100 protein-coding genes (2 of these 100 only partly in view) are annotated in these 113307 nt (G+C 72.1%); 59 read left to right on the top strand and 41 right to left on the bottom strand.

Annotated features, from left to right (window positions below; all coding sequences use genetic code 11):
• A protein-coding gene (locus AB0H71_RS09360) for a glycogen debranching protein (RefSeq protein WP_357017113.1) crosses the window boundary here: on the top strand, window positions 1–184 show its 3' portion. 1154 nt of this gene lie to the left of the window's left edge; the window shows 184 of its 1338 coding nt (coding positions 1155–1338); its start codon lies off the left edge, out of view; its stop codon occupies window positions 182–184.
• Between the two features lie 34 nt (window positions 185–218).
• Here AB0H71_RS09360 and AB0H71_RS09355 read toward each other — a convergent pair whose 3' ends face one another.
• From AB0H71_RS09355 to AB0H71_RS09345, 3 genes are all read right to left on the bottom strand, one after another.
• Window positions 219–2282 carry a PhoX family phosphatase gene (locus AB0H71_RS09355; RefSeq protein ID WP_357017110.1) on the bottom strand — a complete coding sequence of 688 codons (2064 nt, stop codon included), beginning with the start codon at window positions 2280–2282 and terminating at the stop codon, window positions 219–221.
• Window positions 2283–2479: 197 nt separating this feature from the next.
• Window positions 2480–3289 carry a hypothetical protein gene (locus AB0H71_RS09350; protein ID WP_357017107.1) on the bottom strand — a complete coding sequence of 270 codons (810 nt, stop codon included), beginning with the start codon at window positions 3287–3289 and terminating at the stop codon, window positions 2480–2482.
• Between the two features lie 30 nt (window positions 3290–3319).
• On the bottom strand, window positions 3320–3820 hold the full coding sequence (locus AB0H71_RS09345; protein ID WP_357017104.1) for a lipoprotein LpqH: 501 nt from the start codon (window positions 3818–3820) through the stop codon (window positions 3320–3322).
• 123 nt (window positions 3821–3943) lie between these two features.
• Here AB0H71_RS09345 and AB0H71_RS09340 point away from each other — a divergent pair, with 123 nt between their 5' ends.
• Genes AB0H71_RS09340 through AB0H71_RS09325 form a run of 4 tightly spaced genes read left to right on the top strand, consistent with a single transcriptional unit; the run spans window position 3944 to window position 9078 of the window.
• Window positions 3944–5299: a hypothetical protein gene (locus AB0H71_RS09340; RefSeq protein WP_357017101.1), complete on the top strand. Its 1356-nt coding sequence runs from the start codon at window positions 3944–3946 to the stop codon at window positions 5297–5299.
• The gene (locus AB0H71_RS09335) at window positions 5299–6258 is read left to right on the top strand and encodes a hypothetical protein (RefSeq protein ID WP_357017098.1); all 960 of its coding nucleotides are present in this window, start codon (window positions 5299–5301) and stop codon (window positions 6256–6258) included. The genes AB0H71_RS09340 and AB0H71_RS09335 overlap by 1 nt, the downstream gene beginning before the upstream one ends.
• Window positions 6242–7843 (top strand): hypothetical protein, encoded by a 1602-nt coding sequence (locus AB0H71_RS09330; RefSeq protein WP_357017095.1) that lies wholly within the window; start codon window positions 6242–6244, stop codon window positions 7841–7843. Before AB0H71_RS09335 ends, AB0H71_RS09330 begins: the two co-directional genes overlap by 17 nt.
• Window positions 7840–9078, top strand: coding sequence for a CHAT domain-containing protein (locus AB0H71_RS09325; protein WP_357017093.1), 1239 nt, complete (start codon window positions 7840–7842; stop codon window positions 9076–9078). Before AB0H71_RS09330 ends, AB0H71_RS09325 begins: the two co-directional genes overlap by 4 nt.
• On the opposite strand, the gene AB0H71_RS09320 is transcribed toward AB0H71_RS09325, so the two are convergent.
• The 3 genes from AB0H71_RS09320 to AB0H71_RS09310 all read right to left on the bottom strand — a co-directional run bounded on the left by AB0H71_RS09320 (window position 9066) and on the right by AB0H71_RS09310 (window position 12459).
• Window positions 9066–9791, bottom strand: coding sequence for an amino acid ABC transporter ATP-binding protein (locus AB0H71_RS09320; RefSeq protein ID WP_357017090.1), 726 nt, complete (start codon window positions 9789–9791; stop codon window positions 9066–9068). The two genes, AB0H71_RS09325 and AB0H71_RS09320, sit on opposite strands and share 13 nt — an antisense overlap.
• Before the next feature lie 2 nt (window positions 9792–9793).
• Window positions 9794–11587, bottom strand: a complete 1794-nt coding sequence (locus tag AB0H71_RS09315; RefSeq protein WP_357017087.1) for an ABC transporter substrate-binding protein/permease — start codon at window positions 11585–11587, stop codon at window positions 9794–9796.
• A gap of 77 nt (window positions 11588–11664) precedes the next feature.
• Window positions 11665–12459 (bottom strand): LLM class F420-dependent oxidoreductase, encoded by a 795-nt coding sequence (locus AB0H71_RS09310; RefSeq protein ID WP_357017084.1) that lies wholly within the window; start codon window positions 12457–12459, stop codon window positions 11665–11667.
• Between the two features lie 131 nt (window positions 12460–12590).
• On the opposite strand from AB0H71_RS09310, the gene AB0H71_RS09305 reads away from it, so the two are divergent.
• The gene (locus tag AB0H71_RS09305; RefSeq protein WP_357017081.1) at window positions 12591–12992 is read left to right on the top strand and encodes a hypothetical protein; all 402 of its coding nucleotides are present in this window, start codon (window positions 12591–12593) and stop codon (window positions 12990–12992) included.
• Window positions 12993–13130: 138 nt separating this feature from the next.
• Window positions 13131–14213 carry a sn-glycerol-3-phosphate ABC transporter ATP-binding protein UgpC gene (ugpC, locus tag AB0H71_RS09300; protein WP_357017078.1) on the top strand — a complete coding sequence of 361 codons (1083 nt, stop codon included), beginning with the start codon at window positions 13131–13133 and terminating at the stop codon, window positions 14211–14213.
• A 114-nt stretch (window positions 14214–14327) separates the two neighbouring features.
• On the opposite strand, the gene AB0H71_RS09295 is transcribed toward ugpC, so the two are convergent.
• Window positions 14328–14609 carry a hypothetical protein gene (locus AB0H71_RS09295; protein ID WP_357017075.1) on the bottom strand — a complete coding sequence of 94 codons (282 nt, stop codon included), beginning with the start codon at window positions 14607–14609 and terminating at the stop codon, window positions 14328–14330.
• A 111-nt stretch (window positions 14610–14720) separates the two neighbouring features.
• On the opposite strand from AB0H71_RS09295, the gene AB0H71_RS09290 reads away from it, so the two are divergent.
• Window positions 14721–16097: a hypothetical protein gene (locus AB0H71_RS09290; protein ID WP_357017072.1), complete on the top strand. Its 1377-nt coding sequence runs from the start codon at window positions 14721–14723 to the stop codon at window positions 16095–16097.
• Here the strand turns inward: AB0H71_RS09290 and AB0H71_RS09285 are convergent.
• A complete protein-coding gene (locus tag AB0H71_RS09285; RefSeq protein ID WP_357017069.1) occupies window positions 16064–16453 on the bottom strand; it encodes a hypothetical protein in 390 nt (129 codons plus the stop codon). The genes AB0H71_RS09290 and AB0H71_RS09285 overlap by 34 nt on opposite strands.
• A gap of 92 nt (window positions 16454–16545) precedes the next feature.
• Here AB0H71_RS09285 and AB0H71_RS09280 point away from each other — a divergent pair, with 92 nt between their 5' ends.
• A complete protein-coding gene (locus tag AB0H71_RS09280; protein WP_357017067.1) occupies window positions 16546–17496 on the top strand; it encodes an o-succinylbenzoate synthase in 951 nt (316 codons plus the stop codon).
• Window positions 17497–17560: 64 nt separating this feature from the next.
• Here AB0H71_RS09280 and AB0H71_RS09275 read toward each other — a convergent pair whose 3' ends face one another.
• Together AB0H71_RS09275 and AB0H71_RS09270 are read right to left on the bottom strand one after the other, a co-directional pair.
• Window positions 17561–18064, bottom strand: coding sequence for a TIGR04338 family metallohydrolase (locus AB0H71_RS09275; protein ID WP_357017064.1), 504 nt, complete (start codon window positions 18062–18064; stop codon window positions 17561–17563).
• Between the two features lie 40 nt (window positions 18065–18104).
• Window positions 18105–18941 carry a DUF2786 domain-containing protein gene (locus tag AB0H71_RS09270; protein ID WP_357017062.1) on the bottom strand — a complete coding sequence of 279 codons (837 nt, stop codon included), beginning with the start codon at window positions 18939–18941 and terminating at the stop codon, window positions 18105–18107.
• A gap of 126 nt (window positions 18942–19067) precedes the next feature.
• On the opposite strand from AB0H71_RS09270, the gene AB0H71_RS09265 reads away from it, so the two are divergent.
• The 6 genes from AB0H71_RS09265 to AB0H71_RS09240 all read left to right on the top strand — a co-directional run bounded on the left by AB0H71_RS09265 (window position 19068) and on the right by AB0H71_RS09240 (window position 25813).
• Window positions 19068–20369 (top strand): ABC transporter substrate-binding protein, encoded by a 1302-nt coding sequence (locus tag AB0H71_RS09265; protein ID WP_357017059.1) that lies wholly within the window; start codon window positions 19068–19070, stop codon window positions 20367–20369.
• A gap of 134 nt (window positions 20370–20503) precedes the next feature.
• Window positions 20504–21445 (top strand): sugar ABC transporter permease, encoded by a 942-nt coding sequence (locus tag AB0H71_RS09260; protein ID WP_357018454.1) that lies wholly within the window; start codon window positions 20504–20506, stop codon window positions 21443–21445.
• The gene (locus tag AB0H71_RS09255; protein WP_357017056.1) at window positions 21442–22341 is read left to right on the top strand and encodes a carbohydrate ABC transporter permease; all 900 of its coding nucleotides are present in this window, start codon (window positions 21442–21444) and stop codon (window positions 22339–22341) included. Before AB0H71_RS09260 ends, AB0H71_RS09255 begins: the two co-directional genes overlap by 4 nt.
• 262 nt (window positions 22342–22603) lie before the next feature.
• The gene (locus AB0H71_RS09250) at window positions 22604–24634 is read left to right on the top strand and encodes a transglycosylase domain-containing protein (RefSeq protein ID WP_357018451.1); all 2031 of its coding nucleotides are present in this window, start codon (window positions 22604–22606) and stop codon (window positions 24632–24634) included.
• Between the two features lie 285 nt (window positions 24635–24919).
• Window positions 24920–25378, top strand: coding sequence for a GyrI-like domain-containing protein (locus AB0H71_RS09245; RefSeq protein WP_357017053.1), 459 nt, complete (start codon window positions 24920–24922; stop codon window positions 25376–25378).
• 3 nt (window positions 25379–25381) lie between these two features.
• Window positions 25382–25813 (top strand): GyrI-like domain-containing protein, encoded by a 432-nt coding sequence (locus AB0H71_RS09240; RefSeq protein ID WP_357017050.1) that lies wholly within the window; start codon window positions 25382–25384, stop codon window positions 25811–25813.
• A 92-nt stretch (window positions 25814–25905) separates the two neighbouring features.
• Here the strand turns inward: AB0H71_RS09240 and AB0H71_RS09235 are convergent, their stop codons facing one another.
• The 4 genes from AB0H71_RS09235 to AB0H71_RS09220 form a co-directional block, all read right to left on the bottom strand.
• The gene (locus AB0H71_RS09235) at window positions 25906–27006 is read right to left on the bottom strand and encodes an inositol-3-phosphate synthase (protein ID WP_357017048.1); all 1101 of its coding nucleotides are present in this window, start codon (window positions 27004–27006) and stop codon (window positions 25906–25908) included.
• Window positions 26999–27556, bottom strand: a complete 558-nt coding sequence (locus AB0H71_RS09230) for a PadR family transcriptional regulator (RefSeq protein WP_067649036.1) — start codon at window positions 27554–27556, stop codon at window positions 26999–27001. The genes AB0H71_RS09235 and AB0H71_RS09230 overlap by 8 nt, the downstream gene beginning before the upstream one ends.
• 114 nt (window positions 27557–27670) lie before the next feature.
• Window positions 27671–28462, bottom strand: coding sequence for a DUF1707 domain-containing protein (locus tag AB0H71_RS09225; protein ID WP_357017044.1), 792 nt, complete (start codon window positions 28460–28462; stop codon window positions 27671–27673).
• Between the two features lie 11 nt (window positions 28463–28473).
• Window positions 28474–29553: a DUF1707 domain-containing protein gene (locus tag AB0H71_RS09220; protein ID WP_357018448.1), complete on the bottom strand. Its 1080-nt coding sequence runs from the start codon at window positions 29551–29553 to the stop codon at window positions 28474–28476.
• 138 nt (window positions 29554–29691) lie between these two features.
• On the opposite strand from AB0H71_RS09220, the gene AB0H71_RS09215 reads away from it, so the two are divergent.
• From AB0H71_RS09215 to AB0H71_RS09205, 3 genes are all read left to right on the top strand, one after another.
• The gene (locus tag AB0H71_RS09215) at window positions 29692–30129 is read left to right on the top strand and encodes a DUF5318 domain-containing protein (RefSeq protein ID WP_357017042.1); all 438 of its coding nucleotides are present in this window, start codon (window positions 29692–29694) and stop codon (window positions 30127–30129) included.
• A 794-nt stretch (window positions 30130–30923) separates the two neighbouring features.
• Window positions 30924–33047, top strand: a complete 2124-nt coding sequence (locus AB0H71_RS09210) for a transglycosylase domain-containing protein (RefSeq protein ID WP_357018445.1) — start codon at window positions 30924–30926, stop codon at window positions 33045–33047.
• A gap of 95 nt (window positions 33048–33142) precedes the next feature.
• Window positions 33143–34822: a glycosyltransferase 87 family protein gene (locus AB0H71_RS09205; protein ID WP_357018442.1), complete on the top strand. Its 1680-nt coding sequence runs from the start codon at window positions 33143–33145 to the stop codon at window positions 34820–34822.
• Window positions 34823–34882: 60 nt separating this feature from the next.
• Here AB0H71_RS09205 and AB0H71_RS09200 read toward each other — a convergent pair whose 3' ends face one another.
• On the bottom strand, window positions 34883–36460 hold the full coding sequence (locus AB0H71_RS09200; RefSeq protein ID WP_357017039.1) for a TerD family protein: 1578 nt from the start codon (window positions 36458–36460) through the stop codon (window positions 34883–34885).
• A 14-nt stretch (window positions 36461–36474) separates the two neighbouring features.
• Window positions 36475–37893, bottom strand: coding sequence for a TerD family protein (locus AB0H71_RS09195; protein WP_357017036.1), 1419 nt, complete (start codon window positions 37891–37893; stop codon window positions 36475–36477).
• A gap of 219 nt (window positions 37894–38112) precedes the next feature.
• On the opposite strand from AB0H71_RS09195, the gene AB0H71_RS09190 reads away from it, so the two are divergent.
• From AB0H71_RS09190 to AB0H71_RS09175, 4 genes are all read left to right on the top strand, one after another.
• On the top strand, window positions 38113–38736 hold the full coding sequence (locus tag AB0H71_RS09190) for an AIM24 family protein (protein ID WP_067649018.1): 624 nt from the start codon (window positions 38113–38115) through the stop codon (window positions 38734–38736).
• 11 nt (window positions 38737–38747) lie between these two features.
• A complete protein-coding gene (locus AB0H71_RS09185; RefSeq protein ID WP_357017033.1) occupies window positions 38748–39458 on the top strand; it encodes an AIM24 family protein in 711 nt (236 codons plus the stop codon).
• A 3-nt stretch (window positions 39459–39461) separates the two neighbouring features.
• A complete protein-coding gene (locus AB0H71_RS09180; RefSeq protein WP_357017030.1) occupies window positions 39462–40226 on the top strand; it encodes an AIM24 family protein in 765 nt (254 codons plus the stop codon).
• A 92-nt stretch (window positions 40227–40318) separates the two neighbouring features.
• Entirely contained in the window at window positions 40319–41368 is a 1050-nt protein-coding gene (locus tag AB0H71_RS09175; RefSeq protein WP_357017028.1) for an alpha/beta hydrolase family protein, read from the top strand.
• A gap of 48 nt (window positions 41369–41416) precedes the next feature.
• Here the strand turns inward: AB0H71_RS09175 and AB0H71_RS09170 are convergent, their stop codons facing one another.
• Genes AB0H71_RS09170 through AB0H71_RS09155 form a run of 4 tightly spaced genes read right to left on the bottom strand, consistent with a single transcriptional unit; the run spans window position 41417 to window position 47043 of the window.
• A complete protein-coding gene (locus AB0H71_RS09170) occupies window positions 41417–42223 on the bottom strand; it encodes an HAD family hydrolase (protein ID WP_357018440.1) in 807 nt (268 codons plus the stop codon).
• A gap of 44 nt (window positions 42224–42267) precedes the next feature.
• Window positions 42268–44607, bottom strand: a complete 2340-nt coding sequence (locus AB0H71_RS09165) for a phosphoribosyltransferase domain-containing protein (RefSeq protein ID WP_357017025.1) — start codon at window positions 44605–44607, stop codon at window positions 42268–42270.
• The gene (locus AB0H71_RS09160) at window positions 44604–45815 is read right to left on the bottom strand and encodes an HpcH/HpaI aldolase/citrate lyase family protein (RefSeq protein WP_357017022.1); all 1212 of its coding nucleotides are present in this window, start codon (window positions 45813–45815) and stop codon (window positions 44604–44606) included. Before AB0H71_RS09160 ends, AB0H71_RS09165 begins: the two co-directional genes overlap by 4 nt.
• 13 nt (window positions 45816–45828) lie before the next feature.
• Window positions 45829–47043, bottom strand: a complete 1215-nt coding sequence (locus AB0H71_RS09155) for a hypothetical protein (protein WP_357017020.1) — start codon at window positions 47041–47043, stop codon at window positions 45829–45831.
• A 132-nt stretch (window positions 47044–47175) separates the two neighbouring features.
• Between AB0H71_RS09155 and AB0H71_RS09150 the strand changes: the two genes are divergently transcribed.
• From AB0H71_RS09150 to AB0H71_RS09140, 3 genes are all read left to right on the top strand, one after another.
• Window positions 47176–47751, top strand: coding sequence for a TerD family protein (locus AB0H71_RS09150; protein WP_357017017.1), 576 nt, complete (start codon window positions 47176–47178; stop codon window positions 47749–47751).
• A gap of 192 nt (window positions 47752–47943) precedes the next feature.
• On the top strand, window positions 47944–49083 hold the full coding sequence (locus AB0H71_RS09145; protein WP_357017014.1) for a DUF475 domain-containing protein: 1140 nt from the start codon (window positions 47944–47946) through the stop codon (window positions 49081–49083).
• Window positions 49084–49207: 124 nt separating this feature from the next.
• Window positions 49208–49837, top strand: a complete 630-nt coding sequence (locus AB0H71_RS09140) for a Tellurium resistance (protein WP_357017011.1) — start codon at window positions 49208–49210, stop codon at window positions 49835–49837.
• On the opposite strand, the gene AB0H71_RS09135 is transcribed toward AB0H71_RS09140, so the two are convergent.
• Both AB0H71_RS09135 and AB0H71_RS09130 read right to left on the bottom strand, forming a co-directional pair.
• Window positions 49767–51131, bottom strand: a complete 1365-nt coding sequence (locus AB0H71_RS09135; protein ID WP_357017008.1) for a hypothetical protein — start codon at window positions 51129–51131, stop codon at window positions 49767–49769. The two genes, AB0H71_RS09140 and AB0H71_RS09135, sit on opposite strands and share 71 nt — an antisense overlap.
• A 190-nt stretch (window positions 51132–51321) precedes the next feature.
• Window positions 51322–52146: an LLM class flavin-dependent oxidoreductase gene (locus AB0H71_RS09130; protein ID WP_357017006.1), complete on the bottom strand. Its 825-nt coding sequence runs from the start codon at window positions 52144–52146 to the stop codon at window positions 51322–51324.
• 35 nt (window positions 52147–52181) lie between these two features.
• Between AB0H71_RS09130 and AB0H71_RS09125 the strand changes: the two genes are divergently transcribed.
• The 6 genes from AB0H71_RS09125 (at window position 52182) to dnaB (ending at window position 58027) form a co-directional block, all read left to right on the top strand.
• Window positions 52182–53165, top strand: coding sequence for an AraC family transcriptional regulator (locus AB0H71_RS09125; protein ID WP_357017004.1), 984 nt, complete (start codon window positions 52182–52184; stop codon window positions 53163–53165).
• Between the two features lie 81 nt (window positions 53166–53246).
• Window positions 53247–53537 (top strand): 30S ribosomal protein S6, encoded by a 291-nt coding sequence (gene rpsF / locus AB0H71_RS09120; protein WP_233015281.1) that lies wholly within the window; start codon window positions 53247–53249, stop codon window positions 53535–53537.
• 100 nt (window positions 53538–53637) lie between these two features.
• Window positions 53638–54207, top strand: a complete 570-nt coding sequence (locus tag AB0H71_RS09115) for a single-stranded DNA-binding protein (RefSeq protein ID WP_357017002.1) — start codon at window positions 53638–53640, stop codon at window positions 54205–54207.
• Window positions 54208–54262: 55 nt separating this feature from the next.
• Entirely contained in the window at window positions 54263–54514 is a 252-nt protein-coding gene (gene rpsR / locus AB0H71_RS09110) for a 30S ribosomal protein S18 (RefSeq protein ID WP_067648985.1), read from the top strand.
• 15 nt (window positions 54515–54529) lie between these two features.
• The gene (gene rplI, locus AB0H71_RS09105; RefSeq protein ID WP_357016997.1) at window positions 54530–54985 is read left to right on the top strand and encodes a 50S ribosomal protein L9; all 456 of its coding nucleotides are present in this window, start codon (window positions 54530–54532) and stop codon (window positions 54983–54985) included.
• 693 nt (window positions 54986–55678) lie between these two features.
• Entirely contained in the window at window positions 55679–58027 is a 2349-nt protein-coding gene (gene dnaB, locus AB0H71_RS09100; protein ID WP_357016994.1) for a replicative DNA helicase, read from the top strand.
• Here the strand turns inward: dnaB and AB0H71_RS09095 are convergent.
• Window positions 58024–58461 carry a VOC family protein gene (locus AB0H71_RS09095; RefSeq protein WP_357016992.1) on the bottom strand — a complete coding sequence of 146 codons (438 nt, stop codon included), beginning with the start codon at window positions 58459–58461 and terminating at the stop codon, window positions 58024–58026. The genes dnaB and AB0H71_RS09095 overlap by 4 nt on opposite strands.
• 84 nt (window positions 58462–58545) lie before the next feature.
• Between AB0H71_RS09095 and AB0H71_RS09090 the strand changes: the two genes are divergently transcribed.
• The 7 genes from AB0H71_RS09090 (at window position 58546) to AB0H71_RS09060 (ending at window position 65498) form a co-directional block, all read left to right on the top strand.
• On the top strand, window positions 58546–58953 hold the full coding sequence (locus tag AB0H71_RS09090; protein ID WP_357016990.1) for a YciI family protein: 408 nt from the start codon (window positions 58546–58548) through the stop codon (window positions 58951–58953).
• The gene (locus AB0H71_RS09085; RefSeq protein ID WP_357016987.1) at window positions 58953–60089 is read left to right on the top strand and encodes a DUF6596 domain-containing protein; all 1137 of its coding nucleotides are present in this window, start codon (window positions 58953–58955) and stop codon (window positions 60087–60089) included. The genes AB0H71_RS09090 and AB0H71_RS09085 overlap by 1 nt, the downstream gene beginning before the upstream one ends.
• Window positions 60090–60180: 91 nt before the next feature.
• The gene (locus AB0H71_RS09080; protein ID WP_357016985.1) at window positions 60181–61062 is read left to right on the top strand and encodes a DUF1295 domain-containing protein; all 882 of its coding nucleotides are present in this window, start codon (window positions 60181–60183) and stop codon (window positions 61060–61062) included.
• On the top strand, window positions 61047–62168 hold the full coding sequence (locus AB0H71_RS09075; protein ID WP_357016982.1) for an FAD-dependent oxidoreductase: 1122 nt from the start codon (window positions 61047–61049) through the stop codon (window positions 62166–62168). Before AB0H71_RS09080 ends, AB0H71_RS09075 begins: the two co-directional genes overlap by 16 nt.
• A gap of 13 nt (window positions 62169–62181) precedes the next feature.
• On the top strand, window positions 62182–62844 hold the full coding sequence (locus AB0H71_RS09070; RefSeq protein ID WP_357016979.1) for a class I SAM-dependent methyltransferase: 663 nt from the start codon (window positions 62182–62184) through the stop codon (window positions 62842–62844).
• 58 nt (window positions 62845–62902) lie between these two features.
• Window positions 62903–64249, top strand: a complete 1347-nt coding sequence (locus tag AB0H71_RS09065; protein WP_357016976.1) for a wax ester/triacylglycerol synthase family O-acyltransferase — start codon at window positions 62903–62905, stop codon at window positions 64247–64249.
• Between the two features lie 130 nt (window positions 64250–64379).
• Window positions 64380–65498, top strand: a complete 1119-nt coding sequence (locus AB0H71_RS09060) for a nitronate monooxygenase family protein (protein ID WP_357016973.1) — start codon at window positions 64380–64382, stop codon at window positions 65496–65498.
• Between the two features lie 3 nt (window positions 65499–65501).
• On the opposite strand, the gene AB0H71_RS09055 is transcribed toward AB0H71_RS09060, so the two are convergent.
• The gene (locus tag AB0H71_RS09055; protein WP_357016970.1) at window positions 65502–66275 is read right to left on the bottom strand and encodes a GntR family transcriptional regulator; all 774 of its coding nucleotides are present in this window, start codon (window positions 66273–66275) and stop codon (window positions 65502–65504) included.
• Window positions 66276–66386: 111 nt separating this feature from the next.
• Between AB0H71_RS09055 and AB0H71_RS09050 the strand changes: the two genes are divergently transcribed.
• Window positions 66387–67946, top strand: coding sequence for an AarF/ABC1/UbiB kinase family protein (locus tag AB0H71_RS09050; RefSeq protein WP_357016967.1), 1560 nt, complete (start codon window positions 66387–66389; stop codon window positions 67944–67946).
• Between the two features lie 177 nt (window positions 67947–68123).
• A complete protein-coding gene (locus AB0H71_RS09045) occupies window positions 68124–70496 on the top strand; it encodes a lysylphosphatidylglycerol synthase transmembrane domain-containing protein (protein ID WP_357016964.1) in 2373 nt (790 codons plus the stop codon).
• Here AB0H71_RS09045 and AB0H71_RS09040 read toward each other — a convergent pair.
• The 3 genes from AB0H71_RS09040 to fadD5 all read right to left on the bottom strand — a co-directional run bounded on the left by AB0H71_RS09040 (window position 70493) and on the right by fadD5 (window position 75941).
• The gene (locus AB0H71_RS09040; RefSeq protein ID WP_357016961.1) at window positions 70493–72070 is read right to left on the bottom strand and encodes a serine/threonine-protein kinase; all 1578 of its coding nucleotides are present in this window, start codon (window positions 72068–72070) and stop codon (window positions 70493–70495) included. The two genes, AB0H71_RS09045 and AB0H71_RS09040, sit on opposite strands and share 4 nt — an antisense overlap.
• Window positions 72067–74253 carry a protein kinase gene (locus AB0H71_RS09035; RefSeq protein WP_357016959.1) on the bottom strand — a complete coding sequence of 729 codons (2187 nt, stop codon included), beginning with the start codon at window positions 74251–74253 and terminating at the stop codon, window positions 72067–72069. The genes AB0H71_RS09040 and AB0H71_RS09035 overlap by 4 nt, the downstream gene beginning before the upstream one ends.
• A 116-nt stretch (window positions 74254–74369) precedes the next feature.
• A complete protein-coding gene (gene fadD5, locus AB0H71_RS09030) occupies window positions 74370–75941 on the bottom strand; it encodes a fatty-acid--CoA ligase FadD5 (protein WP_357016956.1) in 1572 nt (523 codons plus the stop codon).
• A gap of 337 nt (window positions 75942–76278) precedes the next feature.
• Here fadD5 and AB0H71_RS09025 point away from each other — a divergent pair, with 337 nt between their 5' ends.
• A complete protein-coding gene (locus AB0H71_RS09025; protein WP_357016953.1) occupies window positions 76279–77253 on the top strand; it encodes a nitronate monooxygenase in 975 nt (324 codons plus the stop codon).
• 146 nt (window positions 77254–77399) lie between these two features.
• Here the strand turns inward: AB0H71_RS09025 and AB0H71_RS09020 are convergent, their stop codons facing one another.
• Window positions 77400–78359 carry an MBL fold metallo-hydrolase gene (locus AB0H71_RS09020; RefSeq protein WP_357016950.1) on the bottom strand — a complete coding sequence of 320 codons (960 nt, stop codon included), beginning with the start codon at window positions 78357–78359 and terminating at the stop codon, window positions 77400–77402.
• A gap of 168 nt (window positions 78360–78527) precedes the next feature.
• On the opposite strand from AB0H71_RS09020, the gene AB0H71_RS09015 reads away from it, so the two are divergent.
• The 3 genes from AB0H71_RS09015 to AB0H71_RS09005 are packed head-to-tail and all read left to right on the top strand — an operon-like array spanning window position 78528 to window position 85352.
• Entirely contained in the window at window positions 78528–78788 is a 261-nt protein-coding gene (locus AB0H71_RS09015; RefSeq protein WP_357016947.1) for an acyl carrier protein, read from the top strand.
• Entirely contained in the window at window positions 78785–83770 is a 4986-nt protein-coding gene (locus tag AB0H71_RS09010; protein ID WP_357016944.1) for an SDR family NAD(P)-dependent oxidoreductase, read from the top strand. Before AB0H71_RS09015 ends, AB0H71_RS09010 begins: the two co-directional genes overlap by 4 nt.
• On the top strand, window positions 83763–85352 hold the full coding sequence (locus AB0H71_RS09005; RefSeq protein WP_357016943.1) for a fatty acyl-AMP ligase: 1590 nt from the start codon (window positions 83763–83765) through the stop codon (window positions 85350–85352). Before AB0H71_RS09010 ends, AB0H71_RS09005 begins: the two co-directional genes overlap by 8 nt.
• Here AB0H71_RS09005 and AB0H71_RS09000 read toward each other — a convergent pair.
• Window positions 85349–85741, bottom strand: a complete 393-nt coding sequence (locus AB0H71_RS09000) for an RNA-binding S4 domain-containing protein (protein ID WP_357016940.1) — start codon at window positions 85739–85741, stop codon at window positions 85349–85351. The two genes, AB0H71_RS09005 and AB0H71_RS09000, sit on opposite strands and share 4 nt — an antisense overlap.
• Window positions 85742–85744: 3 nt before the next feature.
• Window positions 85745–86329 (bottom strand): NlpC/P60 family protein, encoded by a 585-nt coding sequence (locus AB0H71_RS08995; protein WP_357016937.1) that lies wholly within the window; start codon window positions 86327–86329, stop codon window positions 85745–85747.
• A 438-nt stretch (window positions 86330–86767) separates the two neighbouring features.
• On the opposite strand from AB0H71_RS08995, the gene AB0H71_RS08990 reads away from it, so the two are divergent.
• The 3 genes from AB0H71_RS08990 to AB0H71_RS08980 all read left to right on the top strand — a co-directional run bounded on the left by AB0H71_RS08990 (window position 86768) and on the right by AB0H71_RS08980 (window position 89469).
• Complete coding sequence (locus tag AB0H71_RS08990; protein ID WP_357016934.1) at window positions 86768–87949, top strand: ATP-binding protein; 1182 nt, start codon at window positions 86768–86770, stop codon at window positions 87947–87949.
• 159 nt (window positions 87950–88108) lie between these two features.
• The gene (locus tag AB0H71_RS08985) at window positions 88109–89050 is read left to right on the top strand and encodes an alpha/beta hydrolase (RefSeq protein ID WP_357016931.1); all 942 of its coding nucleotides are present in this window, start codon (window positions 88109–88111) and stop codon (window positions 89048–89050) included.
• Window positions 89051–89181: 131 nt separating this feature from the next.
• A complete protein-coding gene (locus tag AB0H71_RS08980) occupies window positions 89182–89469 on the top strand; it encodes a hypothetical protein (protein WP_067648910.1) in 288 nt (95 codons plus the stop codon).
• Window positions 89470–89476: 7 nt separating this feature from the next.
• On the opposite strand, the gene AB0H71_RS08975 is transcribed toward AB0H71_RS08980, so the two are convergent.
• On the bottom strand, window positions 89477–90697 hold the full coding sequence (locus AB0H71_RS08975) for an acetyl-CoA C-acyltransferase (protein ID WP_357016927.1): 1221 nt from the start codon (window positions 90695–90697) through the stop codon (window positions 89477–89479).
• Between the two features lie 245 nt (window positions 90698–90942).
• On the opposite strand from AB0H71_RS08975, the gene AB0H71_RS08970 reads away from it, so the two are divergent.
• Genes AB0H71_RS08970 through AB0H71_RS08960 form a run of 3 tightly spaced genes read left to right on the top strand, consistent with a single transcriptional unit; the run spans window position 90943 to window position 94487 of the window.
• Window positions 90943–91770: a hypothetical protein gene (locus tag AB0H71_RS08970; protein WP_357018437.1), complete on the top strand. Its 828-nt coding sequence runs from the start codon at window positions 90943–90945 to the stop codon at window positions 91768–91770.
• A gap of 25 nt (window positions 91771–91795) precedes the next feature.
• Window positions 91796–93739: a fumarate reductase/succinate dehydrogenase flavoprotein subunit gene (locus AB0H71_RS08965; protein WP_357016925.1), complete on the top strand. Its 1944-nt coding sequence runs from the start codon at window positions 91796–91798 to the stop codon at window positions 93737–93739.
• Window position 93740: 1 nt separating this feature from the next.
• Window positions 93741–94487 (top strand): succinate dehydrogenase/fumarate reductase iron-sulfur subunit, encoded by a 747-nt coding sequence (locus AB0H71_RS08960; protein ID WP_357016922.1) that lies wholly within the window; start codon window positions 93741–93743, stop codon window positions 94485–94487.
• Between the two features lie 16 nt (window positions 94488–94503).
• On the opposite strand, the gene AB0H71_RS08955 is transcribed toward AB0H71_RS08960, so the two are convergent.
• From AB0H71_RS08955 to AB0H71_RS08945, 3 genes are read right to left on the bottom strand one after another with little or no spacing between them, the layout of a single operon-like run.
• Entirely contained in the window at window positions 94504–94701 is a 198-nt protein-coding gene (locus AB0H71_RS08955) for a hypothetical protein (protein ID WP_357016919.1), read from the bottom strand.
• Between the two features lie 43 nt (window positions 94702–94744).
• Window positions 94745–94975 (bottom strand): DUF397 domain-containing protein, encoded by a 231-nt coding sequence (locus AB0H71_RS08950; protein WP_357016916.1) that lies wholly within the window; start codon window positions 94973–94975, stop codon window positions 94745–94747.
• On the bottom strand, window positions 94972–95889 hold the full coding sequence (locus tag AB0H71_RS08945; protein WP_357016913.1) for a helix-turn-helix transcriptional regulator: 918 nt from the start codon (window positions 95887–95889) through the stop codon (window positions 94972–94974). The genes AB0H71_RS08950 and AB0H71_RS08945 overlap by 4 nt, the downstream gene beginning before the upstream one ends.
• Before the next feature lie 201 nt (window positions 95890–96090).
• Here AB0H71_RS08945 and AB0H71_RS08940 point away from each other — a divergent pair, with 201 nt between their 5' ends.
• Window positions 96091–96297, top strand: a complete 207-nt coding sequence (locus AB0H71_RS08940) for a hypothetical protein (protein ID WP_357018434.1) — start codon at window positions 96091–96093, stop codon at window positions 96295–96297.
• Window positions 96298–96301: 4 nt separating this feature from the next.
• Here the strand turns inward: AB0H71_RS08940 and AB0H71_RS08935 are convergent, their stop codons facing one another.
• Window positions 96302–97234 carry a DNA-3-methyladenine glycosylase 2 family protein gene (locus AB0H71_RS08935; protein ID WP_357018431.1) on the bottom strand — a complete coding sequence of 311 codons (933 nt, stop codon included), beginning with the start codon at window positions 97232–97234 and terminating at the stop codon, window positions 96302–96304.
• A gap of 162 nt (window positions 97235–97396) precedes the next feature.
• Complete coding sequence (locus tag AB0H71_RS08930; protein ID WP_357016910.1) at window positions 97397–98305, bottom strand: hypothetical protein; 909 nt, start codon at window positions 98303–98305, stop codon at window positions 97397–97399.
• Between the two features lie 37 nt (window positions 98306–98342).
• Between AB0H71_RS08930 and AB0H71_RS08925 the strand changes: the two genes are divergently transcribed.
• Together AB0H71_RS08925 and AB0H71_RS08920 are read left to right on the top strand one after the other, a co-directional pair.
• Complete coding sequence (locus tag AB0H71_RS08925) at window positions 98343–98939, top strand: hypothetical protein (protein WP_357016907.1); 597 nt, start codon at window positions 98343–98345, stop codon at window positions 98937–98939.
• Between the two features lie 68 nt (window positions 98940–99007).
• On the top strand, window positions 99008–99157 hold the full coding sequence (locus AB0H71_RS08920; protein WP_357016905.1) for a hypothetical protein: 150 nt from the start codon (window positions 99008–99010) through the stop codon (window positions 99155–99157).
• A gap of 44 nt (window positions 99158–99201) precedes the next feature.
• On the opposite strand, the gene AB0H71_RS08915 is transcribed toward AB0H71_RS08920, so the two are convergent.
• Window positions 99202–101967, bottom strand: a complete 2766-nt coding sequence (locus tag AB0H71_RS08915; RefSeq protein ID WP_357016903.1) for an FAD-binding and (Fe-S)-binding domain-containing protein — start codon at window positions 101965–101967, stop codon at window positions 99202–99204.
• Between the two features lie 108 nt (window positions 101968–102075).
• Between AB0H71_RS08915 and AB0H71_RS08910 the strand changes: the two genes are divergently transcribed.
• Window positions 102076–103953, top strand: coding sequence for an ABC transporter ATP-binding protein (locus tag AB0H71_RS08910; protein WP_357016900.1), 1878 nt, complete (start codon window positions 102076–102078; stop codon window positions 103951–103953).
• On the opposite strand, the gene AB0H71_RS08905 is transcribed toward AB0H71_RS08910, so the two are convergent.
• Both AB0H71_RS08905 and AB0H71_RS08900 read right to left on the bottom strand, forming a co-directional pair.
• A complete protein-coding gene (locus AB0H71_RS08905) occupies window positions 103950–104939 on the bottom strand; it encodes an acryloyl-CoA reductase (protein WP_357016897.1) in 990 nt (329 codons plus the stop codon). The two genes, AB0H71_RS08910 and AB0H71_RS08905, sit on opposite strands and share 4 nt — an antisense overlap.
• Before the next feature lie 20 nt (window positions 104940–104959).
• Complete coding sequence (locus tag AB0H71_RS08900) at window positions 104960–106045, bottom strand: DNA polymerase IV (RefSeq protein WP_357016894.1); 1086 nt, start codon at window positions 106043–106045, stop codon at window positions 104960–104962.
• Between the two features lie 53 nt (window positions 106046–106098).
• Here AB0H71_RS08900 and AB0H71_RS08895 point away from each other — a divergent pair, with 53 nt between their 5' ends.
• The gene (locus AB0H71_RS08895; protein ID WP_357016891.1) at window positions 106099–106656 is read left to right on the top strand and encodes a TetR family transcriptional regulator; all 558 of its coding nucleotides are present in this window, start codon (window positions 106099–106101) and stop codon (window positions 106654–106656) included.
• 11 nt (window positions 106657–106667) lie between these two features.
• Window positions 106668–107093, top strand: a complete 426-nt coding sequence (locus AB0H71_RS08890; RefSeq protein ID WP_357016889.1) for a PaaI family thioesterase — start codon at window positions 106668–106670, stop codon at window positions 107091–107093.
• Between the two features lie 166 nt (window positions 107094–107259).
• Here AB0H71_RS08890 and lon read toward each other — a convergent pair whose 3' ends face one another.
• Together lon and AB0H71_RS08880 are read right to left on the bottom strand one after the other, a co-directional pair.
• On the bottom strand, window positions 107260–109602 hold the full coding sequence (gene lon / locus AB0H71_RS08885; protein WP_357016886.1) for an endopeptidase La: 2343 nt from the start codon (window positions 109600–109602) through the stop codon (window positions 107260–107262).
• Between the two features lie 254 nt (window positions 109603–109856).
• A complete protein-coding gene (locus AB0H71_RS08880) occupies window positions 109857–110603 on the bottom strand; it encodes a dienelactone hydrolase family protein (protein WP_357016883.1) in 747 nt (248 codons plus the stop codon).
• Window positions 110604–110717: 114 nt separating this feature from the next.
• Here AB0H71_RS08880 and AB0H71_RS08875 point away from each other — a divergent pair, with 114 nt between their 5' ends.
• The 3 genes from AB0H71_RS08875 to AB0H71_RS08865 form a co-directional block, all read left to right on the top strand.
• Entirely contained in the window at window positions 110718–112073 is a 1356-nt protein-coding gene (locus tag AB0H71_RS08875; RefSeq protein WP_357016881.1) for a hypothetical protein, read from the top strand.
• 55 nt (window positions 112074–112128) lie between these two features.
• Window positions 112129–112920 (top strand): TIGR03084 family metal-binding protein, encoded by a 792-nt coding sequence (locus AB0H71_RS08870; protein ID WP_357016878.1) that lies wholly within the window; start codon window positions 112129–112131, stop codon window positions 112918–112920.
• 348 nt (window positions 112921–113268) lie between these two features.
• Window positions 113269–113307, top strand: the beginning of a protein-coding gene (locus AB0H71_RS08865; protein ID WP_357016875.1) for a hypothetical protein. It continues 612 nt past the right edge of the window; only the first 39 of its 651 coding nucleotides appear in the window; the start codon lies at window positions 113269–113271; its stop codon lies off the right edge, out of view.

Here is a 113307-nt window from a genome sequence, read left to right as displayed (position 1 = left end):
GCTCTTCTCCTGGGTCTTCGCCCGGCGCGGGTGGGCGGAGCGGTCGCTGACGCTGCGCGCGGAGGGGTTGCGGCAGGCCGGGGACGGGAGCTTCGCGGAGTACTACGAGCCGTTCACCGGGGCGCCGCTCGGCAGCATGCAGCAGTCGTGGACGGCGGCGTCGGTGCTGGACTGGCTGGGCTGACACCCGGCCCCGCGGCGGGGCCGGGTGCGCGGGCTCAGACGCCGATCCGGCCCTGACCACCCTTCCAGGCCACCACGACGGAGGGCCGCGGCTGCGTGGTGCCGCCGTCGGGCCAGTGCGAGACCGGCTTGTCGGCCGAGGCGTCGTCGGACTCGCCCGGGTGCTGGACGCAGACCAGGACCCGGGATTCGGTGACGACCGGGCCGCAGGTCTCGGCGCCCTTGGGGACGGTGAGGAACTGCTTGGTCTCGCCGCGCCGGTCGCCGTCGAGCACCACCGAGAAGAGGCCGTCGTTGGATTTGAGGGCGTTGCCGTCGGTGGAGATCCAGAGGTTCCCGTACTGATCGAAGGCCAGGTTGTCGGGGCAGGAGATCGGGCTGACCTTGGATTTGTCGAAGCCGGCGTAGTAGGTGTCGGCGGCGTTCGGGTCGCCGCAGACGAGCAGCAGCGACCAGCTGAAGCGGGTGTCGGTGTGGTCGTCGTCGATCTCCAGGACCTGGCCGTTCTTGTTCAGGTTGCGCGGGTTGGCCTCGTCGGCGGCGGCCTTGCCCTCCTTGCCCCGGTTGTCGTTGTTGGTCAGCGCGACGTAGACCTTGCCGGTGACCGGGTTGGCCTCGAAATCCTCGGGGCGGTCCATCTTGGTGGCGCCGACCTTGTCCGCGGCCAGCCGGGTGAAGACCGCGACCTCGGCGGCGCTCATGCCGTCGACCTTCGAGGTGCCCTTACCGTCGGGGCCGGTCTCCAGCAGCGGGATCCACTCGCCGGTACCGGTGAAGCCCTGCGGCGCCGGGAGTTTGCCGGTGCCGTCGATCTGGGCGGCGTGGTCGCCGGTGAGCTTGGCGACATAGAGCGTGCCCTCGTCCAGGATGGTCATGTTGTGCCGCATGGCGGAGGCACCGGTGCCGGACTGCACCTTCTTGGCCGAGACGAACTTGTACATGTAGTCGAAGCGCTCGTCGTCGCCGGTGTAGGAGACGACGGCGCCGTCAGCGGTGACGTAGATGCTGGCGCCCTCGTGCTTCAACCGGCCCATGGCGGAGTGCTTGACCGGCACCGACCCGGCGTCCCACGGGTTCACCTCGACCACGTAGCCGAAGCGGTTCGGCTCGTTGGGTTCCTGCGCGAGGTCGAAGCGCTTGTCGGTGCGCTCCCAGCCATTGGTGCTCGCGCCCTCGGCGAAGCCGTAGCGCTTGAGCCGGGCCGCGGCGGCGGCGTCGGTGACGGCCTGGGCGTTGGCGAAGTAGCCGTGGAAGTTCTCCTCGCCGGAGAGCACGGTGCCCCACGGGGTGGTGCCGCCCGCGCAGTTGGCGAAGGTGCCGAAGACCTTGGTGCCCGCCGGGTCGGCGGCGGTCTTGACGAACTCGCTGCCCGCGGCCGGGCCGGTGAGCAGGAACTCGGTGTTCGCGGTGATCCGGCGGCTGTACCGGCCGAAGGCGGGGGTGAGCTTGCCGGAGCCGCTCTCGCCCTTGACCTCGACCACGGTCAGGCCGTGGGCGGCCCTGCTGATGGCGATCTGCTCGTCGGTCGGGTTCTTGGCGTCGTAGCCGCGGAACATGTGCGGGCCGGTGGTGTACTCGTGGTTCACCACCAGCAGGAACGAGTTGGGCTGGCCCTCGATCGGGAGCAGCGCCGCGAAGTCGTTGTTGTAGCCGAACTGCTTCTCCTGCGCCGCCGCGGTCTGCCGGTCGAAGTCGAAGGCGGGGGCGTCGGCGAAGATCGGGTCGCCCCAGCGGATCACGACGGACTGCTCGTACCCCTCCGGAACCCGCACGGCGTCGTCGGTGTTCGGGGCGACGGCGGTGAAGCTGGTACCGGTGCCGTCGGAGGCGGCCGCGGCCTTCGAGGTCTCGGTGGAGCCGCCCTCGTCACCGCAGGCTGCCAGCGCACTTGCGGCGCCGACCGCGAGCACCGCGGCCGCGCCACCCTTGAGCAGGCCGCGCCGGTTCAGGGAGCTGACGATATCGCCGAAGTAGGCGCCGTCCGAGGTGTTCGGCACCGGGTGGAAGCAGGCATTGGCGCACTTGTACTCGCAGGTCACGCGGGCGCGCGCGGACTGGCCGTCGTGCGTGACGTACAGGGTGAGGGGGGTCGGGCTCACTGCGGCTCCTACAGATCGGCGTCGGCCGCACGGTAGACGATGTTCCCCAGTGGGAATCGACGGCGAGGTGAACAGCCTCCCAATTAGGTAACCCTCAGTTTGCCGGGCAACCGGTGAGCATCCAGTGAATGCGACGATCCCGGTGTCTCGGGGAGACACCGGGATCGGTGGGGGCCTCGGTTCGGCGGCAGTGGCGGTCATGCGCTGACCGGGATGGCGATGACCACCTCGCTCTCGTCCTCCGGCAGGTAGTGCACCCGGAGGATGCGGCCGACCTGCACGTGCCCGACCGCGGTCGGCGGCACGAACTTCTCGGTGCGGGCGGTGAAGGTGCTGCCGTCCGGGCGGGTGACCGCCAGTCCGAGCACCACCTTGGTGTGGCCGTCGCGGATCTCGCCGGGCACCGAGAGCGTCTGCACCACACCCTGGGTGGCGATGCCGCGCTCGGCGATATCGAGTTTGCCGCGGGTGGTGAAGCCCTTGCGCAGCATGGCCTCGTCCATGGCGTGCTGCGCGGCGCGCTGGTCGCCGGAGAGGTCGATCTCGACCTTGTCGGTGCGGTGCGGCAGGTAGCGAACCGGCAGCACCAGGCCGGGGCGGAGCATGGCGATCTGGTGGTGCGGGACGACCGTCTTCGCCACCGAGGGAAAGACCTTCCCGTCGGCGCCCTCCACGCTCAGTTCGATCCGCAGCTGCGGCTGGTGGTTCAGGGTCACGCCGGTGTGCCGGACCGCCCGCACCGTGCCGATCCCGATCTGGGCGTGCCGGTACTCGGCGGAGTTGGTGCCGGTGAGCGCGGAGAGGATGCCGTCGCCGGTGAAGGCGAAGACGATCGGGGTGACGGTCAGCGCGATGATGGGCAGCGCCATCTGCGGGCCGACCCAGGCCAGGACGGACTGGCCGTACTCGGTGGGGCCGTCGTAGGTGAGGCCGTGCAGCAGGTAGTAGCCGAAGGCGACGACCAGGAACGCGGCGGCGATCGAACGGGAGATGGTCTTGACGTTCATGGGGGTGCTTTCCGGTTGGCGTGGGCGGGGTCAGCCGTTGACGACGGTGGTGCAGGCGAAGGTGATCTCGAAGGGGATGTTCTTCGGGCCGGCGAGGGGGTTGCTGAGGTCGACGCCGCCGATGCCTTCGCCGGTGACGGTGTAGGTGGTGCCGTTCTTGGTGAGCTTGGCGGTGCCGCCGGGGGCGCCGGCGCCGTAGCCGAGGGCGTAGGGGGTGCCGCTGTCGCCGCCCTTGGTGCCGGCGATGGCGACGGCCTGGACGGTGTCTCCGCCCTGGATGGTGGCGGAGACGCTGAGGTTGCCGTAGGTGGTGTTGTCCAGGTCGGTGAGGGCGAGGGCGAGGGTTCCGGCCTGTTCGGCGCAGGTGGTGTCGAAGCGGGCGTCGATGGTCTTGCCGTCGACCTGGGCGGTGGAGTTGCCGGTGGTGCTGATCGGGGAGGCGGGGGTGGTGGTGTTGTTGTCGCTGCAGCCGGTGACGAGCAGGGCGAGGGCGGCGGCTGCGACGGTGAGGCGGATCGCGTTGGTGCGCATGGGTTTCGGTTCCTTCGTTCTCGGGTGGTTCGGCTTCCGGTGAGGCCGTTGAGATGAAGGTAGGAGGGCTGCGCGGCCTACCGATCCCAGCTTTCGCCACGGGCAAGGCGCTAACCTGGTGCGATGCGACGACCCCGGGCCGCTGTGCTCGACGAGGTGTGGCGCGGGCTCGACGGATTGGCGCCGCTCAGCGGGGCGCAGGGCGGGCCGCTGCGCCGCACCGTGAAACTGGTGCTCGACCCACTGGTCATCCGGCCGGTGCAGTACCCGGCCTGCGCCGGGCCGGTGCTCGATGCCGACGGCATCGCCCTGCTCACCGCCCGGCTGCACGCCGCCGCCGACGATCTGCGCGCCACCGCCGCCTGGTTCACCCTGCTCAAGCAGCTGCGCCGGGCCGCGAAGATCACCGACGGCAATCCGCAGGACCTCTACTTCCAGCGCTGCTTCGAGCTGGCCGCCACCCGCGGCGCCCCCGAGCCGCTGCGCGACCGGGCCGTCGCCGAGGCGGCGCTGCGCGAGATCCACGACAATCCGGCGGGCCGCACCGTCGCCGTGCTCCGCGCGCACCTCACCGACCCGGCGCGCGCCGCCGAACTGGCCGCGCTGCTGGCCACCGCATGGGCCCGCCGCCCGCTCACCGAGGCGCCGACCCCGGACCACGCCGCCGCGCTGCACACCCTGCTCGATGCCTGCGCCGCCGCCCGGCTCACCGACGGCGCCGACAACGGCCTGCAGACCTTCGACGACCTGCTCGACGCGCACGCGGGCACGCACGCCGGGATCGAGCTCTGGCAGGTGGTGACCGGCTGGACCGCCGCCGAGCTCGGGCTCACCGCGCACCCGGTGCCGCCGCAGCCCGCGGTCGGCAGCTCCGCCGCGACCGCGCAGCTGGGGCGGCCCTTCGACCGCAGCGTCTACGAGCGGGTCTTCACCGTGCTGCAGGGCGGCTCCGAGCGTGCCGATCTGCCGACCGTGCCGGAGCTGGTCGCCGCCGAGGTCGCGCGCAGCTGCGCGCCGCTGGCGCTGCTCGACGAATCGCTGCGGCTCACCGCCGCCGCCGGGATCGCGCTCGCGCTCGGCCTCGCGCCCGCCGGTGCGACCGGGCCCGCACCGGACGGGACGCCGGGTACCGCGCCGGACGCCACCGCCGCGCACCGCATCGTGAACGGGCGCTGGCGGCGCGAGGCGTACGTGCTGGCCGCCCGGCGGCTCGCGGTGGCCGGTGCGCCGGGGCCCGACGCCGAGCCGCTCGCCGCCATCGCCGCCGACCTGGCCCGGCCGTGGCGGCCGTACCTGCGCAGGCTCTGGGTGCGGCTGCACGGACGGGATGTGCGCGCCGCGCCGGTGTACGACCCGGACGAGCTGTGGGATCTGCTCGACGGCGTCGCCCGCTCGGTCATGCTCGACCACCGGATGCGGGTGAAACAGGTGCTCAGCGCGCGCGCCGAGCTGGAGACCCCGGCGCAGAGGGCGGGCTGATGGTGACCGTTGATCTGTCCGCGGCCGACGGGCTGACCGTGCTCGCCGCCGCGGGGGCGCCGACCGTGCTCGACCCGGTGCCGGGGGCCGGGGTGCTGGTGCTCGAGGTGTCGGGTGGGCATCTGACCTGGGATCTGTTCGGCGACAGCGTGGTTCCGGCGGCGGTGCTGGACGATCCGGCGGCCGCGCAGGACTGGCTCTGGGCGGTCTACGGCGAGGCGGCGGCGGTGGCCGTCGCCGATCGCGCCGCCGGGCCGCTGGAGGTCTCGCCCGCCGACCCCGGGCAGGCCGAGGCCGCGCGGCGGCTCGCCTACGCGCACTGGGCCGCCCGCTGGTGGCCCGCCTCCACGCTGGACGGGATCGCCGCGCTCGACCCCGGGCTGCTCGACGCCGAGATCGCCGAGCTGACCGCCGCCTGCGACGCGCTGGTCGACGGGGCCGACGCGGTCGCCGACGCGGTCGCCGACACGGCGGTCGAGGTGGCCGCGAGGGCCGAGGACTACGCGCTGGCCGCCGGGGACGGGGCGTCCGCGGGGATGGTGCTGCGGCGCGGCAGCACCGGGTGGGCCTGGCATCGCTGCCCGCCCGGGGTGGTCGATGCCTCCGAGCAGGCGCTGACCTGGGAGTCGGTGCGGCAGGGTGGCTCCGGGGTACTGCGGGTCGAGGTGGTCGCGGCGCCGCGGGCGGTGCCGGTGCTGGTCCCCGCGCACCTGCGGCCCTGGGTGCGGGTCGGGGCGTTGCGCGCGCCGCTGGACGCCGCAGCCGATCGCTGGGTCACCACGCTGGCAACCGATGATGGCGCCGAGCCGGAGCTCTTCGTTCCCGGAGTCGGGTCGGCGCAGCCGGATTCGGCGGCGGATCGAGTCCGGGTTCGGGAGTTCGCCCGTGCCCGGCTCGCCGGGACCGGCTCCCTGCTACGCGCCGAGAGCGCCGCCGCCGCCGATGACTCCGACTTCTGACCCCGGCGCCGCGAAGCCGGGCGCGCTCGGTGGGCCGGATGGCACCGCGCCGGGGTTACCGACGGGCGCGGCCGAGTCGGGCACTGCCGCGACAGCCGGTTGGGAGCTGCTGGCAACCGGTGCCGCGGCGCACGCCAGGGGCGATGTCACCGAGGCGCTGCGGATCTTCCGCGAAGCCGTATCCAGCCCGGACGAGTCCATCCACCGCGCCGCCCTGATCAATGCCGCGAGCATGCACGACGAACTCGGCGACCACGCCGCGGCGCTCCCGCTCCTGCGCGAGGCGCTCACGCTCCTGCCCGCCGACGCGGTCCGCATGCGCCCGCACGCCCTGATCAACCTCTCCCAGGTCCAGCAACACCTCGGCGACCTGGACGACGCGCAGAACTCCCTCGAGGAGGCCCGCGCCCTGCTGGCCGGCAGCACCGACACCGATCTCGGCCGGGTCCGCGTCGCCTGCCTGCTCTCGCTCACCGCCGTCGCCATCCACCGCGACCACTGGGCCCGCGCCCTGGAACTGGCCACCGAATCCCTCGACGCCGCCGTCCGCTTCGCCCCCGAACTGGCCGGGCACCCACTCCTGAACCTCGCCGCCGCCCACTTCGAGACCGGCCGCACCGACCTCGCCCTCGACTTCGCCGCCCAGGCCGGCGCCGCCTTCACCGCGGCGGCCGACTCGAACGCGCGCGCCGAGACCGACCAGAACACCGCCATCATGCTGGCCCGCATGGGCCGCCTCGCCGAGGCCGCCGAGCCACTGCGCCGCAGCCAGGAGTACTTCGAGCGGGCCGGGCTCGCGCACCGCGCCGGAATCGGCGCCAAGCTGCGCGGCTTCCTCGCCGAGCGCGCCGACCGGCCCGCCGACGCCGAGGCGGCGTACCGGCAAGCGCTGGCCCGGTTCGAGGACTCCGGCGCGGTGCTCGATGCCGCCGAGGCCCGGGTGCGGCTGGCGACCGTCGCCGCCCGCACCGGCCGCCTCCCCGCCGCCGAAACCCTGCTGGAGGAGGCATTCTCGGTCTGCGCGGAGCGCGACATGACCACCCGCTGCGCCCAGATCGACTACTGGCACGCCGCACTCATCGAAGCCGCGGGTGACCCGGCCCTGCTCGCCCGCGGCACCGATCTCGCGGTGATCGCCGCCCTCGCCCTGGACGCCGTGCGCTTCACCTTCCCCGACGGCACCCAGCGCGCCCGCTGGAACGACGAGATCGCCGACCCGGCGGCCCGGATCGCCTTCCGCCTCGCCTACGCCTCCGGCAATGGCAGGCTCATCGCCGAGCTGATCGAAACCCGCTGCGCCGGAACCACCATCGACCTGGACCGCAGCACCGGCACCGCCGTGCCCCCGACCCTGCCGCTGACCTGGATCGATCCCCCGGAGGAGCCGGGTGGCGCACTGACCGCTGGCGGCCCGGTCGAGCTGGGCGTCGCGCTCGCCGAGGTCGCGGCCGCCGCCGGGCTCGCCGTCGCGCCGCCACCGCGCATCGCCCTGCCGGACGGCCGGATCGCGCTCGCCGAGCACCTGGCCGCCGCCGAGCAGCGCTACGGCAGGCCGGTGCGGGACAGCAGGGTGGTGCGGGCATGACCCCGACCGCCTACATCCGCATGGCCGACGCCGGTGACCTCTACCTCTGGTGGCGCTGGGAGAACCACACCGCCGCACCGGGAATCGGCATCGTCCCCGAGGCGCAGCTGCACGCCGCGCTCGCCGAACTCACCGCCGCCCTGCCCGACCCCGCCACCCCCGGCAGCCTCGAGAACACCCTCACCACCGGCGCTCTCGCCGACCCGGGCCGGGAACTGCACCTCGCCGAGCTGCTCTCCCGCGTCTTCCTCCCCTACGGCCTCGCCGTCGCGCTGCACGAGCTCATGACCAGCGGTGTCCGCCCGCACCTGCGCATCCAGCCCTCGCCCCGGGTCGCTCAGGTGCCGTGGGAGCTGCTCGCCCCCGACCCCGCCATCCGGCTCATCGAGATCGCCGATATCAGCCTGCTGCCGCCGGTCAGCGTGGTCCGCGCCCGCGAGCCGCGCCCGTGGGACCCGACACTCCCGGTGGTCGCCGTGCTCGACCCGCGCGTCCCCGGCTTCCGCGCCGACTCCGCGCTCGGCTCGGTACTCGGCCGCCCCGACCCGGCCATGCCGGTGGCCCGCCGCATCGCCGAGTACGCCGCCGACGACCGGCTGGCCCCGAAGGCCGCGACCCCCGCCGACGCCTTCCGCCGCACCGATCTCGACCGCGACCTGCTCGGCGAGCTGCTCCGCGCGGGCGCGAGCCGCCTGCTCTACGTCGGCCACGTCACCGCCGCCGCCCCGGAGTCCGGCCGCAGCGAGGAGGCCGCCCTGCACCTCGCCTGCCCCGCCGAGCTCCCCGGCTTCGCCGCCCCCCTGCGCACCCACCGCCCCTTCACCGCGAAGGACCTGCTGCTCGGCTCCCACACCCGCGACCCCGACCCGCGGCCGGGCAGCGCACTCTGGCCCATCCCCGCCCGGGTCGCGCTCATCGCCTGCGAGAGCGGCGGCGACCTCCGCTTCGGCGAGGCGCTCGGCCTGGTCACCGCCATGATCGCGGGCGGTGCCGAACTCGTCACCGCCTGCCGCTGGCCGCTCCCCACCGACCTCGCCCTCCAGCGCCTGGCCGGCGCCTCCGGCAGCCCGCTGCAAGAAACCATCTGCGCCGTGGACGCCACCCACGAACACCCCGACCCCGTCACCGCGCACGCCGACTGGCAGCGCACCCGCCTCGCGGCCTGGCGCACCACCCCCTCCGCCGCCACCGCCCCGGTCCTCTGGGCGGCACCGGCGACGGTCTACAGCACCTGATCGAGGAAGGTGCGGAGGCGGGGGGTCTCGGCATGGTCGAAGACGGCCTCGGGGGCGCCGTGCTCGACCACGACCCCCCGGTCCATGAAGACGACGGTGTCGGAGACCGAGCGGGCGAAGCCCATCTCGTGGGTGACGACGACCATGGTCATGCCACCGGCGGCGAGCTCGGCGATGAGCGCGAGCACACCCTTGACCAGCTCCGGGTCGAGCGCCGATGTGGCCTCGTCGAAGAGCATGAGCTCGGGCTTCATGGCCAGCGCGCGGGCGATGGCGACGCGCTGCTGCTGGCCGCCGGAGAGGTTGCCCGGCCGCGAGTCGACCTTGTCGGCGAGGCCGACCCGCTCGAGCTGTTCGACGGCGAGCGCGCGCGCCTGCTCGGCGGAGAGCCCCTCCAGCTTGCGCGGGCCGAGCGCGACGTTCTCCGCGACCGACTTGTGCGGGAAGAGGTTGAACTGCTGGAAGACCATGCCGATGCGGCGGCGCAGCCGGTCCGGGTTCTCGGTGAGCACCGATCTGCCGTCCAGCAGGACGTCACCCTCGTCCGGTTCGTGCAGCCGGTTCAGCACCCGCAGCAGGGTGGACTTGCCCGACCCGGACGGGCCGATCACGGTGACCGTGCGGCCCGCGTCGACGTGCAGGTCGACGCCGCGCAGGATGTGGTTGCGACCGAGGGTGAGGTGCAGCCCGGTGCCGGTGAGCGAAGCACTCATGATCAGCGTCCTTCGGTGATGGCGGCCTGGTCCGCCGGGTCGATGGGCTGGTCCGGGCGGCCGGTGCGCATCCGCCGGTCGATGTAGTTCACCAGGTGCGTGAGCGGAATGGTCAGCAGCAGGTAGACCAGCCCGGCCGCGACCAGCGGCGAGAGGTTGCCGGTCTGCGCGTTGAGGTCGCGGCCGACGGCGAAGAGCTCGCGCTGGCCGACCAGCAACCCGAGGAAGTAGATCAGCGAGGAGTCCTTGATCAGCGCGATGAACTGGTTCATCAGCGCGGGCAGCACCCGGCGCACGCCCTGCGGGATGATCACCAGCGTCATGGCCTGCCGGTAGCCGAAGCCGATGGCGCGCGCCGCCTCCAGCTGCCCCGCCTCCACCGACTGGATGCCGGAGCGGAAGATCTCGCCGATATAGGCCGAGGCCAGCAGCGCCAGCGCCACCGCGCCGAGCCAGTACGGGTTGTTGCCGGTGATATTGCGAACGATCGGGCCGACGCCGAGCCCGATGATCAGGATGATCACCACCGCGGGCAGGCCACGGAAGATATCGGTGTAGACCCGGGCGGGCCAGCGCAGCCACCGGGTGCGGGAGATGCCCGCCACCGCGAGCAGCATGCCGAGCACCGTGCCGAGCACACCGGAGACCACCGCCAGGATCAGCGTGTTCGGCAACCCGGTCTTGATCAGCTCGGGGAATGCCTGCTTGTACAGCGACCAGTCGAAGAAGGTGTCGCCGAGCTGCTCGAGCGTGGACTTCGGCGCGGCCGCTTCGGCCTGCTCCGGCTGCGCGTTCTGCGCGGCCAGCGCGCGGAAGTCGGGCAGCTCGGGGGCGGGTGCGGCGCGCGAGCCCGGCTTCCAGCCCGGCGGCAGCTCGCGCGGCACCCAGTCCTGGTAGAGCCGGGCGTAGGTGCCGTCCGCGATGACCGCGTCCAGGCCGCTGTTCAATGCGTCGATCAGCGGCTGGTTGGTCTTGGCGGCGGCGTAGCCGACGAAGTTGTCCAGGCTGAAGGTGTTCTCCGCGATGGTGATCGGGTCGCCGGGCGCGATGGCGCCCTCGGCCTGCGCGGACGGCGCCACCCAGACGTCCACCTGGCCGGACTTCAGGTTCGCGTAGGCGGTGTTGTAGTCCGGGAACTTCACCGGGTCCAGCCCGAGCTGGTTCACCACGAACTCGTCCTGCACGGTGCCCTGCACCACCGCGATCCGGGTGTTCGGCTTCAGGTCGGCGAAGCTCTCGATCGCGCTCCCCGCGGGGGTGACCAGCGAGAAGTAGCCGAAGTCGTAGCCGTTGGTGAAGCCGACCAGCTCGCGGCGCGCGTCGGTGGTGGTGATGTTCGACGAGCCGACGTCGTAGCGGCCCGCGGCCACGCTGGCGAGCAGGCCGGAGAAGTCGGTGGTGGCGAAGTCGACGGTGAGCCCGAGCTTGCCCGCGATGGCCTTCAGCAGCTCGTTGTCGAAGCCGGTGACCTGGTTGTCGCCGTTCACGCAGATGCTCGGCGGGGCGTCGGAGAGCGTGCCGACGCTGAGCTTGCCCGGCGTGATCAGCCCGAGCCTGCTGACGTCGATCGAGTTGAGCGGCACCACGTTCGGGGTGGTGTAGCGGTCGGCGCCCGCGGCCCGCGGGGAGGCGAGGTTGGCCGGCGCCGCCGCGGCCGCCGTCGGCCCGGGCGGGGCGCACAGGTCACGGGCCTGCCCGCCGCCGTCGCCCGAGCCGCACCCGCTCAGCACGAGCGAGGCGACCGCGAGCACCGCGGCGAGCAGGGCCGACGAGCGGACCGCACGGGATACCGACATGGGAACTCACCCTAGCCGCGAGGCAGCGAATCACCGGCTATCAGGAGTCTCACAGCGCGAAACCCTTGTGCGCCGGGTCAGGAGAGCCCGACCACCGACTCCGGGTTCACCTCGTCACGCCACCGGATGGCCTCCTCGACCTGGCTCAGGTCGTACTCCGGCCCGCTGGTGCCGACCGTGAAGAGCGTGACGCCCGCCTCGTGGAACTTCGCCGCCTGCTCGGCCCCCGGCCACGCCGTCGACTTCTCGATCCGCCCCGCGTCGGTGCCGACCGCCGCCGCGTGCTCGGCCAGGATGCCGCTCTTGCGGGTGAAGGTCTCCAGATCGCCGAAGCTGTGCCAGATGTTCCCGTACTCGGCCACCAGCCGCAGCGTCTTCTTCTCCCCGCCGCCGCCGATCAGCACCGGAATGTGCCGGGTCGGCGCGGGCGTCAGCTTCTTCAACCTGGCATCGATCTTGGCCAGGCCGTCCTTGAGCAGCGCCAACCGGCTGCCCGCGGTGCCGAACTCGTAGCCGTACTCCTCGTAGTCCCGCTCGAACCAGCCCGCCCCGATCCCGAGGATCAACCGGCCCGCGCTGATGTGGTCCACCGTGCGCGCCATATCGGCGAGCAGGTCGAAGTTCCGGTACCCGCCGCCGGTGACCAGCGCGCCCAGCTCCACCCGCTCGGTCTGCTCGGCGATCGCGCCGAGCATGGTCCAGCACTCGAAGTGCGCGCCCTCGGGGTCGCCGGTGAGCGGGTAGAAGTGGTCCCAGTTGAAGACGATGTCCACCCCGGCGTCCTCGGAGCGCAGCACCGCGTCCCGGATGAGCTGGTAGTCGGGGGCGTGCTGCGGCTGCAGCTGAACTCCGATGCGAACCGGTCGGCTCATGCTCTGCTCCTCGTCGTCCGTTGGGTGGTTCCGGGGGCGAGGCTACCGGCGGCCGGGGCGGCGCGCCGCGCGCGAATGATCGTCGAAACCGATGACTGGTCGGCGCCGCGCGCAGCGCCGATACTTGGCGCATGGGTGAGGGCCGATGCTTCGACGTCGTGGCCGCCGATGCCGCGCTGGCGGAACTGATCGACGCGGTGCACACGATCACGGTGGCGCCCGCGCCCGCCGAGCGGGAGCCGGACAATGTGCGGCGGCTGCGGGTGGTGCAGGCCAGGGACCGCACCGCGGCGGGGCGGGAGCGGGGGCGTGGCGTCGAGGTCGCGGCGGTCACGCTGGTGAGCAGCGACGGCTTCTCGGTGGACGTGGCGTTCGAGCTGCTCGCTGGCACCGCGGCGGCCCGCTTCCGGCTCGGCGGGCCGACCGGCCCCGGCGAGGTGCGCAGCGCCCGCGCGCTGGCCGGGTACCTGGCGAACACCACGCTGCACCGGCTCACCGCGCAGGGTATCCGCGCGGTGCTCACCCGGGCGTAGACCTCGAGGTCGAGCGGCTCGGACGGCCCCGGGGGCCGGTGCCCGATGCGCGATCCGGGCCGACCGGATAGCATCCCGGCGATTCCCCTACTCGGATCGTCCGGCACGTTCCTGCCGGTGAAGGGATGGTCATTCACCGTGGCCACGGTTACTTTCGAACACGCCACCCGGCTCTACCCGGGCAACCCCACCCCCGCCGTCGACCGCCTCGACCTGGAGATCGCCGACGGGGAGTTCCTCGTCCTCGTCGGCCCGTCGGGCTGCGGCAAGTCCACCTCGCTGCGCATGCTGGCCGGGCTGGAGGAGGTGAGCGACGGGCGCATCCTGATCGGCGCCGACGACGTCACGCACGCCGAGCCCAAGGACCGGGACATCGCCATGGTGTTCCAGAACTACGCGCTCTACCCGCACATGACGGTCGCCGAGAACATGGGCTTCGCGCTCAAACTCGCCAAGGTCGCCAAGGCGGAGACCAGGGCAAGGGTGCTGGAGGCGGCCAAGCTGCTCGACCTGGAGCAGTACCTGGACCGCAAGCCCAAGGCGCTCTCCGGCGGCCAGCGCCAGCGCGTCGCCATGGGCCGCGCCATCGTCCGGCAGCCGCAGGTGTTCCTGATGGACGAGCCGCTCTCCAACCTGGACGCCAAGCTGCGCGTACAGACCCGCACCCAGATCGCGCAGCTGCAGCGGCGGCTCGGCACCACCACGGTCTACGTCACCCACGACCAGGTCGAGGCGATGACCATGGGCGACCGGGTCGCCGTGCTCAAGGAGGGCAAGCTCCAGCAGTGCGCCACCCCGCGCGACCTCTACGGCAACCCGGCCAATGTGTTCGTCGCCGGGTTCATGGGGTCGCCCGCCATGAACATCTTCACCCTCCCGGTCAGCGACGGCGCGGTGTACCTCGGCGGCTGCCCGATCCCGGTGCCGCGCTCGGTGACCGACGCCTGCGCCGGGACGCTCACCGTCGGCATCCGGCCCGAGCACTTCGAACTCGGCAGCTCGGTGGGGATCGCCATGGAGGTGGATGTGGTCGAGGAGCTCGGCTCCGACGCCTACCTCTACGGGCGCACGCTCGGTGACTCGCCGACCGGGGCAGGGGAGACCGTGGTGGCGAGGGCGGATTGGCGGAATCCGCCGCCGAAGGGGGCGAAGTTGCAGCTCGGGGTGGGTGCGGAGCACGTGTACTTCTTCGATCCGGCGGATGGGAGCCGGCTGAACTGAGATGTCGGGGGCGTGGCCGTCGGGCCGCGCCCCCGCGCCGGATCGCCTGACTACGACGCTTCGCCGACGACCTGCTCGGCGACGCCATCGAGTAGTTCTGGACTGCAACCATCTTCACGGCTCGAGATAGAGGCGCTCGTTCGGTAGCCTCGGCAATCCCGCGGTCTCGCCCGGCAGGACGACCACGGTGTCCGTGTAGTGGCTGACTCGAAACTCCTGCACGAACACGAAAGCCGCGGTGACGCATGCGGCAAAATCCATGCGGATGTTGTGCAGGCAGACCGATAGATGCACGTCCGCCTCCTCCGGATGCGGCGACGCCGCGCGATCGGTCACCGAACGCACCTGGCAGTCGTGGAGACTCGACTGTTCGACCATGTTCAGGCCGCGTGACATGCGCTACACCTCCCTGCGGTTGCCGAAATGCGCCCGGCGACGGGGGCTTTCGCCACCGACCAACGGCATTGCCGGTCGATGTGCCGGAACGGAAACGACATCGGCCCGTAGGTGGAAAAGGCCCAACGGCGGCCGACGCAGGACTTCGCGCAGCGGATGGACAGGGCGCTGGGCACGGATGGCGTGCTCGAACGGATGTGGTGTGGCATGAACCCACCTGCGGCGGCGCGGACAAAATCATCGGCACCCCTGGTCGACGGCGATGACCGAACGCGGTGGCTCGGCTTCGAAGATTGCGATCCTGTGCGCGAATGGCTGGACGAAAGAATCCCGGCATTCTCCGAAGGTGAATCCCCGCGACAGGTGGGTGCGGCGGACGTCACGGTCATGTGGTCGATGTGCACCGTGTTCGCCAACACGGATCATCACCTGGGTGGTGGATACGCGCGATCGACGTTGGCACGATTCCTGGACGACGTCGTCAAACCGGCATTACACGGCAACTACGACAGTCGCATCGGGCGCGACCTGTATGCGGTCGCCGCTCGGCTGTGCGACCTGAGCGGATTCATGTGCTTCGATTCGGCGCGGCAGGGGCTTGGGCAAAGGTACTTCCGGCAAGCCCTACGGCTGGCGAAAGCGAGCGGGAATGTCGCTCTCGGAGCGCACATACTCACCGATATGTCGATGCAGGCGCACTATCTCGGTCGCGCACCCGAGGCCATTCGCTTCGGTTCGGCGGCGGCCCGAGCTGCCGAGCGGTCCGGTTCGCCGAGTACGACTGCACGCTGCAACGCGCTGCTCGCACGCGCGCACGCACTGGGCGGAGATGCGCTCGCCAGCGCGCAGGCTATGGCTGAGGCCGAACGCCAGCTGAATCGTGCGCGACCGGGTGACGAACCGGATTGGATTCGATTCTTCACCGACCGGCAGCTATCAGCCGAGTTCATGTACGCCGCGCACGATGCTGGACAGGCACCGGAGGTTCGGCGGTGGGCACCGATGGTGCTGAGCGATTCAGCCGGTATGGAGCGTCGTCAGGTGCTTGCGGCCTCGACTCTGGCGACATCGTTCGTGCCTCGGGCCGACGGCGGATCGGACGGCGCTCCGGTCGACGTCGAACAGGCGTGCCGAGTACTCCGTGACACCATGGTTGCGGCGCGGGGACTGACCAGTGCCCGCGGAATCGAGGCCATCAACGGCGTCAGGCGGCAAGCAGAGCGCGAGGAGGAAGGCAACGGCGTAGAGCACGACGGCGATCGCGGCGTCGGCCGGGTTCAGCGGGCGGCGGGCCGGCGGGAGCGGCTGACCGTAGTCGAGCCACGGCTCGTGCGGCGGAGGGTAGGCGGTGGTCATGCGGAGATCGTCGCAGGTCGGGGGGTTCGGGAGAGGCAAGCATCGGAGCGGGTCACTCGGTATCCGGGAGACGCCGGTGGCGTGGGGCATTCGCTGGCTCACGCCGAAATTCCCGCCGAGACGATGCTGTAGCCGATGAGGAAGCCCCCGATGACGAAGATCAGCGGGACGACACCCCAGATCCAGAGCGGCCAGCGGCGCCAGGCGGCGATCGGGAGCATGACGGCGCCGGTGACGACCGCGAGCGCGGCGCCGCCCCAGGAGGCGCCCATCCCCGAGCCGACGTAGTCGCAGCTCTTGCCGTTGTAGCTGCAGGAATCGGCGGCGAAGGCGAAGAAGATGGTCGCGTAGGCGGAGCAGGCGGCGAGCACGAGCGCGACGGAGTACAGGACGATGCCGAGCGTCACGTCCAGCGGATTGAGCTGCTTCTTCGCGGGCGGCGGGGGCGGCACGGCGCCGTACCGCGGGTCGGGGTAGGCAGTCGTCATACACCGATATTCGGCGCGGACCGGCTGCCGGGGTACCGGGAAACTACTCGAGTACGCCCGGGGGATTACCGGCGCTGCGGCAGAATCCGGGCATGCTGGTTTACGCGATCCCGCTGCGCACCCGGTTCCGCGGCATCACCGTGCGCGAGGGCGTGCTGCTGGAGGGGCCGCGCGGCTGGGGCGAGTTCTGCCCGTTTCCGGAGTACGACGACCGGGAGGCGGCGAACTGGCTGGCCACCGCGTTGGAGCAGGCGGATGACGGGTGGCCGGCGGCGGTGCGGACACGAATTCCGGTGAACTGCATCGTGCCCGCGGTCGACCCGGAGCGGGCGCACCGCATCGTGGCCGAATCCGGCTGCGGCACGGCCAAGGTCAAGGTCGCCGACCACCCGGACTCGCTGGCGGAGGACATCGCGCGGGTCGAGGCGGTGCGGGACGCGCTCGGGCCTGGCGGCGCGGTGCGGATCGACGCCAATGCGGTGTGGGACGTGGACACCGCGGTGTCGCGGCTCCGGGAACTGGATCGGGCCGCGGGCGGGCTGGAGTACGCGGAGCAGCCGTGCCGCACGATCGAGGAGCTCGCCGCGGTGCGCCGCCGGGTGGAGGTGCCGATCGCGGCGGACGAGTCGATCCGGCGCGCGGAGGATCCGCTGCGGGTGGCGGTGGCGGGGGCCGCGGATATCGCGGTGATCAAGTGCACGCCGCTGGGCGGGGTGCGGCGGGCGCTGCGGGTGGCCGAGGCGGCGGGGTTGCCGTGCGTGGTGTCGTCGGCGCTGGAGACGGGGGTCGGGCTCGGGGCGCAGCTGGCGCTGGCCGGGGCGCTGCCGGAGCTGGACCATGCCTGCGGGCTGGGCACCGGGGCGCTCTTCACCGGGGACGTGCTGGCCGAGCCGGTGCTGCCGGTGAACGGGTTCCTGGACGTGCCCGCCGCACCGCCGACCCCCGACCCGGAGCTGCTGGAGCGCTACCGGCACCCGGACCCGGAGCGCACCCGGTGGTGGCTCGATCGCCTGGAGCGGGTGCGGGCGCTGGTCGAGGGATAGACCGAACCGGCGGATACCGGACAGTTACGGACAGATCGGTCACTGGTTCCGGCTGAAGACTCACTCATCCGACCCTGGCCCCGGTGCCGAGCAGCGCCGAGCGCAACAGCAGGGCTGCCTCGGGGCCGATCACACCGTCGACCAGCTCCAGGTAGCGGGCGCAGAAGGCGGGGCCGTGCGCGGGCTCGGCGAGTTCCGGCGGCGCCAGGTGGTGCGCCAGTTCGTGCAGCACCACCAGCTCACGCAGCGCCCACACCCGCTCGACCGGCACCGCGAGCACCGCGCCGTCCGGCTCGTAGTGCGCCGCGCCTGCACCGCGCCTGGCCCGCACCCGGACCGGAACCGCCGCCCGCTCCCACCCGGCGCGCACCCAGTTCAGCGCGAGCACCCGCTCGACGTACCCGGCCACCGACTCCACCGACCCGAACCGCCGCTCCACCGGCAGCGTGAGCTGCGAGCCGAACACCTCCACGGTGCGATTGCCGAACTCGTCGGCGCGCTCGAACGCCCCCCGCACGAGCTGCTCCGCGTCGTAGACGGCCGCGCGCTGGCTATCTCGCACGGTCACAGCGCGTCGTCGACGGCGGAGCGCCACCGGTCCCGCACGGTCACGGCGCGGGCAGCTCGCCGCGCGGGGCGCCCAGTTCGGGCGCGGTGCCGAGCCGGGCGACGCGGCCCGCGCGATCCCCGGCCCGCCGCGCGTCGGCGGACGGGGTGAGCGCGGCAGAGGCGCCGCGCCAGGTGCCCCTGGCCTCGGAGGTCCGGCTGTAGAAGTCGGTGAGCTCCAACTCCTTCTCGCGCAGCGCGATCGCGGTGCCAGGCGCACCGGCCTCGGCGGGCGAGGCGTCCCGCACCACCTCGGCCTTGACCTCGGCGAGCCGCTTGCCGACCCGCGCCGCGAAGGCCGACTGAAAGTTCAACCGTGCCGTCACCGGGGCGACCGGCGCCGCGACCCGGCGCCGCACGGTGCGCCCGAGCCGCTTCTCCACCACCACCTTCTCGACCGTGGCCGAGCGGTACCCGCCGGACTTGATGTACTGGTCGCTGGCCCGCACCATCTGCACCAGCAGGCTGGTGTAGAGCGCCTCGCAGACGTCGATGTCACCGGCGAAGCCGTAGGCGTAGACCTGGGTGGAGGTGCGCGCGACATCGCAGCGCACATCGTTGGCCGCGGCGATGGCGACGAACAGCTGCACGTACGTGCGCAGACCTTTCCGGCCCGGCTCGCCGATCGGAATCACCCGCTGGATCGGCGCGGCGCGGCGCTGCCTGCCCGCCACGTGCGCGCGGGCGACGGCGAGGTCGATCGAGGAGCGGGTGGCGAGCCGCTGCGCGGCGGCCAGGAACGCCTCGGCCTCGTGCTCGTTGTCGGTGGACTCGGCCTGCCGCAGCAGGCCGCCGATCCGGGTGAGCATCCGGTCCGGAACCGCGTTCGGCGAAGTCATCCCGGCCAGCCTAGCGACCGGCCCCGAAGGGGAACGCGCTCCAGCGCTCCCGGTGAACACCATGTATCTTGCCTTGTGCGTCGGCTGATGTGCCGCCGCTCACGTCTCGACCCGGGAGTGTTCGTGATGGCTTTGAAGCAGGTGTCGTCCCTCCGTTCGTCGTTCGTGCCGCGGGCGTCGCTGGCGATCGCCTCCGCGGCGCTGCTCACCGCGACCTTCGCCGCGGGCTGCTCCAGCGGCGACGGCGGCAACCCGACCTCGGAGAATCTCGACGGCCGCGGCCCCATCACCTACGTCGAGGGCAAGGACACCACCGAGACCGGGGTGGTGAAGCAGATCATCGAGCGCTGGAACGCCACCCACCCGAACGAGCAGGTGACGTTCAAGGAGCAGTCCAACGACGCCAACCAGCAGTACGACGACCTGGTCGAGCACATGCGCTCGAAGCAGTCCGGGTACGACGTGGTCGCGCTGGACGTGCCGTGGACCGCGGAGTTCGCGGCCAAGGGCTGGATCCAGCCGCTGAAGGACAACTTCTCCATCGACACCGCCGCGCTGCTCTCCCCCACGGTCGCGAGCGCCACCTACAACGGCACGCTCTACGCCGCGCCCCGGAACACCAACGGCGGCCTGCTCTTCTACCGCAAGGACCTGGTGCCGACCCCGCCGCGCACCTGGACCGAGATGCTCTCCCAGTGCCAGGTGGCGCGGGACAACAACATCGGCTGCTACGCGGGCCAGCTGGCCCCGTACGAGGGCCTCACGGTGAACACCGCCGAGGTGATCAACGCCTACGGCGGCACCTTCGTCGGCCCGGACGGCAAGACCCCGACGGTGGACAGCCCGCAGGCCCGCACCGGCCTGAACACGCTGGTGGACGCCTACAAGAAGGGCGACATCCCGCGCGAGGCGATCACCTTCAAGGAGCCGGAGAGCGGCAACGCCTTCGCCAGCGGCAACCTGCTCTTCCTGCGCAACTGGCCGTACTTCTTCGGTGAGGCCGGTGGCGACGCTTCGCAGGTCAAGGAGAAGTTCGGGGTGGCCCCGCTGCCCGGCGAGAACGGTGTCGGCGCCTCCACGCTCGGCGGCTACAACGCGGCGATCAGCGCCTTCTCCAAGAACAAGGCGACCTCGCTGGACTTCCTGCGCTTCCTGATCTCGGAGGAGGCGCAGCAGATCGTCGCCTCCGGCGCGCTGCCCTCGGTGCGCGCGTCGATGTACGACGACCCGGCGCTGATCGCGCAGATGCCGTACCTGCCCGCGCTCAAGGAGTCGATCGCGAGCGCGGTGCCGCGCCCGGTCACCCCGTTCTACTCGGCGGTGTCGAAGGCCGTGCAGGACAACGCCTACGCCGCGCTGAACGGCACCAAGTCGGTGGACGACGCGATCATCGGCATGCAGAAGGGCATCGAGACCGCCGGTAACTGACCGGCGGATTCGCGCCAGGCAGACCGACGACCCGTAGGAGAGAGAACGTGTCGGATCCTTCGGGAACGGCCACCCTGGTCAAGGAAGAGCAGCAGCCGCCCGCCGACGCACGGAAACCGGGCTTCGGCGCGGCGCTGGCCACGGAGTGGCGCAAGTCCCGCCGGGCCTGGCTCTTCGTGCTCCCGGTGCTGACCGCGCTCACCGTGGTCATCGGCTACCCGGTGTTCCGGGCGCTCTGGATGTCCTTCGAGAAGGACGCGGGGCTCGACCCGGCCACCGGCATGTTCGTGGAGGGCGGCGGCGCCGGCTTCACGAACTACACGCACTGGCTGCTGCAGCAGTGCCAGGCCGCGGGCGGGCTGGTGCCGTGCCCCACCGGCACGCTGGGCTCGCAGTTCTGGATGGCGGTCGGGATCACGTTCTTCTTCACCGTGGTCACCGTCTCGCTGGAGGTGCTGCTCGGGCTGGCGATGGCCGTGGTGATGGGCAAGACCTTCCGCGGCCGGGCGCTGCTGCGCGCCGCGGTGCTCATCCCCTGGGCCATCCCGACCGCCGTCACCGCGCGGCTCTGGGAGTTCATGTTCCAGTACGACGGCGTGGTGAACCGGATCCTCGGCACCGAGATCCTCTGGACCTCGGACCCCTGGCCGGCCCGCTTCGCGGTGATCGCCGCCGACGTCTGGAAGACCACGCCCTTCATGGCGCTGCTGCTGCTCGCCGGGCTGCAGGTGATCCCGGCCGACGTGTACGAGGCGGCCAAGGTGGACGGCGCCTCGGCCTGGCAGCGCTTCGTGCACATCACGCTGCCGCTGCTCAAGCCGGCGCTGCTGGTCGCGGTGCTCTTCCGCACCATGGACGCGCTGCGGATGTACGACCTGCCCGCGATCATGACGCTCGGCAACCCGGCCACCAAGACCCTCTCGATCCTGGTGGTCGACCAGGTGCGGCAGGGGCCGAACAGCGCGGCCGCGCTCTCGACGATCACCTTCCTGATGATCTTCGCGGTGGCCTTCGTGCTGGTGAAGGTCCTCGGCGCGAACGCCGTCCGCACGCAGGAGGAGCAGCGCAAGGCATGAGCACCGCCATCGACACCAGGAAACCAGCGGCCGCCCGCCCCGCGGTCGCGAACAGGCAGCCGTTGACCAAGCGGCTCGGCACCGTCCGGCTCTACCTCGGCGCGCTGATCGTGCTGCTCTGGGGGCTGGCGCCGTTCTACTGGATGACCGTCACCGCCTTCCGCGACCCGGCCTACCAGTTCGAGAACACCCCGTGGCCCACGCACGTGACGCTGGAGAACTTCCGCAACGCGTTCGACACCAGCCGCGGCAACGACTTCGGCAAGGCGCTGCTGAACAGCGTGATCATCGGCTTCGCGACCACGCTCGTGGCGCTGGTGATCGGCATCCTGGCGGCGTACGCGCTGGCCCGGCTGCAGTTCCGGGGCAAGTACATCGTCTCCGGGCTGATCCTGAGCGCCTCCATGTTCCCGGTGGTGGTGCTGGTGACCCCGCTCTTCCAGCTGTTCAGCGATATCGGCTGGATCGGGCAGTACCAGGCGCTGATCATCCCGAACATCTCCTTCGTGCTGCCGATGACGGTGTACATCCTCGCCTCGTTCTTCGCCGAGCTGCCGTGGGAGCTGGAGGAGGCCGCGCGGATCGACGGCGCGACCAAGCTGCAGGCCTTCCGGCTGGTCATGCTGCCGCTGGCGGCGCCCGCGGTCTTCACCACCGCGATCCTCGCCTTCATCGCGGCGGTCAACGAGTACCTGCTGGCCCGGCTGCTCTCCAACAGCGCCACCGAGCCGGTGACCGTCGCCATCGCGCGCTTCTCCGGCAACGACCCGCTGGTGCAGCCGTACGCGGCGATCATGGCGGCGGGCACCATCGTCACGGTGCCGCTGGTGATCATGGTGCTGCTCTTCCAGCGCCGGATCATCTCCGGGCTCACCGCGGGCGGCGTCAAGAGCTGATCGGGGCGTCCGCACCGGGTAAAGTCGGGGGACGTCACCGCGGGGTTCGCGGGTAGCCGCACCGGGAGTTCGCCGACGCTTTCGGAAGGAGAGGCTCGTGAGCTCGTCCGAAGAGCCCCCCGCACCCCGGAGCAGCCCGCGGCCCGTCTACGACGAGACGGCGCACTGGAAGCCGCTCCCCGGCCCCCCGGTCGCCACCAAGGGGCGGCGGAGCACCCCGCCCGGCGCGCCGGTCCGCCCGCACCGCACCCGCGCCCAGCGGCTGCGCAGGCTGCTGCTCGCGCTCACCGTGGTCTTCGTAGTCGTCCCCGCGCTGCTCTTCGTGCTGGTCTACTGGAGCGCCGAGATCCCCAGCCCGGAGGATGTCCGCACCGACCGGATCGCCACCGTGCTCGCCGCGGACGGCGGCACCGTGCTCGCGACCGTGGTGCCGCCCACCGGCAACCGCACGCCGACGCCGCTCGCCGACATCCCGGTCCCGGTGCGCCAGGCCGTGCTCGCCGCCGAGGACCGCGACTTCTACAGCAACCCCGGCTACTCCACCTCCGGCTTCCTGCGCGCCGTTCGTGACAATCTGCTCGGCCACGACAACGCCGGCGGCGGCTCCACCATTACCCAGCAGTACGTCAAGAACGCCTTCCTCGGCCACGACCGCACCGTCACCAGGAAGCTGCGGGAGCTGGTGATCGCCGCCAAGATGGCGCGGCAGTGGAGCAAGGACGACATCCTCGCCGCCTACCTGAACACCATCTACTACGGTCGCGGCGCGTACGGCATCGCCGCCGCCGCCACCAACTACTTCGGCAAGCCGGTGCCCGAGCTGAGCACCGCCGAGGGCGCGGTGCTCGCCGCCGTCATCCGCTCGCCCTCCATCCTCACCCCGGAGACGCACCTGCCGCAGCTCCGCGACCGCTGGCGCTACGTGCTGGACGGCATGGTCGAGCTCGGCACGCTCACCGCCGCCGAGCGGGACGCCACCGCCTTCCCGGACATCATCCCGGTCACCGCCATCCCCGACACCAGCATCCCGCTCGGCCCGGAGGGGCTGCTCCGCACCCAGGTGCTGCGCGAGCTCGCCGACGCCGGCATCGACGAGCAGCAGCTGAACACCGGCGCGCTGCGGATCACCACCACCATCGACGCCCGCGCGCAGCAGGCCGCGCTGGACGCGGTGGCGAACCGGCTCGGCCCACAGCCGCCGCAGCTGCGCGGCGCCGTCGTCTCCGTGGACCCGCGCTCCGGCGCCGTCCGCGCCTACTACGGCGGCACCGACGGCACCGGCTACGACTTCGCGAACGCCCCGCTGCAGACCGGCTCCGCCTTCAAGGTCTTCGCCGCCATCGCCGCGCAGCAGCAGGCCATCCCGCTCACCCGCACCTTCGACAGCGGCCCCGTCACCGACCGGAACGCCACCATCACCAATGTCGGCGGCGAGAGCTGCGGCAAGTGCAGCCTCGCCGAGGCGCTCAAACGCTCGCTCAACACCGTCTACTACCGGCTCACCATGTCCATGTCGGACGGCCCCGGCTCGATCGCCGACGCCGCGCACATGGCGGGCATCCCGGAGGAGCTCCCCGGCGTCGGCAAGACGCTCACCGAGAACGGCGCCCCGCCCTACAACGGCATCGTGCTCGGCCAATACCTGGTGCGCCCGATCGACATGGCCTCCGCATACGCCACGCTCGCCGCCGGCGGCGTCTACCACCCGCCCTACTTCGTGCAGAAGGTCGTCACCGGCAGCGGCGACGTCCTGCTCGACCGCGGCGAGCCCGGCCGCGGCGAACAGCGCATCTCGCGCGCCATCGCCGACAACACCGTCCGCGCCATGCTCCCCGTCGCCGGGTACTCCGGCAACCACGGCCTCGCCGACGGCAGGCCGTCCGCCGCCAAGACCGGCACCACCCAGCTCGGCGAGACCGCCGCCAACAAAGACGCCTGGATGATCGGCTTCACCCCAGCGCTCGCCACCGCGGTCTGGGTCGGCACCGATCCGCCGCAGCCGCTGCGCACCGCCCGGGGCAGCGACATCTACGGCTCCGGGCTGCCCGCCGACATCTGGAAGGACACCATGGACGGCGCGCTCGCGGGCACCCCCGTCGAGCAGTTCCCCGGCGCCGACCCGGCCGCCGCGCCCCCGCAGCCCGCCGCCCCCGGCGGCGGCTTCGACATGTTCGGGCCGGGAACCACCTCCGCGCCGAGCGCTACACCGGCGGAGCCCTTCATCGTGATCCCCCCGGCCACCAGCGGCCCCGCCCAGCCCGGCGAGCTCTTCCCGGGTCTCAGCGGCCGCTGAACGTGTTTCCGTCAAGATCACGGTTATGCCTACCCCGTCCCCGCGGAACCGCGGACGTGGCAGCATCGTTGGCCAGAGTGAGAGCTAACCGGAGTGAGAGCGACGCATGGGCCGGACCTCGGTGGTCCCGGCCGGCCGGAACCGCGCCGACCTGCGACGAAACCGCACAAAGGGCTCGAGCCGCGAACGACGCGCCGGGCGCGGGGCCGACAGCGTCGCCGGGCGGGCGATGCGGGAGGATAGCGCTCGAGCGACGACGAAAGACGAGACATAGGGGCTACGCCGGTGGATTTCAATGTCGTTGACCGTCCCGAGACGCTGGTGGCGGGAACAGTACTTCGCAGCCCGGCGCTCGCGGTCGAGGGACCGCGGCGGGCGAAGGTCGAAGAGGCCTGGAAGCGCAACCTCGCCCGCCGGCTCCCCGGCCCGCCGACGACGGCCTACGTCGACCACGCCCCCGAGATCAACTCGTACCTCACGCACATAGTCGGCTACCGCTGCCGGGGCCTGGACGACCTGCAACCCGGTGACGTGCTCGCCCGGGTGCCGGCCGGCCGCTTCGCCCGCTTCACCGCCAGCGGGGAGAACCTCGGCGACACCATCGTCTCCATCTGGCGCACGGTGTGGGACGCCGAGGCCGCGGGCAGACTCGTGCGCTCCTACACCGGCGATGTCGAGCAGTACCCGGACGCCCGCACCGTCGAGGTGTTCGTGGCGCTGGCCGACGAACAGGCGAACAGGTAGGTCATGGCTGTGGACTTCGAACTGGTCACATTGGACGAGATCCTGGTCGCGGGGCTCACGGTGCCGTTGACGGGGCGTGAGGTGGCCGCCCGGGATCTGGATCTGGTGAATTTCACCTGGGATCGGTATCTGGCCCGGGAGAAGACCGTGGCTCGGGCCGCTGCCTACATCGGGCAGAACGATCACGCGGTGGCGGTGCTGGGGTATGAGGTCTCCGGGTTGGAGGACCTGGACCCCGGTGACGTCTTGACGCGGATTCCGCAGGGGCGGTACGCGCGGTTCGTGGTGTCGGACAAGCCGTACGACCTATTGCGGACCGCCTGGGCGCAGGTCGCCAAGGCGGAGGCCGCGGGGACGATCACGCGGTCGCACACCGCGGAGCTGGAGCGGTACACCGGGCCGACCTCGGTCGAGGTGTACGTCTCCTTGGATTGACCTCGTAGAGCTCGCGCCGGGCGCGAGCTCTACGAGCGCCGGGTCCCGCCCGGTTCAGGGCGGGAGCCACGTCGCGCGGAGGCGCGACAATCCTATTCGGCCCCGATGATGAAGGCTTCCAGCTGGGTGCGGGCGATGTCGTCCGCGAGCTGCTTCGGGGGGGACTTCATGAGGTAGGCGCTGGCCGGGATGACCGGCCCGCCGATGCCGCGGTCCTTGGCGATCTTGGCGGCGCGCACGGCGTCGATGATGATGCCCGCCGAGTTGGGCGAGTCCCAGACCTCGAGCTTGTACTCCAGGTTCAGCGGGACGTCGCCGAACGCGCGGCCCTCGAGGCGGACGTAGGCCCACTTGCGGTCGTCGAGCCAGCCGACGTGGTCGGAGGGGCCGATGTGGACGTCGTTGGCGCCGAGCTCCTTCTTGAGGTTGCTGGTCACCGCCTGGGTCTTGGAGATCTTCTTGGACTCCAGGCGCTCGCGCTCGAGCATGTTCTTGAAGTCCATGTTGCCGCCCACATTCAGCTGCATGGTGCGGTCGAGCTGGACGCCGCGGTCCTCGAAGAGCTTCGCCATGACGCGGTGCGTGATGGTGGCGCCGACCTGGCTCTTGATGTCGTCACCGACGATGGGGACGCCGGCGTCGACGAACTTCTGCGCCCAGACCGGATCCGAGGCGATGAAGACCGGCAGGGCGTTGACGAAGGCCACGCCCGCGTCGATGGCGCACTGCGCGTAGAACTTGTCCGCCTCCTCGGAACCCACCGGCAGGTAGGAGACGAGCACGTCGACCTTCGCGTCCTTCAGCGCCTTGACGACGTCGACCGGGTCGCTCTCGGAGAGCTCGATGGTCTCGGCGTAGTACTTGCCGATGCCGTCCAGGGTCGGGCCGCGCTGCACGGTGACGTCGGTCGGCGGCACGTCGGAGATCTTGATGGTGTTGTTCTCGCTGGCGAAGATCGCCTCGGCCAGGTCGAACCCGACCTTCTTGGCGTCCACGTCGAACGCGGCGACGAACTTCACGTCGCGCACGTGGTAGGGACCGAACCTGACGTGCATCAGCCCGGGCACGGTCGAGGACTCGTCCGCGTCCTGGTAGTACCGCACGCCCTGGACCAGCGACGAGGCGCAGTTGCCCACACCCACGATGGCGACGCGTACTTCGGTGGCGTTGTCAGCCTTGTCGATGTCACTCATGGCCGATATTTCCCTCTTTCTGTGGTGCCGCCTTCGTCGATTGCTCTGCGGCAATCAACTCGTTGAGCCAGCGCACTTCACGCTCGCTCGATTCCAGTCCGAGCTGATGGAGCTGCCGGGTGTAGCGATCGAGCGAGCCGCTCGCCTTCTTGATGGCCTCCCGGAGTCCTTCTCGGCGCTCCTCGACCTGGCGCCGCCTGCCCTCCAGGATCCGCATCCGCGCCTCGGCGGGGGTGCGGCTGAAGAAGGCGAGGTGCACGCCGAAGCCGTCATCGGTGTAGTTCTGCGGCCCGGTGTCGGCGAGCAGTTCGGTGAACCGTTCCCGCCCCTCCGGCGTCAGGTGGTAGACGCGCCGCGCCCGCCGCATCGTCGCGCCGGTGACGCTCTCCTCCGCGATCAGCCCATCCGTCTGCATACGTCGCAGGGTGGGGTACAGCGACCCGTAGGAGAACGCGCGGAACGGCCCGAGCAGCCCGGTCAGCCGCTTGCGCAGCTCGTAGCCGTGCATGGGTGCGTCCAGGAGCAGCCCGAGGATTGCCAGCTCGAGCATCGGGCCTCACCCCCTGACTTGTCGACAGATCTAACCGATGGATGCGACTTACCACTATATCGGGCCGATATAACCTTGCGCGCAGAAGCCCTGCGCAATCGGGATAGCCGCAGGTCAGGAGGGCTTATTAATAGCCAGCGGTTCGCCGCCGAGCGTTGTCTCCAGGTAGCCGGTGCGGTTGTCGGCGCCGCGCACGTAGATCCGGGCGATCGGCGGCGCCTCGCTGCGCGCCCCGGCCTCGCGCTCCACGATGATGTGGCTGATCGCGCCGTCCGGCAACCCGACGGTCCGCGGCGCGCCGGCGAGCAGTGCGGCCATGCGCCGCACGTCGAGCTCGGCGAGATCGAGGGTCGGTTCGTCCGGTTCGCGGCCGTTGCTGGCGGTGTACCGGTCGAAGCCGCCGTCGTAGTGGTAGTCGGCGGTGCTCTGCGGGCCGCCCGGCAGCACCCGGTCCACCAGCACGTACTCCGGGTAGAAGGTGACCTCGTCGGCGACGGTGTCGCCGAATTCGGCGCGGTACTCGGCCAGGAAGTAGGCGATGCCTGCCCCGCTGGTGAGCACCGGCAGCTGCTCGTCCGGGCCACCGGGGCCGCCGCAGTTGCTCAGCAACCCCGCCAGCACACCGAGCGCGGCGGCACCGGCGAGCACCGCGGCCGGCACCTGCCAGCGCCGCGGGGTGCGCCGATCCACCCGGACGAGCGGGGCGTCCACCAGGTTCGCCGGGATCTGCAGATCGGCGACGAGCGCGTCCAGCTCACCGAAGGACTTCGCGCGCATGGCGGTCGCGGTCCGCGCGGTGTGCTCGGCGGCGCTCAGCTGGCCATCCGCCAGCGCGGCGTCCAGCACCGAACAGGCATCCACCCGGTCCCGGTCCCGCGCCCGGACGCCGTCGGTTCGCTGCGCCATCCGCTCGCTCCTCACTCCTTGAACGGCCAGACGTTGGCGATCCGGCCGGTCTGGTCGAGCAGCAACCGCCCGGACTCGGAGAATTCGTTCGTCACCGAGAGGTCGACCGAGGTCGCGCCGCGCGGCAGCCCGTACCTGGCGTAGTACTCGCTGGTGACCGGCTCGACGCTGAGGTGCGAGACCGCGCCGTCGCGCACGTTCGCGGCGCCGGGGGCGGCGGCGAGCGCGGCGCCGATGCCGCTCGGGTCGAGCACGCCGAGATCGACCACCGGGGTGTCGGTCTTGCGCGTGGTGACGTCCCGGTCCTGCTCGAAGCCGCCGCGATAGGTGTAGTGCACCAGGCGGTTCGGTTGTCCGGGGAGCGCCCGCGCGATGCTCGCGTGCTCGGGGAAGAGGTCGATCTCGTCGACCTGCAGATCGCCGAACTTCTCCCGGTACCGGCGCAGGAATTCGGCCAGCCCCTCCGCGGTGACCAGCGAGGGGGTCGCGATCACGACGGGCTCGACCGCGCCGAGCTCGGCGATGCCCGGGTACGCCACCGGGGGCGGCGGGGCCTCGTCGCGGTGCGTCACCAGGAATCCGCCGGTGGCGGCGGCCAGCGCGAGCACGGTGACCAGCGCGATCCGCAGCCTGCCCCGGTAGCTGGGCGGCTGCCGGGGCGCGCGGCCGGGGGCGCGCTGCAGGTCGTCGACGAGGGAGGCGAGGTCGTCCAGGGAGCGGGCGGCGGCGAGCAGCTCCACCCGCTCGGCGTGCTCGGCGGCGGCGAGCTGCCCCTCGGCCTGCGCGGTGTCGAGCACGGCGCGGGTGCGCTCGCGGTCGGCGTCGCGCGCGCGGGTGCGGCCGGGGTAGTGGCCCGCGCCGCCCTGCAGCGGACGCCACCCGGTGCTCGCCTGCACCCCCTCGGTGGCGGCCCTGACCCGCGCCGCGGGCAGCTGCAGATCGTCGACCAGCGCGCGCAGCTCGCCGATCGTGGTGGCGGCGGCGACCTGGGCGACGCGATCGTGATACTCGTCGCCGCCGAGCTGCCCCTCCGCGTAGGCGGCATCCAGGAGCCCGGATGCGTTCACGCGATCGAGGTCACGCGCTCGCATGCGGCCGGATGCGGCGGTTGACACAGCCGAATCCTAGAATGTCGCGGCCGGAAACGCGCCTGTTGGCGGTGGATTGCCGCCCGCGGGACCCCGCCCGCGCCGGGGCGGGGGCTTCCCCGCACCGCTACTCTGGGTGGCGTGCGAATTCAGCGGCAGGTGGTCGACTACGCCCTCCGGCGTAAGTCGCTGCTCGCCGACGTCTACGCGGGGCGGGTCGCCGTGGCCGAGGTGTGCGACGCGAACCCCTACCTCCTCCGGGCCGCCAAGTTCCACGGCCGCGGCAGCGAGGTCACCTGCCCCATCTGCCGGAAAGAGCAGCTCACGCTCGTATCCTGGGTCTACGGTGACGGGCTCGGGCAGACGGCGGGGTCGGCCAGAACGCCCGAGGAGCTGGCCAGGCTGGCCGACACCAAGGAGGAGTTCTCGGTGCACGTGGTCGAGGTCTGCCGCTCGTGCCACTGGAACCACCTGGTGCAGTCGTATGTCCTCGGTACCGATCCGGCGCCGCGGCGCGGCCGGTCCGGCGCGAACCGCGAGAACCGGCCCGGCTCCGGCCGGCGCAGCGCGGCCGAATGAGCCGCGCACCGGCTCTTCCGCGCAGGCAGCGGCGGAGCCGTGACACCGCCGAGCGGTGAACCCGACGCCATGAGCGTGCCCAGAGACGAGCAACGGAGATTTTGTCAGTGAATTCGCCCTACGAGCGTTCCCCCTACGGCGAAGAACCGCACGGCGGCCGTACGCAGCGCGGTGCACACCAAGATTTCCAGTCCAGGCCGCAGCCGCAGCGCCCGGGCGGCCCGCCGCCCGGCGCCGGGCGCCCGATGCCGCAGGACGGCAGGCCGATGCCGCCGCGGCAGGGCGGCCCCGGCCAGCGCCCGCCGCAGCGCCAGGGCCCGCCGCCCGGCCGCCCGGCCGGGCCCTACCAGGGCGGCCCGCCGCCGAACGGCCGCCAGGCCCCCGGCCGGCCCCCGGCCCAGAACCCGGGGCGCCCGCCGCGCCGCGACGGCGTCCCCTCCGGGCCGATCCCCGGCCCCGGCGATCCCGCCAACCGCACCCAGCGCATGGCGCGCCCCGGCGAGACCGCGCAGCGCGCGGGCGGCGCCGAGCGCACCCGGCCCGGTACCGGCGATGCCGTCCGGCGGCAGCCCACCGGTGAGACCGCGCGGCGCGCGGCCGCGGCGGGCACCGGCGGCCGGGCCGCGGTCCGCCGCGACGGCACCGCCACCGGCGAGCGCAGCAGGCAGGGCGGCCCGCCCGGCCCGCCGAACCGGCGCAACGGCGGCGGCAAGGGCGGCGGCCGCGGCGACGGGCGCAAGAAGAAATTCCCGTGGAAGATCGTGCGCCGCACCCTCTACGTGCTGGTCGCGCTGATGATCGTGGTGCCGAGCGCGGTCTTCCTGGTCGCGTACAGCACGGTCTCGGTGCCCAAGCCGGGCGACCTGGAGACCAACCAGGTGGCCACCATCTTCGGCTCCGACGGCACCACCGTGATCAGCAAGGTGATCCCGCCGGAGGGCAACCGCACCGAGGTCGGCATCGACCAGATCCCGCCGCACGTGCGCAACGCGGTGATCGCGGCCGAGGACCGGGACTACTACTCCAACCCCGGCTTCTCGCTCTCCGGCTTCGCCCGCGCCGCCAGGGACAACCTGCTCGGCAAGGAGAGCGCCGGCGGTGGCTCGACCATTACCCAGCAGTACGTGAAGAACGCCATGGTCGGCGACGAGCGCTCGCTCACCCGCAAGATGCGCGAGCTGGTGATCTCGGCCAAGATGGCGCGCCAGTGGAGCAAGGAGCAGATCCTCGCCGCCTACCTGAACACCATCTACTTCGGCCGCGGCGCGTACGGCATCGACGCCGCCGCCAAGGCGTACTTCGGCAAGCCGGTGCAGGAGCTGACCGTCGCCGAGGGCGCGGTGCTCGCCGCCACCATCCAGCTGCCCTCCGCGCTGGACCCGGAGAAGAACCCGGAGGGCGCCAAGACCCGCTGGGGTTACGTCCTGGACGGCATGGCCGCGGGCGGCAACCTGCCCGCCGCCGAGCGCCAGTCCATGCAGTACCCGCCGGTGGTCCCGCTGGCCTCGCTGCAGGACAACGAGCTGGACCAGGGCCCGGAGGGGCTGATCAAGACCCAGGTGCTGCGCGAGCTCTCCGCGGCGGGCATCAGCGAGCAGCAGCTCAACACCGACGGCCTGCAGATCACCACCACCATCGACCCGCAGATGCAGGAGTCGGCGGTGAACGCGGCGCGCACCAAGATGGAGGGCGAGCCGGAGCAGCTGCGCGCGGCGGTCGTCTCCATCGACCCGCACACCGGCGCGGTCCGCGCCTACTACGGCGGCGAGGACGGCCAGGGCTACGACTTCGCCAATGCCGGGCTGCAGGTCGGCTCCTCGTTCAAGCCGATCGGCCTGGCCGCGAACCTGGAGCAGGGCATCCCGCTCTCGCAGATGTACGACAGCTCGCCGGTGACGGTGAACGGCATCAAGATCACGAACGTCGAGGGCGAGCAGTGCGGCACCTGCACCATCGCCGAGGCGCTCAAGCGCTCGCTGAACACCAGCTTCTACCGGATGCAGCTGGACATGCAGAACGGCCCGCAGAAGATCGCCGACATGGGGCACAAGCTCGGCATCCCCGAGTCGCTGCCCGGCGTCGGCAAGACGCTGACCGAGCCGGACGGCGCGGGCCCGAACAACGGCATCGTGCTCGGCCAGTACCAGGCCAGGGTGCTCGACATGGCGTCGGTGTACGCGACCTTCGCCGCCTCCGGGATGTACCACGCGCCGCACTTCGTCTCCAAGGTGGTGGCCGCCGACGGCACCACCCTGCTCGACCGCGGCGACGTCCCCGGTGAGCAGCGGGTCTCGGCGGCGGTGGCGGACAATGTCACCGCGGCCATGAAGCCGATCGCCGGCTACTCCCGCAACCACGGCCTGGCCGGCGGCCGGGAGTCCGCGGCCAAGACCGGTACCGCGCAGCTCGGCGACACCGGCGAGAACAAGGACACCTGGATGGTCGGGTACACCCCGTCGCTCTCCACCGCGGTCTGGGTGGGCAGCACCGACAACTCGGCGCTGCGCAACTACGGCGGCGCCATGATCTACGGCTCCAGCCTGCCCTCGGACATCTGGAAGGCGACCATGGACGGCGCGCTCAAGGGCACGTCGAACGAGACCTTCCCGAAGCCGGCGCCGATCAAGGGCCAGGCCGGCGTCCCGGAGTGGACCGCCCCGTACACCCCGCCGTCCAGCACCGAGCAGGAGCCGCTGCCGCCGGTGATCATCACCCCGTCGCAGGTGGAGATCCTGCCCGGCATCACCATCCCGGTGCCCGGTGTCGCGCCGCAGACCCAGCAGCAGCGCCCGCAGCAGCAGTCCCAGCCGGATGCCGGGCCGCTGCCGGGGCAGCCGATGGCGCCGAGCGGCACCCCGGCGCCCGGCGCGGGCGGCAACGAGGACTCGGAGGGCGGCAGGCCGAACGGCTCCCGGTAGCCTCGGATTTCGTGACCGAGCAGCAGGTGGCCGACGATCGAGCGGCCGGCGGTACCGGGCCGGCCGCCGGCTCGCCCGGCACCGGCCCGGACGCCGTGTACCACCCGCTTCCCGGCTACATCGCGCCCGCGCCGCTCGCGCCCGACCTGCGCTCCGCGGACGGGCGGGACAAGCCGAGCCGCAACGATTCGCTCGCCGCGCAGCTCAGCACCGCGGTGGGCGGCCCGGTCGGCGACCACGCGCTGATCGGCCGGGCCAGGTACTGGACGCCGCTGCGCGTGCTGCTCGCCTTCGCGGTGCTCTTCCTCGCGCTGGGCTGGTCGACCAAGGCGGCCTGCATCCAGCAGACCTCGGACGGCAATGGCCAGCTCTCGCTGGACTGGAACAACGGCCGCCAGTATGTGGCCATGTGCTACTCCGACACCGTGCCGCTGTACGGCGCGGAGCGGCTCAACGAGGGCGCCTTCCCGTACAAGAAGTACTGGGTGGAGCAGACCCCCGAGGGCGGCACCGAGGTCAGGTACATGGAGTATCCGGTGCTCTCCGGGCTCTACCAGTACCTGGCCATGCGGATCGCCAAGACCTACGACATGCTGCCGCTGCCGGGGGCGGGTGCGCTGCAGGTGGTCATCTACTTCAATGTGGTGGCGATCGGGCTGGCACTGGCCTGGCTGGTCACCGTCTGGGCGACCACCCGATCCGCCGGGCGGCGACCGTGGGATGTCGCCCTGCTGGTCTGCTCGCCGCTGGTGATCGTGCACGCCTTCACCAATTTCGACGCCCTCGCCACCGCCTTCGCCGCCACCGGGCTGCTGGCCTGGGCCCGGCGCAGGCCGGTGCTGGCCGGGGTGCTGCTCGGCCTCGGCGGCGCCGCCAAGCTGTACCCGCTGCTGCTGCTCGGCCCGCTGGTGATCCTCTGCCTGCGCGCCGACCCGCTGCACCGCACCCCTGGCCCGCGCCCCGGCCCCCGGCTCGGCTCGGTCCGCGACCTGGACACCTTCCTGGACTGGTGGGACGGCCGCCGGCAGCGGCTGGAGGCGCTCAGCGCACGCCCGCTCGGCGCCGCCGGTGCCACGGTCGCGGCGGCGCTGCTCACCTGGGGGCTGGTGAACCTGCCGATCGCGCTGCTCTATCCGCAGGGCTGGCGCGAGTTCTTCCGGCTCAACACCACCAGGCACGCCGACCCCGACTCGATCTACAACGTGGTCACCTCGTTCACCGGCTGGGCCGGCTTCGACGGGAAACTGGTGCACGGCGAGGCCCCCGGCATCCTGAACATGGTCTCGCTCGCCGCCTTCGCCCTGGCCTGCCTCGCCATCGCCTACCTGGCGCTCACCGCGCCCCGCCGCCCCCGCCTCGCCCAGCTCTGCTTCCTGCTGATCGCCGCCTTCCTGCTGACCAACAAGGTGTGGAGCCCGCAGTACTCGCTCTGGCTGGTTCCGCTGGCCGTCCTGGCCCTCCCGCACCGCCGCATCCTCCTGGCCTGGATGACCATCGATGCCCTGGTCTGGGTCCCCCGCATGTACTACTACCTCGGCACCGACCGCAAAGGTCTCCCCGAACAGTGGTTCACCGCCACCGTCCTCCTCCGCGACCTGGCCGTCCTGGCCCTCTGCGCCCTCGTGATCCGCCAGATCTACCGCCCCACCGAAGACCCCGTCCGCCGCGACTACGCCGACGACCCCCTCGGCGGCGTGTTGGACCGAGCCCCCGACCCCCTACTCCCCTGGCTCCCCGAGCGTCTCCGCCCCAACCCCAAACCCACCCACCTCTGAAGCCCCACCAGGGGGCGAGTCTTACGAGCCCCGTTAGCCGGGCCAAACAAACACAGCCCCCTAGACGCTTCGCAGGAATCTCGCCTGTCTGCCTGGTTCCTGGGGGAGCAAGTCGAGCGCCAGCTCCCAAGCCGACCCCGTCCACGGGTCGAAGAGCGGAGTCCCGGCGATGGTCGGCAGATGTCGGCAGGACTGGGAAAGCGCGGCGAGCGCGCTCTCCGTCGAGCCGGATTCGTTGGTGCCGACGAAGACCACCGAGAGCCCGATCAACCCACCGCGCAGCACCAGCGTCGAGAGCCGCTGCACATCGATCCCCTGGTACCCGTGCGGGAAGTCGGCGGCTACCAGGATCCGGTGCTCGGCCGGCGGCACCCCGGCCCCGCCGCTCAACGCCAGTTCGGCGAGTTCGACGGCTTCGACCAGGGCTTGCAGCCGGGCCGAGATATCGGTGTGGTCGCTGATCGGCGCTCCCTCCAGCACGGGGGCGAGCAGCGGGGTGAGGCCGCGGAATCCCTGGCTGAGGTCGATGAGGTCGACCACCGTGCGCCGGTCGGGGACGGCCGAGATGAGCCGGGCGAGCAGCGCCCCGACCACGGGGGCGACGGCGGCGCTGGATTCGGTGTCGATCCAGAGCGGGCGGTTGAGCGGCACCGGTACGCAGTACGGCACCCGGAGCGAGCCGCGCTCGATGGCGTACAGCTCGCCGAGCCGGATGCCGTCCGACGCGGCGGGCGGGCGGTCCCAGGCGGGGGCGTCCCAGGAGGCGAGTGCCGGCGGCAGTAGCCGGTCCGCCTCGGCGAGTTCGCGGAGCAGCTGTTCGCTGTCCCTGCGGTGGTTGCCCTCGGCGATGCCGATGAGCTCGTCGTAGCGCTGCTGGGCGAGCTGCCTCGCCTGTTCGGCGGCCGGGGTGTTGCGGGTCGCCGGGTCGGAGACGGCAGCGGAGAGTTCCTGGTCGAGCCGCTTGTCGGCGTAATCGCGGGCGGCGATCAGCGCCGCCGCGGAGCGGGCCGCGTCCTCGAAGATCATCCAGATGCGTTCGAGGCCGTGCGCGACCTCGAGCGGTGCCCCCGGCGCGGAGGGAGTTATGCCGGGGGCCACGACCCCGGGCTGAGCGCCCGCCCCGCCGGTGCCGGACGCACCGCCGGTGCCCGGCGTCGGGGCGGCGATCCCGTGGGCGGGGAGCAGCGCACCCATCCCACCGGCGTACCCCTGCCCGACGGCGCGCAACTTCCAGCCGTTTCCCCGCCGGTACACCTCGAAGCAGATGAGCGCCGTCTCCCCGGCCGACGGGGCGACGGTGAAGCGGGCGATCCCGCCCCCGTCCACCCCGGTGAGCACGGCCTCGACCGAGCCGAGCCCACCCGGCGGCACCGGCGCCGCCGGATCGGCCGCGGCGACGAGCAGCACCGCCTGCGCGTCGGCGCGCACGGCGGCCGGGTCGACGACGACGGCGCTGCCGGTGAGCGCGACACCCGGCGCGGCCGGGCGCTCGGCGGACACGTGATCCTCCGGGCCGGTGACCCGCAGGTTGTCCGCCACCACCAGGGCCGCGAAGCGCAGCGCCGCACCCGCGGACGCCTCGAAACGCACGGCCCCGGCGGTGAGCGGGATGTTCTGCCCGGCCTGCAACTGGATCACGACATCCGCTCCGCTCAGCTGTTCACCAGGAACCGGCCCAGCTGCGGGACCGCCTCGCCCGGGTGCTTGGCCTGGAACCCCTCGCCGAGCGCGATGAACTTCCAGTCGCCGCCGGCGCGGTAGATCTTGGCCATCGCCATGGCGGTGAACGGCATGCCGCCCGCCAGCGTGAAGCGCGCCAGCTCGGCATTGTTGCTGCCGTCGACCAGGCGGCAGAAGGCGTTCTGCACCTGCTCGAAGGAGTGCCCCTTGTAGGAGGTGACGATGAAGAGCAGCGTGTTGACGTGCGCGGGCACCCGGGTGAGATCCACCAGGATCACCTCGTCGTCGCCGTCGCCCTCGCCGGTCAGGTTGTCGCCCTGGTGCCGGACCGAGCCGTCCTTGGAGCTGAGCTGGCCGTAGTAGGCCACGTCGACCAGGTTGTTGTCGGCGAACATGGTCACCGAGGCATCGAGGTCGATATCGACGGTGCGGCTGCCGAACATGCCGCGGGTGCGCACCGGGTCCCAGCCGAGCCCCATCTTGACGAAGGTCAGCTGGGCGCCGCCCTCCTTGCGCAGCGTGACTCGCTGGCCCTTCTCCAGGCTGACCGGCCGGTCCTTGCTCAGGCTCACCTCGGCGGGCGGCTGCTGCGGCGGCGCGGCGGGCGGGTAGCCCTGCGGGCCGCCCTGCGGCGGGTACCCACCCTGCTGCGGCGGCGGGTAGCCGCCCTGCTGCTGCGGGTAGCCACCCTGCGGGGGCGGCGGGTAGCCCTGCCCGCCCTGCGGCGGGGGCGGGTAGCCGCCCTGCGCGGGCTGCTGCGGCGGCGGGTACCCCTGGGTCGGCGCGTACTGCTGCTGCGGCGGCGGGTAGCCCTGCGTCGGCTGCGCGACCTGGGTCGGCGCGGGCGGCGGCGGGGGCGGCGGCGCGCTCTGGGGCTGCGGGGCGGGCGAATCGTCCACGCTCACGCCGTGATCGGTGACCAGCGCGGCGAAGCCGCCCGCGTAGCCCTGCCCGACCGCGCGCACCTTCCAGGCCCCCTGGCGCCGGTACAGCTCCAGCGCGATCACGATGGACTCGCTGGCCAGGCCGTCGATCCGGTACTCGAAGAGCTGGTTCCCCTGCGCGTCGGAGACGATCGCGGTGGGCGCGGGGAACCGGCCGAAGTTGCTGCTCGCGTCCTCCAGCGTGATCACCGCGCGGATCTGCGCGATATCCGGCGGCACCTGGGCCAGCGAGACCGCGAGCGCGGCGGGCCCCCCGGCCGCCGGCACCAGGTTCACGCCGGGACCGCTCGGCTGGTTGAAGAAGACGAAGTCGGCGTCGGTGCGGACCTTCCCCTGTTCGGTGACGAGCAGCGCGGAGAGATCCGCGGGAGCCGTGAGCTGGATGGAGACCACGACGTCGTTGACTGCCAGTGGGCCGTTCTGGCCTTTGGCGAGTGATGCGGACAAGTTCGACCCTTCGCTTGTCGGTGCGTTCGAAGCCACTCTACGAGAATCGCCCGCGGGCGCGGCGGCGTGAACACCCCGGGGACATCTGGGGACAAATCGGAACCTGTGCACAACCGTGGTTCGCGAAGACCGCAGGCCACAGCCGGATCGGTTAGTGTGTCGCTCGCACGGAACACCGCGAACCCTCCGCCGTTCCCCCGAGACCACAGGCGACTTCCTATGGCACAGCTGTTCGAGCAGTCGAAGAAGGTGATCGAGGCCCATCTCGCAGGCACCAGTGTCCGCGCGATCTCCGGCTCGATGATCGCCTACGAAGGAAACGTGCAGTTCAAGTCCGCCGGCTTCGGCGGCGGCGACGGCGTGCTCGCCGGGCTCAAGCGCCGCGCCACCGGTGAGAAGCTCTCGCTCATGGAGTGCGGCGGCAACGGCCGCGTCTTCTTCGCGGTGAACGGGCAGAACGTCACCGTGGTGAACCTGAACAACGAGACGCTGCAGGTGGAGTCGCAGCAGCTGCTGGCCTTCGCGGGCAACCTGCGCACCGACATCCGCTTCGCCGGGGTGCGCGGCGCCTCGACCGGGCAGGGGCTCTTCACCACCACCGTCACCGGCCAGGGGCAGGTCGCGCTGCTCTCCGCGGGCGGCCCGCTGATCCACCTCGAGGTCAGCCCGCAGTACCCGCTGATCGTCGATCCGGATGCCTTCGTCGCGGCCCAGGGCAACCTCAACCAGTCCTTCGTCACCGACGTCTCCTGGCGCACGGTCATGGGGCAGGACGCGGGCGAGGCGTTCTCGCTGCGCTGGGACGGGCAGGGCGTCGTACTGATCCAGCCCGCGGAACGGTGAGGGGCGCTTCCATGTTCGAGAAGGTCAACGGCAAGGTCGTCAAGGTCAACGTCGGGATGGCGGGCGGCGTGGTCGCGCGCAAGGGCGCCATGCTCTTCTACACCGGCGACGTCTCGTTCTCCCCGCACCAGATCGCCGGGATGGGCGGCGGCGGCATGGGTGGCATGGGCGGCGGCATGATGCGCATGGCGGGCCGGATGATGGCGGGCGAGCACGAGAGCACCATGCTGGCCCAGGGCAACGGCGAGGTGCACTACGGCCTGGCCGGGCTGGAGATCCACGTGGTGCAGATGCAGCCGGGCGCGGTGCTCCGGGTGGAGGCATCCCGGCTGCTCGCCAACTCCGCGCAGCTGCAGAGCTCGGTCGTCTCGGTGGCGAGTTCCAGCAGCGGTGGCGGCGGGGGCGGCGGCATCATGGGCGCGCTGCGCGGCGCCGCCTCCGGCGCGCTCACCGGGCAGGGCATGTTCACCACCCAGCTCAGCGGGCAGGGCTCGGCGGTGCTGCTCGCGCACGGCGGATTCCTGGAGCTCCAGGTGGGCGGGCCGAATCCGATCGTGGTCGATCCGCAGGCCTTCGTGGCCGCGTACGGCAATGTGCAGACCGAGCTGAAGACGGCGATGAGCTGGCGGGACGCGGTCGGCCGCGGCGCGGGCGAGGCAATGCAGCTGCACTGCGTCGGCCAGGGCATCGTCTACGTGCAGGCCTCCGAAGAGAAGTTGTGAGCCATGAGCCAGATCCTGAACCCCATGAATCTCGGTGAGAGCGACAACATCCCGGGAAACAGCTACGCGTACTCCATCGACCTGAACAAGCCCTGGTTCATGCGCAAGGGCGCGATGATCGCCTACTACGGGCAGATGAACTTCCAGGTGCTCACGCACGGCCTGCACGGCGGGCTGCTGAACATGGTGTCGCAGCAGTTCTCCGCGCCACTGTTCACCAGTGACTATGTGGTGGCCGAGGGGCACGGCAAGCTGATCATCGGCGACCGCGGCTACGACATCAATTCCTACGACCTGGACGAGGGCAACCTCACCATCCGCGCCGCCAACCTGCTCGCCTTCGAGCCGGGGCTCTCGCTGAACCAGTCCATCGTGCCCGGCTTCCTCACCCTGATCGGCACCGGCAAGTTCCTGGCCTCCTCGAACGGCCCGGTCATGTTCGCCGAGCCGCCGCTGCGGGTGGATCCGGAGTCCCTGGTCGGCTGGGCGGACTGCCCGTCCCCGAGCCACCACTACGACCAGCGCTGGATCACCGACTTCCTGGCGGCGGGCGCGGCGCGGTTCGGCGTCAGCTCGGGCGAGGAGCGGCAGTTCGACTTCACCGGCGCGGGCACCGTGCTCATCCAGTCGAGCGAGAAGGTGCTCAGCGATTCCCAGGTGGTCCGCACCATCGAGGGGCAGCTGCAGAGCGGGATGACGGTCGGCGGGCTGCAGCGGTTGCAGGGCGTGATCGCCCAGCAATTGGCCGGTCAGCAACAGCAGTACTGAAAACACCTGCGCGCCGGTATATTCGGGCGCGCTCCGCCGATCGGTTCGGCGGGCCGCGATTTCCGCGGGAGCAGGACGAACGAAGGACGAGGATGTCGATCCGCCGCGCCGGTAGGCGAACCATGGTCGCGGCGGTACTCGCCGCCAGCCTGCTCGGGTCGGTGAGCCCGGCGCTCGCCGAGCCGGCACCGGCCCCCAACGTCGTGACCGCCAAGGCGGTCGCGCCGGGCGGCTCCTACGTGGAGAAGGTGGAGGCACTGGACGCGCGCAATGTCCGGCTGCACATCCACTCCGCCGCCATGAACCGGACCCTGGTCGTCGACGTGCTCCGCCCCGCCGACACCTCGGCGCCGCGGCCCTCGCTCTACCTGCTGAACGGCGCGGGCGGCGGCGTGGACTCGGCCTCCTGGCAGCGGATGACCGACGCGCTGGATTTCCTCGGCGACAAGAACGTCAACGTGGTGCAGATCATCGGCGGCGCCTGGACCTTCTACACCGACTGGAAGTCGGCCGACCCGGTCCTCGGCGTGAACAAGTGGAAGACCTACATCAGCGAGGAGCTGCCGCCGCTGATCGACGAGGTGCTCGGCACGAACAAGGTGAACGCCATCGCCGGGCTCTCCATGTCCGGGGTGTCGGTGCTGAACCTGGCCATCGCCAAGCCGGGGCTGTACCGCAGCGCGGCCGTCTACAGCGGGCTGGCGCAGACCAGCGACCCCATCGGCCAGAACATGGTGAAGGTGACCGTGGAGACCTGGGGCGGCGGCGACGCCGAGAACATGTGGGGCCCGGCGGACGACCCGCTGTGGAAGGCCAACGACCCCATCGTCAACGCCGAGCAGCTGCGCGGCACCGACCTGTTCGTCTCCACCGGCAGCGGGATTCCCGGCGTCTACGACGAGCCGGGCGGGAAGTTCCGGCTGGAGAAGCCGGCCGATACCCCGCAGACCGTCGCCATCGGCGCGGTCATCGAGGCGGGGGTGAACTGGTCCACGCACAACCTGGACAACCGCCTGCAGGAGCTCGGCATCCCCGCCACCTTCGTCTACCGCGACAGTGGCACGCACTCCTGGGGTTACTGGCAGGACGACCTCAAGGCCTCCTGGCCCGTCCTGGAGAAGGGCCTGAACTCTCAGCCCTGAGTCTCGAGACCGGCGGCCTCGGGTGGGGTGCGGGGTAGGCCGACCGGCCTACCCCGCGAGCTTCTTCGCCGCGGTGGCGGCGGACGCACGGGCGCCGGCGTGGAACCACTCCACCATCTCGGCCCCCGCATCGGCCCCCCGCGTCTCCGTCAGCACGAGATTCGGGCTGGTCCAGCCCAATTCCTCCAGCTCCCCGTGCCGCGGCCGGATAGCGAAATCCGCCGAAGCGAGCAGCTCCGCGTCCAACGCCCCGTCCCCGGCGGCGAGAAGCGGCGCCCCGGGCGCCAGCTCCCCGGACTCCAGCAACCGCTCCCGCACCTCGGCGACGGCGACGCTCTTGCACACCGCCCGCGGCATGGCGTAGATCTTGCGCCCCTGCTGCGAAGCGCCCCACCCGTGCGCCCGGCACCACCCGTCCCACTCCGCGAGGAACCCCGCGGGCATGGCCGCCACATTCACCACCAGGTAGCAGAAGAGCTCGTCCGCCTCCCGGAACTTGAGCACCCAGGAGTCGTCGATCCGGCGCAGCAACTCGGCCCGCACCTCGGCGAGCCCGGCCCCGCCCGCCGCCGCCGCCCGCCCGGTCGCCGCCCGCCATGCGCTATCCGGCTCCCCGTCGACCAGCACATTCCCGCCATTGCTCGTCACCGCGTACCGGAACGGCCCGCCCGGCAGCGCGATCCGCCGGTACTGCTCGATGGTCCGGGTCGTGGTCGGCAGCACCGCGGCCACCCCGGCCAGCTCGCGGAGCCGGACACCGGCCCGCGCGGTGAGGTACGAGATCGGCTCCCCGTCCAGGTGTTCCACGCAGACCAGCGATTCGGCGTCGCCGCTCGCCGCCCGCGAGTAGATCATGGTGCGGTCCAGATCGGTGGCCACCAGGGCCGGTAGAGCAGAGCTCACTGCACGTCCTTGATCAATCCCATACACGAATAGGCCAGCTCGGGCACGACCTCCACCGGGACCCCCCGCGCGGCGGCCAGCATCCGGATGTGCGCGTGCTCCGGCGCGTCGGCATCGCGGACGAGCACCCGCCACGGCACCCGGCGCAGCAGCACCCGGGTGGTCTCCCCGACCCCCGGCTTGACGAAGTTCACCGTGCCGATGCCGTACTCGGCGCGCACCCGCTCCACCGACCCCCACCCGGTCCAGGTCGGGGTGCGGTCGCTCGCCCGGATCGCCGCCACCTCGGCGGGCACCAGGTCGCGCACGGTGTCGAAGGCGTCGGTGACGGTGTCGAGCAGCCGCCCGGAGACGTCGTCGGCGGCCAGCTCGCGGTAGAACTTGGCGCCGTGGAAATCGCGCGCGCCGATGAGCTCGGCGTTCAGCACGGTCCGCGAGACCAGCCCGGAGACGGTGGAGTTCAGGCAGGCCGAGGCGATGAGGAAGTCGTCGCGGGTGCCGAAGGTGCGCACGCAGTGGCCCGGGTCGGCGAGCACCGCGAGTTCGTCGTCGAAGCGGGCGCCGCCCGCCGCGTGGTACTCGTCGAGCGCGGCGGTGAGCTCCCTGGCGATGGCGCCCTTGCCGGTCCAGCCGTCCACGAAGACCACCGAGGCGGGGTCGTGGTGCGCCGCCAGGTAGTCGAGCGCCACCGCGTCGATACCTCGATCGCGCACGATGGACACGGCATAGTGCGGCACCGTCAGCGCCGGGCTCCGGTGCCGCAGCCAGCGCCGCATGAGGATCCCGATCGGGGTCCCCGCCCTGGCCAGCGAGACCAGCACCACGTCGTCGCCGCGCTCGGCGACCACCAGCTCGGCCACCGTGCCGACGGCGAGCGCGAGCCGCTCCGCGCTCTCCGCCAGCACCTTGTCGAAGAGCTCGCGGTAGGCGGCGTCCGGCTGGAACTCGATGGGCAGCGACTCCGCGTAGTGCGCGACCCCGGCCTGGATCCGCTGCTCCCGCTCGGCCACATCGGCTTCCAGGTCGACTGCGGAGAGATCCTTCAGCAGCCAGGCCACCTCGTGGGCGGCGTAGGAGCCGAAATCCGGGCCGTACAGCGGCTCCGGCAGCGCGCGGGCCGCGCGCAGCAGCCGCGGATCGGCGCCGGGCACCACCGCGACCAGCACATCGGCCCCGCCGGCGGTGAGCACGTCCAGCAGCCCGCCCGCGGCGGTGAGCGCGGGGGTGTCGGCGGGTTCGTCCAGCACCAGCACCAGCAGCGGGTCGGCGCCAGGCCAGGCGGCGTTGTAGAGGTAGCGCGGCGCGTCGTCCCCGGACTCCGGCGCGGTGAACCGGAAGCCGCGGCGCAGCGGGTAGTCCGGCTCGTCCAGCACGTACGCCGGTGAGCGCGTGGTCGTCTGGAACCGCGTCGGCGTTCCCGCCGCGGCCAGCGCGGCGGCCAGCCGCAGCGGAAGGTACATGAGCTCTTCGTGGCCGATCACCACGGCCGGCCGGGCGGGATCGAGCCCGCTCCGCAGCTCGGCCGCGGCCGCCGCCAGCGCCCGCTCGAACCCGGGCAGATCGGCGCGCAGGAACCCGTGCCGCCCGCCCTCGGGAACGTCGGCGGGCCACGGCAGCCGCACCCGTGCCACCGAACCCCGCCGCGCGCCGGCCGGGTTCAGCCGGTGCTCGGGCAACGCCGCCACCGCGGCGGGCAGCCCGGCGGGCACCTCGGCGCGCCCCGCCGCCAGGCACACGGTGTCGATCCGCGCGCCCAGCTCGGCGGCCGCGTCCTCGACCTTCGCCCGATCCGCCGCGGTGCGCATGTCGACCAGGCTGGCCAGCACGTAGTGCGTGCGCGGCGCGAAGCGGTGCAGCGCGCGGAGCGCGTCCAGCGCGGTTGCCCCGGTCGAGATCTCGTCGTCCACCAGCACCAGCGGCAGCCCGTCGGCGAAGACCCCGGCGGGCTCGGGCTGCAGCAGGTGCGAGGTGGCGTGCGAGTGCCCCTCCTCGAAACCGGCGAGGGTGTGCGCGGCGGGCACCGCGCGGCGGGTGGAGTGCAGGTAGCACCTGGCCCCGATCCGGGCGGCGACGCAGTGCCCGAGCCCGGTCGCGGTCTCGGCGAAGCCGAGTACCACCGCATCGCTGCCGCCGAGCCGCTCCCGCACCAGGTCACCGAGGCGATTCCCGGCGTCGAGCACCGCGGCGGGGTCGGTCGGGATGTGCTTGCCGAGCACCGTGGAGACCAGCAGGTGCGCGCGGCGCGGGTTGCCCTTGCGCAGCCCCGGCTCGATCAGCCCGGGATCGGTGCCGTCGTACCCGAGCGCGAAACCGAGCTCCCTGGTCGCCCAGCTCATTCCGTCACCAGCGCGGTGAGCAGGTCGACGAAGGAGACGCCCTTGTTCGCCACCCCGAAGACCCGCGCGCGCAGCACGGTCTGCCTGGCCCAGCTGCGGTGCGGGCGCATCTCGTTCATCTTGTTCCGGTAGCCCGAGGCGGCGACCCCGCCGACGTCGGCGCGCAGGATGTCCAGCGCGTCCGAGTACTCCTCGTGCGTCACCACCGAGAGCGCGTGCACCGCGGCCACGTGCGAGGGGTGGATGACGGTCTTGCCCTGGATGCCGTTGGCCCGGTCCAGCGTGATCTCCCGGAGCAGCCCGTCCAGATCCCGGCTCACCAGGTACTGGCGGAATTTCACCGCGTCCGACTCCTCGAAGGGCGCGGTGCGCAGCAGCGGCCGGAACATCCGCTCGTGGTCGGCGAAGTACTCCCAGACCGGGCCGGTGATCACGAAGCCGGTGCCGTCCGCGCGGCCGAGGTAGTTCACGATGTCGGCGATCACGTCGGCGACCACCCGGACGTCGTAGATGGTGAGGTCGCGGTCGCGGCGGATGCCGAAGGTGGCGCACATGTCGGTGGCGCCGACCCGCACCGCGAGCACCTGCTCCCGGTGCGCGGCGAGCAGCTCCGCGATCCGGCCGAGTTCCCGGTCCCTGGTCTGCCGGTGCACCAGCGCCGCCGACTCCAGCACCGGCATGGCGTACACGGTGCGGCCGAGCCGCTGCGTCGCCGCGGCCAGCGCGGTGAAGTAGGAGGGGCCGCTGAGGCTGTCGAACTTGGGGAAGACGAATCCGGTGAGCACGGCGGCGCCGGGGCCGAGCGCCTCCGCGATCTCGGTGATGGTGGCGGCGTCGCGCACCCGGACGAAGAGCATGGGGTTCGGGTCCGGGTCGGCGGCGAGCTCGTCGAGCACCGCCACCGCCTGCGCCTTCGCCCACTCGACCTCGTGGTCGGCGACCGCGTCCTCCAGGTCGATCACCATGGAGCAGACGCCGCGCGCGGCCCGGCGCCGGATCGTCGCGGCCAGATCGTCCCTGGTCGCCGGGGCATATAGGGTCGCGCCGAGCGCGATCGCGAGCAGGTCACGCTCGTCGCTGTCGCCGAACGGCCGCGGCCGCCGGTAGAACAGCTCCGGCGCCCTTCCGCCCGGCAGCTGCCGGAAATGGCACAGCGGCGTCCGTTTGCGCAGGGAGACCTCCTGCGCGACGGCAATGCTCGCGGTCATCGCGGCCCCGTCCTCATCCTCGTCGGTGTCCTGGTTCTTTCCGCATTCGATCCACCACGCCTGCGATGAAGTCGGCGATGGTGTCGAGCTCTGTGACGTATGCCCAGTAGTTCGGGTGCCTACCGGTCAGGGCGGCGACGGCGCGGTCGATTCGGTCGATCTGGGCATCGAGTACCGAACCCCATTCGGCGACGAGCCCTCGGCTCACCGCGAGCATCTGCGCGTCCCGCAGCCGGAATCGTACGGCCTCGGCCGTGGAATTCGGGTTCGCGGCGACCTCGCGCAGCAGGGTGAGTCGCCGGGTCACGGCATCGACCTGCTGCTCGGCCGCCGCGAGGCTGGCGCGCGCGGAGGTGGTCAGTTCAAGCGCGGTCTCCGGATCGTGCTCGGCCGCCGCGGCCCGCGCTCCCGCTAGTGCGGTCTCGGCGGCGGCGACGGCCTGCTGGCTAACCCGCTCATTGTTGGTCAGATCGGCCGAACTCGCAGCGTTGAACTCGCGCAGCAACGCCGAGTAGGCCGCGCCGAGCCCCTCCGCCCTGGTCCGGACCGCGGCGATGCGCGTGGTCACCGAGGCGATCGCATTGGCCGCGGCGCCGCGCCGAGAAGGGGCCTGCGCCAATGCTTCCGACAGCAGCGCGGTCACCTCGCGCAGCGCGGTGGCGGCGGCGCGCACCCGGCCCGGCCCCTCGGTCGTGGCCGCGGCCAGTGTGAGCAGCGCCTCATCCACCGCCGCGACCCCGGAGCGAATCGAGCGATACCCGGTGTACTCCGAGCTCGCGGCGGCGGTGAGCACCCGCTCCGCCTCGGCCCGCACCTCCTCGGCGAACCGGGGCACCGCGCCGAGCACCGCGACCGCGTCCTCCAGCCGCGCCCGGTGCGCAGTCCAGAATTCGTCCACCGCGCGCCCCGCCTCGGCGAGCTGCCCGGTGACCTGCTCGGCGCGGAGCGCGCCGCCGGGCACCGGGGTGCCGTCCCGCTCGGCCGCCTCCAGATCGTCGTTCAGGGCCAGATACACGCCCGCCGCCGTGTAGCAGCGGTTGCGGATCGTTTCCCAGCCCCGCGCGAGCGCCGGATCGGGGCGCACCTCGGCGACCGCCCGCACCGCCGAATCGGCAGCGCTCTGCCGTCGGTCCATGTCGAGAAAGGCCGCGACCACACCGGCCCGAGCCTGCTCGATCCACTCGTCGCGCCCCGACGAGCGGAACCATCCACGCCTGCGCCCTGCCACGCCCCGATCGTAGGAGATCCCCCTGAGCACCGGTTCCTACGCAAGTTCGCCGAAACCTACTAGTGTCGTATGGCGTACCCGGCGATTCGGACATGTCGGGACCACACACCGACCATCGAAAGGGATTCCCGCATGGGTGTCAGTTTGTCCAAGGGCGGCAACGTTTCGCTGAGCAAGGCAGCCCCCAACCTGACGGCCGTCGCGGTCGGCCTCGGCTGGGACGTTCGGACCACCACGGGCACCGACTTCGACCTGGATGCCAGCGCGATCGCGACCGGCGCGGACAAGAAGGTGGTGTCCGACCAGCACTTCGTGTTCTTCAACAACCTGAAGTCCCCGGAGGGCGCGATCGAGCACGCCGGCGACAACCGCACCGGCGAGGGCGAGGGCGACGACGAGGTCATCAACGTCGACCTGGCCAACACCCCGCCGACCATCGAGAGCATCGTCTTCCCGGTCTCGATCTACGACGCGGAGACCCGCCAGCAGTCCTTCGGCCAGGTGCGCAACGCCTACATCCGGGTCTCGGATCGCAGCAACGGCGAGGAGCTCGCCCGCTACGACCTCACCGAGGACGCCTCCACCGAGACCGCCATGGTCTTCGGCGAGCTGTACCGCAACGGCGCCGAGTGGAAGTTCCGCGCCATCGGCCAGGGCTACGCCTCCGGCCTGTCCGGCATCGCGCGCGACTACGGCGTGAACGTCTGACGCACGACCACGTGTGAGGGGGCCCGGTAACGGGCCCCCTTCTCGTGCCGTGCCGCCTCCGGTGGACAATGCGCCACGGCGCATTCACCCTGGACGGCGGCGCTTCGACACCGCGCGGCCCCGGTTCGCCGAACCAGTACCCGCAGCGCCCGGACGAGGCGAAGTCCGGCCCCGACAACGAAAGGTCCCCCGGTGGTCCTGCGTATCTTCGGCCTCTCCGGCCTCGTCACAGTGCTCTCACTGGTCGCGGCGTTTCTGTACGGAGGCCCGACCGCACTGTTCCTCTGCCTCATCCTCGGCATTCTCGAGGTGTCGCTCTCCTTCGACAACGCCGTCATCAATGCCACCGTGCTGCGGCGGATGAGTGACTTCTGGCAGAAGATCTTCCTCACCGTCGGCATCGTCATCGCCGTCTTCGGCATGCGGCTGCTGTTCCCGCTGGCGATCATCTGGGTCACCGCCGGGCTGAACCCGGTGGAGGCCTTCGACCTGGCGCTGAACCCGCCCGCGGACGACGCCGCCTACTTCCCGGACGGCAGCCCGAGCTACGAAACCCTGATCACCGACGCGCACCCGCAGATCGCGGCCTTCGGCGGCATGTTCCTGGCGCTGCTCTTCCTGAACTTCATCTTCTCCGAGCGCGAGATCACCTGGCTCTCCTGGCTGGAGCGCCCGCTCTCCAAGGCGGGCAAGCTGGACATGCTCTCGGTCGTGGTCGCCGGTCTCGCGCTGGTGCTCACCGCCGAATTCCTCGCCGCCGACGACGACCGCGCCACCGTGCTGCTGGCCGGGCTGCTCGGCATGATCACCTACATCGCCGTCGACGGCCTCGGCTCCATGTTCCACACCGAGGAGCTCGAGGAAGACCTGGACGACGCGGGCAAGGAGCTGGAGGGCAAGCGCACCGGCCCCTCGGACCTGGCCAAGGCCACCGGCAAGGCGGGCTTCTTCCTCTTCCTCTACCTGGAGGTCCTGGACGCCTCGTTCTCCTTCGACGGCGTGATCGGCGCCTTCGCCATCACCGCCGACCCGATCATCATCGCGCTCGGCCTCGGCTTCATCGGCGCCATGTTCGTCCGGTCGATCACCGTCTACCTGGTGCGGCAGGGCACGCTCTCGGAGTACGTGTACCTGGAGCACGGCGCGCACTGGGCGATCGGCGCGCTCGCCACCATCCTGCTGGTCTCGATCGGCGTGCACGTCAACGAGATCATCACCGGCCTGGTCGGCGTCGCCTTCATCGGCGCGGCGCTCTGGTCCAGCGTCCGCCGCAACCGCAAGGCGGCCGCCGCGGAGACCCCGGACGAGCGGGAGACCAGCCCGGTCGGCTGAGCACCGCGCAGCACCCCGCCCCGGAGCGGCAGCGAATTTTCGCTGCCGCTCCGGGCATTTCCGGGGTCGCGCGCGTTAGGCTCGGTGCCACCTGACCACCGTGTCGAGTTGGAGGGGGATCGCGATGGCGGCCGACAACCGGGCCGGAGCCGGCGGCGTCGACCTGAGCAAGGTGACGCTCTCCAAGGCGGCGCCGAGCGTCGACCTCGCCAAACCGGGGGAATCGCAGGGCGTCCTGCGCGTCAATCTGCGCTGGACCAGCGGCAAACCCCGGCTCTTCCGCCGCGGCGGCTCGATCGACCTCGACCTCGGCTGCCTCTACGAGCTCGCCGACGGCAGCAAGGGCGTGGTGCAGGCGCTCGGCAACAACTACGGCTCGCTGCACGCCCCGCCCTTCATCGAGCTGGACGGCGACGACCGCAGCGGCGGCTCGGTCGGCGGCGAGACCATGCGCATCGACCTCGGCCGCCCCGAACAGTTCCGCCGGGTGCTGATCTTCGCCTTCATCTACGAGGGGGTGCCGAACTGGGCGGCCGCCGACGGGGTCGTCACGCTCTTCCCGACCAGCGGCCCGCAGATCGAGGTGCTGCTCGACTCCCCGGTGAACGACGCCCGCTCCTGCGCCATCGCGCTGCTCAGCAATACCGGCGGCCGGATCTCGGTGCGGCGCGAGGTGAACTACATCAGCGGGGCCCAGCAGGCGCTGGACGAGGCGTACGGCTGGGGGATGCAGTGGCGCGAGGCGCGTAAGTAGCCCGGTCGTCGCGCTGCGCCGCCCGCACGAACAGCACGAGGAACACCGCGAGCAGTACCGCCCGCCCCCAGACCCCGAACTGCACCACGTTCTCCAGCGGCTCGACGCCGGCGCCGGTGCCGAGCGCGTAGAAGTAGCGGAAGACACCGACCCCGATCGCCACATCCGCGACCAGGTACGCGCCCACCAGCCACCACGGCACCACCAGCAGCACCAGGAACGGCACCAGCCAGAGCGTGTACTGCGGGCTGTGCACCTTGTGGAAGAGCAGGAAACCGCAGAGCATCGCGCCGCTCACGCCGACCCACGGGTACACCCCGGTGCTCCGCAGGCGCCGCCACCCCAGCCACAGCGCCAGCGCGAACGAGGCCAGGATCAGCAGCGGCGAGGCGATCGAGACGGTGTGCTGGAAGTTCTCCTCGCCCGCGGCGCCGGCCGGGTAGAGCGGGCGCAGCCCCCAGTACCAGAGCGAGTTCGTGGTGATGTCGGCCCGGCGCAGCTGCTGGAAGGCGAAGGACGCCCGCCAGCCCTCGAACCCGGCCAGCGCGAACGGCAGGTTCACCAGGACGACCGTGCCCGCCGCCGCGGCGCCGGTGAGCAGCGCGCCGCGCACGTCCCGCCTGGCGCCCGGCTCGGCGCCGCCGGTGAGCACGTACGCCAGCAGCGGGAGCACGAAGATCCCCGGATAGAGCTTGAGACAGAAGCCGAGCCCGAGCAGCACCGCCGCCACCACCCCGCGGGTGCGCAGCGACCAGCGCGGCACCGCGACCACGTACACCGCCGCCACCGCGGTGCAGACCACCGGCAGCTCCCAGTTGTGGAAGGCGTAGAGCATCAGCGGGGTTCCGATCGCCCACAGCAGCGCGGCGCCGCCCGCGAGCCGGGCCAGCATCCACGCCGTGAGCAGCGCGAACGGCGCGAGCAGCAGCGCCGACCAGCGCAGGAAGTCGGCGTCGGTGTGCGCCGGGATGGCGCCGAGCCACATCAGCACCCCGCTCAGCACCGGGTACTCGACCACGCCGCCGATCAGCGCGCCGTCCGGGGTGATGGCGCCGTCGATGTACGGGAAGACGTGGTTGTCGATATCCCGGCCCAGCCAGAGGAACTGGATGTCGGAGTAGCAGACCTCGGCGTCCTTGGCGGTGTCGAATACCGCGCTGCGGCCGTTCGGATAGAACGGGGCGCCCGCGCACCTGGCCTTGTTCAGGTAGCCGAGAACCAGGGTCAGGCCGCAGAGCAGCAGCACCGCCGTCGCGAGCGCCGCACGGCGGGTGACCCGGCGTCCGTTCGGCATGGAGCCCACCCTAGAGGAGGGGTTCCGTGGGGACGGGGTCGTCCCCGCAGCCCCTCCACTCACGCGACCGGCAACCAATCGAGCGCGCTGCCCCTCGCTGCCCCGAGCAGCCGGGCACCAGGCAAAACCAGTCGAGCGCGAAGCGGGCGACATACCCGGCGCGCAGCCTCGCGCCCGGGCACGCGGGATGTCAGCGGGCCCGGAGCCGGGAGCGGACCTCGGCCGCGTGCGCGTAGTCACCCTCGGTGTCGGGGCCGGTCGGGCTCAGGATGAGCCGGCTCACCCCGGCGTCGGCGAAGGCGGCGACCTGCTCGGTGGTCACATCCGCACCCTCGGTGCTGAGCGGCGCCACCAGCGAAACCGCCGGAACCGGCCGCCCGAGTTCGGCGGCGAGCGAGCGCAGCTCGGCGATCCCCCGCTCCAGCGCCCCGAGCTCGGGCCGCAGGCTCAGCCACTCCGCCCCGAACCGCACCGCCCGCTGCCGCGCGGCCCGCACCTCACCCGCCACCACCAGCGGCGGCGTCGGCGCGATCGGCGCCAGCGTGATCGGCGCGCCGTACGCGCCGACCGGCTTCCCGGCGATCAGGTCGGGCAGCAGCTCGAGCGCCGCGTCGGTGCGCGCCGCCCGCTCGCCGACCGGCACCCCGGCCGCCCGCCACGAGCCGTCGCCGTGCGCGGTGTTCCCGGTGCCGACCCCGAGGATCAGCCGATTCCCCGACACCTGCTGCAGCGCCGCGACCTGCTTGGCCACCAGCGGCGCGGGCCGCAGCGCCAGGATCAGCACCCCCCAGCCGAGCCGCACCCGCTCGGTCACCGCCGCGGCCGCCGCCAGCGCGACGGTGGAATCCAGGATCGGCGCCGCGGCCACCAGCTGGTCGGTGGCCCACACCGAGTCCAGCCCCAGCCGCTCCGCGGTGCGGGCCGCCCCGGCCACGTCGCCGATGATCGGCCGCTCCGGGTCGGGTGTGGACGTGGGCAGGAAAACCCCGATCTCGGGGACGTTCACAATGCTCATGGCCTCGACGGTAGGCCGGATGGGAGAGTGTTCCCATGCCGCCGACGCTCGATTTCCTGTCCGGAACGCTCACCTTCACCGAGCAGACCGGCCTCGACCCGGTCTCCGGGCTGATCGCCGCGGCCCGCACCGGCCGCCCCGCCGCGGGGCTCTTCGTCCGGCACGCGCCGTGGGGCAGGCGCTACCCGGTGGTCCCCGGCGCCGGATTCCACGTGGTCGTCGAGGGCTCCTGCGTGCTCAGGGCGGCGCGCGCCGAGCCCGTCGCGCTGCACGCGGGCGACGTGCTCTTCATGCCCCGCGGCGCCGACCACGACCTCGCCGACGCCACCGGCTCGCCCATCACCGAGACCGCGCACCCCGGCGAGCCGCGCATCGTCGCGGGCGACGGCGATCGCTGCGTCCTGCTCTGCGGCGCCTACGAACTCGACGGCGACCGCGCGCACCCGCTGATCGCCACGCTGCCCGAGTTCGTGCACCTGCCCGGCCGCCCGGAGCGGCACCGCGCGCTGAACGCGGCGGTCGAGCTGCTGCTCGCCGAGATCACCGAGCGCCGCCCCGGCGCCGACGCCGCGATCCCCGCGCTGCTCGACACCATGCTGCTCTACGTGCTGCGCGCCTGGCTGGCCGAGCAGGCCGCGACCGAGCACCCGGCCGGCTGGGCCGCCGCGCTCGCCGACCCCGCCGTCTCCGCCGCGCTGCACGCCATCCACGCCGACCCGGCGCAGCCGTGGACCGTGACCGCGCTCGGCGCCCGCGCCGGGGTCTCGCGGGCCACCATGGCCAGGCGCTTCACCGCCACCGTCGGCGAGCCGCCGCTGGCCTACGTCGCGCGCTGGCGCATGCTCACCGCGGCCGGGATGCTGCGCGAATCGGATGCCACGCTCACCGCGGTCGCCCGCGCGGTCGGCTACACCTCCGAGTACGCCTTCGCCAAGGCGTTCAAGCGCGCGTACGGCACCGCGCCGGGGCGCTACCGCAGGCGAGGCATCGATTTCGCCGGTCAGGGCCCCGTCGGGTAGCCTTGCCGGGTTGCTGACGCAACGACCCTCCTGCCACGGAACGTCCGTGGCCGATTCGAGTCCACAGGAGGTGAATGGTCCGTGCGTCAATATGAAGTGATGGTCATCCTCGATCCGAGCCTGGATGAGCGCACCGTCGGCCCGTCGCTGGAAAATCTGCTCAGCGTCGTCCGCACCGAAGGCGGCAAGATCGACAAGGTCGATATCTGGGGCCGCCGCCGGCTCGCCTACGAGATCAGCAAGCAGGCCGAGGGCATCTACGCCATCGTCGACCTCACCGCCGAACCGGCGACCGTGAGCGAGCTCGACCGCCAGCTGGGGCTGAACGAGACGGTGCTGCGCACCAAGGTGCTGCGCCACGGCAAGAAGTAATCGCGCTGCTGCCGCTGCGGAATGCGTCGGTGCCTGTCTCTAGGCTCTAGCGCAACCGAGCGAGCAATCGCTGATCCCCCCTCTCCCAGGAGGAACCACAATGGCAGGCGACACGGTCATCACCGTCATCGGAAACCTGACGGCCGACCCCGAACTCCGATTCACACCAGCGGGCCAGGCGGTGGCGAACTTCACCGTGGCCTCCACCCCCCGCGTGTTCGACCGCAATTCGAACGAGTGGAAGGACGGCGAGGCCCTCTTCCTGCGCTGCAATATCTGGCGGGAAGCGGCGGAGAACGTCGCCGAGAGCCTCACCAGGGGCGCCAGGGTGATCGTCAGTGGCCGGCTCAAGCAGCGCTCCTACGAAACCCGCGAGGGTGAGAAGCGCACCGTGGTCGAGCTGGAGGTCGACGAGGTCGGCCCGTCCCTGCGGTACGCGACGGCCAAGGTCAACAAGACCAGCCGCGGCGGTGGCGGGGGCGGCGGTTTCGGCGGTGGCTCCGGCGGGGGCGGCGGATACAACGCGAACAGCGGGGGCGGCGGCAACCGGGGCGGCGGCGGTGGCGGTGGCAACACCAACAGCGCCGACGACGATCCCTGGGGCAGCGCGCCCGCGGCAGGCTCCTCCTTCGGGGGCGGCGGCCGCAATGACGACGAACCGCCGTTCTGACGAACGGCTTCCCGGCCCTGGCGACCAGGGCCACATGAAAACGGAGTAGAAGACGATGCCGAAAGCGCCCGCGCGCGAAAAGGTGCTGAAGAAGAAGGCGTGCCAGTTCTGCAAGGAGAGCAAGACCGGCACCGTGCACATCGACTACAAGGACACGACGCTGCTGCGCAAGTACGTCAGTGATCGCGGCAAGATCCGCGCGCGCCGGGTGACCGGCAACTGCGTCCAGCACCAGCGCGATGTCGCGGTCGCCGTCAAGAACTCGCGTGAGGTGGCGCTGCTTCCTTACGTGTCCACCGCTCGCTGAGAAGGAGGCACACAAATGAAGTTGATTCTTACCGCTGACGTGGACAACCTCGGTGCCCCCGGCGACACCGTGGAGGTCAAGGACGGCTACGGCCGCAACTACCTGCTGCCCCGCGGCCTGGCGATCGTGGCCAGCCGCGGCGCGCAGAAGCAGGTCGAGGGCATTCGCCGGGCGCAGGATGCCCGCCGGGTGCGCGACCTCGACCACGCCAACGAGCTGAAGCAGGCCCTGGAGGGGCTGACCGGGGTCTCCCTGGCGGTCAAGACCGCGGGCACCGGCAAGCTCTTCGGCTCGGTCACCCAGTCCGACGTGGCCTCGGCCATCAAGACCGCCGGTGGCCCGGTGATCGACAAGCGCAGCATCGAGCTGCCCAAGTCGCACATCAAGAACACCGGCAACCACGACATCGTGGTGCACCTGCACCCCGACGTGGCGGCCAAGCTCGGCGTCGAGGTCGTCGCCGCGAGCTGATTCGCACCTTCGCCAGGCCGTTCCCGGAGCTCTTCGGGAACGGCCTGGCGGCGTGCGCGCTCCAGTCATGCAGTCGGGGCAGGCACGCGAATCCCGCCACACTTCCCGGTTGCGCCGAATTAGCCTCACCCTCGGTGCTACCGCGCGGAACCTTCCCGGTGCCGTCACCAGCGCACACTCCCCACTGTGGGACAGCCCTGTGGATTACCGGAAAAACCGACCGGCACTGCTGTGATTCAGGTCATGTTTCTTCCATGTGCCGTTCACTCAACACGCCCGGCTGTTCATCTACCTCGACACGCCGCAGCGAATTCGATCCACACCTGTGAAACGGCGTAAATAGCCGTCTATCTGGGCATTTTCGCGCTGTGACCTGCGTTTTCCCCAAGTTATCCCCAGGGGCTGCACACCCAGGGGTTAACAGTCCCCACGTTATCCACAGGTACATCCCCAAGTCGGTTTGGCAGGGGTCCGCAGGCTGCCCTAGGTTCATCGCCGCGGCCGTTTCCGGCGGCGGTGCACGGGTGCGGGCACGGCGGTAACTGGCGATCCGGTTCCGGCGGCGCCGTTCCGGTCCGCCCCCGGCGCGCCGAGCCGCGACCTGTCGTACCCACGCGGTAGAACCGAGGCAGTCGCGGACCAGCAGGTGGTTTCACGGGCCGCGCTCGTGCGGAGAGAGGACGGTCGAGTCGGATGGCAGTCGTCGACGACCGCGGGCACGCCGAGTACCCGCCGGAGGCCCCCGGCGAGGATTTCGGCAGGCAGCCGCCGCACGACATGGCGGCCGAGCAGTCGGTGCTCGGCGGCATGCTGCTGAGCAAGGACGCCATCGCCGACGTGGTCGAGGTGATCCGCCCCGGCGATTTCTACCGCCCCGCGCACCAGGCCATCTACGACGCCGTGCTCGACCTCTACGGCCGCGGCGAACCCGCCGACCCGGTCACCGTCTCCGCCGCGCTCGACCGACGCGGCGAGCTCAAGCGCATCGGCGGCCCGCCCTACCTGGTCACCCTCACCCAGACCGTGCCCACCGCCGCCAACGCCGGCTACTACGCCGAGATCGTCGCCGAGAAGGCCGTGCTGCGCCGCCTCGTCGAGGCGGGCACCAGGATCGTCCAGTACGGCTACGCCGGCGCCGACGGCCAGGACGTCGCCGAGGTCGTCGACCGCGCCCAGGCCGAGGTCTACGAGGTCACCGAGCGCCGCACCACCGAGGACTTCCTCCCGCTGGAGGAGCTGCTCCAGCCCACCATGGACGAGATCGACTCCATCGCCAGCCGCGGCGGCATCTCGCTCGGCGTCCCCACCGGGTTCTCCGAGCTCGACGAGGTGACCAACGGGCTGCACCCGGGGCAGATGATCATCGTCGCGGCCCGGCCCGGTGTCGGCAAGGCGCTGGCCCTGGACACCCCCCTGCCCACGCCCACCGGTTGGACCACCATGGGCGAGGTGCGCCGGGGCGACCTGCTGCTCGACGCCGACGGCAGGCCGACCAGGGTGCTCGCCGCGACCGAGGTGCTGCACGACCGGCCCTGCTTCGAGGTCGAGTTCTCCGACGGCACCGTGCTGGTCGCCGACGAGCAGCACCAGTGGCTCACCGACACCCGCGCCTCGCGCCGCTCCCGCCACACCCCGGCCGCGGTCCGCACCACCGCCGAGATCGCCGCCACCCTCCGCTGCCGCACCGCCGACCGCCGGATCAACCACTCCATCCGCACCACCCGCCCCCTCGACCTCCCCGCCGCCGACCTCCCGGTGCCCCCGTACACCCTCGGCGCCTGGCTCGGCGACGGTTCGTCCGACAGCGCCACCCTCACCAGCGCCGATCCGGAGATCGCGGTGCGGATCGAGGGGGAGGGCCTGGTGGCCACGGCGGTCCAGGCTCGGCTGCGCACGCTCGGCGTGCTGAACGCCAAGCACATTCCCGGGCAGTACCTGCGCGGCTCCGAGGCGCAGCGGCGGGCGCTGCTGGCCGGGCTGCTCGATACCGACGGCACGGTGACCGCAGGTGGGTCGGTGCAGTTCAGTGTGGTTAACGAGCGGCTTGCCGCCGATGTGCGGGAGCTCGTGGTGAGCCTCGGCTATCGGGTGCAGCTGAGCACCGAGCGGGTGGCCGGGCGCACCGAGCGGAGCAGCACCGCCTACACGCTCACCTTCGCCACCGACGACGAGGTGTTCGGCCTGCACCGAAAGGCCCTGCTGCACAAGCAGCGCCGGGCCGGGGTCGGCACCGCGCGCTCCGAATGCCGCTACATCGTCGACGTCCGCCCGATCCCGAGCGTCCCGGTGCGCTGCGTCGAGGTGGACAACGCCGACCACCTGTACCTGGCCGGCCGCGCCATGGTGCCGACGCACAACTCCACCCTCGGCATGGATTTCATGCGCAGCTGCTCGATCAAGAACGGGCTGGCGAGCGTGATCTTCTCGCTGGAGATGAGCCGCACCGAGATCGTGATGCGGCTGCTCTCCGCCGAGGCGAAGATCAAGCTGGGCGATATGCGCTCCGGGCGGATGAGCGACGACGACTGGACCAAGCTGGCCAGGCGGATGAGCGAGATCAGCGAGGCGCCGCTCTTCGTGGACGACTCGCCGAACCTCACCATGATGGAGATCAGGGCCAAGGCGCGGCGGCTCAAGCAGCGGCACGATCTCAAGCTCGTGGTCGTGGACTACCTGCAGCTGATGACCTCGGGTAAGAAGGTCGAGTCCAGGCAGCAGGAGGTCTCCGACTTCTCCCGCAATCTCAAGCTCCTCGCCAAGGAGCTGGAGGTGCCGGTGGTCGCGATCAGCCAGCTGAACCGTGGTCCGGAGCAGCGCACCGACAAGCGCCCCATGGTCTCCGACCTGCGCGAATCGGGCTCGCTCGAGCAAGATGCGGACATGGTCATCCTGCTGCACCGCCCCGACGCCTTCGAGCGCGACGACCCGCGCGGCGGCGAGGCCGACCTGATCCTCGGCAAGCACCGCAATGGCCCGACCGCGACCATCACGGTGGCGCACCAGCTGCACCTGAGCCGGTTCGTGGATATGGCGCGGGGCTAGAGCTCCTCGGCCAGCCCGACCACGATTCCCTCCGGCCCGCGCAGATAGCAGAGCCGATAGAGCTGCTCGTACTGCTCGACGCTGCCGACGAGTTCGGCGCCGCGGGCGCGCAGCCGGGCGACGGTGTCGTCGATGTCGTCGACGGCGAACATGATGCGGCGGAGGCCGAGGGTGTTGGTCGGCGCGTCGACCGGGGTGCTGCGCTGCGCGGCCGGGGTGTGGAACTGCGCGAGCTCGACCTTGCCGTTGCCGTCGGGGGTGCGCAGCATGGCGACCTCCTGGCGCACGTCGTCGAGCCCGATGATGCGCTCCACCCAGCGCCCCTCGGCGGGGCCGCGGTTCTCCAGCTCCATGCCCAGTTCGAGGAAGAATCCGATGACGGTGTCGAGATCCTCGACCACGATGAGCACGTTGTCCATGCGTTGGATCGCCATCCGGAGAAAATATCCGGAAGCGATGTCGAGAACGCGCGGGCCGCTCCGTCCCAGGGGTACACGAACCGAACGAAGGAGCACGACATGGCCAAGTACCTGCTGCTGAAGCACTACCGGGGCGCGCCCGCGGCGGTGCACGACGTGCCGATGGACCGCTGGACGCCGGAGGAGATCACGGCGCACGTGCGGTACATGGAGGATTTCGCGGCCCGGCTGGAGCGCAATGGCGAGTACGTGGATTCGCAGTCGCTCACCGCGACGGGCACCTGGGTGCGCTCGGACGGGCCGGGCAGGCCGCCGGTCACCGACGGGCCGTTCGCCGAGACCAAGGATCTGATCGCGGGCTGGATGATCATCGACGTCGACTCCTACGAGCGCGCGCTCGAGCTGGCGGGCGAGCTCTCCGCGGCGCCGGGCAAGGACGGCATCCCGATCCAGGAGTGGCTGGAGATCCGGCCGCTCATGACGGCACACGGCCCCACCGCGGAGTGATGCCCGAGCTGCGCGAGCTGATCCCCGGTGTGCTGGCCGCGCTGGTGCACCGGGGAGCGGATTTCGCGACGGCGGAGGACGCGGTGCAGGAGGCGCTGATCCGCGCGCTCGAGACCTGGCCCGCCAAGCCACCGGCCGACCCGAAGGGGTGGCTGATCACCACGGCCTGGCGTTGCTTCCTCGACCTCGCCCGCTCGGACACCGCGCGCCGCAACCGCGAGGTCAGGGTGTCCGACGAGCCGGAGCCCGGGCCCGCGGCGAGCACCGACGAGACGCTGCGGCTCTACTTCCTCTGCGCGCACCCCACGCTGACCCCGGCCTCGGCGGTGGCGCTCACGCTGCGCGCGGTCGGCGGCCTCACCACCGCGCAGATCGCGCGGGCGTACCTGGTGCCGGAGGCGACCATGGCGCAGCGGATCAGCCGCGCCAAGCGCACGGTGAGCGGGGTCCGGCTGGACAGCCCCGGCGATCTCGGCACCGTGCTGCGGGTGCTGTACCTGGTGTTCAACGAGGGGTACAGCGGTGATGTCGACCTCGCGGCGGAGGCGATCCGGCTGGGCAGGCAGCTCGCCGCGGCCAGCGGCGACCCGGAGGCGGCCGGGCTGCTCGCGCTCTTCCTGCTGCACCACGCCCGCCGCCCGGCCCGCACCCGCCCGGACGGCAGCCTGGTGCCACTGGCCGAGCAGGACCGCACCCGCTGGCGGCGCGACCTCATCGCCGAAGGCGTCGAGATCCTGCAGGCCGCGCTGGCCAGGGACCGGCTCGGCGAGTTCCAGGCGCAGGCGGCGATCGCCGCACTGCACGCCGACGCGCAGACCGCCGCGGAGACGGACTGGGTGCAGATCGTGAAGTGGTACGACGAACTGCTCCGATTCACCGACAGCCCGGTGGTGCGGCTCAACCGGGCCGTCGCGGTCGGCGCGGCGGACGGTCCGCGCGCCGGGCTCGCCGCCCTCGCCGAGCTGGACCCCGGGCTCCCCCGGTACACCGCCTCCGCCGCCTACCTGCACGAACAGGCCGGCGAGCTGGACAGGGCGATAACGCTGTACGTCGAGGCCGCGGGCAAGGCGCACATCGTGGCCGAGCGCGATCACCTCACCCGGCGCGCGGCCGAGCTGCGCCAGCGGCTCTCCTGACCGGAACCACCGAACTCCCGAACTGAAACGTGTTACATTTCCGCTCCAGCCGGTTCACCGTCGACCCGGCGCGGCGCTGCGGGAGGCCGGGATGGAGTCCATACGGACGAGCAGGGCTCGATCCCTTGCCGTGGTGACCGGCGCCTACCTGCTTGCCGTCGCGGTGGCGGCGACTTGGCTGGTGGCCGGGCCGGATACCGGGCAGCTCTGGCTGGACACGCTGATCGCGGACGTCCTGGCCACGCTGGTGATCTTCGCCTTCAGCCGCGCCTTCGGGAACTCCAGCTTCTACGACCCGTACTGGTCGGTCATCCCGCCGCTGCTGCTGCTCTCCTGGTGGCTGGAGACGCCGGGGGCCGATACCGTGCGGTGCGCGCTGATCGCGCTGGTGGTGGTCGTGTGGGCGGTGCGGCTGACGGTGAACTGGGTGCTGTCGTTCCCCGGGCTCCGGCACGAGGACTGGCGCTACCCGCAGCTGCGGGAGCAGGCCGGGCGCGGTGAGTTCCTCGCCGACCTCTTCCCGATCCACCTGATTCCGACGGTGATCGTGTTCGCCGGGATGCTGCCGGTGTACGTCGCGGTTACGAGGACCGGGGACGATCTGGCCTGGCTCACCGGCGTCGCCGTAGTGGTGGGGCTGGCGGCGGTGTGGCTGGAGCTGGCGGCGGACACCCAGCTGCGGCGGTTCGCGCGGGAGCGGCAGCCGGGCGACGTCATGGATCGCGGGCTGTGGGGGTGGTCGCGGCACCCGAACTACTTCGGCGAGTTCGGGTTCTGGGTGGCGATGGCGCTCTTCGGGATCGCGGCGGCGCCGGGCGAGTTCTGGTGGCTGTGGATCGGGGCGGGGGCCATGCTGGCCATGTTCCTCGGCGCGAGCATTCCGATGATGGAGCAGCGCAGCCTGGAGCGCAGGCCGGAGTACGGCGCGGTGATCGAGCGGGTGCCGCGGTTCGTGCCGTGGCCGCCGTCGTGAGCCGGCGGGTTCTCATCGCGGGGCTCGGCGACAGCGGTGTGCTCACCGCCATCCGGCTGGCGCGGCACTTCGAGGTGGTCGGCATCGCGGCGGCGCCGGGGCTGGTGAGCGGGCAGGAGCTGGGGTTCCGGCTGACCCGGCCGCGGGAGTGGGCGCGGGATTACTGGATTCCCTTCGACCGGTTCCGCGGGCTGGACCGGGTGCGCACCGTGCACGGCACGCTGGTCGGCGCGGATCTCGCGGCGCGGACCGTCACGGTCCGGGATGCGGCGGGTGGCGAGCAGCGGGAGCCGTTCGACATCCTGGTGATCAGCACCGGTGTGCGCAACGGCTGCTGGCGCGTCCCCGACCTGCGCTCCGGCCCCGAGGTCGCGCGGTCGATCCGGGACAGCCACGAACAGCTGCGCGCGGCGAGCACGATCGCGGTGATCGGCGGCGGCGCGGCCGCGGTCGGCGCCGCCGCCAACCTGGCCAGGAGCTGGCCGGAGAAGCGGATCGCGCTCTACTTCCCGCGCGATCGGGCCCTCACCGCACACCACCCGCGCATCTGGGACCGGCTGCGGCACACCCTCACCGAGCTCGGCGTCGCGCTGCACCCCGGCCACCGCGCGGACGACCCCGCCGACGCCATCACCACCGGACCCGTGCGCTGGCGGACCGGCCAGCCCGACAGCACCGCGGACGCGGTGCTCTGGACCGTCGGCCGCACCACCCCGAACACCGGCTGGCTCCCGGCCGAGCTGCTCGACGCGGACGGATTCGTGCGCACCACACCGGAACTGCGCGTCCCCGGCCACCCCGGCGTCTTCGCCATCGGCGATGTCGCCGCCACCGACCCGCTGCGCGGCTCCGCCCGCAACCGAGCCGACGGGCTGCTCGCGCACAATATCCGCGCCGAGGTCGCGGGCCGGGCGCTGCGCCGCTACCGCCCGCCGCGGCGGCGCTGGGGTTCGGTGCTCGGCCCGCAGCCGGACGGCCTCGACGTCTTCGCGCCGAACGGGCGGCCGTTCCACTTCCCCGGCTGGTCGATCGACCGGGTGCTGCGGCCGTGGATCATCCGATGGGGTATCTATCGCGGGGTCCGCGCCAACGCGCCGCTGGATTGATCCGGAGGAACCCGTGCCCGACCATGCCGTCGCCGCCGCCTACGACGCGGTGGCCGAGCTCTACACCGACGTCACCCGCGACCAGGTCGCCACCGACCCGTACGGCCGCGCCCTCTTCAGCGCCTTCGCCGAGCAGGTGCGCGGCCAGGTGCTGGACGCGGGCTGCGGCCCCGGCCGGATCACCGCGCACCTGCGCGACCTCGGGGTCGAGATCGCGGGGCTCGACCTCTCCAAGCGGTTGATCGAAACCGCCCGCTCGGAGTACCCCGGCCTCAGCTTCGACGTCGGCGACCTGACCGCGCTGCCGCACGCGGACGGCACGCTCGGCGGCATCGTCTCCTGGTACTCGTTCATCCACATCGAGCCGAGCCGGCTGCCCGCGGTGTTCGCCGAGTTCGCCCGCGCGCTCGCGCCGGGCGGAAAACTGCTGCTCGGCTGGTTTGCGGAAGAGCCGGGCGCGCAACCGGCCCCGTTCGACCACCGGGTGATCCGGGCGCATCGCTGGGCGCCGGACCGGCTCGCCGCGCTGCTGGCCGCGGCCGGGTTGACCGCGACGGCCTGGCTGGTCCGCGAGCCGTACCCGGGCGAGCGGTTCAGGCAGGCGATCCTGCTGGCCGAGCGCGCCGAAACCGACGTGTCCGCACGGGCCGCGCGGGTATCCGATCCGAGCACGTGATATCCACCACAGTGGGCGCACGCCTCGTGCACACCACCACTGTTCGAAGGGCCGACGCATGGAACTGATCGCACCGATCGACGCCGTTTTCCTGCTGGCCGAATCCCGAGAGCAACCCATGCACGTCGGGTCGGTGCAGATCTTCGAGCCACCGGAGGGCATCGGACGCGAGTTCGCGCAGAGCATCCACGCCCATCTGCTCGACTGCGACGACGTGCAGCCGCGCTTCCGCAAACGCCCGGCCACCATCTTCGGCGCCCCGCGCGCGGCCTGGACCTACGACGACCACGCGGACCTGAGCTACCACGTCCGGCGGGTCGGGCTACCGACGCCCGGCGGCCGGGAGCAGCTGCTCGACCTGGTCTCCGGGCTGCACGGCGCGCTGCTCGACCGGCACCACCCGCTCTGGGAGTTCCACCTGATCGAGGGGCTGGACGACGGCCGCTTCGCCATGTACTCGAAGATGCACCACGCGCTGATCGACGGGGTGACGGCGCAGCGGCTGCTGCAGCGCACCCTCTCGCTCGACCCGGCCGAGCCGGGGCACGTGCCGTGGAATGTCCCGCGCCGGGAGAAGGGCACCGAGCCCAAGGGCGGCGGCCTGCTCGGCGCGGCGCGCGAGCTGGCCTCCATGGCGGCCGGGCCGACGCTGGCCAGGCTGGTCGGAAAGACGGTGCTGAAGCAGCAGGTGGCGATGCCCTTCGACGCCCCGCGCACGATGTTCAACGTGCCGATCGGCGGCGCCCGGCGGATCGCGGCGCGCTCCTGGCCGCTGGAGCGGCTGCAGCAGGTGCGCAAGGCGACCGGCGCCACCATGAACGACGTGGTGCTCGCCATGTCGGCCGGCGCGGTCCGCTCCTACCTGCTCGAGCACGACGCGCTGCCGGACAAGCCGCTGATCGCCATGGTGCCGATGTCGCTGCGCGCGCCGGGCGAGGCCGACACCGAGGGCGTGAAGGTCGGCGCCATGCTCTGCAACCTCGGCACCGACCAGACCGATCCGGTGCAGCGGCTGCAGGTGATCTCGGAGTCCATGCGGGCCAGCAAGGCGGCCTACGATTCGCTCTCCGCCATCCAGGCCATGGCGGTCTCGGCGCTCATGCTCAGCCCGCTGGCGGTGACCCTGGTACCCGGGCTCATTCCGTGGACCAGCCCGCCGTTCAACCTGGTGATCTCCAATGTGCCGGGCACCAGGAAGCCGCTGTACTGGAACGGCGCCCGGCTGGACGCGGCCTACCCGCTCTCCATCCCGTTCGACGGCCAGGCCATGAACATCACGCTGGCGGGCACCGGCGACAACCTGGACTTCGGGCTGGTGGCCTGCCGCCGCACGGTGCCGGACCTGGACACCCTGCTCGACCACCTGGAGAACGCGCTGGCAGAGCTGGAGCACGCCACCGCCTGAGCATCCCTGTACGGCAAAACTAGAACGTGTTACATTCGAATCGGGAGCCCCGAACGCGCCTGTGCGCGCGGCGGGGCCGCCGAGATTTTTGCAACCCGTTTCACGAGTGCTACAGGGAGACGAGCAGGCCATGCGCACCGAGATCTGTGATCGGCTGGGAATCGAGTTCCCGATCTTCGCCTTCACGCACTGCCGCGATGTCGCCGCCGCGGTGAGCAATGCCGGCGGCCTCGGTGTGCTCGGCGCGGTCGGCTTCACCGCCGAGCAGCTGGAGGTCGAGCTGGCCTGGCTGGACGAGCACGTCAACGGCGTCTACGGCGTCGACCTGGTGATCCCGTCCAAGTACGAGGGCAAGGGCATCGAGGGGCTGAGCCCCGAGGAGCTGGAGGCCCAGCTGGCGCAGATGGTCCCGCAGGGCCACCGCGATTTCGCGGAGAAGCTGCTCGCCGACCACGGCGTGCCCGCGCTGCCCGAGGGCGAGCAGCACGCGCAGCTGCTCGGCTGGACCGCGACCACCGCGGGGCCGCAGGTCGAGGTGATCCTCAAGCACTCCAAGGCCAAGCTGGTCGCGAACGCGCTCGGCACCCCGCCCGCCGACGTGATCGAGCAGGTGCAGAGCTCGGGCCGGCTGATCGGCGCGCTCTGCGGCTCGGTCAAGCACGCGCTGAACCACAAGAACGCCGGGCTGGACTTCGTGGTCTGCCAGGGCACCGAGGGCGGCGGGCACTGCGGCGAGGTCTCCTCGCTGGTGCTCTGGCCGCAGGTGATCGACGCCGTCGGCGACCTGCCGGTGCTGGCCGCGGGCGGCATCGGCAACGGCCGCCAGGTGGCCGCTGCCATGGCGATGGGCGCCGCGGGAGCCTGGACCGGCTCGATCTGGCTGACCGTCGAGGAGGCCAATGTGCCGCCCGCGCAGATGCAGAGCTACCTCGAGGCCACCAGCCACGACACCGTGCGCTCGCGGGCCTGGACCGGCAAGCCCGCCCGGATGCTCAAGAACGACTGGACCGAGGCCTGGGAGAGCGCCGACACCCCCGACCCGCTGCCCATGCCGCTGCAGATGATGGTGGCGCTGGACGGCGTGAAGCGGGGGCACCGCTACCCGGAGGCGGCCAAGGACGTGAACTTCAACCCGGTGGGCCAGGTCGTCGGGCAGCTCAACAAGATCGAGCGCTCCGCCGACGCGGTGAACCGGCTGATCCAGGAGTACGTGGAGGCCTGCGACCGGCTCACCAAGCTGAACGGCTGAGCGTCAGGCGGTAGCGGCCCGGGGAGCCTGCTGCTCGGCGGGGCCGAGCAGCAGCTCCTCGAACCGGGTGACCACCTTGTCGTGGTACATCCCGAAGAGATCCTCGAAGAGCGCGAGCTGGGCCTCGGACGGCTCCGAGCCGGAGTCCCAGACCGCGAGCAGCGCCCGCCAGACCAGCACGTGCAGATCGGCGGCGCCGGCGAAGTAGGCCTGCACCGCGAGCGGCACCTCCAGCACCATCTCGCCGATCGAGTTCAGGATGGCGCGCTGCATGGTGGAGCCGAGCGCGGAGAGCAGCCTGCGCACCAGCCCGACCTCGAGCGCGAGGATCCGGTGGTGATCCGGCTCATCCTGCCTGGCCAGCGCTTCCAGCGCGTCCACGGCGGCCTTGAGCTCGGCCGGGTCCAGCCGGTCGGCGCAGCCGGTGTAGGCGAGCAGCGCGTCCATCACGATGTGGCGCTCCACCTCGACGATGTCGTGGAACATCTCCACCGCGACCTCGGGCATCGGCACCGAGAAGCGGAAGAGGTGCCGGTAGACGTCGAGGCCACCGGCCTCGCGCACGTCGCGGATGGTGAAACCCTTGCCGCGGCGGGCCTCCACGAAGCCGTAGGACTCCAGCCGGCCGAGGGTGAGCTGGGCAGTTGCCCGGTTCATCGAGAACTCCTCGGCCACCTGCCGGACCGAGGGCATGAGTTCGCCAGGGCGGTATTCCCCCGCTGCCACCCGCCGCGCCAGTTCGTCGGCGACATCGGCGACAACCGTTTGGGAACCCATTTCTTCGACAACCTCTCATCTGTGGCGCGTGTCACGTCCCAGACAGTCTAAGGCCTGCGAGGTTCGTTCGCACGTGTGCGAAACTGAGCATCGCACAATGTGAGGTGACTCATGACCGAACGCGGGGGCACCAGCACTCCCGGCTCCGAAGCCGGTGGTGAGCGGGTTCGCCGATTCCGCCGGACCGCCGGGGCGGCGGAGGGTTTCGGCCGGGCCGGGAACCGGGCTGCGGGGCGGTTGCCGGTGCGCTCGGCGGTGCGCGGGGCCCGGATCGCCGCGCTGCCGGTCGCCTACGCGGGCAGGCAGGCCGCCGGGCTGGGGCGCAAGGCCATCGGGCGCCCGGCCGCCGAGGTCGACCTCGATATCCGGCTGCGCACCGCCCAGCACATCTTCGAGGTGCTCGGCGAGCTCAAGGGCTGCGCCGCGAAACTGGGCCAGCTGCTTGCCATCTACGAGCTGGCGCTGCCGCCGGAGATCGCCGAGCCGTACCGGATCGCGCTCTCCCGGTTGCAGGACTCCGGCCCGGTCATGCTGCCGTCGGTGGTCCGCGGTGTCATGGCCGAGAGCCTCGGCCCCGAATGGCGCTCGCTCTTCCGGGAATTCGACGACCGGCGGGCCTGCGCGGCCTCGATCGGGCAGGTGCACCGCGGGGTGTGGCAGGACGGCACGCCGGTCGCGGTCAAGCTCATGTACCCGGGCGGGCGGGCCGCGGTGGCCGCCGATCTCAAGCAGCTGCGCCGGCTCAGCACGGTCGCCAAGGTCTTCCTGCCGAGCGCCGACGTGCTCGGGGTGACCGAGGCGATCTGCGACTGCGTCGAGCGGGAGCTGGATTTCGCGGCCGAGGCGGAGAGCCAGCGCGCCTTCGCCGCCGCCTACGCCGACGACCCCGACTTCCGCGTCCCGCTGGTGATCGCCCAGTGCGGCGACGTGCTGGTGACCGAGTGGCTGGACGGCACACCGGTTCCGGCGCTCGTCGAGCGCGGCAGCCGGGAGCAGCGCGACCGGGTCGGCATGCTGCTGGTCCGCTTCATGGCCTCGACCTGGCTGCGCAGCGGGCTGCTCTACACCGACCCGCACCCGGGCAACTTCCGGCTGCTGCCGGACGGCAGGCTCGGCGTGCTCGACTTCGGCGCCTGCCTGCCCTGGCCGCCCGCGGGTTTCGACGCGCTCGCCGAGGACTACACCCGCGCGCTCTTCCGCGGCGGCCCCGACGAACTCGGCAGCACCGCGCGCAGGCACGGCTTCGCGGAGCCGGATCGGGCGATCGACGACGGCGCGCTCTACAAGGTGGTCTCGCCGTGCATGGAGCCGCTGCGCCACGACACCTACCGACTCAGCAACCCGTGGCTGCGCAAACATGTGCTGCGGGTGACGAATCCGCGGCTCTCCAATATCGTGCGGCAGCTGACCATGCCGGTGTACCTGACGCCGTTCGCGCGCGCCGTCCTCACCGCGGTCGGCGCGCTCTGCCAGCTGGAGGCGGAGACCTCGTACCGGGACGAGATCGCGCGCTGGTTCCCGCACCTGGACGCCATCGCGTACGGGACGGCGGAGCCGGGCGAGCCGGAGAACGCGCCGGGCCGGCTGCAGGGCCCGGTCGAGCTGGCGCTCGTGCGAGAACGCAGGCGCCGGGGCACGCAGCCGCGCTCCTCCATCGAGCGAACCGGGTAACCGGGCGGGTCGTCTGAGACACGCTGTCTCAGCGCGGTGTGACCACCGACACGCAGCCCGACCGGCCGCACCGGACAGCCGCGTACCCGGCACAACCGCTGTGTGCTGGTATGTATCGTGCGCCTGGGAGCACGCGGCCCCGCGTCCCGAGAGACGATCCGAAAGTACCGATACGCCATGCGAGTCGACGGGCGGGAAATCCCGGTCACCGGCAGCCTGCTGCCGCCGCTGACCAGGCGGACCAGCGACATCATTCGCGTCGTGCTGGCCGCGCTCGGCGTCGGGGTGGTTGTGGTCGGCTCGGTGATCACCCGGCCGGAGTGGCTGGCGCTGGAGCGCTCGGTCTCCAACATCATCGGCTTCCTGAATCCGGCGCAGTCCAACCTGGTTTATCTCTGCTACGGCGTCGCGATCCTGATCCTGCCCTTCGTCATCCTGATCGAGCTGGTCTGGAAGCGGCAGTGGAAGCTGATGGCCGGGTACGCGGCGGCCGGGCTGGTGGCCGGGTTGCTGCTCTCCATCACCGGCACCGGGCTCTCCGCGCCGCAGTGGCACCTGCAGGTGCCGGACCGGCTCGACACCTTCCTCTCCCAGTTCCTGGACGACCCGCGCTGGATCGCCGGGGCGGCCGCGGTGCTCACCGTCTCCAGCCCGTGGCTGCCGGTCCGGGTGCGGCGCCTGATGTGGTTCCTGCTGCTCGCCTTCGCCCCGATCCACCTGGTGGTGAGCACCGTGGTTCCGGCACGGGCGATGTTCGGGCTCGCGGTGGGGTGGCTGGTCGGCGCGGTGATCGTGCTCGCGGTCGGGACGCCCGCGCTGGAGGTGCCGCTGGACGCCGCGGTGCGGCTGCTCGCCGGGCGCGGCCGCACGGTCACCGCGTTCACCGTGGTCCGCCCGGCCGGGCCGGGCCCGCTGGTGCTGGCCGCCGCGGTGGACGGCGCCGAGCGCGAGCTGATCGTCGACCTCTACGGCAAGAACCAGCGCAGCCACAGCGCGCTGCGCCAGCTCTGGCGCTGGCTCACCTTCCGCAGCAGCGAGACGCCGTCGCCGTACGGGTCGATGCACCGCGCGGTGGAGCACCGCGGGCTGCTCGCGCTCGCGGTGCGCGATGCCGGGCTGGCCGCGCACGAGCCGATCGCGGTGAGCAGGCTGGCCCGCGGCTGGTCGCTGTACGCGCACTCGGTGCCGCACGGCAGGCCGCTCGCCGAGTCCGGCCCCGAGATCCTGCCCGCCGTCTGGGCGGCGCTCGGTGCACTGCGCGAGCACCAGATCGCCCACGGCGACCTGCGGCCGAGCGAGATCCGGGTGCGCGACGGCGCGGTGCTGGTCGGCGGCTTCGCCAGCGCCGAGTACGGCGCCAGCGACACCCAGCTGCAGTCCGACATCGCGCAGCTGCTGGTGACCACGACCTCGCTCTTCGGCAGGGAGGCCGCGGTGCGCGCGGCCATCGACGCACTCGGCGAGCAGACCGTGCTGGAGGCCTCGCGGCGGCTCACCAAGTTCGCGCTCCCGCCCGGCATGCGCCGCTCGGTGCCGGACTGGAGCGACCGGCTCGGTGAGGCGCGCTCGGAGGTACGCAAACAGACCGGGCAGGACCGGATCGAGGCACAGCAGATCACCCGGTTCAGCCGCAACCAGATCATTCAGCTGGTGCTGCTGGTCGGGCTGGTCTACGTGGCCTACCCGTTCATCAGCGCGGTGCCGACCTTCTTCACCCAGCTGCGCACCGCCAACTGGTGGTGGGCGCTGCTCGGGCTCGGCATCTCCACGCTCACCTATATCGGCGCCGCCGCCGCGCTCTGGGCCTGCGCCTCGCGCGGGATCAGCCTGTGGGGGCTGATCGTCATGCAGATCGCCAACACCTTCGCCGCGACCACCACCCCGGCCCGGGTCGGCGGGCTCGCGCTGAGCGTGCGGTACCTGCAGAAGAGCGGGCTCGGCGCGGTGCGCGCCACCGCCGCGGTCGCGCTGCAGCAGGCGGTGCAGGTGCTGACGCACATCACGCTGCTCGTGGTGTTCAGCGTGGCCGCGGGCACCTCCGCCGACCTCTCGCACTTCGTGCCGGACGCCACCGTGCTCTACCTGATCGCCGGGGTCGGCGTCGGCATCGTCGGCACCTTCACCTTCGTGCCGAAGCTGCGCGGCTGGATCAACGAATCGGTGCGGCCGCAGCTGCGCGAGGTGCTCGGCGAGCTGGTCGCGCTCGCCCGCGACCCCAAGCGCTCGCTGATCATCGTGCTCGGCTGCGGCGCCATCACGCTCGGCCAGGCCGGTGCGCTCTGGGCGTCGGTGCAGGCGTTCGGCGGGGGGACCACCTTCATCACGGTCACCATCGTCACCATGATCGGCGGCACGCTGGCCTCGGCGGCGCCGACGCCGGGCGGGGTCGGCGCGGTGGAGGCGGCGTTGATCGGCGGGCTCGCCGCCTTCGGGCTGCCCGCCGAGGTCGCGGTGCCGTCGGTGCTGCTCTATCGGGTGCTGACCTGCTGGTTGCCGGTGTTCTGCGGGTGGCCGATCATGCGGCGGCTGACCGCGCAGAACAAGATCTAGGCGGGTTTCAGGGTGCCCCTGAGCGTGGTGCCGAGCGGGCCGGGGAAGCTGTAGCCGATGCTGCCGTCCGGGTTGGCGGTGAGTGTGGAGACGCTGCCGTCGTCGGTGCAGTCGCTCGGCCCGCCGGTGAGCCGGGCGCGCAGCGAGACCTCGGTATCGCTAGCGGCGAGCAGCGTCTCGGCGCGCTCGCAGGTCTGGCTGAAGATCAGGCCGGTATTGCTGGACTCGCCGACCTCGTCGCCGACCTGGCCGGAGCGCAGCGTCAGCTGGATCTCCAGGGTGGCGAGGCCGTCGGTGACGCGGCCCTTCCAGGTGCCGGCGAAGCGGTCGGGGAGGGTCTCGCCGGTGGGCTCGGTGGTCTCCGTCGGGTCGTCGGCGGAGGTGGGGTCGGCCGTGGCGGTGTCGGTCGTCACGGTGACATCACCGACCGAGCCGCCGCCGCGCAGGGCGAGGGTGACGCCCGCGGCGAGCGCGAAGACCAGGAGCACGGCGGTCACGGCGAGGACGGCGTTGCGGCGTTTCGTCTTCCGGGGCGCGGGGGCGGGGGCGGCGGTGCCGTGGTCGAAGCCGGAGGGTGGCGGGGCCTGGCGGTACGCGGCGGGCGGGGTGTGCGGTGCGCCGGCGGTGGCGGCGCGGCGGTCGTTGCCGGGGGGCGGGGTGTACTCGTAGGAGGGTTGCGCGGTGGCGATGCGGTGCTCGTTGCCGGTCGACCAGTTGGTGGTGACGGTGGCGGCGGTGCCGTGATTCCAGGCCACCGGGCCGTCGGTGAGCGCGCGGCGCGCGGCGTCGACGAATTCGGTGGCGGTGCCGAAGCGTCCGGCCGGGTCCTTGGCCAGAGCGCGGGCCAGCACGTCGTCCAGGGCGGGTGGGACGCCGGGACGCAGCTCGCCGAGCCGCGGCGGCGGTTTGTACAGGTGGCCGAAGATCTGCTCGGCGACGCTCTCGCCCGCGAAGATCTTGCCGCCGAGGATGCACTCGGCCAGTACGCAGCCGAGCGCGTAGATGTCGGCGGGCGGGCCCGCGACGCCCTCGAACCGCTCCGGCGCCATGTACGCGATGGTGCCGAGTGAGGCGCCGGTGCTGGTCAGGCCGGTTTCGTCGTCCGGCTTGGCGATGCCGAAATCGATCAGGTAGGCGAAGCCGGTGCGGTCGATGAGGATATTGCCCGGCTTGATGTCGCGGTGCACCAGCCCGGCCGCGTGCGCGCCGTCCACCGCCGCGCCGATCTGGGCGAGCAGCTCGACCGCGCGCACCGGCGGCATGGGGCCGCGCTCGCGCAGCAGTGCGCTCACGTCGACGCCGTCGACCAGGGCCATGTCGATGTAGAGCTGGTCGCCGACCTTTCCGAACGAGTGGATCGCCACCAGGTGCGGGTTGCTCAGGCGGGCCGCCACCCTGGCCTCGCGCTCGAAGCGGCGGCGGAACTCCGCGTCGTCCGCGAGTTCCGCCGGCAGCACCTTGAGCGCGACGAAGCGCTGGGTGGGCTGGTGGAAGGCGCGCCAGACCTGGCCCATGCCGCCGCGGCCGATCACGGAGTCCAGGCGGTATTCGCCGAACCACCTGGTTGCGTTCACAGGGGGGTTTTCGCCGGGGCGGGGGTGGGCGTCGGTTCGGTGGGCGAAGTGGTCACGTCGGAATCATGCACCGGTGCGGGGGTAGCGGTGTCGGTCGAGGTGGGCTCGGCTACCGGGCCGGGGGCGGGGTCGATGGGGGCGGAGGCGGGCTGGGTGGGGAGGCTGGGCTGGGTGGTGGTCGCGGTCGGCTCGGTCACCGTTGTGGTGGCGGGGGCCGTGGTCGTCGGCGGTGTGGTCGGGGGCTCCGTGGTGGTGGGCTGCGGCGTGGTCGGCGGGACCGTCGTCGGCGGCGGGACGGTGGTCGGCTGCGTCGGCTCCGGCTGGCTGGTGATCGGGGCGCCGACCGGCACCGAGGGCAGGGGCGGGCGCGCGGCCTCCACCGGAGGCGGCGGTGCGGCCGCCTCGCCTGCGGGCGGCGGGGCGAGCACCGGTTCGGTGCGGGCGCCGGGCACCTCCACCGCGATCGGTGCGCCCGAGGCGGGCGCCGAGTGCGGTGGCGGAGCGGCTGCGCCGGGCGATTGCGGGCCGGACGGGCTGTCGGCCGGGCCGACCACCGAGGTCGGGGCGGTGCCCGCCTCCTCGCTCGGGCCGTCCGGGGCGGCGAGCAGCAGGGTCGTGGTGAGCACGCCCGCGCCGAGGACGCCGAGTACCGCCGCCGCCGCGCGGACCGGAAGCGGTTTGGGCAGGGTCGGTTTCGGTACGAAGTCGATCGGATCGCGCAGGGTGACCCGGTTGCGGCCGACGGGTTGCGCCGGAACCGGCTCGGGCAGAGCGGGACTCGGCTCGCCCGCACTCGGCGGGTCCGATTCCGGCTGATCCGCGTCGGACGGCACCACCTCCGCAGCGGCGGCATCCGCGATCACGGGAGGCACCACGGCGGCAGATTCCGGAGCACCGCCCGCAGCGGAAGAGTCCGAGGCGGCGGACGACGCTTTCCGCGGCGCAGAAGGGTTCGGAGCATCGTCCGCTACCGCAGGGGCCGGGACCGAAGAGCCATCCGCGAGCGCATCCGGCTCGGCGGCCACGAGCACGGGCGCCTCTGCGGCAAGGGGACGCGAGGCGAAATCCGCTGGCGGCGGCTCCAGCAACTTCGCGACGGCGTCCGGCTCCGGCGCCTCGGCAGCGAGCGCAGGCTCGGCAACGGACTCCGGATCGTCCGGAAGCACGGGCGTCTCGGTGGCAGCGAATCCCACCGCACCCCCGGACTTCACCCCCCGCGCGGGCGACTCCGTCTCATCCGCCGCTCCGAGCACCGGCGTCGCAACCCCGCGCACCACCAACCGCTCGGCCCCGGACTCCGCCGAAGCCGGCACCGCCGAAACCGCCGCGGGCAGCGCGACCGGCTCGGAGACGGGACCCGCATCCGCCTCCAGCGCCGCCCACGCGGCCAGCGCGAACTCGGTAGCGGTACCGAACCGCTCCTCCGGCTTCTTGGCCAGCGCTTTCGCGATCACCCGATCCAGCGCGGGCGGCACATCGGCGACCAGCGTGCTCGGCCGCGGCGGCGCGTGGTTGAGATGCGCGTTGATCTGCTCGGCATGGCTGTCACCGGGGAAGGCCCGCCGCCCGGTGAGGCACTCCACCAGGACACAGCCGAGCGAGTAGATGTCGCTGCGCGCCGTCGCCTCGCCGTCGAACCGCTCCGGCGCCATGTAGGCGATGGTGCCGATGGCGACGCTGCCGGTGGTGAGCACCGTCCCGTCCCGCGGCCGAGCGATGCCGAAGTCGATGAGGTACGCGAAGTCGTTGCGGCTCACCAGCACATTGCCGGGTTTGATGTCGCGGTGCACCAGCCCGGCGGCGTGCGCGGCGTCCACCGCGGAGGCGACCTGGCCGAGCAGGTGGACGGCGCGCTCGGGGGCGATCCGCCCGCCGTCGATGAGCAGCGCGGCGAGATCGTCGCCGTCGATCAGCGCCATGTCGATGTAGAGCTGGTCGCCGACCCGCCCGTAGGAGTGGATGGCGACGACGTGCGGATCACTGAGCCGCGCCGCGACCCGCGCCTCCCGCTCGAAGCGGCGGCGGTACTCCTCGTCGTCGGCGGCGGCGGCGGGCAGCAGTTTGAGCGCGACGAACCGCTCGGTCGGTGCGTGCCAGGCCTTCCAGACCCGGCCCATCCCGCCCCGGCCGACTTCCCGGTCGAGCCGATACTCGCCGAACCAGCGCTCCCCCGCCTCTGTCATTCCTTCTCAACCTGCCGATCGCCGTCGGCCCTCCGCGCGTGCGACGGGCCGACCCCGATTGTTCCACGATCGGCCTGCCCGGTGCCCGCCGGATTCCGCCGGGCACCGGACCAAGATCAGGACGAGAAGTCTTTCCGCAGCTGCACCTTCACGACCTTGCCGCTGGCATTGCGCGGCAGCTCCGCGACCACGACCAGGTCCTTCGGGTGCTTGTACCGGGCCAGGCTCTCGTTCAGGAAGGGCTCCAGCTCCGCGAGCGTGAGTTCGGCGTCGGCATCCTGCAGCGCGACCACCGCGACCGGCACCTCGCCCCACTTCTCGTGGGTGCGCCCGATCACCGCGGCCTCGCGGATCTTCGGGTGCGCGAAGAGCACGTTCTCCACCTCGGCGCAGTAGATGTTCTCGCCGCCCGAGATGATCATGTCCTTCTTGCGGTCGACCACCCAGACGAAGCCCTCCTCGTCCTGCTTGACCAGGTCACCGGAGTGGAACCAGCCGCCCGCGAAGGCATCCGCGGTGGCCTCCGGCTTGTTCCAGTAGCCCTGCATGAGGGTCGGGCCGCGGTAGACGATCTCGCCGATCTCGCCGGGGGCGACGTCGTTCATCTCGTCGTCGACCACGCGGGTCTGGATGGTCGGGATGGGCTTGCCCACCGACCCCAGCTTGCGCAGCGCGTCCTTGCCCTCCAGCACGCAGGTGATCGGCGACATCTCGGTCTGCCCGAACACCGCGACGTTGGAGGCGTTCGGGAAGCACTCCGCCATGGCCTCCAGCACGCTGTTCGAGGCGGGGGCGGCGCCCCAGCTCAGCACCTCGAGCGCGGTCTTGCGCTCCTTGACGTCCGGCACCGCGCAGATGGCCTGCCACTGGGCGGGGACGCAGAAGGCGGTGGTCGCGCCCTCGGCCTCGACGGCGTCCAGGAACTCGACCGGGTCGAAGGCGCCGAGCGGGTGCAGCACGGTCTTGGAGCCGAGCAGGAAGGCGGGCGCGAGGCTGCCGAGCCCGGCGATGTGGAAGAGCGGCGAGGTGCAGAAGCCGACCGTGTCCGGGGTGGAGGAGAGCGCGCGGATACAGGTCAGCGCCTGCGCGTTCATGTTCGCGTAGGAGAGCACCGCGCCCTTGGGGCTGCCGGTGGTGCCCGAGGTGTACATGATCAGCGAGGGGGTGTCCTCGGGGATGTCGCGCGGGACGTGGGCCTCGCCCTCCTCGGCGAGCGCGTCGTCGAAGCCGATCACGCCGTCGCCGGAGGCGCCGTTGATCACGAAGACCGACTCCAGCCCGGGTGCCTGCGCCCGCACCGCGACCGCGAGGGGCTGCAGCAGGCTGTCGGTGACGACCGCCTTGGCGCCGCTGTCGCTCACGATGTAGGCGACCTCGGGCGGGGTGAGCCGGAAGTTCACCGGCACCGCGATGGCGCCGAGCGCGTTGATGCCGAACACCGCCTCCAGGTACTCGGGGTAGTTCAGCGCCAGGATGAGCACCCGGTCGCCGAAGCCGACGCCGCGCCGGGCCAGCGCGTCGGCGAACTTCAGCGAGCGCTCGTGCAGCTGCCGCCACGTGGTGTCGGCGCCCTTGAACCGGAGCGCCACCGCGTCCGGCCGCATCAGCGCGTGCGTCGCGAGCTGGTTGTTCCAGTGGTTGCGACGCGAGCGGATCGGCTCGTCCAGCGCCTGTGCACCTGTGGTCATCCCACGAACTCCTCTCGAACCGCCACCCGCGGTGAGCCCTGAGTGACCCACGCCACCGACGGCAGATTTCCGGGCCAGAATAACAACTAACTTTTCCCGCGGGCAACAGATCCGGATGGGAATCTCGGTTCAGGAGACGAATCCGGGTGTTTTCTCTCAGTAACGACGTGGAACTGCTGTTTTTCCGTGACCTCCGGGCGATCCTCCCGGTCGATCGTGGAACCCAATTGCGAATCTCGGCTCACTTGTGGGTTGTAGGCGGGTGGATCGCCGTGTCACGATCGTCGGGTCCCGGGCGAATTCCGGCACGCCCGCGCGAATACGAGGAGAGAGCGCAATGCTGCGGACCAGGTTCACCGAGACATTCGGCGTGGAGCACCCGATCGTGCAGGGCGGCATGATGTGGGTCGGCCGGGCCGAGCTCGTCGCGGCCGTCGCGAACGCGGGCGGGCTCGGCTTCATCACCGCCCTGACCCAGCCCACCCCCGACGACCTGCGCACGGAGATCGCGCGGACGCGCGAGCTCACCGACAAGCCGTTCGGCGTCAACCTCACCATCCTGCCCTCGATCAACCCGCCGCCGTACGAGGAGTACGCGCGGGCGATCATCGAGAGCGGCATCAAGATCGTCGAGACCGCGGGGAGCAACCCCGAGCCCTTCCTGCCCGCCTACCGCGAGGCCGGGGTGAAGGTGCTGCACAAGTGCACCAGCGTCCGGCACGCGCTGAAGGCGCAGAAGATCGGCGTGGACGGCGTGAGCATCGACGGTTTCGAGTGTGCCGGGCACCCCGGCGAGGACGACGTGCCCGGGCTGGTCCTGATCCCGGCCGCGACCAGGGTGCTCGACATCCCGGTGATCGCCTCCGGCGGCATCGCGGACGCCCGCGGCCTGGTCGCCGCGCTGGCGCTCGGCGCGGACGGGGTGAACATGGGCACCCGCTTCCTCTGCACCGCCGAGTCCTCGATCGACCAGAAGGTCAAGGAGCAGATCGTCGCCAACTCCGAGCGCGACACCCAGCTCATCTTCCGCACCCTCGGCAATACCGCGCGGGTGGCCGACAACGCCATCAGCCGCAAGGTGGTCGAGATCGAGAAGGCAGGCGGCACCTTCGAGGACGTGCGCGAGCTGGTCTCCGGCGCGCGCGGCCGCAAGGTGTTCGAGGAGGGCGATCTGGACGCGGGCATCTGGTCCACCGGCCTGGCCCAGGGGCTGATCGAGGACATCCCGACCTGCGCCGTGCTGGTCGAGCGCATGGTGCGGGAGGCCGAGGAGCTGATCACCGGGCAGCTCGCCGGGCTCGTCGCCCGCTAGGAACGTCGCCGCCGCGAACGGCGGAAAAGCGGCGGTGACCTGGGTGCCGCGCTGAGGTGGCGAGCCACTGCCCCAGCGCGGTACCCGCATTTCCGCCCGCGGCGGACGTGTCGAGCGAGCCCGCGCGGCCGCCGGGCCGACCCGCGCTACCGCTGCGGGTTGCGGGTGGCGCGGGCCGTGACGGCGGCGTGGTCGTGGCCGGCGATGAGTTCGATGCCGTCCGGGAGTGCGTGCAGGCGGTGGATGGTGGCGAAGGCGGCGTCCCGGTCGGCGTCGAAGAGCTGGCCGGGCATGGGGGCCTTCTCACGCAGCGTGTCCACCTGGATCTTGCTCCAGACCGCGTCGCCCGCGAGCAGCACCCGGCTGCCGTCGTCCACCGCGAGCAGCACGCCCACGCTGCCTGGGGTGTGGCCGTGCAGGTCGACCAGCAGCACCGAGCCGTCGCCGAAGAGGTCGTGGCTGCGCGGGAAGCCGAAGACCGGCGGGCCGTCCAGCTCGAGCGGCTCGGTCGTGCGGCCGCGCAGCGGGCCGCGGGCGACGCCGATGGGGGCGCGTGGCCCGGCCAGCGCCCAGTCCCGCTCCGCGGCGGGCAGCCGGAGCGGCACCCGCTCGGGCAGCTCCAGCAGGCCGGAGACGTGGTCCCAGTGCAGGTGGGTGGGGAGCACGAACTCGATCGACTCCACCGCGACGTCCCGCGCGGCCAGCGCGTCGGCCAGCCCGAGAACCGGCTTCTCCGGGGCGACCAGCAGCGGCACCGGGAAGGGCAGCTCGGGCAGCACCCGTTCGTGCACGCCGGAGCAGAGCGCCGGGTCGATCAGGAACCGCGCCTTCGGGTGCTCGACCAGGAAGCTGCCCATGACCAGCGTCGTGCGGCCGAGATCGCGGGTGCCCTCGGCGACGATGGTGGTCGGCGCGTGCATGGTGGCCTGGGTGATGACGGTCAGCGCGACCGTCGCCCGCGCGGGTGGCGGGTCGGCGAGTTGCAATCCGGCGAGCAGCGCGGTGTCCGGTTTGCGGGGGCGGAGCAGCCGCCCCGGGGTCGCGGCGAGTGCGGCGCAGCAGCGCAGCAGGGTCGGCACCGTGGCGGTGCGGTCGTCTCCCGGCATGGGGTCACTGTAGCGACGCGGATCGCGCACCGCCCGCGCGCTGACCCTCCGCCGCCCCGGTCTGCGGGGTGCGGCGTGAAAGACCCAGCTGCGCAGCGCATTCGCCACTTCCCTCGGGCATAATCGCTGGGGGATTCCCGGCCGCGAGCCGGGCAGAGGGAGGTCGCGATGCGCGCCGGGGTACCCGAGGGAAGGGCCGCACGGCGGGCGGCCTGCACTGCCGCGGCGGTCGCGGCGATCACCGCGCTGCTCCCGGCCGACGCCGAGCCGGTGTCGACCACGGCGCCCTTCACCGACCTCGGGCTGAACTCCACCCAGCTGGCTCGGCTCACCGGCGCGCTGGAGGAGGCGCTCGGCGTCGAGATCCCGCTGGTCGCGCTGTACGACCACGCCAGCATCGAGCAACTGGTCGAGCACCTCACCGCATGACCCCGATCTCCCTCGTCGGCATCGGCTGCCGGCTTCCCGGTGCGGACGGCCCCGCGGATTTCTGGCGTCTGCTGTCCACCGGGCTGGACGCCACCGGCGCGCCGCCGCCGGACCGCCCGCTCACCCGGCACGGCGGCTACCTGCGCGGCATCGACCGCTTCGACAGCGCCCGCTTCGGCATCCCGGACCGGGAGGCCGCGGTGATGGACCCGCAGCAGCGGCTGGCGCTGGAGGTGACCACCGAGGCGCTGGACGACGCCGGGATCGGCTACCGGGCGGCGGGCTCCGGCGCCGCGGTGCTCTTCGGGGCCTGCACCTTCGACCACGGCATCTCGGTGCTCGGCGCGGGCGGGCACGATGCCCCGTTCGCGGTCACCGGGTCGGCGCTCAGCATCGTCGCGAATCGCATCTCCTTCGCGCTCGACCTGCACGGTCCGAGCCTGGTGCTGGACAGCGCCTGCTCCTCCTCGCTGGCCGCGGTGGACCTGGCGGTGCGGCTGCTCGCCGACCCCGCGGTGCCGTTCGCCGTGGTCGGCGGGGTGAATCTGGTGCTGCTGCCGCATACATCGGAGTACCTGGCCGACGGCGGCTTCCTGGCACCGGACGGCAGGTGCAAGCCCTTCGACGCCGCCGCCGACGGCTACACCAGGAGCGACGGCTGCGCGGTCGTGGTGCTGCAGCGCACCGCCGACGCGCTGGCGTCCGGGGCGCGGATCTACGCCGAGATCGCGGGCAGCGCGGTGGGTTCGGACGGGCGCTCCAACGGGCTCTACGCGCCGAGCGGGAAGGCGCAGCGGGAGGTCGTGCGCGCGGCCTGGCGGCGGGCGGGGGTGCCGCCGCGGCAGGCCGGGTACCTGGAGTGCCACGGCACCGGGACGCCGCTCGGCGACGCCGTCGAGGTCGGGGCGCTGGCCGCGGTGCTCGGCGCGGAGCCGGTGTGGCTGGGGTCGGTGAAGTCGAATCTCGGGCACCTGGAGGCGGCGGCGGGGGTGACCGGGCTGATCAAGACGGCGCTGGCCGTCCGGCACGGGGTGATCCCGCCGACGCTGCACGTGCGCACGCCGAACCCGCTGCTGCGGTTGGGCGAGCACGGGCTGCGGCCCGCCGTGCGCGCGGTGGACTGGTCGGCGGTGCCGCCGGGTGAGCGGTGGGCGGGGGTGAGCTCGTTCGGGTTCGGGGGGACCAATGCGCACGTGGTCGTGCGCGGGGTGGAGGCACCGGCTGTGAATGGTGCGGGGCCGGTGCTGATTCCGCTGACCGGGCGGGACGCCGAGGAGGTGCAGCAGCGGGCGGCCGTCGTGGCCGATGCGCTGTCGCCGACCACATCGGATGGTCGTGCCGCTCCCGGCATCGCACGGGTCGCCGCGCTCGCCGCCGCCGAAGCCCGCAGGCTGCCGGAACCCGCCCGCGCAGCGGTACTCGCCGCCGACGCGGAGACGGCGATCGAACGGCTGCGCGCCCTCGCCGAATCCCGCGACGCGCCGGGCGTACTCACCTCGGGCACCCCGGTCCCCGGCGGCGTGCTCTTCGTCTTCTCCGGCCAGGGCGGGCAGTTCGCGGGCATGGGCGACGCGCTCGCGGCCCGCTTCCCCGCCTTCGCCGCCGGGCTCGCCGAGGCGGCCGCCGCGGTGCTGGCCGCCGGTGGCCCCGCGGTCTGGACCCCGGACGGCGGCTTCGCCGCCGACGAGGCGACGGCGACCGTGCAGCCGGCGCTCTTCGTCTACCAGATCGGCATGCTGCGGCTGCTCGCGCACTGGGGCGTCCGGCCGGACGCGGTCACCGGGCACAGCCTCGGCGAGGTCGCGGCGGCGGTCGCCGCGGGCGCGCTCACGCTCGCCGACGCGGCGCTGGTCGCGGTGGCCAGGGGCGCGCTGCTCGGCAGGCTCGACGGGCGCGGCGCCATGGCGGTGCTGGAGGCCGAGCTGCCGGTGGCGGAGACGCTGGTGGAGCCGATCGCGGCGGAGGTCGCGGTGGCGGCGGTGAACGGCCCGCGCTCGGTGGTGATCTCCGGATCCCGCCGCTACGTGGACATCCTGCTGCGCCGGGCGCAGCGGCGCGGGCTCTTCGCGCGCCGGGTCGCGGTGCGCTTCGCGGCGCACAGCCCGCAGGTGGCGCCGGTGCTGCCGGAGCTGCGCGCGGCGCTCGCCGGGATCGAGCCCCTCGTCCCCCGGCTTCCGCTGTACTCCACCGCGCGGGCGGGCACGATCATCGACACCGCGGGCACCGATGCCGGGTACTGGGCCGAGAACGCCGTCGGCACGGTGCATCTCGGGGCGGCGCTGGAGCGCGCGGGCGCGGACGGCTTCGGCACCGCGCTGGAGATCGCGCCGCACCCGGTGCTGCTGCCCGCCATCCGCGACACCCCCGCCTTCGCGCCCGGCGCGCACGCCACCGCCGACCGCGAGGACGAGGTGGCGGCACTGCTGGCCTGCCTCGGTGCGCTGCACGTGGCCGGCCGCACCCCGGACTGGTCCGCGCTCGGCCCGCTGACCGAGCCACCGCCGCGCCGCCGCTGGCAGCGCCGCCGCTTCCCGCTGCTGGTGCCCGCCCCGCCCGCGCTCACCGAGGCGGCCTTCCCGGCCGACGATCCGGCCGATCACGTGGTGGCCGGGGTGCCGCTGATTCCGGCGGTGTACTGGCTGCTGCGGCTGCTGCACGCGGCGCGCGCCCGGACCGGGGCCTCGGCGGTGCGCGGCTTCGCGGTGCACGAACTCACCCGCTCGGATGCCGTGCCCGCGGTGACCTACCGGGAGGAGGCGGGCGGGCCCGGTCTGCGGGCGGGGGTCACGGGTTCCTCGGCGCTGGCTTCGACTCGGTCCGCCGGTGACCCCACGCCCGGGGATATCGTCGCATGGATGCGGGTGGTCGATACAAATCGGGCCGCCCGGCCGCGCATGCGCGAAGTCCCGGTGCCGCGCTTCTACGCGGAGCTGCGCGAGCGCGGGCTGGAGTACGGCCCGGCCTTCCGCCCGCTGCGCGGGCTCGCGGTGGACCGGGATCGGGCCGTCGGCGAGCTGGACGCCGCCGACCCGCACCGCTCCGCCACCCTGGACGGCTGCCTGCACGTGCTGGCCGCGGCCGCAGACGGGCTGCCCGAGGGGCGGGTGCCGCTGCCCATCGGCATCGAGAACGCCTGGCTCACCACCGAACCCGGGCGCACCGTCGGCGAGGCCCACGCGCTGGTGCGGGAGCGGTCGGGGGCCGGACTGGTCGGCGATGTGGTCGCCACCGACCAGCACGGGATTCCCATGCTGGCGCTGCTCGGGGTGCGGGTGCGGTTCACCGACCCGGCGTTGCCGGTGCACTCCGCGCCGCACCGCGCCGATGTGCTGCGCACCGAGCACTGGGTGCCGCTGCCGGAAGGAACCGGGACCGACCAGGGGCGGCCCTCGGCAGACATCGCTGCTCCTTCGGCGGACTTCAAGGCGAGTGAACCCCCGGCGCCGGATATCCGGCGCGCGCTGGTGATCGGCGACTCCGAGGACGCCGTCGCCCTGGCCCGCGCACTGGAGCGCACCCTGCCGACCGAGCGAATCGCCCGCGACCCCGATGCCGCGCTCCCCCTGGTCCAGTCGGTGCTCACCGGCCACACCGCCGCGACCCGGCTCGCCGTCGTCCTGGTCTGGCCCACCCGCCCGCAGCCCGAGAGCACCACCACCGCCGCCCTCACCCGGACCCTCGCCCTCCTCCAGCACGTGACGGCGGCCCCCGCGACGGCCGCCCTGACCGTGCTGCTCCCGATCGACGCGGCGCCGTCGTCATCAGGACTGCACCCCGCCGCCGCGCTGGCGGGCCTGGTCCGCAGCCTGCAACTGGAGTCCGCGCTCCGGGTCCGGCTGGTGTGGCGGGCACCGGGCATCGACGACGCCCTGCTCCGCGCGGTCACCGACCCTGCACTGCCGCTGGAGCTCCGGGTGGCCGGAGCCACATCGGTGCGCCGCTTCGTGCGCGCCGACCCGGCGGCCGCGACCCCGGTCTCGATCGATGCCACCGGCACCTACGTGGTCACCGGCGGCCTCGGCGCGCTCGGTTCGCTGGCGGTGCGCTGGCTCCTCGCCGAGGGTGCACGCGACGTGGTGGTGCTGACCAGGGCACCGCGCCCCATGCCCGCGGTCCTCGACGGCCTGGAGGACCGCATCGTGGTGGTCCGCTGCGATGTCACCGACCGCGCCGACCTGGCCGTCGCACTGCACGACATCCGCGAGTGGGGCTCGACCGTGCGCGGCGTCATCCACGCCGCCGGCAGCCTGGAGGACGCCGCCTTCCCGGATGTCACGCCGGAGCAACTCACCGGCATGCTCGCCGCGAAGGCCACCGCCGCCGGCCACCTGCTGGAGCTGACCGCCGCCGACCCGACCGACTTCGTCCTGCTCTTCTCCTCCGCGACCGGCGCCTTCGGCGCGCCGGGGCAGGCGGCGTACGCGGCCGCGAACGCCGCCATGGACGCACTGGCCGCCGCGCAGCGCGGGCGCCGGGTGACCAGCGTGGGCTGGGGCGTCTGGTCGTCCGGGTTGACCGAGGCGGCGGGCGGCGCCGGCCACCTGCGCCGCGCCGGTATCCGCGCCTTCGATCCGGAGCGCGGCGCCGCGCTCTTCGCGGACGTGCTCCGGCACGACGTGCCGTACCTGCTCGCCCTCGACTGGTCCGGCCCCGGCGACCACTCCCCCGTCGGCAAGCGGCTCACCCAGACCCTGGGCGAGATCACCGAAACCACCGCGCCGATCCGGCCCGACCCCCAGCCGCGCCCGCTGGCGCACATCGTGCGCGCCGCACTGGCCGCCGCCCTCGACCGCCCCGCGGACGAGGTCGACCCCGCCGCCGACTTCAACGATCTCGGCCTGACCTCGCTGCTCGGCATCGAGCTGCGCCGAGTCCTGGAATCCCGCCTCGAGGTCCGGCTCTCCACGGCGGAGATCTTCGGCCACCCGACCGTCGCCGCGCTCGCGGCCATGCTGGCCGAGCGGCTGGGCCGCGGTGACTGAGTCCCTCGTCGACCGGCTGGCCCACTGGGCCCGCGAGCGCCCGGATGCCCCCGCCTACACGGCCCTCCGCTACCCCGCGCCAGGCAACCCCGACGGCACCGACTACCTCCCGCACACGCTCACCTACGCGGAGCTCGCCGCGGCGGTCGCCGGACTCGCGCGGGAGATCCGCGCCCGCACGGCGTCCGGTGCTCGCGTCGCGCTGCTCACCGGCCACGGGCAGGGCTATGTGCTGGCCTTTCTCGGCTGCCTGGCGGCCGAGCGGATCGCCGTCCCGCTCTTCCCGGTCGGCAGGCACCCGGAGCGGCTGACCGGGATATTCGCCGACGCCGCACCGGCGCTCACCCTGATCGATCCCGGTGACGCGGTCTCGGCGGAATTCGCCGGAGACGTACTCACCGTGGACCCGAGCCGTTCAGCGGAGTTCGCCGAGCTACCAATTGGCAAAGCTCCCGCATATCTTCAGTACACCTCCGGCTCCACCGGGGCGCCGAATGGAATCCGCGTGGAATCGGCGAATCTCACCGCCGCGCTGGAACAACTCCGCGCGGTAATCCCGGCCGCGCGAAAGAAACCCATCGCGGGCTGGCTGCCCTTCTTCCACGATATGGGGCTGGTGCTCACCCTGGCGCTGCCGATCTGGTCGGGAGTGCACGGGATCACGCTCGCCCCGGTGGATTTCGTGAAGCGCCCGGTGCGCTGGCTCCGCGCCTGCTCCGATTTCGGCGCGGGCACGACGGGCGCACCGGATTTCGCACTCGCACTCACCACGGCGACCACCACGGAACGTCAAGTGACGGAGCTGAATCTCACCGCCCTGGACGCCATTCTGAACGGCGCCGAACCGATCCGCGCCGCGACCCTGCGCGCCTTCACCGAAACCTTCACCCCCGCTGGCTTCCGCCACCGGGCCCACGCCCCCGGCTACGGCCTGGCCGAGGCCACGCTCACCGTCACCCTGACGCCGCAGGACCGCGAGCCGACCCTCCTCGACCTCGACAGAGCCGCGCTGACCACCGGCCTTGCGCGACCGGCGGGCACCGAACCCGCTGTCACGCTGGTCGGTTGCGGCCCACCGGCCGGTCAGCGCATCAAAATTGTCGATCCGCGCAATGGCGCGACGCTGAATTCGGGCCAAGTGGGAGAAATTCACGTTTCCGGCCCCAATGTCTGCGTAGGAGATGCCGAGAATTGGCTGCACACCGGCGATCTCGGCTTCGAATACGGGGGCGAGCTCTTCATCACCGGCCGCGCGAAGGACCTGGTGGTTCTGGACGGCCGCAACCACCACCCGGCCGACCTGGAGCAGACGGCGGCGACGGCGGCACCGAATATCCGCCTGGTAGCGGCCTTCGGTCACGATGACGGCCGACGCGAATCGCTGGTAATCGTGGCGGAGACACAGAACGCCGATACGGATACTGCGAAGCAGATCCGATCAGCCATCACCCGTGTGCACGAGGTGGTGCCGGAAACGATCCTGCTGGTCCCGCCGGGAAATATCCCGCGAACATCCAGCGGGAAAATTCGGCGGGGAGAGTGCCGCGAACGCTTCGTCGCGGGAGACCTGCACCCGCACTAGTTCTCGGTGCGCCCGAGCAGCCGATCGGTCTCCCGGCGTTCCCGCTTGGTGGGGCGCCCACTCCCCCGATCGCGCCGCGGCAGGGAAGCGAGGACTTCCCTGGGCGGCGGCGGGGGGCTGCGGTCGATCAGGCACTGAGCGGCAATGGGCGGACCGACTCGCTTCGTGACGATGCGCTCCACGATGACGATGCGTTCCACCCCGGCGGCCCGAATACGGACTTCGTCGCCGAGCTTGACCTGCTGTGCCGGTTTGGCGGTGGCACCGTTCACCCGGACGTGTCCGCCGCGGCATGCCTCCGCGGCGGCCGACCGGGTCTTGAACAGGCGCACCGCCCAGGTCCAGGAATCGACCCGGGCCTGCGTTGGTGCGCTCTGCTCAGGGGGCAATCGTCAGAGCACGCGGCGGGCGGTGACGACCTCGTCCGCGGAGAGGTTGGTGTAGGAGACCGGGGTACCGGACTGCACCGCGTTCAGCAGCTTGCCGTCGCCGGCGTAGATGCCGACGTGGCCGCCGCCATTGGTGATCACGATGTCACCGGCGCGCAGGTCGTTGAAGGCGACCGGGGCGCCGACGTGCGACTGCTCGAAGCTGGTGCGCGGCAGCTCGACACCGGCCTGCTTGAAGGCCCACTGCACCAGGCCGGAGCAGTCGAAGCTGCTCGGGCCGGTGGCGCCCCAGACGTAGGAGGCGCCGACCTTGGACTTGGCGGCGTCGAGCGCGATGTCACCGGCGGTGTTGTGCACCTGCGGGGCGAACATGCCCTGCAGCTCCGGCGCGGCGAAGCCGGGCAGCGCGGGCGCGCCCTGCGGGGCCGCGGGCAGCGAGCCGAGCGCGGCGGTCAGCTGCTGCTCCAGCTGCTGCGCAGGCTGCTCGAACTCCTGCGGAACGTCGAACGAGCCGAGACCCGGGATATCGATGGTGGCCGCCATGGCGGGGATCGCGGGCATCGCGCCCGTCGCTGCTACCGCACCCATGACCAGAGCACCCTTGACGGAACCCGGAACGCGTGAATCCCGCTGCAAGCTGTGTTTACCCACCGAGCCGATTCTCCCTCTTTGCGCATCACCCGCCTACCGGGGTGTACTCCCGGCGCGACGAAGCCGGGAAATCCAACGGGCCCCGACAGCCGCTGTGGCGGTAACTCAGCGGCGCCGCTCCTTCCTCACGAAGCGACAGACTCCACTAAGTCACGAGAAGATTACGACCCGCACGCGCTGTTGTCCAGCCCACAGAGCAGGCTCTTTACCCCGGTATTCCGAATCGAGGCCTGGAGCTGGGGTTGTGGCGATTCCGATCAATATCACGGAACGGTCACGGCCCGGCGGCGGCTCGCGATAGGGCTCGATAGTGCTGTCTAGCACTTCGCTTAGAAACACCCAGATTCGCCGGACGAGGCGCTAGCGTGTCCGGTCATGGATCCCGTGCGGAACCCGTACGCGCCCGGCGCCGGGCAGCGCCCGCCCGAGCTCGCGGGCCGAGACAAGCAGCTCACCGCGTTCGACGTCGTGCTGGAGCGGATCGCGCGCGGCCGGCCGGAGCGCAGTGTCGTGCTCACGGGGCTGCGCGGGGTCGGCAAGACGGTGCTGCTGAACCAGCTGCGCTCCGGCGCGGTCTCCCGGGGCTGGGGCACCGGCAAGCTGGAGGCGCGGCCGGACCAGGAGCTGCGCAGGCCGCTCTCCTCCGCGCTGCACATGGCGGTGCGCGCCATCGCCACCTCGCACCGGAATCCGGAGCGGGTCGACGATTTCCTCGGCATTCTCAAGGCCTTCGCGCTGCGCGCCACCGCCGACCGGGGCATGCGGGACCGCTGGCAGCCCGGTATAGACGTCCCGGCGGTCACCGGGCGCGCCGATTCCGGCGATATCGAGATCGACCTGGTCGAGCTGCTCGGCGAGGCGGCGGCGCTGGCCGGCGATATCGGCGTCGGCATCGCGATCTTCATCGACGAGATGCAGGATCTCGGCCCCGCGGATATCTCCGCCATCTGCGGCGCCTGCCACGAGCTGAGCCAGGACGCCGCACCGCTGATCGTGGTCGGGGCCGGGCTGCCGCACCTGCCCGCGGTCCTCTCCGCCTCCAAGAGCTACTCCGAGCGGCTCTTCAGCTACCACCGCATCGACCGGCTGGACCGGGACTCCGCGGACCAGGCGCTGATCGCCCCGGCCGAGCGCGAGGAGGTGGAGTTCACCCCGGCCGCGCTCGACCTGCTCTACCAGAAGGCCGACGGTTACCCGTATTTCGTGCAGGCCTACGGCAAGGCGACCTGGGATCAGGCGCCGCGCAGCCCGATCGAGGCGGAGGATGTCGAGGTGGCGGCGCCGGCCGCCGAGGAGGAGCTGGCGGTCGGCTTCTTCGGCTCCCGCTACGAGCGGGCGACCCCGGCCGAGCGGGAGTACATGCGGGCCATGGCCGACCTGGCGGGCGACGACGGCCCGGTGGCGACGGCGGCGGTGGCCAGGGAGCTGGGCCGCAAACCCGCCTCGCTCTCCCCGGCCAGGGACGGGCTGATCAAGAAGGGGCTCATCTACTCGGCCGAGCGCGGCAGCATCGGGTTCACCGTGCCGCACTTCGGCCGGTATCTCAGGACCGTCTAAGCACATCTAAGACAGAGCGAATACTGCCCGATACTTCGGTGATCTCGGCACGACTCGGTTCGGCCACGGCTGCGTAACGGCAGGTGCGGGCGGTTAACGGTGGCCTCGCGGCGCGCGACCATCCAGGCAAGGAGAACGTCCGAGCCCGGAGGTGTTGCCATGACCACGTCGATCGCTCACGTCGCCGACCGTCGCGTCACCGTGGCCGCCGACGACGGCACCCCGCTGGCGGCCAGGGTCATCGGCGCCGACAGCGCGGAGGTCACCCTGGTCTTCGTGCACGGCCACTGCCTGCGCGCCGACACCTGGTCGTTCCTCGGCGAGCGGCTGGCGCGGGAGTGGGGCGGCAGCGCGCGGCTGGTGAGCTACGACCACCGCGGGCACGGCCACTCCGGGGCGGGCGCGGCCGCGAGCTACACCATCGACCAGCTCGCGCACGATCTGGATGCCGTGCTCCGCGCACTGGCCCCGACCGGCCCGATCGTCCTGGTCGGGCACTCCATGGGCGCCATGACGGCGCTGGCGCACGCCCGGCTCTTCCCGCAGTCCGTCGGGACCAGGATCGCCGGGCTCGCGCTCATCGCCACCGCCGCGAGCGGCCTCACCGACGTCGGGCTCGGCCGGTTGCTGAACCGGCGCGCGATCGGCGCGCTGCAGCGGGCGGTGCTGCGCGCGCCGCGGTTCATGGGCGCCTCGCACCGGCTCTCCCGGCGGCTGCTGGAGCCGATCATGGGCGAGGCGAATCTGGGCACCGCGCCGGTGAGCCCGCGGGTGCGGGCGCTCGCCATCGCCATGTTCAACGAGACCCCGCTGCTCACCATGACCAGCTTCCTGGAGCCGCTGCGCACCTTCGACGAGTCCGAGGGGCTGCACCGGCTGGCCGGGATCCCGGCGCTGGTGCTGGCCGGCTCGGCCGATCTGGTGACCCCGTTCGCGCACTCCGTGGTGCTCGCCTCGCAGCTGCCCGCGGCCGAGCTGGTCCGGGTCGACGGCGCCGGGCACGGGGTCATCATCGAGCGCGTCGACGAAGTGGCCGAGGCGCTCTCCGGGCTGGTCCGGCGGGTGCTCGCCGGGGCCCGGGTGTACGCCATGGCGGGGTGATCGCGCAGACCGGTTCCGCCCCGATTCGAGATCGCACCGGACACGAGGGTTTTCCTCGGTTACTGTGTTGTAGATCACGGTGTGCGGTGAGTCACATGATCTTGTGGCTTACACAACCCTGGGAGGTAACGATGACACGCAGCGATATCGCGGAACTCCGCTACGCGGTCGGCCAGCTCCAGCGCTCCATCGGGGCGCTGCGCTCGCACTACGGCGACGCGTCGCCGGTCCGGCGGCTGGAGAACGACCTCGAACGGCTCGTCATCGACGCCGACGAGTTCGAGCAGACGCCGCCGCCCGAGCTCGGGCGCAGGCCGCGCGACACCATCTACGTGCCGGACAGCAAGAGCGACGAGTCCGCCTGGATGGGCGCGCAGGACGAGGGGCTCGGCTTCCACTCCCGGCCGCGCACCCCCTGACCCGCGCTCAGGCCCGGTGCCGCCCCGCTCGCCGGGGCGGCTGCACGCCGTGGAACCGGGCCCCGCGCGGCGGCGCGGCGGCCGGCGCCACCGCCGCCGATTCGAAGAGCGCCGCGATGCCGTGGTCGTGCCCGAGCGCGATGGCCTCCAGGCCGTAGCGGCCGCCGCCGCGCTCGAGTTCGTGCAGCATCGTGGTCATGATGCGCAGCCCGGTCGCGCCGACCGGGTTGCCGAGCGCGATCGACGAGCCGTTGACGTTCAGCCGGTCCGTCGGGTCGAGCTCCCACTCCCGCGCCAGCGCGAGCACCTCGACCGCGAAGCCCTCGCTGACCTCGATGAGATCCAGGTCGTCCAGGGTGTGGCCACTGCGGCCGAGCAGCTTCGCCACCGCCGGTGCGGCGCCGAGCGAGGCGATATCGGAGTCGCAGCCCGCCGCGGCCCAGCCGACCAGGTAGGCCAGCGGGGTCAGCCCGAGCTCGTCCAGCCGGTCCTCGGCGACCACCAGGCAGGCAGCCGCGCCGTGCCGGTGCGCGCTCATATTGGCGCTGGTCACCACGCCGCGGGGGAGCAGGGGGCGGAGGTTGGCGAGGGTGTGCGTGCTGAGATCCGCCCTGACCCCCTCGTCCCTGGCGATCCGGTGGCCGGGGTCGAAGTCGGCGGCGGTGCGGGCGTACGGATCGGCGGTGACGCCGACCGGGACCACCTCGGCGGCGAAGGCGCCCTGCCGCCAGGCCCGCGCCGCCCTGCGGTGGCTGGCCACCGCGAACTCGTCCGCCTCGGCCCGCCCGATCCCGTAGTGCCTGGCCAGCTCCTCGGCGTTCACCAGGTCGGCGCGGTGGCCGGGGTCGCGGGGTGAGATCGCGCCGTCGGTCGAGCACTCGACGCCGCCCGCCACCACCACGTCGGCCGCGCCGGTCTGCACCATCATGGCCGCGGTGATCACCGCCTGCAGCCCGCTGCCGCCGCGCCGATCGGTGAGGAAGCCGGGCACCGCGAAGGGCAGCCCGGCCCCGCGCGCGGCCAGCCTGCTCAGGTGCGGCACCGTCGGCCTGCGCGGATCGATGCACGCCATGGCGACGTCCTCGATCCGCAGCGGGTCGATGCCGGAGCGGTCGATGACCGCCGAGAGCACCGTTGTCGCCAGCCATTCCGGCGGCATCCCCGAGAGCGCTCCGCCCGCGACCCCTCCCGGAGTGCGAACCGGAGCCACGATCGCGGCCCTTCTCATCGTGGTGGCCCCTTCCTGCCGGATCCACGCGTCACCGCACGTCAACGGGCGATTTGTCAGGAAAAGGGCACCACGCGGCTGTTACCGGAATGTGACGATCAGGCCGCGATCATGGTTGTGGTGAAGATCACTACTGGGCCGATGCTCCGGGAATGGCGGTACCGGACTCGAGCGATAGCGCCCCTGTCGTAGGGTGCTCGTCATCACATCGGATCGCGGGCCAACCCGACGAGCCCGCAGAGCAGATCAGCGAGGCATCCACCGTGACTGCCGCACCCACCGGCGTCTTCACGACGACCAGAGCACGGATCTCCGCACGCACCCTCCGCACCGACCGCTGGTGGCTACCACCACTGATCACCGTGCTCGGTCTCGGTGCGTTCGTCGTATACGCGACGGTCAGGTCGTTCGTGCGCACCGCCTACTACGTTGCCGACTACCACTACCTGACACCGTTCTACTCACCGTGCCTGAGCACGTCGTGCGTGGAAGGGGCGAGCCACTTCGGGACGCCGTTCGGCGACCTGCCCGCGTGGATCCCGCTGGGCTTCGTGGTGCTCCCGTTCCTGCTCGGCTTCCGGCTCACCTGCTACTACTACCGCAAGGCCTACTACCGGGCCGTGTGGTTCTCGCCGCCCGCCTGCGCGGTCGCCGAGCCGCACGCGAAGTACACCGGCGAGACCAGGCTGCCGCTGATCATCCAGAACGCGCACCGCTACTTCTTCTATGTGGCGCTGCTGGTCTCGCTGATCAATACCTACGACGCGATCGTGGCCTTCCACGGCAAGAGCGGCGGATTCGGTTTCGGCCTGGGCAATCTGGTGCTGCTGCTGAATGTCGTGCTGCTCTGGGCGTACACGCTCTCCTGCCATTCCTGCAGGCACATCGCGGGCGGGCGGCTGAAGAACTTCTCGGCGCACCCGGTGCGCTACTGGTTCTGGACCCAGGTGTCGAAGCTGAACACCCGGCACATGGCCCTGGCCTGGACCACCCTCGGCACGCTCGTGCTCACCGACTTCTACGTCATGTTGGTGGCCAGCAACACGATTTCGGACCTGCGGTTCATCGACTGACCGCCTCATACAGGAGTTTTCCTCGATGCCAGAAGTTGAACGGCACAAGTACGACGTGGTGGTCATCGGCGCGGGTGGCGCCGGGCTGCGCGCGGTGATCGAAGCACGGGAGAACGGCTACAGCGTCGCGGTGGTCTGCAAATCCCTGTTCGGCAAGGCACACACGGTCATGGCCGAGGGCGGCTGCGCCGCGGCCATGGGCAATGCGAACGCCAAGGACAATTGGCAGACGCATTTCAAGGACACCATGCGCGGCGGCAAGTTCCTGAACAACTGGCGGATGGCCGAGCTGCACGCGCAGGAGGCACCGGACCGGGTCTGGGAGCTGGAAAGCTATGGCGCGCTCTTCGATCGGACCCCGGACGGCCGGATCAGCCAGCGCAACTTCGGCGGCCACACCTACCCGCGGCTCGCGCACGTCGGCGACCGCACCGGGCTGGAGCTGATCCGCACCATGCAGCAGCGGATCGTCGCGCTGCAGCAGGAGGATTTCGCCGAGACCGGCGACTACGAGTCCCGGATCAAGGTCTTCGCCGAGTGCACCGTCACCGAGCTGCTCAAGGAGGGCGACCGGATCTCCGGCGCCTTCGGCTACTGGCGCGAGTCCGGCCGCTTCGTGCTCTTCGAGGCGCCCGCGGTGGTGCTGGCCACCGGCGGCGTCGGCAAGTCCTACAAGGTGACGTCGAATTCGTGGGAGTACACCGGCGACGGCCACGCGCTCGCCCTGCGCGCGGGCGCCTCGCTGATCAATATGGAGTTCCTGCAGTTCCACCCGACCGGCATGGTCTGGCCGCCGAGCGTCAAGGGCATCCTGGTCACCGAGGGCGTGCGCGGCGACGGCGGGGTGCTGAAGAACACCGACGGCAAGCGGTTCATGTTCGACTACATCCCCTCGGTCTTCAAGGGGCAGTACGCCGAGTCCGAGGACGAGGCCGACCAGTGGCTGAAGGACAACGACTCGGCCCGCCGCACCCCCGACCTGCTGCCCCGCGACGAGGTCGCCAGGGCGATCAACTCCGAGGTCAAGGCGGGGCGCGGCACCCCGCACGGCGGCGTCTACCTGGATATCGCCTCCCGGCTGCCCGCCGAGGAGATCCGGCGCCGGCTGCCGTCGATGCACCACCAGTTCAAGGAGCTGGCCGACGTCGACATCACCGCCGAGCCGATGGAGGTCGGGCCGACCTGCCACTACGTCATGGGCGGAATCGAGGTGGTGCCGGATACCGGCGCCGCCACCGTCCCCGGGCTCTTCGCGGCCGGGGAGTGCTCCGGCGGCATGCACGGCTCCAACCGGCTGGGCGGCAATTCGCTCTCCGACCTGCTGGTCTTCGGCCGCAGGGCCGGGCTCGGCGCCGCCGAGTACGTGCGAGCGCTCGGCGCCGAGCGCCCGACGGTGACCGACGCCGACATCACCGCCGCCGCGCAGGCCGCGGTGGCGCCCTTCGATCCGCCGGAGACCGGGCAGGGTGAGAACCCCTACACCCTGCACACCGATCTGCAGCAGGTGATGAACGACCTGGTCGGCATCATCCGCACGGAGAAGGAGCTGCACCAGGCGGTCGAACGGCTGGAGCGGCTGCGCGAGCGGTACGCGGAGGTCACCGTGGAGGGGCACCGGCAGTTCAACCCCGGCTGGCACCTCGCGCTCGACCTGCGGAACATGCTGGTGGTGAGCGAGTGCGTGGCGCAGGCCGCGCTGCTGCGCACCGAGAGCAGGGGCGGGCACACCCGCGACGACTACCCGGGCATGGACCCGGGCTGGCGGAACACCCTGCTGGTCTGCGAACTCGACGGCGACGACCGCGGCGCCACCGTGCCAGGCGTCGCGGTGCGCCCGGCCGACCAGGAGCCGATGCGGGCAGACCTGCTCGCGCTCTTCGAGGTCTCCGAGCTGGAGAAGTACTACAAGGGAATCGAATTGGCGGGACACCCGGAGAACGCGCGCCCTGCCCCGGAAGGCGAGGCGTGACATGGGATACGACGCCAAATTCCGCGTCTGGCGCGGCGATCTGGACGGCGGCGAGCTGCGGGACTTCACCGTCCAGGTGAACGAGGGCGAGGTGGTGCTCGACATCATCCACCGGCTGCAGGCCACCCAGGCCCCCGACCTCGCGGTGCGCTGGAACTGCAAGGCGGGCAAGTGCGGCTCCTGCTCGGCCGAGGTGAACGGCAGGCCCAAGCTGCTCTGCATGTGCCGGATGTCGACCTTCACCGAGGACGAGGTCATCACGGTGACCCCGATGCGCACCTTCCCGGTGATCAAGGACCTGGTCACCGATGTCTCGTTCAACTACGAGAAGGCCAGGCAGATCCCCTCGTTCACGCCGCCCGGCGATCTGAAGCCGGGTGACTACCGGATGAAGCAGGTGGATGTCGAGCGCTCGCAGGAGTTCCGCAAGTGCATCGAGTGCTTCCTGTGCCAGAACACCTGCCACGTGGTGCGTGACCACGAGGACAACAAGGAGGCGTTCGCCGGGCCGCGCTACCTCATGCGGATCGCGGAGCTGGAGATGCACCCGCTGGACGTCGCGGACCGGCGGGATCTGGCCCAGGAGGAGCACGGCCTCGGGTACTGCAACATCACCAAGTGCTGCTCCGAGGTGTGCCCCGAGCACATCGCGATCACCGACAACGCGCTCATCCCGATGAAGGAGCGGGTGGTCGACCGGCGCTACGACCCGATCGTCTGGCTCGGGAACAAGCTCTTCCGCCGCTGAGCGAGGTGGTCGCGCCCTACAGCAGCGCGACCACCCCGACGGCCACCGCCCACACCAGCGCGCCCACGAAGAGCGCGGAGAACAACGAACCGGTGAGCACGAAGACGCCCACCGATGCCACCGCCACCAGCAGTCCCACGATCAACCACTCCACCCAGTAGCGGGGATGCGGCTTCCGGTACCGGGGTGGGGAATTCTTCAACCCACGGTCCATGAAGAAGGGTGTACCCGACCGGCTTTCCGGGCAAACCGCGATGTCAGCTCGGCGGGTCGAACTCGCCGTCCTGCACCCCCGCGGTGAAGGCGTCCCACTCGCCCGGCGTGAAGATCAGCACCGAGCCCTCCGGGTCGCGGCCGTCGCGCAGCGCGACGTGCCCCTCGGCCAGGAACGCCACCTCCACGACGGCCTCGCTCTCCGGCGCGGTGCCGGAGGCCGACTGCCAGCGCGCCCCCGCGAGATCGATCTGCGCGCCCTCGCCGATACTCATGCCGCGTACTCCTTCGCTACCCGCCGCAGCAGGTGCCGGCTGGATGGGATGTCGAGCGCCGAGCCGCGCAGGCACTCGTGCGCCGCATCGTACCGCCGGACGTCGCGCTCGGACTCCAGATACAGTCCGCCGGTGAGCCCTTCGGTGTACACCACCGGCGGCTCGATCGACCGGCCCCTGCGGTCGGCGCCGAAATCCAGCACGGTGAACGGCGCGACCGTCCCGCCCACCGGCGCCCCCGCCGCGAAGGGAAGCACCCGGAGCCGGACATTGCCCCTGGTACTCAGGTCGGCCAGGTGCCGCAGCTGGGCCGCCATCACCCGCGGCCCGCCGACCATCCGGCGCAGCACCGACTCGTGCAGCACCGCGTCCACCGTCGCGGGCACCGCCTTCCTGGTGATCAGGCTCTGCCTGCGCAGCGTGCGCTGCACCCGGTCCTCGGCGCCGCCCGCCAGCGCGCGCAGGTACTCCGCGGTGCGGAAGAGCACCGGAACCAGCTCCGGCTGGTAGGTACTGAGGTGCCGGGCCGATGCCTCCACCCCGCGGTACACCTCGAAGTGCTCCGGGATGAGCTCGCCGAAGGCGTGCCACCAGTGCGTATCCGCGGCCTGTTTGGCCAGCCCCTCCAAGCCGAAGGCGATCTCGTCCGGGATGCCGTAGACCCGGCACAGCTCGCGGATGTCGATGGTGCGGATCCGGTCCGCCTGCCCCTTCTCCAGCCGCTGCAGCGTCGTCGCGCCCCACTCCATGAGCCGCGCCGCCTCGGCGATGGTCAGCCCGGCCCGCGTGCGCCACTCGCGCAGGTGCCTGCCGAGCTGCCTGCGCGGCAAGGTCGACGTATCGTGCTGCGCCGCCACCCGTTCCGGCACCGGGAAGATCTCCGCGCGCCCCGCCCGCACCGGTCTCGTCGCCACCCCACACACTCCGTTCCACGCTGGTCGCATCACCGCAGTGCCCCGAGGACCTTCGTCCACAACGGATATTTTCGCCCCTCGCGGCGGATTCCGTGCTGGGAATTCGCGGAATACCCCTCCGGTGCGCCGATATCCGGCATCTACTCAGGGTTTAGCTGGTGTGCTAGATGTGTGCCGTAGTCCGTCGTCCCGGAGGTGACCGTGTCGTTGACCGAGTTCCATCTGCGCCTCGCGGCTCTCTACGCCTGCGCCACCGACCCCGGCCCGCTCACCCCCGAACAGGCGCACACCGCCATGCAGCTACACCTGGACTGCACCGTCGACGAATGCCGGGTGCGCAGGCGGGCTCGGCGCACGCTGGTCGAGGCGGGGCGCTGTGTGCTCGATGCCCGCGCGGAGCCGCTCTGACGCCTCAGTGCCAGGAGTGGTCGGTGAGGGGGGTGCGGGGGGCGAATTTGGGGCGGTGCGCCTGGCCGCTGATCTCCAGGAGGCGGACCGCGCGGTAGCGGTGCGGGCGTAGGGGTTCCAGGTACTCGATCATGCCGGCGTCGTCTAGGGGGCGGCCGAGGAGGGTCCAGCCGACGACGGCGGCGAGGTGGTAGTCGCCGACCGAGAGGGCGTCGGGGTCGCCGTAGGCGCGCTGGGCGACCTCGGCGACGGTCCAGATGCCGATGCCGGGGATGCTGCGGAGTCTGGCGGCGGCCGCGGCGGGGGCGAGGGTGGCGGTGCGGTCGATGGCGGCGGCGGAGCGGGCGGCGCGGACGATGGTGGCGGCGCGCTGCGGGCCGACATTGGCCTGGTGGTAGCCCCAGGAGGGGATGTGCTGCCAGGTCTCGGGGGCGGGCGGGAGCAGGAGGTCGCCGGGGCCGGGGGCGGGCTCGCCGTAGCTGCGGACCAGGGCGCGCCAGGAGCGGCGGGCCGAGATGGTGTGCACCTTCTGCTCCAGGATCGCGGGGACCAGGGCTTCGAAGACCAGGCCGGTGCGGAGCATGCGGAGGCCGGGGTGGCGGCGGTGCGCCTCGGCGATCTTGGGGTGCTCGGGGGTGAAGGCGTCCAGGCATTCGTCCAGGCAGAGCAGGTGCTCGAGGCCGGTCAGGAACTCGTCGGCGCCGGGGCCCCACGCCGTGGCCTGGATGCCGGTGCGGCCCGCCTGGCGCAGGCGGTAGGTGACCGGGCCGGTCGGGAGGCGGGAGGCGTGCCAGTGGGCGCCGTCCGGGGTGACGCGGTGGCAGGGGTCTCCCGTGCCGCGGGAGAGGGGGGCGAGGGTGGTTGCGAGGTCGAAGGGGCGGTCCGCAGTGAGGGTGCGGGTGATTCCGGTCGTACGGACGGTCGAGGCGCTGTCCAGCGCGGACCCGCTCGGCGCAGGGCCGCTCGGCTGCGCCTGCCGCGCCGTGGCGGCGCCGTCGGCGGGCGCGCGGCGGTAGCCACCCCTGGTCACCCCGACCTGCCGTCGCACCGGACCATTGTGCGCGGTCCGGCGCGGCGGCACCCGCCCGACCCGCGACGATTACGCCTGGTCGCGGAACTCCGCGTACAGCTCGGGCAGGAAACCGGCCAGGTGATTCATCTCCTGACCGCAGTGCAGCAGCAGGTCACGGGCCATATCCAAGCCGGGGACGAGATCGCGCGGGTCGGCGGCGGCGCCGCGCTGGACGGCGCGCGCGCTCTGCGCAAGGTCCGGCGGGTGCAGCCCGTAGTGGCGCAGGTGGAAGCGGCTGCGCATCTCGGCCCCGCCGGGGATCGGGCGCACCTGGTGCGCCAGCCAGCCCAGGTCGACGGGGGCGACACTGCTGCCGACCCGGCCGAAGACGACGGTCTGGTCGTCCGGCACGGTCAGCCCGTGCGCCCGCGGATCGAGGAAGGCGATGGCGAGCTGCTGCAGCCGCGCGCCGATGTACTCGTCGACGTACGAGACGGTGCCGACGTACCCGAACCGCTCCGCCCGCGGCCGGCTCGGCACCAGGTCGCTGAAGAGGTGCGCGTCCGGGTGCCAGAGCTTGTACCTGGACGCCTCCACCGAGTGCCAGCGGAACCACCAGTCCCACATCTCGGCCGTCACGCCGGGCATCTCGGTGTGCGCCGCCACCCAGATCACCCCGTCGGCGGCCTGGCCGTAGCCGGTCTCCACGGCGCTGTACCCGGTGGGCGCGAGGTCGCGCGGGAGGTCGGCGAAGCCGGGGATCCGCTCCGGCGGGGTGGCGGGCCCGTCGTAGGCGTCCAGCACCGGGCGCTGCGGCGGGGCGGTGCGCTCGGCCAGGTACTTCGCGTACGGCAGGGACCGGTCCTCGGGCCGGTACCCCTGGTAGCGCAGGTTCTCCGCGGTCGGCTCGGCGTGTGCGGCTCCGGTGCCGCCCGCGGCGGCCAGGGCGACGCCGGCGCCGAGCGCGATGGCGGCCCGCCGGGTGACTCTCACCATCTGTGGAAACTAGCAGCGCCGGGTAAATTCCGGGGTCATGGTTTCCGCTCGACGGCCACGCCAGGATTCCGCGGAGCGGCGTGCGCGCATCGCCGAGGCCGCATTGCGCGTGCTCGGCGAGCAGGGCCCGCGAAAACTGACCCACCGCAATGTCGATGCCGCCGCGGAACTTCCGCCCGGATCGGTCAATTACCACGCGCCGAATCGGCTGCGGCTGCTGCAGATGGCCGCCGACGAGCTCTTCGCCCAGGATATGCAGATCGCGGCCAGGCACTTCTGGGAGCCGCACCCGCGCGCGCTCTTCACCGTCGCGGTAGCCGTGATCACCGAGATGACCGCGCCGGAGGCGAGGTACCGGGTGGTCGCCAGGCACCACCTGCTGGCCGAGGCGCGCACCGACGACGAGCTGCACCGGCACTTCGACGACGGCCGCGCCGCCTTCGTCTCGCTGGTCAGGCAGGGGCTGGCCGATGCCGGGCTGGAGGCGACCACCTCGGCCGCCGAGCTGTGCGTCGTCACGCTGGACGGGCTGGTCAATCGGCAGGTCTTCTTTCCGGGAACGGCGCTGCGCGAGTCGGAGGTGCGGCGGCTGGTCGCGCTGCTCGGCAAGGCGACCGGCCCCGGCGCGCGGTGATCGCGCTGTGATCTGCGGCCGAATTCCCGCCGAGTGGTAACACCGGTTGTGACCGCGCCGATATCCGCGTGATCGGCAAACTGCCGGCAGTCGGTGGCGAAGGGTTATGCGCGATGATCACGAACCTGCTCAATTTCCTGCTCGACGGGGTCGGCGGCTTTGCCGCCGGTAGCTCCGGCTATCACATTCAGCCCGGCACCCTCCCCTTCGGGAGCTGAGCGCGGCGCCGGCTCCCCACCGCAGCGGGGAGCCGGCGCCGCCCTCAGTCTTCCCGGAGAAACTGGGCCAGATGGCGGGCTGCACGGCCCGCCAGCTCCGCGGCCTGGGTCCGGCAGGAGAAGCCGTCGGCGAGCAGGATCGCGTCCGCCGGCGCCGCCTCGAGCGCGGGGAGTAATCCGTTACCCGCGATTTTCGCGGAAATGTCGAAATGCCCGGCCCGCATTCCGAAGTTGCCCGCGAGGCCGCAGCAGCCGCTGATCTCGTGGAGCCGCACGCCCATTGCAGCTAATATCTGGCGATCTGCCGAGAAGCCTGTGGTGGCGTACTGGTGGCAGTGTGGCTGCACCACCACGGTCCGGCCCTCGCGGCGCGGCGGGGTCCACCCCGGGTGTGCCAGCAGGAATTCGGCGAGGGTGCGGACGGCGGCGGCGGTGCGGGCCGCGCGGGGGTCGTCCGGGAGAAGTTCCGGCAGGTCGGTGCGGAGTGCGGCGGTGCAGGAGGGTTCGAGCCCGATCACCTGGCCGCCTGCCCGGATGTGTTCGTCCACCTCGTCCAGGGTGGAGCGCAATCGGGCGCGGGCGGTGTCGAGCTGTCCGGTGGTGATCCAGGTCAGGCCGCAGCAGACCCGGCGCTCGGGGAGCCGGACCCGGTAGCCGAGCGATTCCAGCAGGTCGGTGGCGGCGGTGGCGATGGCCGGGTCGAAGGCGTCGGTGAAGGTATCGATCCAGAGCAGTACCTCGGGGCCGCTGCCGCGGACCGGCCGGGCCCGGTCGACCCGGCGCTCGGCCAAGCGGGGGACCTGGCGTCGCGGGTCGATTCCGGCCGCGCGCAGCCCGATTCGGCGCAGCGGGCCCACTCCGGCCAGTGCGTTCGCCAGCCGCGGCGCGCGGCGCGCGAGTGCCAGCCAGCGCGGCAATCCGCCCAGCGTGTAGTGGTCGATCGGGCGCAGCTTCCCCCGATACCGGCGGTACAGGACCTCGGATTTGTAGGTCGCCATATCCACGCCGGCCGGGCAGTCGCTCGCGCAGGCGCGGCAGGAGAGGCACAGGTCGAGCGAGTCCCGCACCTCGGGGCCGGTGATGGGGAGCGCGCCGCGCACCACCTCCTGCAGCACCCTGGCCCGGCCGCGGGTGCTGTCCTTCTCGTCGGCGGTGGCGCGGAACGAGGGGCACATGAAGCCGCCGGAATCCGCGCGGCACGACCCGACCCCGACGCAGCGGTGCACGGCCGTGGCCAGGTCGCCGCCGTCACCGGGCAGCGCGAGCCCGCGCGCGGGCACCGAAGCGAGCCCGGCCACCCGCAGGTCGGTATCGATCGGGCGTGGCGCGACCAGCACACCGGGGTTGAGCACGTCGTGCGGGTCGAAGAGCGCCTTGAACTCGCCGAATGCCGCGAGCACCGCGGGGGAGTACATGCGCGCGAGCAGCTCCGAGCGGGCCCGGCCGTCGCCGTGTTCGCCGGAGAGCGAACCGCCGTGCCGGACAACCAGGTCGGCGGCGTCGAGCAGGAAGGCGCGGAACCGGCGCGGCGCCACGGCGATCGGCAGGTCGAGCCGAACGTGGATGCAGCCGTCCCCGATGTGCCCGTAGAGCAGCCCGTCGACGCCGTGCTCGGCGCTGAGCGCGCCGAATTCGCGCAGGTAGGCGCCGAGCCGCTCGGGCGGGACGGCGGCGTCCTCCCAGCCGGGCCATGCGGGTTTGCCGTCGGGGGAGCGGCCGGCGAGCCCGGCGCCGTCGGCGCGGATCTGCCAGAGCGCGGCGGTGGCGGCGCGATCGGTGACGATGATGCTGTCGACGGCATCCACGGTGCGGCAGAGTTCGCGCGCGGCGTCGCGGGCGGAATCGGCGGTCTCGCCGCTGGTCTCGACGAAGAGCCAGGCGGCGCCGCGGGGCAGCTCGGGCACGGTGCCGCGCTCGGCGCGCACCACGTCGACCAGCCTGGCATCGATGCCCTCGACCGCGGTCGGGCGGGCGGCGAGCACGGCGGCCACGTCGTCGGCGGCGGTGGCCATATCGGGGTAGCCGAGCACGGTCAGTACGGTCGCGCCGGGCAGCGGGACCAGGTCGACGGTGGCGTCGAGCAGGACGCCGCAGGTGCCCTCGCTGCCGACGAAGGCCCGCGCGGGCCCCGAATTCCGCTCCGGGAGCAGGTGTTCCAGTCCGTAGCCCGATGCCTGGCGGTCGAAGCGGCCCAGCTCGGTGCGGAGCAGCGCCAGGTGCGCGCGGGTGAACTCCGGGAGCCCGGGGAGCGCCGCGAGGTCGGTGCCGAGCAGCCGCTCCGCGCCGGTGCCGTCCAGAATCCGCAGCGTGCGCACATTGTCCGCGGTGCGGCCCCAGGCGACGGCGCGCGGGCCGCAGGCATTGTTGCCGATCATGCCGCCGAGCGTGCAGCGGCTCTGGGTGGAGGGGTCGGGGCCGAAGCGGAGGCCGTGCGCGGCGGCCGCGCGCTGCAACCGGGCCAGAACGACGCCCGGCTGCACCGTGACCCGCCGGCCGTCCGGGTCGATCGGTCCGATGGCATGCATGTGCCTGCTGAAATCCAGGACCAGCCCGGTGCCGACGGCATTCCCGGCCACCGAGGTTCCCGCGCCGCGGGCGGTCAGCGGGAGCCCGTTCTCGGCGGCGAAGGCCAGCGCCGCCGCCACGTCCGCGTCGTCCCGGGGGAAGACGACGGCCGTCGGCGCTACCCGGTAGTTGGAGGCGTCCGAGGAGTACTCGGCCCGCCGCCGCGCCGACCCGTCCACCTCGCCGCGCACCCGCGCGGCGAGCGCCCCGGCGATGAGTTCGGGCTCCTCCGGCCGTCTTTTCACCTGTACCAGGGTAGGCCCGGCCGGAAATCCCTTGCTCTCAACCTTTGTTGAGGTCTTAGTGTCGGTGCCCCGGGGTGGAATGTCCCGGAGCGGGAGAGGAGCGATCGGATGAGCATCGAATCCGTGGCGTGGAGTCAGATGTACCGGCAGATGAACGCGCCGGACGAGCGGCGGCCGTTCCGGCGGGCGACGGCGGCGCGGATTCTGCGCTTCGCCACGCCGCATCGGCGCACGATCACGCTGTTCCTCGGGTTCAGCGTGCTCTCGGCGCTGATCTCGGTGGCGACGCCGGTGCTGGCCGGGCGGGTGGTGAACGACATCGTCGGCGGGGCGGCCGCGCGGGTGGTGGTCACGCTGGCGCTGGTGATCGGGGTGCTCGCGGTGCTCGATGCCGGGCTCGGGCTGGTGGTGCGGCGGCTCTCGGCCGGGATCGGCGAGGGGTTGATCCTGGATCTGCGCACCGCCGTCTTCGACCACGTGCAGCGGATGCCGGTCGCCTTCTTCACCCGGACCCGCACCGGCGCGCTGGTCAGCCGGTTGAACAACGACGTGATCGGGGCGCAGCGGGCCTTCAGCGACACCCTCTCCGGCGTGGTCACGAACCTGGTGACGCTGGGGCTCACGCTGGTGGTGATGATCGGGATCTCCTGGCAGATCACGCTGCTCGCGCTGGTGCTGCTTCCGGTGTTCGTGCTGCCCGCGCGGCGGATGGGCACCCGGCTCGCCGGGATCCAGCGCGAGGCCGCCGACCTGAACGCCGCCATGAGCACGCAGATGACCGAGCGCTTCTCGGCGCCGGGGGCGACGCTGGTCAAGCTGTTCGGGCGGCCGGAGCAGGAGTCGGCGGAGTTCGCGGCGCGGGCCGCGCGGGTGCGCGATATCGGGGTGCGCACCGCCATGCTGCAGACCGTCTTCGTCACCGCGCTCACCCTGGTCTCGGCGCTGGCCGTGGCGCTGGTCTACGGGCTCGGCGGCTGGTACGCGCTGCGCGGGCAGCTCGACGCGGGCGCGGTGGTCGCGCTCTCGCTGCTGCTGACCCGGCTCTACTCGCCGCTCACCGCGCTGGCCAGCGCGCGGATGGAGATCATGTCCGCGCTGGTGAGCTTCGAGCGGGTCTTCGAGGTGCTGGATATGCGGCCGCTCATCGAGGAGGCGCCGGACGCGGTGCCGGTGCCCGCGGGGCCGGTCGCGGTGGAGCTGGACGGGGTCGGGTTCGGCTACCCGTCGGCCGACAAGGTGTCGCTGGCCTCGCTGGAGGAGGTGGCGACGCTGGACACCAGGGGCGGCGTCCCGGTGCTGCACGAGGTGTCGCTGCGCGCCGAGCCGGGGCGGATGGTCGCGCTGGTCGGCTCGTCGGGGGCGGGCAAGTCGACGATCGCGCAGCTGGTGTCGCGGCTCTACGACGTGGATTCCGGCGCCGTCCGGCTGAACGGGGTGGACATCAGGCAGCTGAGCACCACCTCGATCCGGGAGACGGTCGGGCTGGTGACCCAGGACGGGCACCTCTTCCACGAGACCATCCGGGCCAACCTGCTGCTGGCCCGGCCCGCGGCGAGCGAAGCCGAGCTGTGGGACGCGCTCACCCGCGCCCGGCTGCGCGACCTGGTCGAATCACTGCCCGATCGGCTGGACACGGTGGTCGGCGAGCGCGGGTACCGGCTCTCCGGCGGCGAGCGGCAGCGGCTCACCATCGCCCGGCTGCTGCTCAAGCAGCCGCGGGTGGTCATCCTCGACGAGGCCACCGCCTCGCTCGACTCCACCTCGGAGGCGGCCGTCCAGGAGGCGCTGACCGAGGCGCTGGAGGGCCGCACCGCGATCGTCATCGCGCACCGGCTCTCCACCGTTCGCGCCGCCGACGAGATCGTGGTGCTCGAGCACGGGCGGGTCGTCGAGCGCGGAACCCACCAGCATTTGCTGGCCGCCGAAGGCCGCTACGCCGAGTTGTACCGCACCCAATTCGCGGACGATCCGGTGGGTGTCGCCTAGAAGTCGATGCCGAAGACGGTGCGGCCGCGGTGGGATCCGTCCTGGATCGAGCGGAGCACCTCTTCGGCTTCGGTGACGGGGGCGAAGTTGGTGAGGGCGGACAGGTTCCGGGGGCGGAGCTCGCCGCCGAGCTGGGCCCAGATCTCCCTGCGGTGCTCGATCGGCAGGTTCACCGAGTCGATGCCGAGCAGCGAGACGGCGCGCAGGATGAAGGGCATGACGGTGGTCGGCACGCCGGGCCCGCCGGTGAGCCCGCTGGCCGCGACCGCGCCGCCGTACCCGATGGCGCTCAAGATGTAGGCCAGTGAGGCGCCGCCGACGCTGTCCACCGCACCGGCCCAGCGGGCCGAGGTGAGCGGCCGCGGCTTGGCCTCCGGATCCTCGGGGAGCCTGCCGATCACCTCGTTGGCGCCGAGCTCGGCGAGCAGATCGTCGGCGTCGGTCTTGCCGGTGGAGGCGATGACCTCGAAGCCGAGCCCGGAGAGGATATCGATGGCGACCCCGCCGACACCGCCGGTCGCGCCGGTGACCAGCACCGCGCCGTCGTCGGGGGTGAGGCCGTGGTCGAGCAGGGCGCGCACGCTGAGCGCGGCGGTGAATCCGGCGGTGCCGATGGCGGCGGCATCCCTGGTGCTCAGCCCGTCCAGCTTGACCACCCAGTCGGCGGGCACCCTGGCCAGCTCGGCGAAGCCGCCGTTGCGCGAGACGCCGAGCTCGTAGCCGTGCGCGACCACCTGGTCGCCGGGGGCGAAGGCGTCGTCGTCGGAGGCGACGACCTCGCCGGCCAGGTCGATGCCGGGCACGATCGGGTACTGCCGCACCACCCCGCCGCGCGGCGTGATGGCAAGGGCGTCCTTGTAATTGGCGCTCGAGTAGTGCACCTCGATCGTCACCTCGCCCGCCCCGAGGAAGTCGTCGCCGACCTCCTCTCGGGAAAGGACGATCGCACCGTCCGAAGCGTTGGCCACCATCGCCGAGAAGGTCATGGCGGAAGCATACGAGGGGCTCACTCGGGAACGAGTTCCAGGCGCACCCCGAGCAGCCGGACCGGGCGGTCCAGCTCGAACCGGTCGAGCACCGCGACCGCGGCCTCCGCGATGAGCGCGATATCGGCGCTCGGCTCCGCGAGCTTGCGCTGCTTGCTGCGGGTGAAGAAGCTGCTGGTCCGCACCGTGACCGAGACCCTGGTGCTCACCCGCCCCGCCGCCGCCAGCTCCTCGGCGAGCCCGGTGGCGAGCCGCGCGACCTGGGCGCGGATCTCCGCGGGGTCGGTCAGGTCGGTCGGAAAGGTCTCGGACCGGCTGCGCCCCACCGCGGCCCTCGGCTCGGTGCTGACCTCGGTGTCGCCCCTGCCATTGCCGAGTGCCAACAGGTAGGGGCCGGTATTCGGGCCGAACTCGGCGGCCAGCCGGTCCCGGTCGGCGGCCATGAGGTCGGCCACCGTGTGGATGCCGAGCGCGGCCATCCGGGCCGCGATCCGGCGGCCGACCCCCCACAGCGCGTCGGTCGGGCGCTGCCCCATGACCTCGACCCAGTTCGCCGCGGTGAGCCGGAAGGTGCCGGTCGCGGCCCCGGCGCGGTGCTCCGGCTCGGCGCCCGGGTTGGCCGCCGACGCCTTGCCGATCGACTTGGCGAAGCCGGTGGCGAGCTTGGCCGTGAGCTTGTTGTCGCCGATCCCGATCGAGCAGGTCAGTTCGAGCTCGGCGATGGCCGCGCGGATGGCGGCGGCGAGCGCCTCCGGGTCGTCGGTGTCGGCGGCCAGGAAGGCCTCGTCCCAGCCCCAGACCTCGACCCGGCCGGGGAAGCCGCGCAGCACCGCCATGACCTCGTCGGATGCCTCGTCGTAGGCGGCGGGGTCGAGCGCGAGGAAGACGCCGTCGGGGCACTTGCGCTGCGCGCTCCGCAGCGCCATCCCGGCCCGCACCCCGAAGGCCCGCGCCGGGTACGAGGCGCAGGTGACCACCTTGCGCGGCTCCTCCGGGTCGCCGTTGCCGCCGACGATCACCGGCAGACCGCGCAGCTCCGGGTGGCGGCGGAACTCCACCGCGGCCTGGAATTGATCGAGGTCGACGTGCAACAGCCATCGGGCCACCTCCCCGTCTTACCATCTGGCGTTCTGGGGCAGGACAGAATATTATTCTGGTCGTGCGGATTCGAGATCGGTTGCTGCTGGCCGCGGAGCAGCAGTTCGCCGAGCGGGGCGTGCTGGAGACGACGCTGGCCCAGATCCGGGAGGCGGCGGGCGCCAGCGTCGGCGCGCTGTACCACCACTTCCCGGACAAGGCCGAGCTCTACCGGCAGGTCTGGATCGGCGCGCTCGCCGATTTCCAGGCGCACTTCCGGCAGGCGGTGCTGGCGAGCGCGGACGCGCACGGCGGCGTGACCGCGGGGGTGCGGGCGCACCTGGAGTGGGTCACCGCGCAGCCGGCGCGGGCCACGGTGCTGTTCGGCGCGGCGCCTGCGGGGGCGAAGGAGCAGGAGGGGAATCGGGAGTTCCTGCTCGACGTCGCCCGCTGGTGGCGCACGCACGCCGGGTACGGGGCGGTCCGCGAGCTGGAGTTCGACCTGCTCTACGCGCTCTGGCTCGGCCCGGCCCAGGAGTACGCGCGGAACTGGCTGGCCGGAGCCATCCGCCGCCCGCCCGCCGAGGTGGCCGCCGAACTCGGGGCCGCCGCCTGGCGCACCCTGCAGAACCCGGATTGATCGGAGAAACCATGGTCGTACTCGATGCCACCTCCGCGCGCGAGGTGCTGGACCGCCAGCCGTTCGCGCACCTCATCGGCACTGAACTGCTCGCCTTCGGCGACGGCGCCGCCAGCCTCGCCATCCCGATCCGCCCTGAGCTCGGGCAGCAGTTCGGCTTCGTGCACGGCGGGGTGCTGGCCTACCTGGCGGACAACGCGCTGACCTTCGCGGCGGGCACCGTGCTCGGCTCCAATGTGCTGACCGGCGGGTTCAGCATCACCTACCTGCGGCCTGCGGCCGGGACGCGGTTGCGCGCGGAGGCGACGGTGACCGGCTCGACCCGGCGGCAGGCCGTGGTGCGGTGCGAGATCCTCAGCGAGGACGGGGCGGCGGAGCCGGTTCTCTGCGCCGTCGCGCAGGGGACGACCAGGGCGGTCGAGCGCGAGCTCGGCTGAGGCCCCCGGGGCGCAGCCCCGGGGCAGGGTCGGTCGGTCGCACCCGCGCACTCCGCCCGGATCCGGTGCGGGCGCCTCGGCCGATCCGGCAAGACGCGGACCGGCGCGGGCAGGTACGCGAACAGGCCGGGCCACGAGGGGTGGCCCGGCCTGTTCGGTTCCGGGGTCAGGCGGTGGCGGCGAAGGCCGGACCGTCCAGCGCCGGCTCGGCGACCGGCTCGATGGCGTAGCCGAGGATCTCCGCCACATCCGCGACCGGGCGCACATCCAGCGCCTCGAGCACGTCGGCGGGGACCTCGTCCAGGTCCGGCTCGTTGCGCGCCGGGATGAAGACCGTCTTCAACCCGGCCCGCTGCGCGGCGAGCAGCTTCTGCTTAACGCCGCCGATCGGCAGCACCCGCCCGTTCAGCGTGACCTCGCCGGTCATCCCGACGTCACCGCGCACATTCCGGCCGAGCGCCAGCGAGACCAGCGCCGTCACCATGGTGACGCCCGCCGACGGCCCGTCCTTCGGCACCGCGCCCGCCGGGAAGTGGATGTGGATATTGCGATCCAGCACCGCGGGCTCGATCCCGATCTCGGCCAGGTGCGAGCGCACGTAGGTGAGCGCGATCTGCGCCGATTCCTTCATGACGTCGCCCAGCTGCCCGGTCAGGGTGAGCGAGCGCTCGCCCTCGGCCGCATTGGCCTCGAGGTAGAGCACGTCGCCGCCCGCGCCGGTGACCGCGAGCCCGGTCGCCACGCCCGGCACCGAGGTGCGCTCCGCGGAGTCCGGGGTGAAGCGCGGCCTGCCCAGGTACTCCTTCAGCTCGTCCAGCCCGATGGTCAGCGGGCCGGCGCCGTCGGCCGAGAGCTTGGTGGCCGCCTTGCGCAGCCCCTTCGCGATCAGCCGCTCCAGCTGGCGCACGCCCGCCTCGCGGGTGTAGTTCGCCGCCATCTCGCGCAGCGCCGCGTCGGTGACGGTCACCTCGTCGGTGGTGAGCGCATTGCGCTCCAGCTGCCGGGGGACCAGGAAGTCGCGCGCGATGGCGACCTTGTCGTCCTCGGTGTAGCCGTCGACGGTGATCAGCTCCATGCGGTCGAGCAGCGGGCCGGGGATGGTGTCCATGACATTGGCCGTGGCGACGAAGAGCACGTCCGAGAGGTCCAGATCCAGGTCCAGGTAGTGGTCGCGGAAGGTGTGGTTCTGCGCGGGGTCGAGCACCTCGAGCAGCGCGGCCGCCGGGTCGCCCCGGTAGTCCGAGCCGACCTTGTCGATCTCGTCCAGCAGCACCACCGGGTTCATCGACCCGGCCTCCTTCATGGCGCGCACGATCCGGCCGGGCAGCGCGCCGACGTAGGTGCGCCGGTGCCCGCGGATCTCCGCCTCGTCCCTGACCCCGCCGAGCGCCACCCGGACGAACTTGCGGCCCAGCGCCCGCGCCACCGACTCACCCAGCGAGGTCTTGCCCACGCCGGGCGGGCCGACCAGCACCAGCACCGCGCCGGAGCCGCGGCCGCCGACCACCTCCAGGCCGCGCGCCGCGCGCCGGGCGCGGACCGCCAGGTACTCGACCATCCGGTCCTTGACCTCGTCCAGGCCGTGGTGGTCGGCGTCCAGTACCGCGCGGGCGGCGGTGACGTCGGTGTTGTCCGTGGTCCGCTCGGTCCACGGCAGGTCGAGCACGGTGTCCAGCCAGGTGCGGATCCAGCCCGACTCCGGGCTCTGGTCGCCGGCCCGCTCCAGCCTGCCGACCTCGCGCAGCGCGGCCTCGCGCACCTCGTCCGGGAGCTCGGCGCGCTCGACCCGGGTGCGGTAGTCGTCCGCGCCGTCCGGCTCGTCCTCGCCCAGCTCCTTGCGGATGGCGTTCAGCTGCTGGCGCAGCAGGAACTCGCGCTGCGTCTTCTCCAGGTTCTCCCTCACCTCGTCCCCGATCTTCTCGGTGACCTCGGCCTCGGCGATGTGCGCGCGGGTCCACTCGATGAGCCTGGTCAGCCGCGCCACGGTGTCCGGGGTCTCCAGCAGCTCGCGCTTCTGCTCGCCGCTCAGGTAGGAGGCGTAGCCGGCGGTGTCGGCGATCTCGGACGGCTCGGCCAGCTGGTTCACCGCGTCGATGATCTGCCAGGCCTCGCGCCGCCGCAGCACCGAGACCACGAGCTTCTTGTACTCCTCGGCCAGCTCCCTGGTGCGCCCGTCCGCCTGCGGCACCTCCACCGGCTCGGCCTCCACCCAGAGCGCGGCGCCGGGCCCGGTCACCCCGTGCCCGATCCGGGCGCGGCGCTCGGCCTTCAGCACCGCGGCGGGCGCGCCCCCGCGCAGCCTGCCGACCTGTTCGACGGTGGCCACGACGCCGTACGTCGCGTACCCCTCGTCCAGCCGCGGCGCCACCAGCACCTGGCCTTCCTTCGCGGCGCGCGCGGCATCGATCGCCGCCTGCGCCGATTCGTCCAGTTCGATGGGCACGACCATGCCCGGCAGCACGATCGGATCGGTCAGGAACAGCACCGGCAGGTTCCGAGGTGTAGTCACGATATCGACCCTTCTGAAAGTTGAGCTATGCCCACTCAACCCAGGGGGTCCGGCCTTTGTTCCGGGTCGATCGGGTGTTCGCCGAGGGCGAAGTCAGGCGCTGGTGGCGGCGCTCCGCGGCACCGGCTGCAGGCTCGCCGCGCTCAACCCGAGGTGGTCGCGCAGGGTGCTGCCGGTGTAGTCGGTGCGGAAGAGCCCGCGGCGCCGGAGTTCGGGGACGACGTAGGAGTAGTTGAACTCGCCGTAAGCCGAATTCAGCTCAGTGCACGGTCCAGCAGCGCGCCGAGCTCGCGCAGGTGCCGTGCGTCCGCCTCGGCGTCGTAGCTGGCCAGGTCGCGCTGGGTGAAGCCGTGCGCCGCGCCCGCGTAGACCTCGGCACGGAAGCGCACGCCCGCGGTCGCCAGCGCTTTGTCCAGCCGCTCGATCTGCTCCGGCGGCAGCGAGGGGTCGTTGTCGGCGTGGCCGAAGTACAGCTCGGCGGTGATCGCGTCGACCCCGAGGTGCGGGCTGTCGGCGGCGTCGCCCGCCAGCCTGCCACCGTGGAACCCGGCCCCGGCGGCGATCCGCTCCGGGTAGGCGGCGGCGGTGCGCAGCACCAGCGCGGCGCCCATGCAGTAGCCGGTGAGCCCGACCCGGCCGTCCGCCACCTCGGGCGCGGCGGCCAGCCAGTCCAGGTAGGCGCCCGCGTCGCGGAGCGCGAGCTCGGGGGTGAGCTGTTCCATGAGCGGGCGGAGGCGGTCGAAGACCTCGTGCCGGTTGCTCGGATCGACGACCGCGGGCAGCTCGACCACCGGCGCCCGCCCGGCCCGGTAGAAGAGGTTCGGCACCAGCACGGCGTAGCCGCGGGCGGCGACGGCCTCGGCGATCTCGGCGAGCGCGGGGCGCGGGCCGAAGGCGTCCGGGAAGAGCAGCACGCCGGGGTGCGTGCCGGAGCCGGGGTGCACGAACAGCGCGTCCGCGGTGCCGTCCGGGGTGGGGAGGTCGACGGTCTGAATCGGCACGGAGCCTCTCCTTCATCGGCGGTGTCGTGGCGCGTTGACACCGGTTCGAGCGCAATGAGAATGTTGGGGCCCTGATATCTCACCACCCGGCAGGACCGAGGGGGACCGCGCGCCGTGACTGCTCTCGCCTCCGGGCTCTTCGTCGACTGGGAAGAACTCACTGGGCAGTCCAAGTTCGTGGTCGAGCTGATCACCTTCCCGATCTTCGCCGGGCTGGCCGGGTGGCTGACGAACTGGACCGGCGTGCTCATGCTGTTCTGGCCGCTGCAGTTCCGCGGGGTGCGGATTCCCGGGCTCTCGGTGCTCTACCCGTACTTCCCGCGCCGGGTGCAGGTGCTGCCGACCTTCTCCGGCGACGGCAAGCAACTCGGCTTCCAGGGCTTCATCCCGGCCCGCGCGGAGAAGATGGCCAGCATCTGCGTGGATATGGCGATCATGCGGATCGGCAGCCCCAGGGACTTCATCCGGGAGCTGGATCTGGACGGCATCGCCGATTACATCGCGGTGCTCGCCCGCAAGCAGGTCGAGCCGCTGGTCGATGAGCTCATGGAGCGGGAGAACCCGGAGCTCTGGCGCAGCCTCCCGCGCGCGGTCCGGCAGCTGCTCTACCAGCGGGTGGACCGGGAGCTGCCCGCGCTCTGCCGGCGCGCCTTCGAATCGCTGGGTGACAATGTCGACCAGCTGATCGACATCAAGAGCTTCGTCATCCGCTACCTGCGGCAGAACCCGACCATCCTCAAGGACCTGACCACCACCATCGCCGCGCCGGAGCTGCGCTTCATGGTGAAGATCGGGCTGCTCGGCGCGCCCTTCGGGCTACTGCTCGCGCTCTACCTGCACCTGCACCGCACGCTGCCGGTGATCAGCGCGATCCCGGCCTGGGCGGTGGTGCTGCTCGCCTCGGCGGTGATCGGCGTCCTGGTGAACATGATCGCGGTCAAGATGGTCTTCGAGCCGGGCGAGCCGCAGCCCCGGTACAAGTACCTGTGGCGGCAGGCGCTGCTGGCCAAGCGGCAGCCGCAGGCCGCCGTCGACCTCGCGCACATCCTGGCCTACCAGGTGCTCACCCTGCCGAACCTCTCCGCCGAGCTGCTGGACGGCCCGAACGGCGACAAGACCAGGCAGCTGCTGGAGCGGCTGATCGCCGAGGAGATCAACCGGCAGCTCGGCCGCACCACGTCTGTGGTGCGCGCGGCGTTCGGGCGCAAGCAGTTCGACAACCTCAAGGTGACGGCGGCGGGCGCGGCGGTCGGGCTGGCGCCGACGCTGGTGGAGGATGCGGAGTTCGCCAGGGAGCAGGCGGACAAGATCGATGAGTTCGCCGCGCGCAAGCTGGTGCTGATGAGCCCGGGCGAGTTCATGGAGATGTTCTACGCCTCGGTGGAGCAGGACGCCTGGCTGCTGTACCTGCACGGCGCGGTGCTCGGGCTCGGCGTCGGCGCGATCCACCTGCTGCTGTTCGGCTGGTGAGATAAACAAGCACGCGCGCTTGTCTTTTCCGGCGGCCGCTGCGATGCTGGGTCGCATGGCCGACCTGGAGGCGCTGCTCGCCGATTTCGCCGATGAATCCGCCGAGCTGGAACGCCTGGTCGCGCCGCTCGGCCCGGCGGGCTGGCGACTGCCGACCCCCGCCCCCGGCTGGACCATCGCGCACCAGATCGGCCACCTGGCCTGGACCGACGACGTCGCCGTGCGCTCCGCCACCGACCCGGCGGGCTTCGCCGCCATGCTCACCGAGGTCGGCCCGCGCGCCGCCACCTTCGTGGACGAGGGCGCCGAGGAGGCGGCCGCCGCCCCGCCCGCCGCGCTGCTGGAGCGCTGGCGCGCCGGGCGCGCCGCCCTGGTCGCGGCGCTGCGCGCGGTGCCGGAGGGGACGAAGGTGCCGTGGTTCGGCCCGCCCATGCGGCCGGGCTCGATGATCACCGCCCGGCTCATGGAGACCTGGGCGCACGGCCAGGACGTGGCCGACGCGCTCGGGGTGACCAGGGAGCCGACGCGCCGGCTGCGCGCGGTGGCGCACATCGGCGCCCGGACCCGCGATTTCGCCTACACCGTGCACGGCCGGACCCCGCCGGCGGCCGAATTCCGGATCGAGCTGACCGCGCCGGACGGCGCGCTCTGGACCTGGGGACCGGCCGAGGCGGAACAGCGGATCACCGCCCCCGCGCTCGACTTCTGCCTGCTGGTGACGCAGCGCAGGCACCCCGCCGACCTGGCGGTGCGGGCGCGCGGCGCCGATGCGGCGGAGTGGCTGACGATCGCGCAGGCATTCGCCGGGCCGAGCGGGGCCGGGCGGGCGGAGGGTCAGTTCGGCTGAGTCACAACGGGGATTCCCACGGCCGTTGTGAGTCGAGCAGGGGCCGGCGAGCGCCACGTCGATGTGCGCCGTTCGTGTCGACGGCCGGACGCCGTTGGCCGGGAGTCTGAGGGGCGGGTCGAGCGCGACGCTCGCCGACTGCCGGGGATTTACCCGTTTTGTGCATGATCGAAACCCGTTCACCACGTCCGGCGCCGACAATAGGCTGTGCACACCCTGGACTACCTAGGGGTATGCGCGCTCCGTCCGGGTTCCGTAGCCTGGACGCGCGTCCGGCTTCCGACGGTGCGGGCCGGGTGCGACCACAGAACCGAAGGGGAGTTCGGTACGCAGGGAGAGGACCGCATCGTGACCGAGAACCAGAGAACGAGCGAACCGGGTCCGGAG

It is taken from the genome of Nocardia sp. NPDC050697, from assembly GCF_040654395.1.
In the GTDB taxonomy this organism is placed as follows: Bacteria; Actinomycetota; Actinomycetes; order Mycobacteriales; family Mycobacteriaceae; genus Nocardia.
Note: the sequence above shows the minus strand (reverse complement) of the source record. Positions and strands in the feature narration are given on the sequence as shown.

Excerpts from the sequence above, each read along its gene's own strand:
- AB0H71_RS09350 (WP_357017107.1), bottom strand. The coding sequence starts at position 3,289 with ATGAACGTCAAGACCATCTCCCGTTCGATCGCCGCCGCGTTCCTGGTC.
- AB0H71_RS09345 (WP_357017104.1), bottom strand. The coding sequence starts at position 3,820 with ATGCGCACCAACGCGATCCGCCTCACCGTCGCAGCCGCCGCCCTCGCC.
- AB0H71_RS09340 (WP_357017101.1), top strand. The coding sequence starts at position 3,944 with ATGCGACGACCCCGGGCCGCTGTGCTCGACGAGGTGTGGCGCGGGCTC.
- AB0H71_RS09335 (WP_357017098.1), top strand. The coding sequence starts at position 5,299 with ATGGTGACCGTTGATCTGTCCGCGGCCGACGGGCTGACCGTGCTCGCC.
- AB0H71_RS09330 (WP_357017095.1), top strand. The coding sequence starts at position 6,242 with ATGACTCCGACTTCTGACCCCGGCGCCGCGAAGCCGGGCGCGCTCGGT.
- AB0H71_RS09325 (WP_357017093.1), top strand. The coding sequence starts at position 7,840 with ATGACCCCGACCGCCTACATCCGCATGGCCGACGCCGGTGACCTCTAC.
- AB0H71_RS09320 (WP_357017090.1), bottom strand. The coding sequence starts at position 9,791 with ATGAGTGCTTCGCTCACCGGCACCGGGCTGCACCTCACCCTCGGTCGC.
- AB0H71_RS09315 (WP_357017087.1), bottom strand. The coding sequence starts at position 11,587 with ATGTCGGTATCCCGTGCGGTCCGCTCGTCGGCCCTGCTCGCCGCGGTG.
- AB0H71_RS09310 (WP_357017084.1), bottom strand. The coding sequence starts at position 12,459 with ATGAGCCGACCGGTTCGCATCGGAGTTCAGCTGCAGCCGCAGCACGCC.
- AB0H71_RS09305 (WP_357017081.1), top strand. The coding sequence starts at position 12,591 with ATGGGTGAGGGCCGATGCTTCGACGTCGTGGCCGCCGATGCCGCGCTG.
- AB0H71_RS09295 (WP_357017075.1), bottom strand. The coding sequence starts at position 14,609 with ATGTCACGCGGCCTGAACATGGTCGAACAGTCGAGTCTCCACGACTGC.
- AB0H71_RS09285 (WP_357017069.1), bottom strand. The coding sequence starts at position 16,453 with ATGACGACTGCCTACCCCGACCCGCGGTACGGCGCCGTGCCGCCCCCG.
- AB0H71_RS09280 (WP_357017067.1), top strand. The coding sequence starts at position 16,546 with ATGCTGGTTTACGCGATCCCGCTGCGCACCCGGTTCCGCGGCATCACC.
- AB0H71_RS09270 (WP_357017062.1), bottom strand. The coding sequence starts at position 18,941 with ATGACTTCGCCGAACGCGGTTCCGGACCGGATGCTCACCCGGATCGGC.
- AB0H71_RS09265 (WP_357017059.1), top strand. The coding sequence starts at position 19,068 with ATGGCTTTGAAGCAGGTGTCGTCCCTCCGTTCGTCGTTCGTGCCGCGG.
- AB0H71_RS09255 (WP_357017056.1), top strand. The coding sequence starts at position 21,442 with ATGAGCACCGCCATCGACACCAGGAAACCAGCGGCCGCCCGCCCCGCG.
- AB0H71_RS09240 (WP_357017050.1), top strand. The coding sequence starts at position 25,382 with ATGGCTGTGGACTTCGAACTGGTCACATTGGACGAGATCCTGGTCGCG.
- AB0H71_RS09235 (WP_357017048.1), bottom strand. The coding sequence starts at position 27,006 with ATGAGTGACATCGACAAGGCTGACAACGCCACCGAAGTACGCGTCGCC.
- AB0H71_RS09230 (WP_067649036.1), bottom strand. The coding sequence starts at position 27,556 with ATGCTCGAGCTGGCAATCCTCGGGCTGCTCCTGGACGCACCCATGCAC.
- AB0H71_RS09225 (WP_357017044.1), bottom strand. The coding sequence starts at position 28,462 with ATGGCGCAGCGAACCGACGGCGTCCGGGCGCGGGACCGGGACCGGGTG.
- AB0H71_RS09220 (WP_357018448.1), bottom strand. The coding sequence starts at position 29,553 with ATGCGAGCGCGTGACCTCGATCGCGTGAACGCATCCGGGCTCCTGGAT.
- AB0H71_RS09210 (WP_357018445.1), top strand. The coding sequence starts at position 30,924 with ATGATCGTGGTGCCGAGCGCGGTCTTCCTGGTCGCGTACAGCACGGTC.
- AB0H71_RS09190 (WP_067649018.1), top strand. The coding sequence starts at position 38,113 with ATGGCACAGCTGTTCGAGCAGTCGAAGAAGGTGATCGAGGCCCATCTC.
- AB0H71_RS09185 (WP_357017033.1), top strand. The coding sequence starts at position 38,748 with ATGTTCGAGAAGGTCAACGGCAAGGTCGTCAAGGTCAACGTCGGGATG.
- AB0H71_RS09180 (WP_357017030.1), top strand. The coding sequence starts at position 39,462 with ATGAGCCAGATCCTGAACCCCATGAATCTCGGTGAGAGCGACAACATC.
- AB0H71_RS09175 (WP_357017028.1), top strand. The coding sequence starts at position 40,319 with ATGTCGATCCGCCGCGCCGGTAGGCGAACCATGGTCGCGGCGGTACTC.
- AB0H71_RS09170 (WP_357018440.1), bottom strand. The coding sequence starts at position 42,223 with ATGATCTACTCGCGGGCGGCGAGCGGCGACGCCGAATCGCTGGTCTGC.
- AB0H71_RS09165 (WP_357017025.1), bottom strand. The coding sequence starts at position 44,607 with ATGAGCTGGGCGACCAGGGAGCTCGGTTTCGCGCTCGGGTACGACGGC.
- AB0H71_RS09160 (WP_357017022.1), bottom strand. The coding sequence starts at position 45,815 with ATGACCGCGAGCATTGCCGTCGCGCAGGAGGTCTCCCTGCGCAAACGG.
- AB0H71_RS09150 (WP_357017017.1), top strand. The coding sequence starts at position 47,176 with ATGGGTGTCAGTTTGTCCAAGGGCGGCAACGTTTCGCTGAGCAAGGCA.
- AB0H71_RS09140 (WP_357017011.1), top strand. The coding sequence starts at position 49,208 with ATGGCGGCCGACAACCGGGCCGGAGCCGGCGGCGTCGACCTGAGCAAG.
- AB0H71_RS09135 (WP_357017008.1), bottom strand. The coding sequence starts at position 51,131 with ATGCCGAACGGACGCCGGGTCACCCGCCGTGCGGCGCTCGCGACGGCG.
- AB0H71_RS09130 (WP_357017006.1), bottom strand. The coding sequence starts at position 52,146 with ATGAGCATTGTGAACGTCCCCGAGATCGGGGTTTTCCTGCCCACGTCC.
- AB0H71_RS09125 (WP_357017004.1), top strand. The coding sequence starts at position 52,182 with ATGCCGCCGACGCTCGATTTCCTGTCCGGAACGCTCACCTTCACCGAG.
- AB0H71_RS09115 (WP_357017002.1), top strand. The coding sequence starts at position 53,638 with ATGGCAGGCGACACGGTCATCACCGTCATCGGAAACCTGACGGCCGAC.
- rpsR (WP_067648985.1), top strand. The coding sequence starts at position 54,263 with ATGCCGAAAGCGCCCGCGCGCGAAAAGGTGCTGAAGAAGAAGGCGTGC.
- rplI (WP_357016997.1), top strand. The coding sequence starts at position 54,530 with ATGAAGTTGATTCTTACCGCTGACGTGGACAACCTCGGTGCCCCCGGC.
- dnaB (WP_357016994.1), top strand. The coding sequence starts at position 55,679 with ATGGCAGTCGTCGACGACCGCGGGCACGCCGAGTACCCGCCGGAGGCC.
- AB0H71_RS09095 (WP_357016992.1), bottom strand. The coding sequence starts at position 58,461 with ATGGCGATCCAACGCATGGACAACGTGCTCATCGTGGTCGAGGATCTC.
- AB0H71_RS09090 (WP_357016990.1), top strand. The coding sequence starts at position 58,546 with ATGGCCAAGTACCTGCTGCTGAAGCACTACCGGGGCGCGCCCGCGGCG.
- AB0H71_RS09085 (WP_357016987.1), top strand. The coding sequence starts at position 58,953 with ATGCCCGAGCTGCGCGAGCTGATCCCCGGTGTGCTGGCCGCGCTGGTG.
- AB0H71_RS09080 (WP_357016985.1), top strand. The coding sequence starts at position 60,181 with ATGGAGTCCATACGGACGAGCAGGGCTCGATCCCTTGCCGTGGTGACC.
- AB0H71_RS09065 (WP_357016976.1), top strand. The coding sequence starts at position 62,903 with ATGGAACTGATCGCACCGATCGACGCCGTTTTCCTGCTGGCCGAATCC.
- AB0H71_RS09060 (WP_357016973.1), top strand. The coding sequence starts at position 64,380 with ATGCGCACCGAGATCTGTGATCGGCTGGGAATCGAGTTCCCGATCTTC.
- AB0H71_RS09055 (WP_357016970.1), bottom strand. The coding sequence starts at position 66,275 with ATGGGTTCCCAAACGGTTGTCGCCGATGTCGCCGACGAACTGGCGCGG.
- AB0H71_RS09050 (WP_357016967.1), top strand. The coding sequence starts at position 66,387 with ATGACCGAACGCGGGGGCACCAGCACTCCCGGCTCCGAAGCCGGTGGT.
- AB0H71_RS09045 (WP_357016964.1), top strand. The coding sequence starts at position 68,124 with ATGCGAGTCGACGGGCGGGAAATCCCGGTCACCGGCAGCCTGCTGCCG.
- AB0H71_RS09035 (WP_357016959.1), bottom strand. The coding sequence starts at position 74,253 with ATGACAGAGGCGGGGGAGCGCTGGTTCGGCGAGTATCGGCTCGACCGG.
- fadD5 (WP_357016956.1), bottom strand. The coding sequence starts at position 75,941 with ATGACCACAGGTGCACAGGCGCTGGACGAGCCGATCCGCTCGCGTCGC.
- AB0H71_RS09025 (WP_357016953.1), top strand. The coding sequence starts at position 76,279 with ATGCTGCGGACCAGGTTCACCGAGACATTCGGCGTGGAGCACCCGATC.
- AB0H71_RS09020 (WP_357016950.1), bottom strand. The coding sequence starts at position 78,359 with ATGCCGGGAGACGACCGCACCGCCACGGTGCCGACCCTGCTGCGCTGC.
- AB0H71_RS09015 (WP_357016947.1), top strand. The coding sequence starts at position 78,528 with ATGCGCGCCGGGGTACCCGAGGGAAGGGCCGCACGGCGGGCGGCCTGC.
- AB0H71_RS09010 (WP_357016944.1), top strand. The coding sequence starts at position 78,785 with ATGACCCCGATCTCCCTCGTCGGCATCGGCTGCCGGCTTCCCGGTGCG.
- AB0H71_RS08995 (WP_357016937.1), bottom strand. The coding sequence starts at position 86,329 with ATGGGTGCGGTAGCAGCGACGGGCGCGATGCCCGCGATCCCCGCCATG.
- AB0H71_RS08990 (WP_357016934.1), top strand. The coding sequence starts at position 86,768 with ATGGATCCCGTGCGGAACCCGTACGCGCCCGGCGCCGGGCAGCGCCCG.
- AB0H71_RS08985 (WP_357016931.1), top strand. The coding sequence starts at position 88,109 with ATGACCACGTCGATCGCTCACGTCGCCGACCGTCGCGTCACCGTGGCC.
- AB0H71_RS08980 (WP_067648910.1), top strand. The coding sequence starts at position 89,182 with ATGACACGCAGCGATATCGCGGAACTCCGCTACGCGGTCGGCCAGCTC.
- AB0H71_RS08975 (WP_357016927.1), bottom strand. The coding sequence starts at position 90,697 with ATGAGAAGGGCCGCGATCGTGGCTCCGGTTCGCACTCCGGGAGGGGTC.
- AB0H71_RS08965 (WP_357016925.1), top strand. The coding sequence starts at position 91,796 with ATGCCAGAAGTTGAACGGCACAAGTACGACGTGGTGGTCATCGGCGCG.
- AB0H71_RS08960 (WP_357016922.1), top strand. The coding sequence starts at position 93,741 with ATGGGATACGACGCCAAATTCCGCGTCTGGCGCGGCGATCTGGACGGC.
- AB0H71_RS08955 (WP_357016919.1), bottom strand. The coding sequence starts at position 94,701 with ATGGACCGTGGGTTGAAGAATTCCCCACCCCGGTACCGGAAGCCGCAT.
- AB0H71_RS08950 (WP_357016916.1), bottom strand. The coding sequence starts at position 94,975 with ATGAGTATCGGCGAGGGCGCGCAGATCGATCTCGCGGGGGCGCGCTGG.
- AB0H71_RS08930 (WP_357016910.1), bottom strand. The coding sequence starts at position 98,305 with ATGGTGAGAGTCACCCGGCGGGCCGCCATCGCGCTCGGCGCCGGCGTC.
- AB0H71_RS08925 (WP_357016907.1), top strand. The coding sequence starts at position 98,343 with ATGGTTTCCGCTCGACGGCCACGCCAGGATTCCGCGGAGCGGCGTGCG.
- AB0H71_RS08910 (WP_357016900.1), top strand. The coding sequence starts at position 102,076 with ATGAGCATCGAATCCGTGGCGTGGAGTCAGATGTACCGGCAGATGAAC.
- AB0H71_RS08905 (WP_357016897.1), bottom strand. The coding sequence starts at position 104,939 with ATGACCTTCTCGGCGATGGTGGCCAACGCTTCGGACGGTGCGATCGTC.
- AB0H71_RS08890 (WP_357016889.1), top strand. The coding sequence starts at position 106,668 with ATGGTCGTACTCGATGCCACCTCCGCGCGCGAGGTGCTGGACCGCCAG.
- AB0H71_RS08870 (WP_357016878.1), top strand. The coding sequence starts at position 112,129 with ATGGCCGACCTGGAGGCGCTGCTCGCCGATTTCGCCGATGAATCCGCC.